Raw genomic sequence first — 113794 nt, 5'->3', positions numbered from 1 at the left:
TCATCATCCGTCGCTCACTGGAAGAGTCACCAGAGTTCGAAGCTCGCACGCATCGCCCGACACTGCGTGAAGTGGTGCGCTCCATCAGCCAGAACTTCGGTCTGGTGCTGGGCGGCATGGCGCTGGTAGTGATGACCACCGTGTCGTTCTACCTGATCACCGCCTACACCCCGACCTTCGGCAAGAACGAACTGAACCTGACCGACCTGGAAAGTCTGCTGGTGACGGTCTGCGTGGGCGTGTCCAACTTCATCTGGCTGCCGATCATGGGTTCGTTCTCCGATCGCATCGGCCGCAAGCCGCTGCTGATTGCCGCGACCGTGCTGGCCATCGCCACTGCCTACCCTGCCCTGTCGTGGCTGGTCGCACACCCCAGCTTCGGCAATCTGCTGATGGTCGAGCTGTGGTTCTCGTTCCTGTACGGCTCCTACAACGGCGCGATGGTCGTGGCGCTGACCGAGATCATGCCGGTCGAAGTCCGCACCACGGGTTTCTCGCTGGCCTACAGCCTGGCGACCGCGACCTTCGGCGGCTTCACCCCGGCGGCCTGTACTTACCTGATTCACGAATTGGGTAACAAGGCAGCGCCTGGCATCTGGCTGACTGGCGCAGCAGTACTGGGCCTGGTGGCCACGCTGGTGCTGTTCCGCAAGGGCGGGCAAAAGCTTGAAGCGCCTGTGGCGGCTTCCGCCAGCTGATCGATCGCTGCATCGCAAAAGAAAACCCCGGCTCGAGCGTCTCTCGGCCGGGGTTTTGCGTTTTCAGACCTTGCGTTTCCAGGGACGAAAGCTGAGCCAGAGCAGCACGCCTGGCAACTGCAGGGCAATCATGAGGCCCAACGACCACTGGTAGGCCTCGAGCGAGTGACCGGCGCCCTGGGACGCTGGCCATAGATTAAGTACGACTCCCATCAACCACTGGAGGAAAAACGCCAGCACGAACACCACCAGATTGAATGAAGAACTCACCCTGCCCGCCAGTTCCGGTGATACCGATTGCGCCACAATGGCGTAGTTCATGGTCGTCGAGGTGCCGAAAAAGCTGAAGCCCATGGCAATCAGATAGGGCGATACTGGCAAGCCGCTGGTCATCAGCGCCTGAAAACCGATAAAGATCAGCATACCGGTGCCACAGATCATGATTGGCTGCACGCCGAACCTGCGCAGATAATCGGTGATCGCGCCGAACGTCAGGGACCCCGCCACCATCGCGATAGCTCCGAACAACAGCACATTGGCCATTCCAGAATCACTCAAGCCGGCCATATCGCGTAGCCACGGCCCCATCCACAGCGACAGGACCGACATGTAGATGGCGTGCGCGAACACCGAGTACAACGCCAGACGCCAGAACGTCCACGATGAATACAGTTTGCCGACCGCGGCAAACATATCGCTGTAGCGCGTTTTTTTGCTCTCGTAGGCTTTGGGAACGCTGAGGTGTATGACCACCGCCACACAAAAGGTCAGCAGCGCCAGAACCAGAAACGCCTCTCGCCAGGTCAACCAGCTCAGCAGTGCATGCAAAGGCGTGGTCGACGCCATCGCGCCCAGCCCGCCGATCGACAGCAGGCAGGCGGTACTCAGCGGCAAACGCTCGACCGGCAACCAGATGGCGCACGCCTTGATCGCACTCATCAGCGAACCTGCCACCCCCAGGCCGATCAGGCCACGCCCGATCAACAACCCGGTCTCGGTGCTGGAAATACTGAAAATGACCGAACCGGCGACCGCGAACAGCAGCATCGGCGCCTGAACGCTGCGTGGCCCATAGCGGTCCAGCATCACGCCAAGCGGAATCTGTGCGGCCGCGAAGGTCAAAAAATACACGCCAGTCAGCAAACCCAGACTGCTGGCGGGCAAGCTCAGGTCGGTTTGCAGGTCGCCGTAGATCACTGCGTTGACGGTACGAAACAGGTAGGAAACGAAATGCCCCAGCCCGAAGGGGATGAAGATCGTCAGAAACAGCAGGAAGAAGCTGCTTTTGAGGGGGTGTTGCGAACCATCCAGAGCCGAACTGCTCATCCTTGATACTCCATCGTCCAGAAAATCTGCGCGTGACAGATTCTCATGGTCAGCCACAAAACAAAACGGGCCGAAGCCTGCCTGCGCAGGATTCGGCCCGTTTATCTGCTGCCCCGGTCAGACCGGGCAGCCCAAGCGTTCAACGTTTACTGCGGGAAAGCTGGCGGATTGACGTCTGCCATGTCTTCCATCACGCGAACCACCTGGTGGCTGTAACCGAATTCGTTGTCGTACCAGACGTACAGCACAACGCGGTTGTCGTTGACGATGGTGGCTTCGGCGTCCACCACACCGGCGTGACGCGAGCCGACGAAGTCAGTGGAGACCACTTCCTGCGAGTTCACGAAGTCGATCTGCTTGTGCAGGTCCGAGTGCAGCGCCATGTAGCGCAGGTACTCGTTCATTTCTTCGCGAGTGGTCTGCTTCTCAAGGTTGAGGTTGAGAATGGCCATGGACACGTTCGGCGTCGGAACACGGATCGCGTTGCCGGTCAGCTTGCCGGCCAGCTCAGGCAAGGCCTTGGCAGCAGCGGTAGCCGCACCGGTTTCGGTGATGACCATGTTCAACGCAGCACTGCGACCACGACGGTCGCCCTTGTGGAAGTTGTCGATCAGGTTCTGGTCGTTGGTGTACGAGTGAACCGTTTCGACGTGACCGTTGGTGATGCCGAACTTGTCGTTGACCGCCTTGAGCACCGGAACGATGGCGTTGGTGGTGCAGGAGGCCGCCGAGACGATCTTGTCGTCCGCAGTGATTTCACCGTGGTTGATACCGTGCACGATGTTCTTCAGCTTGCCCTTGCCCGGCGCGGTCAGGACCACGCGGTCGATGCCCGGGCAGGCCAGATGCTGACCCAGACCTTCGGCATCACGCCATACACCGGTGTTGTCCACCAGCAGAGCGTCCTTGATACCGTACTGGGTGTAATCCACCTCGGACGGGTTCTTGGCGTAGATCACCTGAATCAGGTTGCCGTTGGCGGTGAGCGTGCTGTTGGCTTCGTCGATGGTGATGGTGCCATCGAACGGACCGTGAACCGAGTCACGGCGCAGCAGGCTGGCGCGCTTGACCAGATCGTTTTCCGCGCCCTTGCGGACCACGATGGCGCGCAGACGCAGGCCGTCGCCACCACCGGTCTTCTCGATCAGGATCCGCGCCAGCAGGCGACCGATACGACCGAAACCGTACAGCACGACATCGGTGCCCTTGCGAGGGCTGGTGCCCTGCTGACCCACTACACTGGCCAGCTCCTCACGAACGAACTGCTCTGGCGTACGGCCATTGCCTTCGGTCTTGAACTTCACCGCCAGCTTGCCCAGGTCCACCGAAGCGGCACCCAGCTTGAGCTCGCTCATCGCCTTGATCAGCGGGAACGTCTCGTGTACGGACAACTCAACCGCATCGGACTGACGATGACGCGCAAAGCGGTGAGCTTTGAGAATCGCGATGACTGAACGGTTGATCAGGCTACGGCCATAGATCGAGCTCACCACATTATTATTGCGGTAGAGCTGACCGATGAGCGGGATCATCGCTTCGGCGAGAGCTTCACGATCAATCCATTCACCAAGACACTGGTCGGGCTTCTGAGTCACGGGAACCTTCCACATGTAGGGGCTGAAAAAAGGGGCTACATTATGACCGCGCCTTTGTTTATGAGCAATGCACGGCTGTCATATCGACGCGCACTACATAATTTTCGCCCGTAAACACTCGGTAATACTCCGGAAAACTGACAGCCACCACCTTCCCCCGTTACAATCGCCGCCCCTGTTGCAACGCCTGGAGCCCGACCTTCCCGTGCCAGTTCTGCGTCTACCGCATCTTTCTGCCGCTGCAGGCAAACAACACTGGGGCAATCTTCCCGGTGCCACACTGAGCCTGGCCATTGCCGAAGCCGCCAGCGCGGCCAAGCGCTTCACCCTGCTCCTGACCGCCGACAGCCAAAGCGCCGAGCGGCTCGAGCAAGAACTGAAGTTTTTTGCGCCTACGCTGCCGGTTCTGCACTTCCCGGACTGGGAAACCCTGCCCTACGACCTGTTTTCGCCGCACCAGGACATCATTTCCCAGCGTATTGCCAGCCTTTATCGCCTGCCGGAACTGGAGCATGGCGTTTTGGTAGTCCCCATCACCACCGCCCTACACAGGCTGGCGCCGACCAAATTTCTGCTCGGCAGCAGCCTGGTGCTGGATGTCGGCCAGAAGCTCGATGTGGAAGCCATGCGTACGCGCCTGGAAGCCAGCGGCTACCGGTATGTGGACACGGTCTACGAACATGGCGAGTTCACCGTGCGCGGGGCGCTGATCGATCTGTTCCCGATGGGCAGCAAGCTGCCGTTTCGTATCGACCTGTTCGACGATGAAATCGAAACGCTGCGCACCTTCGATCCGGACACCCAGCGCTCCATCGACAAGGTCGAGTCGGTGCGCCTGTTGCCCGCCCGTGAATTCCCGTTGCAGAAAGAAGAAGTCACACGCTTCAAGGCGCGCTTTCGCGAGCGCTTCGACGTGGACTTCCGGCGCAGCCCGATTTTCCAGGACTTGAGCAGCGGCATCACACCTGCAGGCATCGAGTACTACATACCGTTGTTCTTCGAGGAAACCTCGACGCTGTTCGATTACCTGCCGCAGGACACCCAGGTGTTCTCCCTGCCGGGCATCGAACAGGCTGCCGAGAACTTCTGGAACGACGTGCGCAATCGCTATGAAGAACGCCGCGTCGACCCTGCCCGGCCGCTGTTGCCGCCCGCAGAATTGTTTCTACCGGTAGAAGACTGCTTCGCGCGCCTGAAAAACTGGCCGCGCGTGGTCGCCAGCCAGCAGGATGTCGACGCCGGTGCCGGACGCGAGCGCTTCCCGGCGCAGTCCCTGCCGGACCTGTCCATCGAAGCCAAGGCCACTCAACCACTGGCGGCCCTGTCGAATTTTCTGGATGATTTCCCCGGTCGCGTGCTGTTCACCGCCGAGTCCGCCGGACGCCGGGAAGTGCTGCTGGAGCTGCTCGAACGCCTCAAGCTGCGCCCCAAGACCGTCGACAGCTGGCTGGATTTCGTCGACGGCAAGGACCGGTTGGCAATCACCATCGCGCCGCTTGACGAAGGCCTGCTGCTGGAACAACCAGCCCTGGCGCTGATCGCAGAGAGCCCGCTGTTCGGCCAGCGCGTCATGCAGCGCCGTCGCCGCGAAAAGCGCACCGACGGCGGCAACAACGACGCAGTCATCAAGAACCTTACCGAGCTGCGCGAAGGCGCGCCGGTGGTGCACATCGATCATGGCGTAGGTCGTTATCTCGGGCTTGCGACCCTGGAAGTCGAAAACCAGGTCGCCGAATTCCTGATGCTGGCCTATGCCGAAGACGCCAAGCTGTACGTCCCGGTCGCCAACCTGCACCTGATTGCCCGTTACACCGGCAGCGACGACGAAACCGCGCCGCTGCACCGCCTGGGCTCGGAAACCTGGCAGAAAGCCAAGCGCAAGGCTGCCGAGCAAGTCCGTGACGTGGCCGCCGAGCTGCTGGATATCTACGCGCGTCGCGCAGCCCGCGAAGGCTATGCGTTTGCCGACCCGAAAGCCGATTACGCGACCTTCAGCGCAGGCTTCCCGTTCGAAGAGACACCGGATCAGCAAACCACTATCGATGCCGTGCGCGCCGACATGCTCGCGCCCAAGCCGATGGATCGTCTGGTCTGTGGCGACGTGGGTTTCGGCAAGACCGAAGTGGCCATGCGTGCCGCCTTCATCGCCGTGCATGGCGGGCGTCAGGTGGCCATTCTGGTGCCGACCACCCTGCTCGCCCAGCAACACTACAACAGCTTCCGCGACCGTTTCGCCGACTGGCCGGTGACCGTCGAAGTGATGAGCCGCTTCAAGTCGGCCAAGGAAGTCAACGCTGCGGTTGCCGATCTGGCCGAGGGCAAGATCGACATCGTCATCGGGACGCACAAGCTGCTGCAGGATGACGTCAAGATCAAGAACCTCGGTCTGGTGATCATCGACGAAGAACACCGGTTTGGCGTGCGCCAGAAAGAACAGCTCAAGGCGCTGCGCAGCGAGGTCGATATTCTGACCCTGACCGCAACGCCGATCCCGCGCACCCTGAACATGGCCGTGTCGGGCATGCGTGATCTGTCGATCATCGCCACGCCACCGGCGCGCAGGCTGTCGGTGCGTACCTTCGTGATGGAGCAGAACAAGCCGACCATCAAGGAAGCCCTGCTGCGCGAGCTGTTGCGCGGCGGTCAGGTCTATTACCTGCACAACGACGTCAAGACCATCGAGAAATGCGCCGCCGACCTGGCCGAGCTAGTGCCGGAGGCGCGTATCGGCATCGGCCACGGGCAGATGCGCGAGCGCGAACTCGAACAGGTGATGAGCGACTTCTACCATAAGCGCTTCAATGTGCTGATCGCCTCGACCATCATCGAGACCGGCATCGACGTACCGAGCGCCAACACCATCATCATCGAGCGCGCCGACAAGTTCGGCCTGGCCCAGCTGCACCAGTTGCGCGGTCGCGTCGGGCGCAGTCACCACCAGGCCTATGCCTACCTGCTGACCCCGCCACGCAAACAGATTACCCACGACGCCGAAAAGCGTCTGGAAGCGATTGCCAACACTCAGGACCTGGGCGCGGGCTTCGTGCTCGCCACCAACGACCTGGAAATCCGTGGCGCAGGCGAACTGCTCGGGGACGGCCAGAGCGGTCAGATCCAGGCGGTGGGCTTCACCCTGTACATGGAAATGCTCGAGCGCGCGGTGAAGTCGATTCGCAAGGGCGAGCAGCCCAATCTCGATCAGCCGCTGGGCGGCGGACCGGAAATCAACCTGCGCGTGCCGGCACTGATCCCCGAAGCCTACCTGCCGGATGTGCACACGCGCCTGATTCTCTACAAGCGCATTGCCAACGCCGCTGACGAAGAGGCCCTCAAGGACCTGCAGGTCGAAATGATCGACCGCTTCGGCCTGCTTCCGGAACCGACCAAGAATCTGGTGCGTATCACGCTGCTCAAACTGCACGCCGAACAGCTGGGCATCCGGAAAATCGATGGTGGCCCGCAGGGTGGCCGTATCGAGTTCGCGGCCGAGACGCCGGTTGACCCACTGACCCTGATCAAGCTGATCCAGAGCCAGCCCAACCGCTACAAGTTCGAAGGTGCCACGCTGTTCAAATTCATGGTTCCCATGGAGCGCCCGGAAGAGCGCTTCAACACGATCGAAGCGCTGCTTGAGCGCCTGACCCCGAAAACTGCTTGAAGGATTCACGCATGCTTCTGTTTCGTTCATTGATCCTGCTGCTGACGCTGATCGCGCCGGCAGCGTTCGCCGATGGCCTGTATCACGTCGAGATTCTGCTGTTTCGCCAGAACGGCGAGCCGGCCTCGACCCGCCAGCTTGTACCGGAAAACTGGGACAAAGGCGCACAGAAGATCGACGCGAACGATGAACGAAGCCCCGCGCTCAATGACCTGGCGAGCAAACTGCAAGGCAGCGGCAACTATGAAGTGCTGATGCAGCGCGCCTGGCAGCAGAGCATCGGCACCGAACCGGGCAAAGTCGCCATCACCAGTGGTGAAGAGCGGCTTGGGCACTTCCCGATCGAGGGCACCGTGAGTCTGGCGATGGCACGCTTCACCGATATTGGTGCACAATTCTGGGTCAACCAGCTGGACCCGCATGGCGTGGTCATCAGCAGTGAACGATTGAAGCAGACTGCCAGGGTAAAGAACGGTGAGCTGACCTATCTGGACAATGGCAACCTCGCGTTGCTGATCAAGGTTTCTCCTCTTTGATCTTTACGTACGCAAGGGACGCCCAGGCGTCCCCTTTCTTTTTGAGCATCGCTGCGGCGTAGGGCTTTTTAAAACTTGTCGTCCATTCTCGAAAAAGTCCTGGCTGCGGCCTGGACAGACCTATTCCACGAGCGAACGCTTGAGCGAGGGCGCGACTACGCCCGGCAAAAACGCATCGTGCTGGAAGACTCCAGCCCGCAGATCATCCGCACCGCCTGTCGGGGCTCGGGCCTGGAAATCTATACCCAGACGCTGCTGTTCAAGGACCCCGATCGCTACAAGAACTACCTGACCTGCAAATGCACTTGCCCGGTTCGCAACGATTGCAAGCATTGCGTGGCCGCCCTGCTGTTTCTGCAGGACCCGCACAACCGTCCGCTGCTGCAGGCCGCACTGGCCTCGCACCAGCAAGAGCCGGAAAAGCCCGTCGAGCAGAAGCCCAGGCTGCCGGAGCGCCTGATCGATGACCTGCAGCCACGGCCCAGGCTGATTCTGGCCAGCATCGAGTTCAGTGCCTACGAGCCGCGCAACGGGCGCATGCAGCGGCACATTCAGCACCGTGCCGCGCTGGCCTTTGCCTACGGCAAGCATTACGCGGTCGGCACCACCAACGTGAGCATTCTGGTCAGTTCGCTGGGCAGCGATCTGGTGAACCAGAAAAGCGACATCATCGAACACACCGACACCGAAACCCTGCGCATCCGTCGTCAGGGCGAACGGGAGCGGCAGTTGCGCCAGGAACTGGCCGATCTGGGCTTCAAGGTTGCCACCCGGCAAAGCAAGGCACTGCCCGACAGCGCCGGTGACATGTACGAACTGCCCAACGACAAGGCCTGGCTGCATTTCGTCCTCGATGACCTGCCGCGGCTGCGCGAGCAAGGCTGGGAAATCGACATTCAGGAAGAGTTCGGTTTCGACGTGACGCCGGTGGAAGACTGGTACGCGGTCATCGACGAAGAGAACGAACGCGACTGGTTCGACCTGGAATTGGGCATCATCGTCAACGGCGAACGCCTGAGCCTGTTGCCGATCCTGATCAACCTGATCCGCAGCCATCCCGAACTGATGAGCCCGTCGGCCGTGGCCAAGCGCGGCGACGAAGAACAACTGCTGGTGCAGCTCAATCACTTCACGCAAAGCGGCGGCAGCCCGGTACAGATCGCCCTGCCCTACGGCCGGCTCAAGCCGGTACTGGCGACACTGGGTGACTTCTACTGGCGTCAGGAAGGCAACAACGCGCTGCGCATGAGCAAAGCCGATGCCGCGCGCCTTACTCAGCTCGAAGACCTGCCGCTGACCTGGCAGGGCGGCGACCGCCTGCGTCACTTTGCCGAACGCCTGATCAATATCAAGGACGCGCCGGTCAGCCTGCCCGACGGGCTGAACGCCACGCTGCGCCCGTATCAGCTGGAAGGCCTGAGCTGGATGCAGTCGCTGCGCGAGCTGGAAGTCGGCGGCGTGCTGGCCGACGACATGGGCTTGGGCAAGACCCTGCAGACCCTGGCCCACCTGCTGATGGAAAAACAGGCCGGACGCCTCGATCGCCCGGCACTGGCGGTCATGCCGACCAGCCTGATCCCCAACTGGCTGGACGAGTCCGAGCACTTCACCCCGGACCTCAAGGTGCTGGCACTGTATGGCGCCAACCGGCATCAGGACGCCGGCAACCTTCAGGATTACGACCTGATCCTGACCACCTACGCTTTGCTGCCACGGGACCTGGAGCTGCTCGAAAAACAGCCCTTCCACGTGCTGATTCTCGATGAAGCGCAGTACATCAAGAACCCCAACAGCAAGGCCGCCCAGGCCGCACGCAACCTCAACGCCCGTCAGCGTCTGTGCCTGAGCGGCACACCGCTGGAAAACCACCTGGGCGAGCTGTGGTCGCTGTTTCACTTCCTGATGCCCGGCTGGCTGGGCAACAGCAAGGAATTCAACAGCAACTACCGCACCGCCATCGAAAAGCATGGCAACCAGGACCGCCTGCATCACCTCAATGCGCGTATCAAGCCGTTTCTGCTGCGTCGCACCAAGGAACAGGTCGCGACCGAACTGCCGCCCAAGACCGAGATCATCCACTGGGTCGACCTCAACGACGCCCAGCGCGATGTGTACGAAACCGTACGCCTGGCGATGGACAAGAAGGTCAGGGACGAAATTACCCGCAAAGGCGTGGCACGCAGCCAGATCATCATTCTCGAAGCGCTGCTCAAGCTGCGTCAGGTCTGCTGCGACCTGCGCCTGGTCAATCAGGACATGCCGGTCAACAGCAAACAGGGCACCTCGGGCAAGCTCAACAGCCTGATGGAGATGTTCGAAGAACTGCTGGCCGAAGGTCGCAAGATTCTGTTGTTCTCGCAGTTCACTTCGATGCTCAGCCTGATCGAGGAAGAGCTCAAGCAGCGCGGTATCGCCTACGCCCTGCTGACCGGCTCGACCCGCGATCGCCGTACACCGATTCATGACTTCCAGAGCGGCAAGCTGCCGATTTTCCTGATCAGCCTCAAAGCAGGCGGCACCGGCCTCAACCTGACCGCCGCCGATACGGTGATCCACTACGACCCGTGGTGGAACCCGGCAGCGGAAAATCAGGCGACCGACCGTGCGTATCGTATCGGCCAGGACAAACCGGTGTTCGTCTACAAGATGATCGCGCGCGGCACCGTGGAAGAGAAAATCCAGCGCCTGCAGCGGGAGAAATCAGCGCTGGCCTCGGGCGTGCTCGACGGGCGCACCAGCGGCGACTGGAAACTGCGCGACGAAGACCTGCAGGCCCTGTTCGCGCCACTGCCCGCTGCGCCGAAGAAAACCCGCAAGTAAGCCCGTCAGGCGCTTATTCGACAGCAACCTGCTGGAGAATCTGCGCCGTCGACAGCACCGTAGCGTACTCGCCGTGCAGGTTGGCCAGCGACATCGCGTGCACTTCTTCGGCACTGCGCGGCGTGCCAAAGAAGTCCTGTTGATCGAAGGTAAAGCAGGCATCGTGCGCGACCAGCACGTCAAACCCCAGATTGCCGCCACTGCGTGCGGTGGACTCGACCGAGTTGTTGGTGACCACCCCGGCTATCACCACCTGCCTGATCCCGTCGGAGCGTAACCACATTTCCAGAAAGGACCCGCAAAACGCGTCGGGGACCTGCTTGCTCAGCTCACGCTCATCGGCTTGTGGCAAGAACGCTGGCTGGTACTCGACCCCTGACTGTTGCGGCCAGAACACTGACTCGGGTGACGTCGAGAAATGCCGGACGTGAATCACCGGCCGCCCGGATTGCCGCCAGGCACTCAGCAGCGCGCCGATATTCGCCTCGGCCTGCGGATTGTTACGCCGCCCCAGCTTGGGATGATGGATGCCCTGCTGCAGGTCGATGAGGATCAGCGCGCTGTTGCCTTGAATATCCATGATCAATCAGTCCGAACTTTTGGTTCAGCAAGACTATCGCAATCAAGGTCTATTCTGGTCGCAATCGTCGACAGCCTCAGGCTTGTCCGAGACCTGCCCCCAAGGAGAACATCATGATCGAACACCTTAAACTCGCCGGCAAAGTAGCGCTCGTGCAGGGCGGCTCACGTGGTATCGGCGCGGCCATCGTCCAGCGCCTGGCCAAAGAAGGCGCTGCCGTGGCGTTTACCTACGTCAGCTCCGAGGTCAGCGCTCTGGAGATTCAGGACAGCATCGTCGCCAATGGCGGCCGTGCACTGGCCATTCGCGCAGACAGCGCCGACGAAAAAGCCATCCGCCAGGCCGTGCAGACCACTGCCGAGACCCTTGGCAGGCTGGATATCCTGGTCAACAACGCCGGCATTCTGGCCATTGCGCCGCTCAATGAATTCAGCATGCAGGATTTCGACAAAACTCTGGCCATCAACGTGCGCAGCGTATTCATCGCCAGCCAGGAAGCCGCGCGACACATGGAAGAAGGCGGTCGCATCATCAACATCGGCAGCACCAACGCCGATCGCATGCCCTTTGCGGGCGGCGCCACGTACGCCATGAGCAAATCGGCGCTGATCGGCCTGACCAAAGGCATGGCCCGCGACCTCGGCCCGCAAGGTATCACCGTCAACAACGTCCAGCCCGGCCCGGTGGACACCGACATGAACCCTGCACAGGGCGAATTCGCCGAAACCCTGAAAGCGCTGATGGCCCTGCCCCGCTACGGCACCAGCGAAGAAATCGCCAGCTTCGTCGCCTACCTCGCTGGCCCTGAAGCGGGCTACATCACCGGTGCCAGCCTGACCATCGACGGCGGCTTCAGCGCCTGACGCCACCACCACAAGCGGCCCTTTGCCCAAGGGCCGTATCCTCTGCCAGGGCCTTTTACTGGCGAATCAGCGTTTTTTTGCTTAAGCGCATGAAAAATCTGAAAAAAAGTTTTGCGTTAGGAAAAGCTTTCGACTACATTAGCGCGCCTCGGCAGACACAACGTTGTCGTCGAGATACGGTGAGGTGTCCGAGTGGCTTAAGGAGCACGCCTGGAAAGTGTGTATACAAGAAATTGTATCGAGGGTTCGAATCCCTCCTTCACCGCCATATTTGAAACACACAAACCCCTGAATTCTTCAACGAATTCAGGGGTTTTGTGGTTTCCGGGGTCTGAAAAAATGGCCGTGGAATCAATTGTTCAAGGACACGCCTTGCGCGCGCGACACCCCTTTCTCCGATCCGGAACGGCCACCAAAACGCCTTGCAGGCGTTTTGATAGCGCACGCTCACATCAAAAAATAAAGATTGAATCCTCACAGAAAATGTTATTTAAATAACAAAAATGAAGCCGCCGAGGCTTCCATCGGCGCTGGTGAGGTCAAAATAACAATGAGCAAGATTGCAGTCATCGGCAGCAACATGGTCGACCTGATTACTTACATCGAACGCATGCCTGCCCAGGGCGAAACGCTCGAAGCACCGCGTTTTGCCATGGGGTGCGGCGGCAAGGGTGCCAATCAGGCCGCTGCCGCAGCGCTGTTGGGCGCCGACGTGCTGATGCTCAGCAAGGTCGGCGACGATGCTTTTGCCGATACCACTCTGGCCAATTTTCAACGACTGGGCATTGATACACGCTTCGTCGAACGGGTGCCGGGCGTGTCGAGCGGCGTGGCGCCGATCTTCGTCCAGGAGAACTCCCATAACAGCATCCTCATCGTCAAAGGCGCCAATGCCCACCTGAGCCCGGCCGATATCGACCGCGCTGAGGCACAGCTGCGCGATTGCGCATTGATCGTGCTGCAACTGGAAGTCGAGCTGGCGACCGTTTACCACGCCATCGCCTTCGCTCATCGGCATGCCATCCCGGTGCTGCTCAATCCGGCGCCGGCCTTGGCCGGCCTGAGCCGCGAGCACCTGGCGCAGTTAGATTTCCTGATCCCCAACGAGAGCGAGCTGGCTCTGATCAGCGGCCAGCCGGTGACGTGCGCTGAGGAAGCGGCTCAGGCTGCCCGCCAACTGGTCGCGCTGGGCGTACGCCACGTCATCGTCACCCTGGGCGAACAAGGGGCGCTGTACGTCGGCGCCGAAGGCGAGTGGCAGGTGCCAGGGGTCAAGGTTCAGGCGCGTGACACCACCGGTGCCGGTGACGCCTTCATTGGCTGCTTCGCCCGGCACTGGAGCCAGGACGGCAATATTCGCCAGGCCATGCAGCAGGCGGTGGCCTACTCCGCCTGCTCGGTCACCGGCCTCGGCACGCAATCTTCTTACCCCGATGCGCCGACGTTTGCGCGCTTCCTCGATGCATCGGCCAACTGACACTCACCAGCATCTCGCGGAGAACAATAATGAATAAGCCTGCGCTGCAACAAACCCCGGACGGGTTCTACCTGAACCGTACGCCGTGGTTCGCCTTCATCCTGCTCTGCAGCATCTTCGCCCTGTGGGCGGCGGCCGCGAGCATGAACGACGTGCTGATCGCGCACTTCAAGAAGGCCTTCCTGCTCAGCGACTTCCAGACCGCTTTCGTCCAGTCGGCGTTCTACCTGGGCTACTTTTTCGTTGCCATTCCGGCGGCACTGGTGGTGCGCCGCTTCAGCTACAAGACCACCATCCTCATCGGCCTGATGCTGTACCTGTTCGGCTGCGCCCTGTTCTTTCCGGCGGCGTCGACCGCCAAGTACGGCATGTTCCTGATGGCGCTGTTCGTCATCGCCGCCGGCCTGTCGTTTCTCGAGACCGCGTGCAACACCTATTCGACACTGATGGGGCCACGGGAAACCGGCACACGGCGCCTGAACATCTCGCAGACCTTCCATCCGTTCGGCGCCATGACCGGGGTGTACGTCGGCAGCTTCGTGATGTTCAAGGACACCGACGCCACGCGCGAACAGTTGGCCCAGATGAGCGCCAGCGAGGCGGCGGCGCAGCAATTGCAAATGATCCAGTCGACCCTGCTGCCGTACAAATGGATGATCGCGGTACTCATATTGATGTTCATCCTGATCGCCATCACCCGCTTCCCGGCGTGCAAGGGCAACGGCACCGTCAGCGAACCGCGGGCGAGCATCGGCCAGAGCCTCGGCCGCCTGCGGCGCAATCCGCGCTTCTGCTTCGGTGTACTGGCGCAGTTTCTCTACGTTGGCGCGCAGGTCGGGGTGTGGAGTTTCACTATCCGCCTGGCCATGCAAATGGGCGGGATGAACGAGCGCAGTGCTTCGTGGTTCCTGCTGACCACCTTTGCCGCCTATTTCATCGGCAAGATGATCGCCAACCTGCTGATGCGCAAAATGCACCCGGCCAAAGTCCTCGCGGTGTATGGCGTGCTGTGCATCGCGCTGCTGGCCTACACCATCCTGGTGCCGAATATCACTGCGGTGTATGCCGCCGTAGGGGTCAGTGTGTTTCTCGGGCCTTGCTGGCCGACCATCTATGGTCTGACCATTGACGGGCTCGGCGAGGACACCGGTGTCGGCGGCTCGTTGCTGGTGATGAGCATCGTTGGCGGTGGCGTGATGCCGATCTTTCAGGGTCTGCTCAGCGATGCCAATGGCGGCAACATGCAGATTGCCTATAGCGTGCCGCTGCTGTGCTTCGTGGCCATCGTGATGTACGCAGTGTATTGCATGCGTCAGCCGCAACCGGTGCTGGGTGGCTCGGCCACGGCGGTGGCGCAATGAGTAGCGAAGCGTTGCGCCTGCCGCTCTATCCACAGCTCTGGGACCAGGCCAGCCGGCTGCTGCTCGAATCCGCGAATTTCAGCGTGCGTGCCTGGACCTACCCCAGTGGGGTCAAGGCTTTGTCACTGGAAAACAGCCGCGGCAAGCTGGTGATCCTGCCCTGGCAGGGGCAAATGATCTGGTCGGCCGAATTCGACGGCGTTGATTTGACCATGCTCAATATGTTCACCCAGCCGCGGCCCAGTGCCAGCGTGATCGGCACCTACGGCTGTTTCATGTTTCACAGCGGCCTGCTGCGCAACGGTTGCCCGGGGCCGGAGGATGATCATGCGCTGCACGGCGAAATGCCCTGCGCGCCGATGGACGATGCCTGGCTGCAGGCAGGTGAAGACGAGCACGGCGCTTATCTGCGCCTCGGCGGCACCTGTGAATACGTGCAGGGTTTCGGCGATCATTACCGGGCCAGCCCGAGCGTGACCCTGCGCCCGGCCAGCGGGCTGTTCGAAATCGGCATGCAGGTGGTCAATCTGGCCGGCAAGGCCATGGACCTGATGTACATGGCGCACATGAACTACGCCTACGTCGACGGCGCCCGCCTCACCCAGCCCCTGGGCTGTGAGCGCACACGGGTACGCGCCAGCGTGCCGGCCCATGTGCGGCCGACCCCAGCCTGGAACGCCTATATCGCCGAGCTCAGTCAGGACCCGACCCACCTCGAGGTGCTCGACTCGCCCGCGCTGTATGACCCGGAGATCGTCTGCTTCTTCGACGAGGTGCGCAGCGACGCTCAGGGACAGGCGCATTTCTTTCTCGATCATCCCGACGGTGCGGCGTTCTACACCCGCTACAGCCCGCGGCAATTTGAACATGCCGCGCGCTGGATCCTGCATAACACCGATCAGCAGGTGGCGGCCTTCATCTTGCCAGCCACCTGTGAACCGGAGGGCTACCGCGCCGAACTCGCCAAAGGCAACGTGCGCAGCCTCGCGCCCGGTGCCAGCGCCGAGTTCAGCCTGACCACCGGTTACCTGAACACAGCCGAACGCCGGGCGCTGCAACCGTGATGCTTTTAAAGCACAAGCTGCGCACCGCTCGCCTCGATGGCCTCGCGGTAGCTACGCGGGATTTTCTTGTCGCTGACCACGCATTGGAAATCGCTCAAGGCACCGAAGTGCGCAGTGCGTACGGCGTCGAATTTGGAGTGATCGGCCAGCAGCAGGCTTTGCCGGGCCTGGCGCATGACCTTCTGCTTGACCTCCACCTCGTGGAAATTGAAGCAAGTGACACCGCAGTCCAGGCTGACCCCGGCCGCCGAAACAAAGGCCCAGGTCAGGCGCACGCCATCGAGAATGCTGGTTTCGGCATGGCTCTCGAACACCTGGTTCTTGCGGTGGAACATGCCGCCGCACAGGACGATGCTGCAGTTGGGTTTCTGCTGCAGCTTGAGCAGCACGTTGAGCGAGTTGCACACCGCAGTGAACTCAAGCTCGTCAGGGATGAAGTCGACCACGAAGGGGATCGTCGTGCCACAGTCGAAAAATACCGTGTCGCCGGGCCGGATAAAAGTGGCGGCCAGCTTGCCGATGCGGCGCTTCTCCTCGACATGGCGGGTGCCCTGCTCGCTGACCCGGTAATCCCCCGGTTCAGGATCATCGTGGGCACGGGTGATGTAGCCGCCCAGCAATCGTAACTGCTCGGGGTGCCGGCTGAGGTCGCGACGCAAGGTCATTTCGGACACATCGAGCAGCGCCGCCATCTCCCGCAGATGGATGGCTTTCTGATCTTGCAGAGCCTGTTGAATCTGTTTGATGCGGTCGGTTTTCTTGACGTCCATGGGCATCCCGGCAATCCGTTGGAGGTGTCGCTAGAGTAACACCAAGTGTTAATTTTTTAACTTATGGGTATCCACCCAAGTGTTTTTACTGATGACAGGAATCCCTTGATGAATTCACTCGAACCCGCTGCACTGGCCCAGGCCATCGATCACACCTTGCTGGCGGCAGATGCCAGCCGAGAGCAGATTGCCACACTTTGCGCCGAAGCCCGGGAACACGGCTTCTACTCGGTGTGCGTGAACTCCAGCCAAGTACCTTTTGCTGCTCGACAACTGGCCGGGTCTGCTGTGAAGGTCTGTGCGGTAGTGGGCTTTCCACTAGGCGCCGGGCTCAGTGCCAGCAAGGCGTCGGAAGCAGCCCTGACGATCGCTGCTGGCGCTCAGGAAATCGACATGGTGCTGAACATCGGCTGGCTCAAGGACGGCCTGTTCGATGAGGTCCGCGACGATATCGCCGCGGTGCTGCAGGCCTGTGGCAAGGTGCCGCTCAAGGTGATCCTGGAGACCTGCCTGCTCGATCAGGCGCAGAAGGTGCGCGCCTGCGAGATCTGCCGCGACTTGGGCGTGGCATTCGTCAAGACCTCCACCGGCTTCAGCCGCAGTGGCGCGACGCTCGAGGATGTGGCGCTGATGCGCCGGGTGGTCGGCGCTGACATCGGCGTCAAGGCGTCTGGCGGAGTGCGTGACGTGGCCACGGCCAGAGCCATGATCGAAGCTGGCGCAACACGCCTGGGCACCAGTTCCGGGATTGCGATCGTGACAGGCGCGGGAACGGGGGCAGGCTATTGAGTCAGCGGGCTTTGAACATCAAAGCCCGCAGCACTTAACTCAGATCGATCACACCGGTCATGGCCGTGAAATGGCTTTGTTTGTGCTGAACCTTGTCGAGAACCTCCGCAGGGGTCGACTCGCGGAAGACCACCATGTGCCCGACGTCCTTGCCGCCTTCGGTCACCCGTTCGATGTCGTTGATCATCCAGGTGGTCAGCTCTTCGGCAGTGATGCCCAGTTCGGCCGCTACTCGCTGGTGAAGGCGCTCGGCGTCGTATTGATTGAGTTGATCGCTGTTCATGGGGTTGGCTCCTTAAGGGGTTTAAGTTCAGTCCCCGTGAAGGCTCCACAGTTCAGCCGGGTTTGAGCGGGCTGCGAACGAGCTGTTACTCCGGCTTTGCACCAGCCCCCCCTACACTCCTCCGCGTATTTGCATATTTATCTTGCGCCGGAAGGCTTCAGAGAAGCTGTAAACCGAGAAAGCAATCAGCCGGAAGGCCATCACTTTTCAGAAGCGGACAGATCGTGTCTGGATTGGTAATCCGTGGCATCAACGGCACGGGCTCGACGATCTTTTCAGCCTCGTCGTTAGATCAACAGCAAAATTCGAAGTAGAAAAAAGGTGCTCAGAAAACTGCGCAGCTATCTGGCCTGCCCTGTCCATCATCAACGCCTGATGGGCCGTTAGAGATCTAAACATGGCCGCCTTGGGTCGGTGGCTGGCTGCTGTGATTGGGCTGCTATCGGCCAAAAGCGGTCATTCCGCTTGCCTACAAAACTAGGGGAATTCGGAGCGCAATTTTTGCCTTTTCTAGGCCTGCTGCGTCCAACCTTAAGTGCGATCCTTCATTAGGCTTTAGAAACGTCCAGAACAAATACATCGATTAGCCCAGCTAGCTCTGGCGGCATCGTTTTCACGGCGCGATTCAGACCGTTCAGGTTGGTTGATTGCGGCACAAACTGGCTAGGCGAAAGGGCGACCGATTAGCCAAATCGTCATCAACCCAAAAGGGTATGGGGTGGGACGAAACCCAAGCCGCCAGTATCTTGCCGCTTGGGTTTTTATTGGGCAAATAGACGCCATCCGTAACGGGTTTCTACCGATCCACCCTGGGCGCGAAGTTTGGTGAGCAACGTGACTCTGTTGTTGACCGGTTTACGTGGCTGGTCTAGCGTGTGTGGTAGCCGTGGTGAGACGATGCTAGGAACTCGCTCCATCGCTCAACCTAGCAGTTAGTCATGTAACCTAAGATTCTGCTATCGACATGGACTCGGCGTATTGAGAGTATTGGTGGATAGTGGATTGCCGGGCCACTGATCCCGGCCGTCAGCGCAATGATGCTGGGGAATGGACATGCCTGAAGTTACTCTGGAGCATTTTCTGCGGGCAGCAGCCGACATTGCTGCGCATGGTGACAACGATACGCTGCCTTTCGACGTAGACACCAATTTCGTTTCCGCAAAACAAACTGAACTGGCTGGCGTTGCCTTCGGATTTTCTGAGCAGCTTCGGAAGGACAGTGAATCTAACAGCAAGCACAAAATCACGGCGTTAACCGTGTTCAGCGAGCGCTTATTGGTGGCAACTGGCGCATCCGGGTTTAGGGTCACTACTAAAATACACCCGTTCTGGAGCATCTATTTCAACGGTCTCGGCGTAGCAATTGCTGACCATTTAGAGCCTCTGCGCGATCAACGGACGTTCTCTTACAGATTCCGAGCTGAGGGCGATTCTGAATTATTTGACCGGACCTCATCTTGGAGAGCGTTCAGAGAAGCGACGTCTCAGGAAGCTGCCAATGCACCCGCTGGTACGATTGTAGTTCAAACTGACGTTTCAAGTTTTTATGAACACATTTCACATCACTACCTTGAAAATCTTATCGATGATCTTTTTCCGGACGGCAGAGTCGGAAATCAAGTCGTAGCATTGCTAACAAAATTTTCAGCAGGTCGTTCATTCGGCCTACCGGTTGGAGGCCAATGCGCGCGAATTCTAGCTGAGTTATTCATGAATTCAATTGATCATAGAATGACCCATGACGGCCTGCGCTGGTATCGCTATGTCGATGATTATGTGCTTATTGCGGATTCAAATGCCGAAGCATATGCAGGCCTAGCTTTTTTGTCGCATGCCCTTGCAGATTACGGGATAACTTTAAATAAATCCAAAACCATTATGATGACAGCGAAGCATTATGAAGAATATGTAACTGCTCAGCTCGGAGGTGATGATTCCAGCGCTGGAGTCTTGAGGCAGATCGACCTGCATTATGATCCTTACTCGGATAATCCTGAGGGGGAATATGAGTCGCTCAAATCGACTGTGGAGAGCTTGGATATCCAGAGATTGCTCGGAAACGAGTTGCAAAAATCATTGCCTGATAATTTCTTGATTACTCAAATTGGCAGAACTCTGACATTTCACAGTCCAGCTGTAGCGCTGGGACTGGCAAACACATTTCTGGAGCCTAATAATTTGCATGCCTTCCGTGCTTCGTGGTCGACCATCATGCGAGGTGTCGCCCATCTAAGGGCAGGTGACGGATATAAGGAAATCCATGCGGCACTAGATACTATAATAGATAAAGTGGCCACCCACTCTACTCACCTGTTACAAGCTGAGGCAAGCCTGCTGCACTACCTAAGGCTGTTGAGATTTACACCTACGCCAGCCAGATCAGCATTCGTACAAAACACCTATAGAAATAGTCCATCCAATACAGTTAAGAAGGCGTGTATTGATTGCTGGCGTATGTGGAAAGATAGGTCCGGATTTAACTCTGTCGCAAGTCGATGGAGTGAACTCAACACCGAATGTCAGCGATTAGCATGGCTTGCGGCTGAGAGCTTTGGGGATCAAGGTAGTGGCTTTAGGCGTCAGTGTGGACCAAGCCTTGAACAGTCATGGAGGTTAGGAATAGAGCGTAAGAACCACCCGACTTTCGCCGGAATTTATCAGGCTTGGTGTGATGATAACTAAAACTGGGCGAGATCCAAGAACTATTGCGCGGAATATTCCAGGCGTATTGAATGCTATATTTCCAGGACTAACGCCAGGCATTGTCGCCTTCTACAACAAATCGGCTTCCGATTGCGCAGTGGTGGCTGTACCGTTAGAAGCTGTTCAGTCAAGCGAGCTTCAAAAATCATTCCTATTCGAGCTGGCCTTTGCTGTTGGTGAGCAGCTAATTCTCGACAATAATCCGACTTGGGGGGAAAGCGTTGCGATAGCTACGAAAAGGCAGAGTAAATTCTTTGATGCAATAAGCCCGTCGCAAATTTCCGATAATGATCAACGTATCGCTTTGCGCGTGGCGAAAAATCTAGTGGCGATGGTCAAGCAGGTGGCTGCCGGAGAAAATTCGGTTTATGGCGTATCGCCCAAAATACCTGGTTTTCGCTGGATTGCTTCAGGGTCTGGCGATTTTTTTGCTGGTTCGACGCTAATCGAGGTGAAATGCATTGCTGGCAACTTTTCAGCTGCTGACTATCGACAAGTTGCAATATATTGGTTGCTGAGTTATGCGGCGGCTGTTGAGACTGGTGATAGCGAATGGAAATCATGTGCTCTAATGAATCCTAGGACAGGTAAACTAGTGAGCATAGATTTTGATGAATTCATCCAGCTCACTGGCGGCGGTAGAAGCAAGTCAGAAATATTACAGGCATTTAGTGCAATAGTCACGAATATACAGAGCTTCTAAATCCAAACTTTGACGCATGATGGTCATAGGCGATATCAAGCTGAGGTTTTCAAAGTTTTAATGTCAAATCGGAAAGCAAAGTCATTGATGGAAAGCTCGCACACCTCATCAAGATAGCTTTTAGGTAAATCGACTGAGATCCCTGAATTGCTTTGAGTAACTCCAGCGTTGGCTAAGAACTTATTTAGTACATCTCTGCGCTTCTCCAAACCGCCATTCCAAGAGTTAGATAGTTCGAGCCAAGGTTTTGAAGTGGTTAAAAAATACCTCTTAAGAAGCATCGTCGTAACTTTTTGAATGGACTGCTCGTCTCCCGCCGCCCGCTTTATTGCAGCCTCATCTAATTGACGACTAAAATTTACAATAATTGCCGCCAATGTCGTTACTTCTTTGGAAACTGGAACATTCTTTGATTCAAAATTTTTAATTGCTAGCGCGATATCCAAGTGAGAGTATTTATCATGAAACTCCTGCTTCGCAGAAAGTAGCTCTCGTTTACTGTGCTCCGCTAATCTGACCTCGCGATCCCCACCATGAACTACTGCATTACGCCATTTAGCCATGAGTTCAATGGCGGCAATTCGTACAGGGTCTTCAATTCCAAGATCTATACAAAGCTCATTTGCTCGTTCCGCAACAGAGTATTCATTCTGAGATGAGCGCGTTACTGCTTTTGTCACAATATCTACTGTATTGCTACGAAAACCCATCCACTGCTCTTTTGCAAGGGCAATTAGAAAGGAATCAAATATGTCAAATGAAAAAGTCAAAGCGCCAGCACAAGCAAAAATTCTTGCTTGATTAGCAACCTCTCTTGCTTTTAGCTCAGAAGGTTTTGCCCAGCTTACAGCTATTGAACCTCCATCCCCCTGCCCGGCAGCAACGCAACTAAGACCTACAAAAATTGTATTCAAGCGATAGGTCGAATGACCAATCTTCGACTGCAAGTGCCTGAATGGTTTGGATCTGGAAATAGAAAATGACATTTGTTGGTGGTCCGGCCAGCCTCGAAGCTGGCATTTCGCGATGTAAGCGGGATTGTAGCCCCGAAGAAAAGCGCGCGTCTTGACCTGTTAAACGACGGGCCACGGAAATTTATATCAGAAAAATCAGGAAAATCAAGGGGCTCCAAATATACTCGTTTCGACCTTCCAATCCAGGAATGGATCTCAAGGGCTCGCGCGCACTGCGACCGCGTACAATGGGTCGATAGTGGTCATCCTCGGTCAGCAGCTATCCACCCAAAGCGGACGTTAGTCTGCGCTAGCTATTGCCTACAAGCGGCTCGTCGAGCCATCGCCCGGAGGCTTAGCACCCGTAACTAGAACAATTCTCTATATTCTGTGCTGAAGCGTTGACTACCCTCAAGCCCGTGCTGCTTTGGCCGAAAATATAGAAAGAGTGGGCTCATGCCAAAATCGTGTTCTTCAGCTCACCGCGCTTTTTTAAGGACCACTCAGTGCCTTTGGCAGACTTGATACCCGGTTTCATTAGAACGCTTTTCCCTTACGTGTTTGGCTTGAGTGCAGGCTTTATCCTCGCCACACTTCTAATGGTGCTTCGAAGAATAATTGCGGGTCACGGGTCCGTTTTTTGCAAAGAGTTTGCCGCCTGCGTTTTCTGGATTCTCAACGGTGGGGCCTGGATGGCCCTATACATCGTCTATCTCAGGCGTACCGATTTGCCCCTGATCGACGTGGCTGGAGCTGCCACGATTGGCTTGTTGCTCCAAGTTTATTGCGCCCGCGTCCATACGTTATCCTCCGATATCAGGCCGCAATGGTTATCTTGCAATGTCCTAGGCCGTCTGGCCTTTGGCTGTTGGGCAGCCTCATTGGCATTCGCCGGCTTGGGCGCGAGCCAGGAGCACATGTTTCTTGGCGTGGAGCTACTGCTATTCGGTTGGGCGGGAATCGGAAGTACCTTGGCTTGGTTTGCCAATCTACTATTTTTTCGGGCGTTGGCTTGTGTAAGCCTTAACCGCACAGCCGAAATTTCCGGACCTCTGGCTTTTCTGGTATCGCTTGACACTTGGCGACTGGATACCTATCTAGCAAACGAAGGTGGCGGCTTATCCACTGTCTACGGGTATGGTTGGGGAGCGGTATTGTGGCTGCTCTCAATGACCTTGCTTCTTGCCGCCTGTGGCAGCGTGAAAACATCCAGTCCGGACGCGCCAAACTCCATCGTTAGATCTCAACCCTGGTTACGTCCAGTCGGCCTAACTCTCAGCGTACTCCTCGTCGTCGCAGCCTACTTCCTGTCTATCCATCAGCGACAGATCGCTAACCACACGGAGCTTGGTGCTCTGGAGGGCTTCGCCTTCAAACGAGATAATGTGTGCACTGTGGAAGTGACGCCTCCCGAGCATCCTATTCAGGACTTCACAGGGCCGTTGACGCTTGATATTGAATCAAAAAATAACTATGACCTGTATCCGTTCAATGACTTGGAACAGATGCTGAAGTGGGGCATCCCGACTATTCGCTTTTTAGGCCGAGATTATAGGTTGGGCCGCGTTGGAGAGGAGAATCTCATGACCTCAGTCCCAGCAGTTGGCCCTTCGGCAGCACGACTTCTGGTACGAAAAGACGCCTTACTCCTGACCGCGACGCTGGTAGCAGAAGATGGACAAGTGCTGGTTAAACAGGATTGGAAACTTGATCATAGCCGCCGCAACTGTCCAAATTTCTCATCCTTTCCAGCACAAGGAGATCAGCCACGCGCCCTGCTGATCTCAGCCCTAGGGCTGCCAGCAATGCCTTCTCCTGTCGATGATCGCAAAAGGAAGGATGATTTAAAGACCTACGATGGCGAAATTATTGCAAAGACAATGGGCTTACGTTCGACCTCACCCAGCCGCAACAGCGGTTGCCCAAGTGGAGATGGCTGGGTATCGCTTTTGGCAAATGAGGCGCCCTTCAGAAGTCTACGGGGGCCATTCCGAAGCGGAGACAAGTTGTTTTATCCGCATGACACACTGGGGCCCGTTCATTGTCAAAAAAACTCTGCTTTTATCTACAACGTGGACGTTAAATCAGAAATATCTTCCTTATTGCTCATTGAAAAACGTCGTTTAGACGACTTTCAGCAGGTTTGGCGAGTCGTCGTAAGAGTAGACACGGCAGGCGACAAGCTCGAGACCGGCATGCGCGGCTTTGAGCTGGACGCAGTGACCGAGCAACAGAGCCAGATGACTATTCAACTCATTGATCCAAGCACTGGACGCGGTATAACAGTCCTAGCGAAACCCGCTGTAGATTAGGGCAATCTCAGACCGAAACCGACCTTTGCCGAAGGACCTGTTGAGCGGTAAATAGGCAGAATATTAGCTCGCGATCGTTCATTCACGTCGATGGCGAGCTACTGCATGGAGGTATTTTTCCTTAGGCTGAAGGGTCACAATAAATCTGAAAGTCGGAAGCAGCGGATCTCGTGCGACTGCTACCGACCCAAAGCGTACCTGCGACGTTTTTTGATCAAGTTACACAACACTTAGCCCAAGCGTAGCCCCTAACTCAGCAAGGTCCTGCACTGCCTGAGCCTCCACATATCCGTCTTCCTGTGCTTCAGAATATCGTACTGGTAATACCAGATTGACCTCCAGAAACTCTGGCGAAATTTGTTCCAGGACCCCGCGTACACGGTCGATCCCGCCTAAATGCGCAAGGATGGCTGGGATCATGTCGACAATCTGTGCGTTGTTCTCAAACTCGACTTGGAACATTGCCACTGATCGAGGCCACACATTCGGGCGATTCGGCTTCTTGGGTTGGCCGGATTGAGCGAGCAGCACGGCCTTGACGCCCACCAGGCTTTCGACTTCCTCCGGGCTTTTTAGGAAGCCCCGAAAAGTAAGTGAGGCCGACCGTTTAGTTTTCTCGTCCATATGGCTTTTTCTCTCCGTGCGGATATCTTATTTGGCCGTTAGTCACCTGTTGCGACGGCCGCTTCGGGTCGACAGTTGCCGGTCAAGGCGCTCCCATTGCGCTGGTCAAATTCGATGCAAACAGCTGGTAAAGTGGATGCAATTGCACACACTAGCTGATAAGGGACTGAGGTCGAGAAGCATGGACGACGAATATGCAGGCTGGCTTGCGAGCCGTCCCTCTCTTGTTGAGCACAGAAGCCACCCAAATCATTGGTTTAATCGTGCCGCAGATTTGAAAGCGTCAGCGGGCGCACTCTGGCACTCGATGGGGCCTAAAGACGCGTCAATCGCACAGGAGCTTGGTTACGGCAGCGGGTACAGCATGAAGGTGGCGTGCTGGCCGGTATATCACATGCTCTGCGGACTCTCTCTAGAATTGATCATGAAAGCTGTTCTTGTTCAGCGAGTTACGCCGCAGAGACAGGTTGAAATTCACTTTTTGCACAAACTCCATCAGGCGCTCGGCCTGAGCCTCGATGATGAGCATAAACAGCTACTCGACTTCTACGAAGCTTCGGTCGTTTGGGCCGGTCGCTACCCTACCCCACGCAATCCGACGGACGAAAAGCTTTTGAGCCATTACAGCCTTGAGAGTAGCGTTCTCACCAAACCCATATTAGTGGGGCCACCCGGCACCCTACAGTTCAGAGCATCCAGCGACACCACAGATTTCGACAACTTTTCAAAGCTGTGGGGCGCATACGCGAAGCTCTTCAATCACACCTAAAAGCGAACCTTACTGCTGCGGCCAAACAGGTTGCCTCGGTGCCAGGCAAGGTATTCATGGTGCTTTGGTGACAGCTTCACTTTCAGCTCTGCCGAGCAATTCAGGATCTGCCTGTCGTGGTCAGAGACGTGAGGAGAAATCAGAATCCTTCCTCCCTCGTCGAACGAGACATATCCCTTATCAAACAAGGCATCGAGGCTGGGACTGAGAAGCAGGCCATTAAACACATCGAGCCGTTCAGCGTTGCTGGACTCGCTCCAAGGCTTGATGTGTGAAGCCTTGAGAATGTCGATCTGTGAACATCCCGTGGCCGCGCATGCTCCCCAGTGTTCGATCAGTTTCTTACGAAAAGCCCCCTGGCCGATCCGAGCCAATATGACCTGGCGCTTTTGCGTTTCAGTTAGCTTCGCGTCCGCCGTCACCTGCTCCTCTTGGTCCTTGATGATCACATCGGAAACTTCGTCCGTGATCCAGAACTTTCTCGGCGCGCCATAACCTCCGTCACGATTAGGTCTAACGCCGGTTGAAAAGCAAAATTTCTCAAAAGCCAGTTGCAAAATCTCATTCGGGACCGGCTGAGCCCCATAAATCCGGCTCAGGGCATCATTGGTGCGACTACCGTGCTTATCCTGGTTACTGCCATGTGCCTGGATTTCATTTCCTACATAACCAATAAACCTCGATGGGGCGAAAGCGATGCCCGACGCGGTGAGGTAGGAAAGGTAGCATTTGCCATTTTTGATCAGGTCACGACAGATGCCCCCATCCCCACCTGCAAGACGCCTTTTACGATCCAGGACAGCAAGATTCTTTAAAACCTGCTCCTCGTTTACCACCAGTTCCATTAACCACTCCTACTCAGACAACGCTGAAGATAAAAAACCCATCTATGGACAGGTTTTATCCTACGCCATAGTGGATAGATAGGCCGGAGACGGATGAATTCACGCTGGCCGCTGCGGTGCAGAACCTGGGACGGCTAAATTTACATCTCAAGGGCCACCAGTCAGGGGATAGGTGCGCCTGCACCAAGCAAAAACCTCAAATTAACCCAATAACAGAGCAGCAAAGGTCACCGAAGGGCCGAGAAATCACTCAATGTGGTGAGTAGGTTCTCAGATGGTGGTCGTGCCTGAGTTCAGGCCAGCTGAAAATCCGACTTTTTCAACAGAATCGGTCGACTTCAGCCCTTCGTGACAGGCAGAAGTCGGCCAGAAGCTGCCACTCAATGGTATCTATCAAGCCAAGGGTGATTCATTAGAGCATTGCATGCATACCCTGATGGATTCCCACCTAGAGGTGCTGGCAACTGATCCCCGTACATAGCGCTCCAGCAAGTGAAGCGAGGCCAGCTATGATGTGTAGTCTGCTAGAGTGGTGAAGCCAGCACGAGGTTCTCAGGTTGAAGGGTGATACGGATGTCAAGCAAGAAAGATGAAGATAAGATCCCACGGGATCACTTTGTAACTGGTCACGCTACTGAACTAGTTGAATCGCTAACATTCCACGTTGACCCTATAACTGGTATTCCCAGAATTCTAGAATTAGATCCTAGTACACTACGTAGCGAAATATCCTACCAGAAACAAAATGGTAAGGATAAAGTGATCTACTCAACGCCGGTCATGGGTTTTTCGGCATTAAACGAAAGTCATCTAGATCAGCTCAAGAAACAGTTCGATTACTTAATTGCAGTTGATACCAATACCATCGAAAAGCCCAAGCGTACACAAGGATGCAGAGTTAGCGTGTGTGCGAGCAGCGCAATTAGCCAATCTTTAGACTCTCTGCCAGCGGACGTGCAGTCACAACCAGTTGCCGCCTACTTGATTTTAGATCCTGGCCCCACCGTGAACCCAGAACCTCTTGGATGGCATTTGAATATATCTCGTCTCACCACCATTCCAGCTTTGATCTCAAAGCGAGTGGGCGTGATTGTTGATAGTGAGTTGGGGCTACTCCCCGACATCAACGCTCGAAAGATCCCCTACTACGGCGAACACATGTTGCCCGGCAACATGACGCTGATTTACGCCTCAAGCGACAAGCCAGAGATATTTGTCAACCAGATGCTTAAACACTGTGACGCAATGGCTGAGCTTGGGATTGCCGAGTTTAGGAAGAGTGCCCCTAGCTTGCTGTCGCGCCTACGTGGTCAGAAATACGGCACTGCCATCTGTGTCCCAATCGTCCAGAAGAAGCAAAAGTGAAAAGCCCTCGGCTTACCTTCTAGGTTGCTGCGTACCGTTTTTCAAACTATACCGGTAACTGAAACGCCCCTATTCAGTAGATAGACAGAGTGACCGCTTTTGGCCGATTCTGTTGAAAAAGTTGGTTTGCCCAAAACGCTCGAATATTGATGTGTGAAAACCCCTCTTTTGCACGCTGCTACGTGAAATCCGAGTCCTGAAACTTCTGCGCAAAACACAGATTTCAATCTCAGGCGCGTACTTCTCTGCCGTGGAAACCGAAGCTGACTTTTTCAACAGAATCGTCCGATAGCTGTCGGTCGTGTGTGACCGCTATTGCCGTTGATGAAGAGCAGCTAACGACCATAACTGCCAATCAGAGGGTTAATCGCAGGTCCCGAAGGCATAACTTTTAGTTCAGGGATGGGCATAAGTCCATCCCCTATGAGAGAGGTAAACGGTATGAGCAACCAGTCAGGGCTGCGCACGCCCTTAAGACTTGATCGCCGTATTCATTACATTAGCCATGCCTAGACCATTCATTAGATGATAGTAGGACTTCTTAACTCTTTCGTAATGCTCTGGCGTAAATTTCATCGTAGTTGAAGGCAAGCCTTGTTCTTGAACGTACTTTCTTTGTTCTTCCTTCCATGCACCGTGCACATATGCGTTGCGAATGTATTTACAAGCTAGGTAGTCGTTAAAGCACTGATGGTCAGGCTTCAGCCCACGAATTTCAAACGCTTTGTACAGTCGCTGTATACGCTCTTCATTTGAACCGTCGTCAAAATACTCTGCCACATCAAGCATCATTGGCTCTGGAACAGCCCATTTTTTAATAATCATCTCAATGCTGCCAACCATCATGACAATCCATAGACGGCAGAATGACGAATACTTTATGTTGTCAGGTACATTGCCTTCGACAGGGTTTTCGTTTATCAGCTTTTCGATAACTTCCAGATAGAGCTGATCGTCAGAGTACGCATCAATGAATTCATCTACCATTTGACCTCCTTGTATTTCGACTTACCCTGAACAGCCATTGCAGCATGGCCTGAGGGGGCGACGTGGATAACGCACCTTGCTACTGTCGCTAGCCCTTACTAGGCAAAGGCTTCCGCGTTCCGATGACGTGCATCTGAGACCTCAACTCTGGGAAGCCTCGTTCGCTTGATCAGGAGCGGGACGAACTCTGCCTAAGAGGTTAGTCGAATCGGGTGGAATATGTCTACTCAGAGTGGGTTGAGCACCTTTCACTTGCACCGTTATAGACATACGGCTGAAATGAACCCGCCGAGATTAATGCGTACTGGCAGATCTTGCGTTGCGCGGTAACGTTTCTGCTAGCGCATAGAAACAGACGGTATCAGCATCACTAACGTGGGGCTGCTTCTGGCCGATTGCTGCCTGTCACAAACGGCAAAAATCGGCCAAAAGCGGCGTTCGATCCATTACCTTCCAGCCGAAAAGCGGAAACTTCCCGATCTATGAAAGCTAGTCTCTAAGGGTACGCATTACTTCCTCGACCACATTCTTCGTGTATTTCTCACTGGGGTCAGTTTCCGGTGTGTCGTTACTGCGGAACCATTCACCTTGATCGAATGCCTGGTAAAGCCAGAAAGCGGGCTGAGGCATATCGTTAGTCATGCCTACTTCAACCACAGCATTTATGATCCCGTTCATAACGCCGTCGCAAAAATCATAGGGTAGAGATCCTTGTAGATAGCCTTCCGCAACCGCGACGGACAGTCCGTTCAGCACATCATGCGGTGCAACGCCGAACCTTTCGCAAATGGGGATTAGATCACTCAGCTTTAAACCCTCTGCTTCCGCTTTCACCGACAGTTTCTTGAGTTCGACCTTCGATAACACCATGATCATGAGCTTCTTCCGGTTAGGTGCGAAGGTAGCGCTTACAGAGTGGCCGCACAGCGGTGCCACACTTCAATTCCATGCTGCAATACGGATTCATGGTCGGTCAACTTCAGCTAGAGGCAATGTCCGCTTTTGGCCGATAGCGGTCAGTCGCCACCGGGAGATTCAAACCCAAGCGGAGACGCCTGCGACCCGACGCAATCAGTCGACATTACACGGCGATGTAGAACATATCAGTCCTCGCCAACCAGCCTCCGGGGAAGAATGCCGCACAGGCCTTCTCTAAATCCACGCGGGTGAGCTTTTCGAAATCCTCCCAGCGTAGCTCACTCAATGGCAACGCCTGTGCGGCTGTACGAACTGAGGTAAAGGTGGAACATGACTTGCTGGCGCCGTGATTGCAGTTTCCATCATTTTTGAGGATCCATGCACAGATACGACTCCTGTCATCGGGCGCCGGTGGTTGTGCATCATATTGTGTATTCAAACCGCGAGCACCATGGCTCTCGTTACGAAAGGGAATCAACCTCAGGCTCGACTCAAGCTTCGTTTCTCGGGAAAGAATCGAGTCATTGTCTTGGTGATGAACTAGCGAGGGTAGACGCTCCGGGATCGCACCACGCCATTGACGATTACTTGAGCTCCCACTCCTTCACCGCCATATCAATAAAACGCAAAGCCCCTGAACTCTGAAAGGAATTCAGGGACTTTGCGAATGCGATCAAATAATCGCAATCAAAATCCAAGCCCAGTCCTCAAGCCATCCGCCTCAGAGACAAATTCATCTGCCCCATCAGGTCTCGTTGCTCTCTCAGGGAGAGCACCAGCCGCGCGATGGATCGGCTGCTGTCTACCTCGGACAGGGACAGCCCCGTTACGTAGAGCTGGATATCGCCTGACTCGGGATGGAGAATCTTCACCGAGAAGGTTTCATTGGGCGCGACGACGCACTCGCACTTTGAAGGCAGAAAAGCTGTTTCAAGAACTCGCTGAATATCGGGTTTTGAAAACATGGTGCGTCCTCTGGAAGGGGCCAAATCGTGATGTAAAGTGTAGACGAGTTTCGGGCGAATAGGTTTCCGACCTGCGCAACGGATACACGCGGCGCGGGGGGCTTTTTGTGGCGGCTGCCTAGGGCTGTTTTTGCCTGATCAAGGCAACTACCCACAACGCGTCACGCTCTCTGGTCTAAAGTACCCTCTTCTGAACTCCCCGAGCCTCGAACGATATGAATGAACGCGCACGTGAACTGGCGTCTCGTCTGATTCGCAATTTCAACGAGGCTCCCCTCGCACATGAAGTTCGTGAACCGCTCTATGAAAGCTCGGCAGCCCGCCTGGGCACAGGCACGGCAGCGCAAAAGCTCGGGGCCTCGATTGATGTCGTGGCGCCGGGCAAGCGCTCCTGCCCTTATCATTTTCATCATGTGCAGGAAGAGATGTTCGTGATCGTCGAGGGTGAAGGCAGTTTGCGTGTTGCGGGCGAGATGCTGCCGATCAAAACGGGGGACGTCTTGTTTATCCCCGCGGGTGCCGATTATCCGCATCAGATAATCAATACCTCACAGGCGCCGCTGAAATACCTGTCGATCAGCACCCGGGAAACGCCGGAGGTTTGTGAATACCCGGACTCGGGGAAGTATCAGGCGATGGTTTCAGTGCAGGGAACCCGGGTGTTTACCGCCAACCAGCGGACCACGGAAAACCTCGATTACTGGGACGGCGAGCCGTGATTTGAATTGTTTGTAAATTGTATCCGGCAGTTCACGCTTTTTTCACGTTCGCGGGTTTATTGTTAACTCAATTCCCAGCAAGACCTTAAGCCCGCTACCCCCCATCGCGGGCTTTTCTTTGTCTGCGATTTGAGCATGCAGCGTTTGGCATGGGTCAAGAGACATCAGGGACACGACTGCTCAAGCAAGCGTCGGGCAGACAGGGAACATCATGCAGAAAACGATTTCCAAGCCCTACCTCCCGGATGAAACCCGTCAATCATGAAAAACACCCTGAAAAAAATGCTCCTCGCCGTGGCGTGTCTGGCGGCTGCTCCCGTGTTCGCTGCGTGTCAGATGACGCCAGTGGCGTACGACATGCCTTCGCAACGCCTGGACGAGGCCTTGCAGCAACTGGCCCATCGATCCGGCTGCCCGGTGAAGGTCGACCTGGGCGCGGACAGCAGCAGAAAGGTCAAGAAATTCAAGGGCACCTTCACCCCGGATCAGGCGTTGTGGCTGGTCTTGAAAAAAACCGGGCTGGAAGGTTATGTCGAAAATGACGGGCTCACGGTTGATCGTCGCGGCCAGGATTTTGTAAACCAGCGGGCAACAGAGCTACGCACGGCTATCGATAAGGCTGGCACACGGATGGAGGCCAGAAAGAAGAAGCGCTTCCTTCATCAACTGGACACCATCGAGTCCGGCGCGAAGAAGGTGGTCCTTGAACAGAGCTTTGTCAGCGCAGCCGAGATGGCGAGTTACAAGCGTGACTTCGACGAACTGTCGAGCCAGATACCGGCCAGCAAGTGATCCCGCGATAATTGCGCTAACATTTGCCCCTTTTGAGCGAAAGGCCGAACGCGCTGTGGATGACCGATGAAAAAAACCGCATTACTCCTGCTGGCACTGGCCCTGCCTGCGCTTGCTCATGGCGCGGGCGATGCGGAGGCCGGGAAAGCCGTGTTCACCCGCCTCTGCTCGGGCTGTCACAAGATCGGCCCCTCTGCACGCAGCGCATTTGGCCCGCCGCTCAACGGCATCATTGGTCGTCAGGCGGGGCAACAGGAAGGCTACGTGTACACCGACGCGATGAAGAATTCGGGGCTGGTCTGGACGCGTGAAGAGTTGCGCACGTATATCAAGGACCCAAGCGAAGTTGTCCCCGGCACACGCATGAAGCTGTGGTGGATGGGTAACGATGAGCGAATGGAAGATCTGCTGGAATACCTGGATGCCAACAAGTAGTACGAGGGGGTAAAGCGAGGTCCGGATATAAATCGCCCCCGGTACTCACCGAGGGCAATCTGTCAGTTACTTGTCCGGTGTGTAAGGCGGGTAATCATCCTTACTGCCGTTCTCGGTGGCGGGAGTTTTCGCAGGCTCGGTAGGGTCGATCTGCGGGTCTTTTGCGTTCGGCGACTTCTCGTCGAAACCCGGATCATTCTTGTGGTGTTTGCTGCTGCCTGGCTGGGTGCCGGTCATATGCGCCTCCGTTTTTAAATTCAGGACCTGATATTCAGAGAGCCTGTGGCCACAGCCGTGCGATGTGTCTGACGAACGGGCCTGGCAGAGGGATATGGCAGCGACAAAGAGCAAGTGGTAGCCTTGCGCCATGCTCGCGTCCAGTAGGGATAACCTCATGAAAAGGCTTTCAATAACGCTGTCGGTGTTCGCTTTGCTGGTCAGCGGCGCAGCGTACGGCGAGATCTTCAAATGCACATCACCCCAGGGCAAGGTGAGTTATGCATCGATCCCGTGTGATGAAAGCGCGCAAAGCGCACTGCAACGCAAAGGCCCGGCCTATATGCGGAACGCAGACGAGCCGCTGGACTACGTTCACAAGACCAACCTCAAGGCTATCGAATACCTGAAGGTCGGCGGTCGCACTCGCGTGCAGGTGATCGAGACCGAGCGCTACAAGGCTTTCCAGCGAAACCGCCCGCCTCCCCCGAACACTCCTTCGCAGTGCCAAAGCCCGCTTTACGACAGTCAGTGTTTCGATCCGTCGGGTGGAATGTCCTCGAAAAAACAGGCGGCGTTTCGGGACGCCGCTCGATAACTTACAGAGCGGTTTTTACATCGGCGCGCACTTCGCTGATCTGAATTTCAGGGATCAGGTCGGTGTAGTTGATGATATCGGCATTGATCTGCTTTGAATGCGGCCCCATGCCGGCTTCAAAGTCTTCAATGGAATCACAGTAAATGTGGCACATGCCGATATACACAGGGTCGGAGCCTGGCGTTGCTCCACCTATGCCGCGGTCCACGCTGTAGCCCTTGCAGTACTTGCCCATCAGTTCCTGTACCAGCGGCATGTGTTTGTCACGATAGTAATCGTGGTCGAAACGGGCACCCTCTTCATACGCATACAGCACGCTGATTTTGATCATAACGACAGGTTCCTGTTCAAGTGGTCGATAAATTCGTGCGGACAGCCGCTTGCAAGTGCTGACACCAAAGGCCACCTCCCTCACAATCACGCGGTCTTGCCAGACTACTCAAAGAGACAGCCTGGCTATCGAAACGTTTGAGGCAAAACCACATGAATACACTTGAGTGGAACGAGGCCGCGCTGGCGAAATACCTCGCGACCCATCCGACCCTGAAGGATGAAATCAGCGCCTTGAGCCCCAAGGAGCAACAGCAGCAGGTGCAATGGGCGTTCGAAGACGAGGCCGAGAGCCAGGGTATCGAGACCTGGGAGCTGGCCTTGGAGCTGATTGCCGAGTCGCCCGAACAGTTGCAGAGCATGCGCCTTGAAGCACACCGCCAGGTCGCCGAAGCGCTGGGGATGGAGTGGGAAGAATATTGCGGATTCAACGATATCCAGCCATGACGCGGCGCGCAGTCGGCGCTAAATCAGCCATTGATCGGCAGACCATTCAGTGACCCGGCAGTCAGCGCTTTACCTGTTCCTTAGGGATGAGTAACGTCTGCTCACTTCAATAAAGGAATCACGTCATGAGTGATCTGGTCTCGTACCATCTGGACGACGGTGTCGCCACGCTGACCCTGAACAACGGCAAGGTCAATGCCATTTCCCCGGACGTGATCGTTGCGTTCAACGCGGCGCTGGATCAGGCCGAAAAGGACCGGGCCATCGTTATTCTCACCGGCCAGCCGGGCATTCTGTCGGGCGGTTACGACCTCAAGGTCATGACCTCCAGCGCCGAGGCCGCGATCGAGCTGGTCGCACAAGGCTCGACGCTGGCGCGGCGCATGCTGTCGCACCCCTTCCCGATCATCGTCGCCTGCCCAGGCCACGCGGTTGCCAAGGGTGCCTTCCTGCTGCTGTCTGCCGATTATAGAATCGGTGTCGCCGGACCGTTCAGTATCGGCCTGAACGAGGTGCAGATCGGCATGACCATGCACCATGCCGGTATCGAACTGGCACGCGATCGGCTGCGCAAATCGGCGTTCAATCGCTCAGTGATCAACGCCGAGATGTTCGACCCTGAAGCGGCGATGGCCGCCGGTTTCCTCGACCGGGTGGTCAGCGTCGAGGAGCTGCAGAGCACCGCGCTGGCCGTCGCCGGGCAGTTGAAGAAGATCAATATGAGCGCGCACAAGAAGACCAAACTCAAGGTCAGAAAGGCCTTGCTCGACACGCTGGAGGCGGCGATCGAACAGGATCGGCAGCACATGCTCTGATCCTCAACCAAAGCCCGTGTCAACGGGCTTTCGTTTATCGGCGAACTCATACGCGTTTGATCAATCTGATCAGCGACCGCGCATGTTTTTGCGCCACTGACAAATTGAAGAAGCGATAGCGCCATGGGCCGAGTTGTTGCAGCAGCGGTGTACAGCAAGGGCAAAAAAGTCCGTGATATTACCCTCGATGAGGGCGCTGCCTGGGCAGCCAAGCCCGATCATTTCGTCTGGATAGGACTGGAACAGCCCACCAACGCGGAGCTGACCAGCCTCAAGGAGCAGTTCAACCTGCATGAGCTGGCCCTTGAAGACGCGCTGGAGGTGCATAGCCGTCCGAAGCTGGAAACCTTTGGCGATGCACTGTTCATCGTGACTTACGCCCCCGTGCGCGACAACGGCAAGCTGCTGTTCATCGAAACCCATATCTTCGCCGGCAAGGGTTACATCATCACCTCGCGCAACGGTCACTCCAAGTCCTACGGGCTGGTGCGTCAGCGCTGCGAAGCCAGACCACTGCTGCTGGAGCATGGCGAAGACTTCGTGCTCTACGCGCTTCTGGACTTCGTGACCGAGAACTATCAGCCGGTGACCGAAGCCATCCACGCCGAGCTCGAGCAACTGGAGCAGAGCGTCATTGGTGGTTCGTTGCGCGAGTCCGACATCCAGCACATTCATGCTCTGCGCCGCGATCTGTTACGCATGCGCCGCTACGTGGCACCGATGGTGGAAGTGGGTGAGGAATTGCAGAGACTGAGTTTTCCTTTCATCGACAAGAACATGCGTCCCTACTTTCGCGACGTCGAAATTCACGTCAAGCGGCAGATGGAAGACCTGGGCAACCTGTGTGACATCGCCAGCCAGACAATCGAAATCGGCCTGCTGCTGGAGTCGTCGAGGCAAAGCATCGTGCAACGCAAGTTTGCCGGATGGGCCGCGATTCTGGCATTCCCGACGGCCATTGCCGGCATCTACGGGATGAATTTCGAGAACATGCCTGAACTCAAGTGGGAATACGGCTACTTCATCGTGCTGGGCGTCATTCTGGGCGGGTGTACGGCGCTGTTCGCCAGCTTCAAGCGCTCCGGCTGGCTATAACCCCGCCACCGCATTCCCATTCAAACAGTCCCCCGAGCGCATGACGATGAGTCATGCGTCGGGTCAGACGGACTGTTTTTCCGGCTTGTGCGCCACAAAGCGCATCATCCATTCCGCCACCGTCGCACCATGATGGTCGTGGTCGAGGCTGGCGACACCCTGCTGGTAAATCTGCTCGCCCAGCGCTTCCTGACGAAGGTCAAGCAGGGTGCGGGAAAAGTCATGGATGAACTCGGGATGCCCCTGGAAACACAGCACCTGATCATTGATATGGTAGGCCGCAAACGGGCAGAACTCGCTGGACGCAAGCACCGTCGCGTTCTCGGGCAGCGCGGTGACCTGATCCTGATGGCTGATCAGCAGCGTGAGCGTGTCCATCGCTGGCGTCATCCACGGCCTGGCGGGGGCCAGTTGATAATGGTGAATGCCGACGCCCCACCCCTGCACCGCACGCTCGGTCCTGCCGCCCAGCAGCAAGGCCAGTAACTGGTGACCGAAGCAGATGCCCAGCAGTTTTTCGCCGCGCTGATACAGCTCCAGCAGGTAGGCCTTCAAGGTCTGAATCCACGGGTCGGTGCCAAATGAGTCGGCCTTGCTGCCGGTGACCAGGTAAGCATCGAACTGCTCGTCTGCAGGTGGATAGTCCCCTTGCACCACGTTGTAAACCGTAAGCTCTGCGGCGATGGGCTGGCGAGCGAAGAGTAATTCGAACATCCGCCCATACCCATGATATTGCTCGACCAGTTCAGGCCGCAGATTGTCGGTTTCCAGAATACAGATGCGTAAAGACATAAAAGGGACCCTGAAGCAGTAATGAGGCAATAGCCCACCGGCAGAGCCTGCCTTGAAGACCTCGGCAAATCAAGCTGCACCCCCGCCCGTTTCAGACGTTTATTCCATGTAGGAAAATTCTGTCCCGGACGAACGGTGCAAAGCTGACGGCCAATGCCGAAGCGTCTAGAAAAGGGCTGTGCATTCAGCGCCGCACCCGGTAATAACGTTCGCTTCTAGATAATCACAGTTAGATTCCCAACAGTTCTAAGCTGAACGGCACCTCGGCTCTATGGTTATATCTGTAACAGGAGGCGCGCAAAATCCTTTCAGCGCTCGGGCCAGCGGTCGAATGACCGGACCCACCTGTTCAATGCACAACCTTGCCAGCAGTCGATTATCTGTCTTGCAGATCGGGCCTGCTTCTGTCGCTCAGGAATAACAACAAAAGGCGGTCAGCCATGTTCAAGTACAAACACTCCAAGGTACGTCAGGCGGGATTGATCCTCTTCACCACTGCGCTGTTATTGATCGTGCCTAACCTGAATCGATTGTTTGGCTGATCCACGCGCTTTCGATCAACGTTCAACTGTGCCACTCTTTCCCTTCGCACTTAGGGAGATTGAATGTATGCGCCAATGGATTGCTGTTTGTGCACTTGTCAGCAGTTTCGCAGCACACGCGGGCATGGTCGATCAGGCTGCGGCCGTGGCAGCGCTGAAGGAAGGCAAGCTGGCGATGGATGTGCGTAGTCAGACCGACTATGACGCAGGCACGGTACTGAACGCCGTCCGCGTCGATGACCGACGGCTGGTCAATCAGATGAAGCAGGTGCTCAACGACCGCAATGCGGTGTTCGTGATTTTCAGCAGCACGGACAGCAAGGCCGACAAGGCTCAGGACCAGCTCAGGGCTGCGGGCTACTTCAGCGTCATCAATGGCGGCAACTATGAAGAGCTGCACAACGCACTCTACGACATCACCGACGACCCCGCCGAATAAGCAATGGCCGGGCAGTTGAGCCCGGCCATTTCATGATACGCAGACCCGCTAGGGTTTACTGATGCTGCGTCTGGACCTGCACGCGGGTTTTCACTTTCGGCGTGCCGGTCATGGGCGACACCACGACCTTGGCGTGCATATGCTCGGATCCGCCGCCGCGCCGCATGCCGCGCACCGGACAGGCGTCCAGATAGTCCAGGCCTACCGCCAGTTTCAAATGACGCTCGGGGATGGCCAGCTGATTGGTGACATCGAAACTGTACCAGGCGTCGTCTATCCAGGCCTCGGCCCAGGCGTGGCTGGACAGGTGTTCGCTGTCTTCGCTGCACAGATAACCGGAGACATAACGAGCCGGCACCCCAAGGCTGCGGGCACAGGCCAGAAACGCGTGGGTATGGTCCTGACACACGCCCGAGCGCCCAGCGAAAGCCTGCGCGGCACTGGTGTCCACTTCGGTTGCGCCCTGGGTGTAGGTCATGTGCTGGTTGAGCGCCTGCATCAGGTCGATCAACCCCGTGCGGTCAGCGCGCTTGCGGCACTCCATGGCCGCAAAACTGCGAATCGCCTCGTCAGGCTCGGTCAGTCGGGTCACACGCAAGAACGGCAATGCCGACTGGCTTTCGTGCTCGGCCTCGCGGGTCTCGTCGATTTCCACCTGCCCGCGCGCGCCGATGATGATCGATTCGTGCGGCTCTTCCAGGCTCAGAACATGCAAGATATTGCCAAAGGGGTCGATCTGCGCACGCACCGGACGTGGCAACGTCAGCTGCCAGCTGAGCACTTGCTGACGCTCACTGTCGTGAGGTGTCAGGCGCAGATACTGGATACTCGAGCGCACCTGGTCATCGTAGTGATAGGTGGTCTCATGGCTTATCGAAAGTCTCATGCAGCCTCCAGATACGAAGTGTGAATGGCATCACCCAGTTGAGCCAGCATCGGAATGAATTCGTTCAACCACTCGTGCAGGCCTTCAGCCAGAATCTCGTCGATGCTGGTGTAGCGTAATCTGGCGTCCATCTCGGCCGCCATGCGCTGTGCGGGTCGACCGTTGACGCCGGGCAGGCTGGCCAGAATGACGTCCATCTCCTCCAGGCACGCGCGCAGCGAGCGCGGAATGTCGGCACGCAGCAGCAACAGTTCGGCAACCTGACGCGCGCCTGGCGCATCCCGATAGACTTCAGTGTAAGCCTCGAACGAGGACAGTGCGCGCAGCAAGGCGCTCCACTGGTAATACCCGGCCGCCGAGTTGTCTGCCGCAGCGTTGGCCTGTGGCCCACGCAATTCAAGCATTTCATAACGGGCATCGAGCATGCGCATGGTGTTGTCGGCGCGCTCGATGAACGTGCCCAGACGGATGAAGCGGAACGCATCGTTACGCATGATGGTGCCATAGGTCGCGCCACGGAACAGGTGCGAACGCTCCTTGACCCACTCGCAGAAACGGCTCATGCCGTAGCGGGTCAGGCCCTGCTGGGCGATGCCGCGAATCTCCAGCCAGGTGGAGTTGATGTTCTCCCACATGTCTGCGGTGATACGCCCGCGCACCGCGTGCGCACTGGCCCTCGCTGCGCCCAGGCAGCTGTAGATGCTGGCCGGGTTGGTCGCGTCCAGGGCAAAGAAGTGCAGCATACGTTCGGCGTGCAGCTCGCCATGACGCTCGATATAGGTTTCCAGCGTTCCGGTGATCAGCAACGGCATGGCTATTTCATCCAGCCCGTCGCCCCGCCCGTCCTGCGGCATCAGCGACAGCGAATAGCTCACGTCCAGCATGCGGGCGAGGTTCTCCGCTCGCTCCAGGTAACGCGACATCCAGAAAAGATCAGAGGCAGTTCTACTTAACATTGGCAGGCATCCTTAATCCTCGACCACCCAGGTGTCTTTGGTTCCGCCACCCTGTGACGAATTGACCACCAGTGAACCTTCACGCAAGGCCACTCGGGTAAGCCCGCCAGGCACAACGCGGGTTTCACGACCGGACAGAACAAACGGGCGCAAATCGATATGTCGCGGGGCGATGCCGTTCTCGACAAAGGTCGGGCAGGTCGACAGGCACAAGGTGGGTTGGGCGATGTACGCATGCGGCTTGGCCTTGAGGCGTGCCCGGAAGGCTTCGATCTCGGCAGCGGTCGCTGCGGGGCCGACCAGCATGCCGTAGCCACCGGAGCCCTGGGTTTCCTTGACGACCAGATCGCCGAGGTTGGCCAGCACATGGGACAGCTCTTCCGGCTTGCGGCACTGCCAGGTCGGCACGTTCTTGAGAATCGGCTCTTCGTCCAGATAGAAACGAATCATGTCGGTGACATAGGGGTAAACCGACTTGTCATCCGCGACGCCGGTACCGATGGCATTGGCCAGCACCACGTTGCCGGATCGATAGGCAGACAGCAGCCCAGGGACGCCCAGCATCGAATCAGGGTTGAAGGCCAGCGGATCGAGGAATGCGTCATCGAGACGACGATAGATCACGTCAACGGCTTTCGGGCCGTCGGTGGTGCGCATGAACACGCGATCATCGCGGACAAACAGATCGGCACCTTCCACCAGTTCAACGCCCATCTCGCGAGCCAGAAACGCATGCTCGAAAAAGGCGCTGTTGAAGCGGCCAGGCGTCAGCACCACGACACTCGGGTTGTCCAGATGGCTGGAACTCTTGAGCGTGTCGAGCAACAGATTCGGGTAGTGGTCGATCGGCGCAATGCGCTGCGCGGAAAACAGCTCCGGAAACAGGCGCATCATCATCTTGCGGTCTTCGAGCATGTAGCTCACGCCGCTCGGGGTGCGCAGATTGTCTTCCAGCACGTAATAGGTGCCGTCACCGTCGCGCACCAGATCGACGCCGGAAATATGCGAGTACAGATCGCGGTGCAGATTCAGGCCCTGCATTGCCAACTGGTACTGCTCGTTGGCCAGCACCTGTTCGGCGGGAATTATCCCGGCCTTGATAATCCGCTGGTCGTGATACAGATCAGCCAGAAACATGTTCAGCGCCTTGACGCGCTGAATGCAGCCACGCTCGACAACCCGCCATTCGCTGGCCGGGATGCTGCGCGGGATGGTATCGAAAGGGATAAGCCGCTCGGTGCCCTGCTCATCACCATAGAGTGTGAACGTGATCCCGGCACGGTGAAACAGCAGATCGGCTTCGCGCCTGCGTTGAGCCAAAAGCTCGGGAGGCGTATCACCCAGCCAGCGGGCGAACTCCCGATAGTGCGGACGGACTACGCCGCCCGCATCGTACATCTCGTCATAAAAGGTGCGGATCATGCCGTACTCCTTGTCACCATGGACACCAAGACCATCGCAAAGCCCGTGCCACCGGCATAAACGCTTTGATTTCAAAAGGTTAGGTAAACACTCGACGCTCTACGCACCATTCCTGTGCACTAAACGCCCAAGCCAATTCTTTCACGCCTCATTCGGAAGCGTCATTCAACCGTGAAATCTATGATCAGCATAGTCAGAGTTGATTTCCGCCAACGACATTAGTTCGCCACACTCCACAGCAACCGAGCAAACAGGGCACCAAAAGCCGTTTTTGCCGCCACCGATATTTTGTCCAGCACGCCAAAAATGCCTGCGGATTTTAAACAGACTTCCCTTTGCGCCACTCGTTTGAGTGGCTTTTTTTTGACCACTGTTCGTGAACGGGGAGCGAAAACAGAACCGGCCGATCCGGAACGTATCCCGAATCAGCCGGTGGTGTGTTGCCTGACAATCCGCAGCCATCAAGCGTGCAGTCTTCTGATCTCCTGAGTAACGCCCCATCCCTCGACTTCGCCGTCCATCGGTGAAATGACCGTCTGGAAATCCTGCTCGAAGTCACCAATGCCGTCATAGGTCGCATACATGACCTTGCTCAATTGCAGATGCCAATGGCCGTCATCACGTACGTTTACCTGAGTGTTGAGGGATTCGCCGCGAAATTGCTCTGCGGCCTGCCGTGCCCGTTCCTCGTCCGGGAAGATGGCGTAGAACTCGATGGGATAGATTCGCGCGAAGTCAAAACCGCCTTCTTTCATGCGGCGCAGTACGTTACTGCTGATGTCCTCTTGATAGGCTGTGCTCATGAAACGTCCTCCTATGCAACGATAGATAGAGTTTCAACTCTTCCAGAGCGACCACCGAGGCTTCGGCGGGCGCCTCACGACAGATAATCCGACGCGGGGAATCAAGCATGTAGCTGACCGGACCTGGCTTGGCGCCGGTCGGGTATCGAGATGTCAGAGGCTGCCTGAACAGCCTCATCTGCAGAGTAGCCCCATCGTGGGCCGGATGCCAAGTGGTTGCCACGAAAAGGTTTTTGATCAGCGCAGATCAGGCGACTTCTGTAATGGAAATGATCTGCACACTGTTATGGTCCTTGAGCGTCTTCACGGTAGGATCATCAGTACGCCCATCAAGATCATTCAGATTCAGCTCGTCAGTGACTGGATAGAGATCCTTGCGCAGTAGACGTGCAACTTGCTCATCACTGGGACGCTCATCAAAACCAGCCTCGCGGCGCTGCTGCACACCATCCTTGTCCAGATACACAATGGCCCACTGTTTCATCAATGCCTCCCATACGAAGCCAGGCACTCTGGCTTATGTGATCTGGACCTTTTGGCCCGTGTATTCGTTCAACCGATTACGCCGCAGGGCCAGGCATTTCGGGCAAAAAAAAGACCCTCGCAGTCAATGCCGAGGGCCCTTGTCGCTTGACTGATCCGACTCGCCGGTCGCCCGGACGAGTCAGTATTCATCAGTTGCGGTTCTTGCTGGCTTCTACACCTGCCGTGTTATCCAGAAGGCTCTTGGTGGCCGTCTGCAGGAAGCTTTCCAGCTTGCGCTTGAGCTCCTGCGTGTCAGGCGCATCAGGCACTTCTTCGGCATGCGGCTTGGCGCCAAGGGTGTAGGTCAACAACTTGGCAGGCATCTCGGTCGGTTCGATCAGGATGCGGTTGCCGCTGATGATAGCGACCACCTGCTCACTGCCCGACGGCTTGATCACACCGAAGCCCTTGTCACCCTCAGGCAGGTTCAGCAGATCGCGGCCCCAGCACTGGTTGCGGTTCAGGCCACCCAGACGTCCCATGATGGTCGGCACGACGTCGACCTGCGTACCCACGATGCTGCTGCGCTGGCCGAACTTCTCCTGCACACCAGGGCCGATCAGCAGCAGAGGCACGTTGAAACGGCCCAGGTCCATTTCGGTCAGTTGCTTGTCGTTGCCGAAACCATGGTCGCCCAGCACCACGAACAGCGTGTTCTTGTAGTAAGGCTCTTTTTTGGCCTTCTCGAAGAACTGGCCCAACGCCCAGTCGGCATAACGCATGGCGGTCAGATGCTCGTCCAGCGAGCCGTGTCCGGTGACGCGCTCGACCGGCAAAGGATCCGGCAGCGCATACGGCGTGTGGTTGGACAGGGTCTGCAGCAAGGCATAGAACGGCTTGCCGTCCTGACGGGCCTTGAGCTCCTGTGCGCCACGGTCGAACATGTCCTGGTCGGAAACGCCCCAGGTCGGATCGGAGAACACCGGGTTGACGAAGTCTTCACGGCCGACGAAGTTGGTCATGCCCTGGTTGCTGAAGAAACCCGACTGGTTGTCCCAGGCAAAGTTGCCGTTATAGACGTAGACATCGTCATAGTTGCGACCTGTACTCAGCAATTGCGGAAGACCCGACAGCTTGTGGCTGCCTTCCGGCGTCTGCATCAGGTACTCGAAGCCCGGCAGGTTCGGGAAGCACGCCATGGTGGCGAACATGCCCTGATGGGTGTGGGTACCGTTGGAGAAAAAGTGATCGAACAACAGGCCTTCCTTGGACAACTTGTCGAAGTACGGCGTGATGTTGGCATCGTTGCCCAGGGCGCCCACCGAGTGACCGGCGAAGCTTTCCATCAGGATCACGACCACGTTGCGGATCGGCAAGGTGTTCTCTGCCGGTGGCGTGAAGTCACGACGCACAGCGGCAATATCCGGCTCGACCAGCTTGTCGTTCGGCGTCAGCAGCATGTCGCGCACGGTCTGCTGGGCCTCGTCCTGTGGCAGCGTGGCCTTCCAGATGTTGTCGCGATCTTCGGACATACGGCTCTTGGCCGCAGTGATCAGCGTCAGTGTGCCGTTCAGGCCCAACTGGTTGGCGAAGTTGGAGTCAGTGGTGTAAGCGTCACCCCAGCGCAGCGGCGGGCCCTGGCGCAGAGTGCCACGGATGCAGACCACCATGACCAGCAACACCAGCACGAACACACCGGCGCGCACATACCAAGGCGCAACGGAACGAGTGGCCTCCGGGCTGGTTTTTGCCGCGACACGTGGACGGGTTGCACGGTCAATGCCCTTGAACACCAGACTCAGCAGCCAGGTCACCACGGCCCATGCCAGCAGGTAACGGACCACCGGGAAACCGTACCAGAGCATGCTCAGAACAGTCTTCGGGTCTTCCTTGACGTATTGAAACACCAGGCCGTTCAGGCGCTGGTGAAACTCACGGTAGAAGTCCATTTCCATCAGGCCGAAGAACAGCGTGATGCTGCCGACCAGCGTCAGCCAGAAACGGAAGAACCCGCGTGCCGCCATGGCGCGGGCACTGAACAGCGACAGCACCAGCGGAATGAGCAGGTACACGGTCAGGCGCAGGTCGAAGCGCGTGCCGTTGAACAGTGCTTCAAGGAACGTCGAGGCAGGCGTGTCGCCAATCATCTCGCGGTTGTAGACCAGCAGACCGATACGCAACAGCGTGTACATCACCATCAGGGCGAAGCCGCTGAGCAGGATGTAAGCCAGATGCGATTTGACAGTGGGATTTTGCAGGCGGGCTTGCCGATGAATCTGGGCGTCCGTTTTGGCCATGGTTGTCAGGATCCGGTGGATTCAGGGGTAGGTTCAGAGTGCAGAGCCGCCCTCCTCTTGAGGGAGACGGCGCGCGACAGGGCGCAGATATTACTTGATTGCGGGTCGCCAGGGGCCAGGTCAGCCCATGAAGACGCGTGCCTGTTCAGCTTCGCGCGCAATTTTGTGACAGATCGTGTGAAATTTCTGTCGCGAATTAAGCGCTTATAAAGCCTCACAGGCCACGCTCGAGAAAATCCGGCTCGAGGAGCCGGACCGACTCATCAGTCGTTGCTGGCCTTGCCTACGGCCTGCAGGACGTACTGCGGCAAGGCGAACGCACCGATGTGGACTTCCGGATTGTAATAACGCGTAACAATACCGCTGCCCGAGAAACGCTGACGCAGGGTTTCCAGCGGCAGTTTGCGATAGCTCTTGTTGGTTGAGCCCCAGGCGAAGGTCATTGCTCCGCCGATGTAAGTAGGGATCGCAGCGTGATAGAAATGCCAGTCGGCAAACAGACCGTTCATGCGCCCGGCCGTGGTCTGCACACCGCTCAACTGCATGAAAGGCGTGCCGTTCTGGGTGACCAGAATGCCGCCTTCGTTGAGGCAGCGATGGCAGGCCTGATAAAAGTTTTCCGAGAACAGGACTTCACCCGGGCCGATCGGATCGGTGGAGTCGGAGATGATCACGTCGAACTTCTCTTCGGTGGTCGCGACGAAGCGCATGCCATCGTCGATGACCAGGTTCAGACGTGAATCGTCGAAGGCACCGCTGGAATGATTGGGCAGATATTCCTTGCACATCTCGACCACGGTCGCATCAATCTCGACCATGGTGATGTGTTCGACGCTCATGTGCTTGGCAACTTCACGCAGCATGCCGCCGTCGCCGCCGCCGATGATCAGCACACGCTTGGCTGCACCGTGTGCCAGAATCGGCACATGGGTGAGCATTTCGTGGTAGATGAATTCGTCCGCTTCGGTGGTCTGAATGACGCCGTCCAGCGCCATGACACGGCCCATGCGCGGGTTCTGGAAGATCACCAGGTGCTGGTGATCGGTACGTACTTCGTGAAGCATTTTTTCCATACGAAAGCGTTGGCCGTAGCCTTCGTATAACGTTTCCTGATAATCGCTCATGGGTAAGCTCCCGCTGGGTACTGATGACAGGACGGCCGACCGCCCACAACAAAGGCGCGCATTCTACGTCGAGGAACATGACAGGTCGAACCTCTATGCAGCTTAGAGTGTCACTGCCGCCGCGAATGCCCCGCGCATGAAACGAAAAACGCCTGATTACCCAGGGTAATCAAGCGTTGTTTGCCCAGCGTGTGGACGTATCACATGCGTACGTTGCCACGCGGCCCGAGGATTGCCCAGATGATCAGGCCCACCACAGGAAGCAGTACGATCAGCAATACCCAGAGGATTTTCTTGCCGGTCTCGGCACCGCTTTTCAAGACGTTGATGATGGCCCAGATATCGAGCGCCAGAATGATCAAGCCGACCAGGCCGTTGAAGCTAGAACCCATGGTGTTGCCCCTAAATTGAATGCTTACCCTCCTAGGATAGTCGCGCCGTTCGGGGGTTCCGTTGAACCAACCTTATATTCTCGGGCTCCCAGACGGGGTCGACTTCATATTTCAGTCACCCTTGCTTCTCCCCCTTTACAAAGGTAGCCCTATCAATGCCTACGCCCGCATCATCCCGAACGCCTTGGGCGGCCTGGTTAAACCAGCTTCAGGGCAGCCCGCTGGTAAGCCTGGGCTTCGCCCTCGCCCTGCTGATCGTCGTCGGCCTGGGTGGCATCAGTCTTTACAACGCTTTCTATGGCACCAGTCAGGTCAACTTCAATCACGCCTTGCTGGGCGGTATCGCGGGCTTTCTGGCGACGGCGCTGGGCGCAGTAATGGCGGTTGCACTGCGCAATGTTTCGCAACGCGCTCAGGACATCATGCTCGGGTTTGCCGCCGGGATGATGCTGGCGGCCAGCTCGTTCTCGCTGATTCTTCCAGGCCTGGAAGCCGCCCGGGACATTACCGACAGCGGGCCGTGGGCCGCTGCGACGGTTGTCGCCGGTTTGGGGTTGGGTGTGCTGCTGATGCTGGGGCTGGACAAGTTCACCCCGCATGAGCATGAAAGCGTAGGCCGCCAGGGACCTCATTCGGAACGGATCAGCCGGGTGTGGCTGTTCGTGCTGGCGATCACCTTGCATAACCTGCCCGAGGGCATGGCGATTGGCGTCAGTTTCGCCAGCGGCGACATGAACGTCGGCCTGCCATTGACCACCGCCATCGCCATTCAGGACATTCCCGAAGGGCTGGCCATTGCGCTGGCCCTGCGTGCGACCGGTCTGTCGGCCTTCAAGGCGATGCTGGTAGCCATCGGTTCCGGCCTCATGGAGCCACTGGGCTCACTGGTGGGCCTGGGTATCTCCAGCGGCTTTGCCATCGCCTATCCGCTGAGCATGGGGCTGGCGGCAGGCGCGATGATCTTCGTGGTGTCCCATGAAGTCATCCCGGAAACCCACCGCAATGGCCATCAGACCTCGGCAACCCTGGGCCTGATGGGCGGCTTTGCGGTGATGATGTTTCTCGATACGGCGCTGGGTTAACCGCGCAATGCCTGCAGTGCGGGTGCGGCATGGATGCCGGCCGATGCTGCCAGCTCGACTACGCGCGCTTCGTCACGGCCGTACACCAGCACCGCTTGCAACTCGTCATCCAGTGGCTGACTGAAGTTCATCAGCACATAGCCGCCCATCTCCTTGTTCATGCTGCTCAACTGAATCTGAATGCGATTGAGCGCAACCAGCGGCTCGACCTTGGCCAGCTGCCTGGGCTTGATGTTGAAGGTCACGTCCTTGCCAAACGACTGAACGATCTGCTCGAACAGGTCCATGTAGCTGTCGGCCTGGAACAGAACGGTTTCCGGCAGACTGCCCACCACGACCCACTCGCCCAGCGGGATCGGGAATGTATCGTCGTAGTTGATATCAGGGTTGGCGGCCAGAAATGCCTGCGGATCGGCATACGCCTGCGCGGCTTCATCGGCGATATGCACGATCTCATCGTCGCCCATGCAGCCGGAGCTGACTTTGCTGATTAATTCGACCAGTGAGTCTTTCATGGGGGCGATCCTGATAGCGGGCAAAAAAAGAGGCGCGAAGGATAACGGTAAATCCAGCGCGCCTCTATGTGTTCATGCCTTGCTGTCAGTGCACTCGCTGTCAGGACCGGGCTGGCTGCACGCCCATTCTGGTCAACTGCTCGATGGTGACGGTCGCGCCCATTGCCTGAGCGGCGCCCAGTGCAGTGATGCCCTTGGCATCGGTGGCATGCGGGTCAGCGCCCTGACTGATCAGGTAATCGACTATTTCGTTGCGATTGAACATCGCCGCCATCATCAGTGCGGTACGCCCGTCAGCAGAGGCACCGTCTATATCGGCACCCGCCTCGACCAGCAACCTGACCACTGCCAGATCGCCCTTGAACGCTGCGCCGGCGATGGGGCTCTGGCCGTTATCGTTGCGGATTTCAGGATCAGCCTTGTGGTTCAGCAGCACACGGACCGCATCCGCATGGCAGTGATAGCTGGCCAGCATCAGCAGCGTATCGCCCTTGTGGTTGCGCAGATCTGCCGGCAGGCCCTTTTCAAGCAGACGCTCAAGCATGACGGCATTTCCCTGGCGAGCCACATCGAATACCTGCTCGGCGAACTCGGCAGCTTCGTCTTCAGTCATGGTTTTCGAAGCGCTGATATCTGTATCGGTCATTAACTACTCCTTGGCGCACGGTACTCCGGGTATGCGTTGACCCGGCATCGATAAACACACTGACCTCAACTCTCGCCAGCTGTTCGATCAGCATCGATCCGGATTCGCAATGCCTGCTCTTGATCGCCAGAAGCTATGCAATCCCCCTTCTGCCCGATCCCCATCGTGCAAGAAACGGCAAAATGCAGGGCGCACGACGGGTGTTCATGCAAAATGCACGAAGCCTGAAAATAGAGGATATTTCAAGTTATTGATTTTAAAGGATTTAATTTAAGGGAAAGTCTGGCACAGACACTGCAATAGTACTTGCAAGCTTGTTATCCCATGAGCAATGGAGCCGCCTCACATGACTTTTATTCAAGAAAAATTCGCTTCCGTATTCTCCGACTACACAGTAACCACTCAGCCGCGTCCTGATGGTGGTGTTCTGTTGTCACTGCGTACCCAGGATGGTAAGCAGATCCGTCGCTCAGTCTCTTATGCTCAGCTGCACACTCCGGTTCAACTGGAATGGGTAATCAGCGCCATCCGCCGTGACCTGGCTGCACAAGCCAGCGAGCTGCCAGCTATCTCGATGCTGCAAAGCCAGCACCGTTTTGATCTGCCGACGTATCACACACGTTGATTTTGCCCGCCACCCTCTTGGGTGGCACCCGCTGTACGCTCTCTCATCCCTTGTTTGCCGCGATTACACTTTGTTCTCGCGGCTTTTTTTTGCCTGCGTTTTGTCGACCCGCTACCTGATCAGACCACGACAAAGTGCTTCACCCACCGCCTGTGCCCTGTTGGCAACGCCCAGCTTGGAGTAGATGGTCTTGAGGTGATACTTCACCGTCGACTCCGACACGTCTCGGATCATCGAGATTTCCCAGGCCGTTTTCCCGTCTCTGGCCCACTGCAATACTTCCAGCTCGCGATGGGTCAGACCGCGTGAACAGAACTTCAGACCTCGCGCGACACTGTGCAGTACCGGCATGAGACTGCTCATGAGGTACTTTTGTTCAGCGCTGATGGGCCGCTCCACTTCGCCCAGGGTACACACCGATGTCACGCTGTCCGCACCACGGCAATGATTGGTGTAGCCATAGGAGATGGCCGGAAGTAGTTCACAGGCGTCGACGAGCTCGTCATAAAAGGCGGATACCGGGTATTGCCTGAACGCCTCCTGCCAGTTAAGGAAGCCCAGTTGATTGCGATAACAACGGATCACCGGGTCTTGCGTGATCAAATCGTGCTGGCGGTAGGCATCGCCCCAAGCTTCGTCGACGTTGGAGGTGATGAACGTCAGCAACACCGGGCCCTTGAACTGAAAGAACATCGCGCGCTCGCTGTTGCATTCGCGCCGTAACCATTCGAGTGCATTTTCGATGGCGGTCTGCCCATCGAGCTCGCTAATCGTGCTCACCATCTGCTGTATCAATAAGTCCCTGGTCGCGCTTTCTGTCATGGCACTGCCCATCGCTGCCGCTCCTTCTTCGCCCGGGAATCGGTACAGGTGTTGTCCGTGACCCAGTGACGATGGCGCAGAACTTACACGAATAATCACGTTGAAAAACGGCGAACAGAACAAACAGATTCAACGCACTTTCAACCAGGCAACAGCTCACTCGAAAGCAGGAAACGTCCTACAAAAGTAGTGTGTGAGCCTTGCGGCAGGCAGGTTTCAATGCAGCGGCATCAGGACGATGCCGCGCACAGCAGGCGGAAGTCTTCTAGAAAGAGGCTGGGTCGATAAGCGCAAAACTGGCTACATACCGATGCCCGGCAAGCGCCCCGCCATCACGCGCAAGACCACAGGTGGCCATGCCGGCGGCCTGTGCAGCATCGAGTTCTTCGACGATATCCGACAGGAACAGAATGTCCTCGGCAGGACAATCCATTGCCTGGGCGATCGTGCGGTAGGACTGCGCTTCGCGCTTGGGGCCGGAAGTCGTATCGAAGTAACCGCTGAACAGGCCGGACAGATCGCCCTCCTCGGAACAGCCGAAAATCAATTGCTGAGCCTGAATCGAGCCCGAGGAATAAACGTAAAGTCGGTAGCCCTGTTGATGCCAGTGTTTCAAGGCATCGACAGCATCCTGATAAACATGGCCCTTGAGCTGTCCAGCGTTGTAGCCCTGCTCCCAGACCATCCCCTGCAGGGCCTTGAGCGGTGTGGCCTTGCGGTCTTCGGCGATCCATTCCAGCAATATTGCAATGACGCGCTCGACATCGGCGTCCGGCTCACCGGCCAGGTCGCGCACCGCCTGCAACTGCTGCGCCACGGCGGGTTGCTCGGCATTTTCGCGAACGAATGCGGGCAGGTGCTTTCTGGCGAACGGAAACAACACGTCGAACACGAAACTCACTGCACTGGTGGTGCCTTCGATATCCGTGAGGATAGCTTTGATGGGCATCAGAATGGGGCTCCTGTCAGTCTTCCAGCCGTGGAAAACGGCCGGCAATGTCTTCACCGGTAAAGTTTGCTACCCAGCCTTCCGGATTATTGAACAGGCGGATGGCAACGAAGTGCGGGTTTTCGCCCATATCGAACCAGTGCCGCGTGCCGGCCGGTACGGAAATCAGGTCGTTCTTTTCGCACAGCACGGCGTACACATAGTCGTCGATGTGCAAGGTAAACAAGCCCCGCCCGGCGACGAAAAAGCGTACTTCGTCTTCGCCGTGGCGGTGTTCTTCAAGAAACTTGGCGCGCAATTCGGCTTTTTGCGGGTGATCGCTGTTGAGGCTGATGACGTCCACGGTGACATAACCGCGTTCGGTCATCAGCTTATCGATCTGCGTGCGATAGGCGCTGATCACCTCTTCCTGACTGGCACCGGGAGTAATCGGCGTGGCGGCCTCCCAGCGGTCGAACGCCACGCCATGCTCGGCCAGCGTCGACGCGATGTCTTCCAGATGGGTCAGCACCTTGTTGGGCATATCAGGGCTTGAAACGTGATAAACGGACAGGCTGCTCATGCGTGAATCCTCGGTTTGGTGCAACGCCCTCCGGCTTTTACAGGCCGGTCAGGCTTACAGGCTGGTTTGGCAAGACGTTGTCAGCGGTTCAATACCGCACGCATTTTCAGTTCGCACTCGAACAGGAACTCGAACGCTTCGATCTGGCGCAAGGCATCGCTCATTTTCGCCCCCCAGGTGTAGAGACCATGACCGCGGATCAGGTAGCCAGCGCACTCGGGATGGGTGTCCAGCCAAGGCTGCACCTTTGCCGCGAGACGGGCAATGTCCTGATCGTTGTCGAAAATCGGCACCACGACCTGCGACTCATGAGTGACCACGCCGCTAAAGGCCTTTTGCAGCTCGTAATCCTCGAACACCAGATGATCGGCCGTGGTCAGCCTCGACAACACCGTCGCGTTCACCGAGTGGGTGTGCAACACCGCGCCGACCTGCGGCCTGCAGCTGTATAACTGGGTATGCAGCAAGGTTTCGGCAGACGGCTTTTTACCCGGCTCAAGGCTGTTGCCAGCCAGATCGGTGGCCAGCACATCGTCAGGGCCCAACTGGCCCTTGTGCTTGCCGGACACGGTCAACAGCGCCTCACTGGCAGAAAGGCGCGCGGAGTAATTGCTGCTGGTGGCAGGCGACCAGCCACGGCCGTACAGAAAACGCCCGGCCTCGATGATTTCCAGGCTCAATTGTTCGCGGCTCATACACCTTCCTCTTTCTTGGGTGTGACAATCATGACGGCAGCGGCAAAGGCTGCAAGGCTGGCAATGGCAAAGGTCCAGGCCGGCCCCAGCGCGTTCCAGCTGTAACCGGAATACAGAGCGCCCAAGGCTCCGCCGACCCCGGACAAGGCGGCATACAGCGCTTGCCCCTGACCTTGCTGACGTGGGCCGAAGCTACTTTGAACGAAATGAATGGCAGCGGCGTGAAAGCTGCCGAACGTGGCGGCGTGCATCACCTGCGCAATCAGCAGCGCGGTGAGGTGATCGGCAAACAGACCCAGCAGCAGCCAGCGCGATGCGGCCAGCAGGAAGCTGGCGAACAGTACCTGGCGCACGGTAAAGCGCTGCAGAACCCGGCTCATGACCATGAACATCAGCACTTCAGCCACCACGCCGACCGCCCATAGCAGGCCGATCAGGCCGCGGCTGTAACCGAGTTCTTCGAGGTGCAGGGTCAAAAAGGTGTAATACGGGCCATGGCTGAGCACCATCAGCGCGACACTGAGGTAGAACGCCCATACACCGGGTCGCGCCAGTTGCCTGAGAAAGCCGCCCGCCCCGGTTTCGCGGCTCGACGGTGCGGGATGCGCATTCGGCACCCACCAGCTGCTGACAACGATACCCGACATGATCGCCAGCGCGATGTAGGGGAACAGGTCCAGGCTGAACCATTCGAATACCCGCCCCAGCACCACGACGGCCAGAATGAAACCGATCGAGCCCCACAGGCGGATCTGGCTGTAACGCGCGGTCTGGCCTTGCAGGTGTGCGAGGGTGATGACTTCGAACTGCGGCAGGACGGCGTGCCAGAAGAACGCATAGAGCGCCATGACCATCGCCAGCCAAGCATAGCTTTTTTCGACCAGGATCAGCGAAAACGCCAGCAACGTGCAGATGGCGCCAGACCGCACAATGGTCAGACGCCAACCGGTGTGATCACCCAGCCACCCCCAGAGATTGGGCGCGACGCAGCGCATCAGCATGGGAATGGCGACCAGCTCGCCGATCCGTGCGCTGGAAAAACCCAGATGATGCAGGTAAAGAGCCATGAAAGGCGCCGACAGGCCCAGCAAGGCGAAATAGCATACGTAGAACCCGGACAGCCGCCAGTAAGGCAGCTGCCCGCCGGCAGGTTGCGCCACGCTAGCAGTCCGCAACCGTGACGGCGTGCATTACACCTGCCCCAGCACAGGTGTGTTGACGCTGACGTCGGCGTTCTGACCGCGGTGACGCAACAAGTGATCGAGCAGAACGATGGCCATCATTGCCTCGGCAATCGGCGTGGCACGGATGCCGACACACGGGTCATGCCGACCCTTGGTGATGACGTCGGCGGCGTTGCCATCGACATCGATCGAACGCCCTGGCGTGGTGATGCTTGAGGTCGGCTTGAGCGCCAGGTGCGCGATGACCGGCTGGCCGGAGGAAATGCCGCCGAGAATGCCGCCCGCGTGATTGGACAGGAAACCCTGTGGCGTCATCTCGTCGCGGTGCTCGGTGCCACGCTGGGCAACACAGTCGAAACCGGCACCGATTTCCACACCCTTGACCGCGTTGATGCTCATCAGCGCGTGGGCCAGCTCAGCATCCAGACGATCGAAGATCGGCTCGCCGAGACCCGGCATCACGCCTTCTGCGACCACGGTGATTTTCGCACCGACCGAGTCCTGATCACGTCGCAGCTGGTCCATGTAGGCTTCCAGTTCCGGGACCTTGTCAGGGTCGGGGCAGAAAAACGCGTTGTCTTCTACCGAATCCCAGGTCTTGAACGGGATCTGGATCGGGCCCAGCTGGCTCATGTAGCCGCGAATGACGATGCCCTGGCTTGCCAGATACTTCTTGGCAATGGCCCCCGCAGCCACACGCATGGCGGTTTCCCTTGCCGAACTGCGTCCGCCACCGCGGTAGTCGCGGATGCCGTACTTGTGGTGATAGGTGTAATCGGCGTGGGCCGGGCGGAACAGGTCCTTGATCGCCGAATAGTCTTTGGATTTCTGATCGGTGTTGCGGATCAGCAGGCCGATGGAGGCGCCGGTGGTCTTGCCCTCGAAGACACCCGAGAGAATCTCGACCTCATCGGCCTCCTGACGCTGCGTGGTGTGGCGGCTGGTGCCCGGCTTGCGTCGGTCCAGGTCGCGCTGCAGGTCTTGCAGGTCCAGCTCCAGCCCCGGCGGGCAGCCGTCGACGATAGCGACCAGCGCCGGGCCGTGGCTTTCGCCGGCGGTGGTGACAGTGAACAGCTTGCCGAAAGTGTTGCCGGACATGCGGGCGCTCCGAAAAATCAGCCAAAAAACCAGATCGTTAAACCAAGCGCGCCAGTATACGCAGGCTCGCGGTTCAGTTCATCCTCGAACCTTCTGTCACCGCGTGCGTCCAAGCGTGACTCCCCCAATGATGGCCTTGCGATGTTATCCGGTATTTCCCTGCTTCGAGTTCCCAACGCGCTGCGTCTGCTGGCCGTGCCGATAACCCTGATCCTGAGCCTGACCGCCGCAACCGCCAGCGCTGCGGCGCCCAGCGCGGTGCAGCGGCCGATAAGCGTGGACACCGAAAACGGCAAGCTGTACGGCACGCTGCTCATGCCGCGCTCCGACAAACCGGTACCGGTGGTGTTGATCGTCGCCGGTTCCGGCCCCACCGACCGCGACGGCAACAACCCGGAAGGTGGACGCAACGACAGCATGAAACGTCTGGCGGTGATCCTGGCCAGCAACAATATCGCCAGCGTGCGCTACGACAAACGGGGCGTCGCGGCCAGCAAGGCGGTCACACCGGATGAACGCAACCTGAGCGTCGAGCGTTATGTGGCCGATGTGCAGCTATGGGCCAGAGCGCTGAAAGCCAACCCGCGCCTTGGCCAGTTGATTCTGTTGGGCCACAGCGAAGGCGCGCTGGTGGCGACGCTGGCGGCTGAAAAGGTAGGTGCAGCGGCACTGATTTCCGTGGCCGGCACCGGGCGACCGGTGGATCAGGTGCTGCGCGAACAGTTTCAGGAGCGCCTGCCCCCGGACCTGCTGCAGCGCAGCGATCAGTTGCTCGACGAACTCAAGGCCGGCAAGACCGATGACAACGTGCCCGCCGAGCTGGAAGTGGTCTTCCGCCCCAGTGTCCAGCCGTACCTGATCTCGCTGTTCCGCCAGGACCCGGCGGAGGCTTTCGGTGCCTTGCACATTCCGGCGCTGATCGTTCAGGGTCGCAACGACATTCAGGTCGGTGTGGGTGACGCGCTGCTGCTGCAGAAAGCCAGACCGGATGCACAACTGGCCTTGATCGACGGTATGAATCATGTGCTGCGCATCGTCCCGGACGATTTGCAGCAACAACTGCTCTCCTACCGCAATCCGACCCAGCCGCTGGCCAGTGAAGTGACCGAGCGGATCCTGAGCTTCATCAAGGCACTGCCCAACCCGGAAAAAAGATCGGCAGCGCGTTAGTCAAAAGTCCTTCAGTCCTGGCGAATCTGGCCGATAGCAATGTGCTGGCCCTGTGTTCCGGCACCTTAGTGTTTCGGCACCTTTATGCCCCGGCAAACGTGCTCCGGGGCAAGGCCCAGGAAAGGACACCCTTATGACAGACGCAAATACCATGACTGAAACCCTCGCAGAACCGGCCAGCGCAGAAGTCGCAGTGCCGGTGCCACCGCAGCCGTGGGAAGACGTTCTGCCCGAAAGCTTTCAGATGCTGCGTCTGTCGCCGCTGCCCACCGACGGCGCGACCGGCGGCCGCCCTCTGCGCTTCGTACAGTTCGGCCGTGCCGAGCGGCACAGCAAGGCTTTGAGCCTGCTGCGCATCACGGTGCAATTGCCAGGTCAGCGGGTCCGCAAGGAACAGAACCATCTGGATATCTGGGCCGACCACGAAAAACGCATAGTGCGCTTCGGTCCCGATTCAGGCTTGCAGATCGAGCCATGGAACCGCGGTATCGGACGCTTCATGATTGCTCATGCGGTGCATTGGGCGCAGAAAAGATGGTCTTCCTACAAGATTGAAGGCGTGGCGTTGGCCAGCAAGGACGGTCTGAACGAAGACACACGTCTGCGTCGCGATCACTTTCTGCGCACTCTGGGTTTTGAAGTGACGTATGCCGATGCCCAGCACATGAAAGGCGCGATCAAGGATGTACACGTCGGCAACCTGCACAGCACCTGGAACAACGACAAGGTGCAGATCATCGAGATTCTCGAAGCCTCGCAGATGCTGGAAAAGGCCGAGAAAAATCTGATCGAGCAGGAAGTGACGATTCGCCAGCATGAAGACCGGGTCAGCAAGTACAAGCGTGAAGACAGCGGCCTGCGCTTCACGATTGCCTGTCTGGTGACCTTCGCGGTGTTCCAGGCCGGGCTGCTGATCTGGATCGCGACGCACCGATAAAAGACGCGCCTATAAAAAAGGGAGGCTGATATCAGCCTCCCTTTTGTCTCAGCCTCAGCCGCTTATCGCGGCTGTCGAGCTCAAACCTTTGACTGGAACAGTGCCTGATGGTCGCGGCACTGTTCTGCCGTGAGCATGAACACACCATGCCCACCCCGCTGAAAGTCCAGCCAGGCGAAATCGACCTCCGGGTACAGCGCCTGCACGTGCACCTGGCTATTGCCGACCTCGACGATCAACAGGCCCTTCTCGTTCAGATGATCCGCGGCCTGGGCGAGCATGCGGCGGACCAGGTTCAGACCATCGCTGCCACAGGCCAGCGCCAGCTCTGGCTCATGCTGATACTCGTCGGGCATGTCGGCAAAGTCTTCGGCGTCCACGTAGGGCGGGTTGGACACGATCAGGTCAAAGCGCTGACCCGGCAGGCCATCGAATCCGTCGCCCTGAACGGTGTAGACGCGATCGTCCATGCCGTGACGCTCGATGTTCTGATTGGCCACTTCCAGTGCGTCATAGGACAGATCGGCCAGGGCCACCTCGGCATCGGGAAAGACCTCGGCGCAGGCGATACCGATGCAACCGGAGCCTGTGCACAGATCGAGAATCCGCGCCGGGTCATCGGCCAGCCAGGGGGCGAAACGCTCTTCGATCAGCTCGGCGATGGGCGAACGCGGGATCAACACGCGGTCATCGACAATGAACGACATGCCACAGAACCAAGCCTCGCCCAGCAGATACGGGGTTGGCACACGCTCGTCGATGCGCCGCTTGATCAAGCGTTGCAGGTCGGATATTTCGTCGACTTCCAGACGGCAATCCAGGTAGCTGTCGGCAATTTCCCAAGGCAAGTGCAGCGCCCCCAGCACCAGTTGCCGCGCTTCATCCCAGGCATTGTCGGTGCCATGACCGAAAAATACGTCTTCCTCGTGAAAGCGGCTGACGGCCCAGCGTATATGGTCGCGCACGGTACGCAGACGGGAAGTGATCATGGACAAACTCCTTGAAAGGCAACGAACTGCTGTAAGACGAGCCCCGGTGAACAGTCTGGTTACGAACAACGTGCATTCTTCGTACCCGATAGGCGGGGAAGTTTCCATGATTCGTCTACCGCCATCAAGGCAAACCGCCAGCCACCCCCTCCTCCAACTGCCCTGCAGGCCATAAAAACCGTGGCCTGCGATGGTTGCCATTCCCAGAACGCTTCAGCCAGAGGACAATGTCGCAAAAGCCCCACACAAAGGAGCCCGTGAATGTCCGATTTAAAGACCATGTTTCAGCTCAGCGGCCGGGTGCATGCGCCCGCCCATCTGAGTAACGCGACGCTGATCATCATCGACGCGCAAAAAGAATACCTCCGAGGCCCGCTGGCCCTGACCGGCGTCAGGGAAGCGATGGCCAACATCGGCCGGCTGGTCGAGAAGGCACGTGCGGTCAAGTGCCCGATCGTTCACATCCGCCATCTGGGCACCGTGGGCGGCCCGTTCGACCCACATGGCGAGCGCGGGGAACTGGTGCCGGAGCTGTTGCCGCAGGGCGATGAACACCTGGTCGAGAAACGCCTGCCCAATGCCTTCAATGGCACCGGACTGCATGAACTGCTGCAGAGTCTGGGGCACCTGGACCTGATCGTCTGCGGCTTCATGAGCCATTCGAGTATCAGCACCACAGTTCGCGCCACCAAGGACTACGGTTATCGCTGCACCCTGGTCGACGATGCCTGCGCAACCCGTGACCTGCCGAGCCCGCACGGCGTGGTCAGCGCGGAGATCGTGCACAGAACCGAGATGGCAATCATGGCCGACAACTTCGCCACCCTGGCACTGACCAAAGACCTTGTCTGACGCTACACAGGCGAGGAAACGTGTGACAGCGTTCACATAACCGCCCATCCTTTGCCGTCATGCATCGCCCCGAAGGCGGGAACCACCCCTCCTTCCCCGGGTCAGAGCGCCGATACTCCATTGAGCTGATACCTGTTGAGGAAAAGGCATGAAAACGTCAGATGGTTTCGATGCACGTCGCCTGCGCCCCAGGGGTCAGGGCAACTGGGGCAAACGCATCGGTACGCTGATCGCACTGCTCCTTGTGGTCGCCGGCCTGTTGCTGACTGTTGCCGGTGCCTCCAGCCTCACGGTTCATCCGCAGATGCTGGGCGAACTCAACGCCAGCCCGGGCGGCGCGGCGTTTGTCGCCATCGGCGGATTGCTGGTGCTGTACATCGGCGTCTGGCTGTGGCGCCGCTGCCGTCGTCAGCGCAGTGGCGGCGGCTTGAGCATCTCTTCGCACCTGATGAAAAAACACAACTGACCCTCTCGCCTGAACGGTTAGAATGGCCTCCTTCGCGGAGGCCCCATGCAAGACGACGATTTTTCCCTGTTCAGAAGCGAGACACGCGGCGTCAAGCCGCTCAAGCATGAACACGCCGATGTCGGCAAACCCAAGACCGATCGAAAAATGCTGGCCCGCCTGCGCCAGTCGGCGACTGTGCGCACCGACTCGGTGACCGTCGACGGCTTGTCGGATCAATTCGTGATCGACGTCGGCCCTGAAGATGTCCTGAGCTGGTCGCGTGACGGCGTGCAGGAAGGTCAGATGCGCAAGCTCAAACTCGGGCAGATCAGCTTCGAGGGCAGCCTGGACCTGCATGGCATGAGCGTGGAAGTGGCGCGTGAAACGCTGTGGGAATTTCTGGCTGAAGCTACCCGCCTGGAAGTACGCTGCGTACGCGTCACCCATGGCAAGGCGGTACGCCTGGACGGCAAGCGACCCATGATCAAGAGCCACGTCAACACCTGGCTGCGTCAGCATCCGCAGGTACTGGGCTTTTGCTCCTGCCTGGCCAAACACGGCGGTGCAGGCGCGGTGTACGTGATCCTCAGGCGCACCATGATGGAAGGGCGCGACGAGTAGAACCCGCCGCGCCCTTCCAGTCAGTCAGACTCGTACGCGGGGCAGCATGCTGCCGCCCCGCTGTTGACTCAGCGACCCGGGCCAGGACCGCCAGGACCAGGACCACCGCCCTCATGATGCCCGCCACCGCCGCCATGTCCGCCCGGGCCAGGCCAGAACGGCCAGCAACCGGAAACCGACGACAGTACAATCGCGAACAACGCTATTTTTGCTACTCGACTCAACATCCGGGTTTACTCTCTAGACAGGCAATGGATTGATGACCTGCCTACTCAGACCGCAATGGACACCGGAAGTGGGTAGCGATCTGGTCGCCAACGTGTAAGCGAGAGGATACAAAAGCTGTAAAAGCGGATTTTTCAGGGCAAACAAAACAACCGCCAGACACAAAAAAGCCATACGACTTTGGACCTGACTCAGACGACTCACTGCCCTGGCATAGCTATCGCAGGCGTTCAGAACCAGACCTTGAATGCAAGCCATGAAAAAACCAGAGCAAATACTGCACCGGATGCAGCAGACACCAGAACGTTTCGTGGTTCATGGGCAGGCATGTTGCGGACCTCGTTGCCCAACTGCTCGAGGTCTTCGCGCATCCGCTTAATGACTTGATCGTGACTCATACTCATCTTCTCTCGAAATGCCGATTCATGCGTTGCGTACACACTTTCGCTTGGTCCAGACTGAATCTCAAGCGCTGCAAGTCGCTGTCCGCTACTGGGTACTGGCTGCCTGGAGCTTGTGGATGAAAGCGGCAGCAGTAACGATTACGGTAATCAACCCACCAGCCGCCACAAATGGATAAAAGCTCGTTTCGCGCTGGAGCTTATTGGCCTCCGCGATCATTTTTCGTGCCTCAGCCACAAACTTGTGAACCTCAGCCTGGAGTTTCTCAAGTTCCAGCTCGTCCTTTTGACTCGGCATCCAACCTCCTATCAGACTCTGGCCTGCATCTCACAAGCCGCCTTCATGAAGCAAGGATACGCTTCACATCTGCTTTGCAAACGCTTGAAAAAGCTACGGCATATTTCATTCCAGCGCTCCAATCAAGGCAACAGAAACGCATGTCGGAGAGCCCAAGCCAAAACGCATGCTCCCTGCATTCGCTTTTCTGCGACACTGAAAAGCACCGGGCTATAGCGCAACGCCGGGCAAAGTCTAAAAACCGGCGCTGATTGCGAAAGCATTACGAGGCCACGGCAGTACAACTGCGAGCACACCTACGCTACCATGTGCCCAATCGCCGGGATAAACCCCGCATTCATCGCCAATCAACGAGATCCGCAGGTTACGTATGCGAAATCGCCCAACTCCACTGGAGCGGGATCGGCAAACGGGACACCAGCTCGATTGGTAAAAAATCGGTACAGCCCCAAACGTACCGCTCTGAAACCTATACGGAATCACCCTCTGTGACACTGGAACAGAATTACACCGCCATCCTCGGGCAACTGGGCGAGGACGTCTCGCGCGAAGGTCTGCTGGACACCCCCAAGCGCGCCGCCAAGGCCATGCAGTATCTGTGTCGCGGTTACACGCAGACCCTGGAAGAAGTGACCAACGGCGCACTGTTCAGCTCCGATGCCAGTGAAATGGTGATGGTCAAGGACATCGAACTGTACTCTCTGTGTGAGCACCACCTGCTGCCGTTCATTGGCAAGGCACATGTGGCCTACATCCCGCAGGGCAAGGTGCTTGGCTTGTCGAAAGTGGCACGAATCGTCGACATGTATGCCCGTCGTCTGCAGATCCAGGAAAACCTCAGCCGCCAGATCGCCGAGGCCATCCAGCAGGTCACCGGCGCGCTCGGCGTTGCTGTGGTGATCGAAGCCAAGCACATGTGCATGATGATGCGTGGCGTCGAGAAGCAGAACTCGGCCATGATCACCTCGGTGATGCTGGGCGAGTTCCGTGAAAACGCGGCCACCCGCAGTGAGTTTCTCAGCCTGATCAAGTGATCGTTCAGCCTGCGTTCACCTGCCGTGAGGCACGCTGAACGCACGGTTGGGCACGCCACCGCCCGCAAGAGGTATGACCTTGTTCATGAAAGCGTTAAGAGTCGGCCTTGGCCAACTCGTTATCGGCATTGATTTCCTGACTCGCCCGAGCAGGAAAAAACGTGACCCGCAGGCCCAGGCGGCTGTCGCCGAAGCGGCTCAGGACCTGACGCTGTATCAGTTCCATGCCTGCCCGTTCTGCGTGAAGACGCGTCGCGCCCTGCACCGCCTCAATGTTCCGGTCGCGTTGCGCGATGCGAAAAACAATGAGCTCGATCGCCAGACCCTGCTTAACGAGGGCGGCAGGATCAAAGTGCCTTGCCTGCGTATCGAGGAAGGCGACAAAACCGTGTGGATGTATGAATCCAAGGTGATCATCGACTACCTGAACCAGCGCTTCGGAGCGATCTGACCGCTGTTTGCCCGGCGCCTCTCAGCGCGGGCAACCTTCCTCGCGACAGGCCACATAGGCTTGCAGTTGCTTGAGTCGTACGCGGGTCTGCTCGGCCAGGCATTGCGACTGCAGCAATGGCCAGATAGAGCCTGAGTCCTCGGGCTTGCCCGTCTGATACAGGCAGTCGGCATCACGCAGGGCTATCCACTTTCGTTGCGCATCCTTGAGTGCCTGCTTTTTCGCCGGGGTCTTCAACCACGCCATTTGCGCGTTGTACTGTTTGTTTAGATCGGCATCAAGCGCTGCCTGTTCATTGGCAGCGCAACGGTTCATGCTGGTCTGATTGGCATCGCAGTCCTCGGCCTGGGCCGAGCAGCCGATCCCCAGCGCAATGAAAGCGCCCAGAAGTACGATTGGAACGCGCATACATTTCCCTTTGTTCAAATGACGGATGTGTCAGTCCAGCATACCGATATAACCCGGCTGTGCCTTGACCCGATCCAGCCAACGGCGGATCCCGGTATAGGGTGCCAGATCAAAACCGCCCTGATGCGCGACGTGGGTGTAGGCATACAAGGCAATGTCGGCGATGGAAAAGTTCTCGCCGACCAGAAACGGCGTACGGTCGAGCTGCTGCTCCATGACCGCCAGTGCGCGATAGCCGGCCTTCTGCATGGCGCGGTACTCGGTCATGCGTTCGGCCGGCAGGCCCAGATAGAACTGGATGAAACGAGCCACCGCAACCGACGGCTCATGGCTGTACTGTTCGAAGAACTGCCATTGCAGCACCTGGGTGCGCAGCCTCGGTTCGCTCGGCAGGTATGAAGAGCCATCAGCCAGAAAGTTGAGAATCGCGTTGGACTCCCACAGGCAAGTGCCGTCTTCCAGCTCCAGCACCGGAATCTTGCCGTTGGGGTTCTTTTCCAGAAACGCCGGGGTCTGGGTTTCGCCGTTGAGAATATCCACCGGCACCCACTCGTACTCGCTGCCCAGCAGGTTAAGCATCAGCTTGACCTTGTAGCAGTTGCCCGAGTTGTAATCGCCATAAACCTTGTACATCAGACTGCTCCCTTGCTGCGTCTATGTTGACGTCTTGAATCAGGCGGCCTGCAGAAGGTGTGCTGCGCGGACCACCGACGCCAGACGTTTTATACCCTCATCGAGCCGTGCAGGGTCGATATGGCTGAAATTGAGCCGCAAGTGACCGTGATTGGCGTCCGGATCGGCAAAGAACGGTTCGCCCGGCATGAACGCCACATCGTGCGCCAGCGCTGTATCCAGCAAGGTGCGCGTGTCCAGCGGCTGCTTCAGCGTCAACCAGAAGAACAGTCCGCCTTGCGGGCTGTTCCAGGTGGCCAGGTCGGAAAAATGCGTTTGCAAGGCGCTCTCGAACGCATCACGACGGCCCCGGTAAAACTCGCACAGCGTCACCAGATGCTCACGATAGTGCTCAGTACCAATCCACTGCAAGGCCTGCCACTGGCCGAGGCGATTGGTATGCAGATCGGCCGACTGTTTCAGACGCAGCAAGTGCGGAAACAGATCGGGGCTGGCGATCAGATAGCCCACTCGCAGGCCCGGCAGCAGCGTCTTGGAAACCGTGCCGGTGTAAATCCAGCTGGCCGTCTTCAGACCGCTGACGATCGGCCTGGCACTGCCGCCGTCAAAGCTCAGTTCACGATACGGCTCGTCCTCGATCAACGTGACACCGAACTCGTCGAGCAAGGCCGCAACGGCATCGCGACTGGCCTGGCTGTAGCGTACCGCCGAGGGGTTCTGGAACGTCGGGATGAGGTAGGCGAACGCTGGCTTGTGCTGCTCCAGACGCTGACGCATGGCAAGCAGGTCCGGGCCTTCGGCCTGCAGCGGCACAGTGATGCAGTCGGCGCCGAACAGCTGAAATATCTGCAGCGCCGCCAGATAGGTGGGCGCCTCAAGAAGAATTTCGGTGCCTTTGTCGATGTACAGCTTGGCCGCCAGGTCCAGTGTCTGCTGAGAACCACTGACCACCATGACCTGACGGGCGTCGCAGTCGATACCCAGGGCACGGGCATCGGCGGCCAGCGCTTCGCGCAACGCAGGTTCACCTTCGCTCATGCCGTACTGGCCCAGCGCAACAGGCATGTCGGCCCACTCTACTTTGGGTAGCATCGCCTCGGCGGGCAGACCACCGGCGAACGACATCACTTCCGGACGCTGAGCGGCGGCGAGGATCTCGCGGATCAGAGAACTTTTCAGACGGGAAACGCGTTCGGAGAAAGCCATGGCAGTTACCTGTAGCCGAGACAATTGGAAATACGTCAAACTGGTTGACTCAAATTACGACGATCAACCCGGATACGTCAACATGCTTGACCTTAAAAAACCTGCCAATCAACAAATGGCCATGGAAGCGTTCTTCTTCGGCTATCAGGCATTCACTGCCAAGGCTGATGAAATACTGGCCAGACGCGGCTTCAGTCGCGTGCACCAGCGCATCGTCTTTTTCATTGCCCGCTACCCCGGCCTGAGCGTCAAGGAGCTGCTCACCGTATTGGGCGTCAGCAAACAGGCCCTCAATGCCCCGCTGCGCCAGCTGATCGCCATGAATCTGGTGCACAGCGCGGCCCCCGAGAATGACAAGCGCAAACGGCTGCTGGGCCTCACCGACGAAGGCGCTCTTTTTGAACAGGGCTTGCGCCGCGAACAGGTCAAACTGCTGCAGCGGGTGTTCGCCGAGGCGGGTCAGGATGCCGTGGATGGCTGGCTGACGGTCAATCGGGCGCTGGGGCAGACCCTGCAGTCCGGCGCCTGCCCGACCGGGGCTGACGCCGAGTAAACGCCACGGCTGTAACTGTGCTGGCGTTTACTCGTGTCGCTGTATTGCAAGGCCGAGCGGCCAGGCGTTTAGGCTTGGCGCCCTTTGCTACCTGCCCGTTTCAAGGAACGCCCAGCATGAACCAATCCCTCAAGGTGCCATTGCGCCCGCTGACAGACTCATCGCCGTCGGCGGTGGTGGCCGGTTTCATCGCCATGATGACCGGCTGCACCAGTTCGCTGGTGCTGATGTTCCAGGCGGGCCAGGCGGCAGGGCTGAGCAGCGTGCAGATTTCATCCTGGCTGTGGGCGCTGTTCATGGGCATGGCGGTGTGCAGCATCGGCCTCTCGCTGCGCTACCGCATGCCGATTACCGTGGCGTGGTCGACACCCGGCGCTGCACTGCTGATCACCAGCCTGGGCGGTGTCAGCTACCCGCAGGCCATTGGCGCGTTCATCACCAGCGCGCTGCTGGTGATTCTGTGCGGGGTGACCGGCAGTTTCGAGCGTATCGTGCGGCGCCTCCCAGCCTCACTGGCCGCGGCCTTGCTGGCAGGGATTTTGTTCCGGATCGGCAGCGAGATCTTTATTGCCGCACAGCACCACACCCGCCTGGTGCTGGGCATGTTTTTCACTTACCTGCTGGTCAAGCGCCTGTCGCCGCGCTACTCGGTGCTGCTCGCGCTGCTGGTCGGCATCGGCATTTCAGGCATGCTGGGGCTGCTGAATTTTGACGGCCTGGCGCTGGAAGTCGCCATACCGGTCTGGACCACTCCCGAGTTTTCATGGGCGGCGACGGTCAGCATCGGCATCCCGCTGTTCGTGGTGGCCATGACCTCGCAGAACATGCCCGGTGTGGCCGTGTTACGGGCCGACGGCTACTTCCCGCCGACCTCGCCGCTGATATCGGTGACCGGCTTTGCCTCATTGCTCACGGCACCATTTGGCTGCCACGGGATCAATCTGGCAGCAATCAGTGCCGCCATCTGTACCAGCCCTCATGCGCACGAAGACAAGTCCAAACGCTATACAGCGGCGATCTGGTGCGGGATTTTCTATGCAATAGCCGGCATTTTCGGTGCCACCCTGGCGGGTCTGTTCAGTGCGTTCCCCAAGGAGCTGATGCTCTCGATTGCTGCGCTGGCATTGCTCGGGTCGATCACCAATGGCCTAACCGTTGCAATGGCCGAGCCGAGTGAGCGCGAACCCGCCTTGATCACCTTCATGGTGACCGCTTCAGGACTGACGCTGTTTTCCATAGGCTCGGCGTTCTGGGGCATCGTCGCGGGCTTGCTGACCTTGCTGATCCTGAACACACGCAAGGCGGACTAGGCCAGCCGCCAGCAGCGCGGCAGAGACATCAACTACGCGCGGCGGCGGCCACCAGCAGGGTTCCGGCGTCGGCATCGAGTATCGCCTGAGTGCCCAGTGGCACGGCCTGATTGGGATTTCCATGCCCTACCGGCACACCGCCGAGCACCGGAATGCCAAGACTGCCCAGCCGTTCCATCAGCACATCGGCGGGGCTGATGGTGCGGCCAGTGTTCGCGGCAGGCGTAAATTCGCCGACGGCAATGCCGGCCAGAGACGCAAGAATCCCGCAGTTGCCCAGGTGGGTGAGCATGCGGTCAACCCTGTAGGCGGGTTCGTTGACATCTTCGATGAGCAGGATTGCGCCGCTCAGGTCAGGCATGAACGGCGTACCCACAGAGGTGTCGAGGATGCTCAGATTGCCACCCAGCAGCAGGCCCTGTGCGCTGCCAGCCGTTCTGACCCTGGCCGTTGGCGAGGCCGCATCAGCCTTGAGCAAGACCGGCTCGGTGCTCATCAGCACATGGCGCATACCGCTGACGAACAGACCACCACGTTCCAGCTGCGAAGCGACCGGTCCATGGATGGTCGCCAGGCGCGCGTGGTTCCACAGCGCACCGTGCAACGCGGTGATGTCAGAAAAGCCAGTCACCAGCTTGGGGTCACAACGCACCGCGTCCATATCCACCTGCTGGACAATTCTTTGCACGCCATAACCACCGCGAGTGCACAGGACCGCACGGATTTCCGGATCGGCCAGCGCGGCGTTGAGGTCGGCGAGCCGCTGTTCATCGGTCCCGGAATAGAACGAGTAGTTGCCCAGCGCATGCGGATAGACCCGTGGACGCAGCCCCCACCCCTCGAGTACCGCCACCGCAGCCTGGATTTTGCCGGGGTCCACAGGCCCTGCCGGAGATACCAGCGCAACGGCGTCGCCAGCTCGCAGAGCCCGGGGGTGGAGAGTGTTCGAAGAGGTAGCAGGCATAATGTCTTCCAAGCGTTGATCGAACAAGGAATCTAGAGCACTGAGGGGGGGCGACTCAAGCCATATCCGTCGTCAGAATGTTTCATCCGCAGATCCGTCTGAACGCCAGTGGCGCAACGGACTCCTATCAACCACATGGATCAAACGGCATTCGCTGGGTGATCGCTTCTTGCCCGAATGGCGCGATGAGCGTTTGAATCCATTCTTGAACCCTTTTCAGGAGACCCTGCCATGACCGATCTTTCCAACCGCCAGTTCCTGCTCGCCAAGCGCCCTTCGGGCGATGCGCGCCGTGAAGACTTTACCTATCAGGAAGTCCCGGTCAGCGCACTTGCCGACGGGCAGATTCTGGTCAGGAGCAAATACCTGTCACTGGACCCGGCAATGCGTGGCTGGATGAATGAGGGCAAATCCTACATTCCAGCCGTAGAGCTGGGCGAAGTGATGCGTGCCATCGGCGTGGGTGAAGTAATAGAATCGAAAAACCCCAAGTTCGTCGTAGGTGACCATGTTCAGGGACGCCTGGGCGTGCAGGACTACTTTGCCGGTGAACCGAAGGGCTTCTACAAGGTGGACACCAGCCTTGCGCCCCTGCCGCTTTATCTATCGGCACTGGGCATGACCGGCATGACCGCCTACCTGGCGCTGCTGGACGTCGGCCAACCGAAAAGCGGTGATACCGTGGTGATTTCCGGCGCAGCTGGTGCTGTCGGCAGCGTCGCCGGGCAGATCGCCAAGCTCAAGGGCTGCCGGGTCGTCGGCATCGCGGGAGGCACGGCAAAATGCCGTCTGCTGACCGAGGAGCTGGGCTTTGACGCAGCCATCGACTACAAATCCGAAGACGTCATGGACGGTCTGAAACGCCACTGCCCGGATGGCGTGAACGTATACTTCGACAACGTCGGTGGCGACATCCTCGATGCGGCACTCAGCCAGCTGGCGGTCGGCGCGCGTGTAGTGATCTGTGGCGCCATCAGCCAGTACAACAGCACCAAGGCGATCAAAGGCCCGGCCAACTACATGTCGTTGCTGGTCAACCGTGCTCGCATGGAAGGCTTCATCGTACTGGACCACCCGGAGCGCTTTGCAGAAGCGGGTCAGGTCATGGCCGGCTGGATCAAGGAAGGCAAGCTCAAGAGCAAGGAGCACATCGTGGACGGCCTCAAGACGTTCCCGGAAACCTTCCAGATGCTGTTCAGCGGCGAGAATCAGGGCAAGCTGATCCTGAAAGTGGAATAAACCCGCAGGCTTTTCGCAGCGTCACAGCCTTTCTCCGCTATGCGGGTAAAGCGCCGTGACGCTACGCATCCATCCACTCAAGCCAGCTCGGCAACCACCGCCGCCAAGGCCTTCGCCGGGTCAGCCGCCTGGCTGATCGGGCGACCGATGACAAGGTAGTCAGAACCTGCATCCAGTGCCTGACGAGGGGTCAGGATACGACGCTGATCGTCCTGCGCACTGCCCGCCGGGCGGATGCCAGGTGTCACCAGTTGCAATGACGGGTGAGCGGCTTTCAGAGCCTGTGCTTCCAGCGCCGAGCAGACCAGACCATCCATCCCGGCTTTCTCGGCCAGAGCAGCGAGGCGCAGCACCTGCACCTGCGGGTCGATGTCCAGACCGATACCGGCCAGGTCTTCACGTTCCATGCTGGTCAGAACGGTCACACCGATCAGCAACGGCTGTGGACCGGTGCGCTGCTCAAGCACTTCCCGGCAGGCCGCCATCATGCGCAAGCCGCCCGAGCAGTGCACATTGACCATCCACACGCCCATCTCGGCCGCCGCCTTGACCGCCATCGCCGTGGTGTTGGGGATGTCGTGGAATTTCAGATCCAGAAACACTTCGAAGCCCCTGTGGCGCAAGATCTCGACGATGTCGGCCGCGCAACTGGTGAACAGTTCCTTGCCGACTTTGACCCTGCACAGCTTGGGATCGAGCTGATCAGCCAGGCGCAAGGCGGCTTCACGGGTCGGAAAATCCAGGGCGACGATGACAGGAGTCTGGCAGGCGGACATGAGCGTGGTCTCAGGTAAGTCGAAATCGGCGCGCATTGTAGCCGAACCGGCGCACCGGCGGGACCCATAGAACAGCATTTGTCCAGTGGCGGTCGTAAAAAGTCACGATTTCCTGCACCTGCAGCGACCATCGCTACGTTAGCCTGCACCGAATCTGCACAACAGGGTGAATCTGTTCATCCTGACGTTCCACAAACGACCTGTTTTGAAGCAACACGACAATGAACAGTGCACTGGCACGGCCTCTGCAACAGGATGTTTCAACGATTATCGAATCTCAGGGAGATAACAATGAGCACGCAACTCAAGCCGACACTCGGCACGATTCACTTATGGGGGATCGCCGTCGGGCTGGTGATTTCCGGCGAATACTTTGGCTGGAGCTACGGCTGGGGCGTCGCGGGTACGTTGGGCTTTTTGGTAACAGCCCTGATGGTTGCCACCATGTACACCTGTTTCATCTTCAGTTTTACCGAGCTCACCACGGCCATCCCGCACGCGGGCGGTCCATTCGCCTACAGCCGTCGTGCCTTTGGCGAAAAAGGCGGACTGATCGCCGGCATGGCCACCCTGATCGAATTCGTCTTTGCGCCACCGGCCATTGCCATGGCGATCGGTGCGTACCTTAATGTGCAGTACCCGGGTCTTGACCCCAAGCATGCGGCAGTTGGCGCCTACATCGTATTCATGGCGCTCAACATCGTGGGCGTGAAGCTCGCGGCAACCTTCGAGCTGGTGGTGTGCATTCTGGCCGTCGCCGAATTGCTGGTGTTCATGGGCGTCGTCGCACCTGCATTCAGTTTCAGCAATTTCGCCCTGAACGGCTGGGCCGGTTCACAGACTTTCGGACCCGAAGCCATTGCTGGTATGTTCGCTGCCATCCCCTTCGCCATCTGGTTCTTCCTGGCCATCGAAGGCGCTGCAATGGCCGCCGAAGAAGCCAAGGACCCGAAACGCACCATTCCGAAGGCCTACATCAGTGGCATTCTGACCTTGGTGATACTGGCGATCGGCGTCATGCTGTTTGCCGGTGGCGTGGGCGACTGGCGCACCCTGGCCAACATCAACGATCCGCTGCCGCAGGCCATGAAAGCCGTGGTCGGTGACAGCTCCGGCTGGCTGCACATGCTGGTGTGGATTGGCCTTTTCGGTCTGGTCGCCAGCTTCCACGGGATCATCATGGGCTACTCGCGCCAGTTCTTTGCCCTCGCCCGCGCCGGCTACCTGCCCGCCTCGCTGGCCAGACTCTCGCGCTTCCAGACACCGCACCGGGCAATCATCGCCGGCGGCCTGATCGGCATCGCCGCAATCTACAGCGATGGCCTGATCAACCTGAGCGGCATGACGCTGACCGCTGCGATGATCACCATGGCCGTATTCGGCGCCATCGTCATGTACATCATGAGCATGCTCAGCCTGTTCAAACTGCGCAAGACCGAGCCTGGCCTGGAGCGCACGTTCCGCGCCCCCGGTTATCCGGTAGTGCCCGGCATCGCGCTGGCGCTGGCCGTCGTGTGCCTGGTGGCAATGGCCTGGTTCAACGCACTGATCGGCCTGATTTTCCTGGGCCTGATGGCCATCGGCTTCATCTATTTCAGCCTGACCGCCAAATCGCGCGCCGACGCGCCGACCGACGCGATGCTGACCGGGAAGTAATTGCCAGCTTCTTAGGGGTTGCAGGCGAATGCTTTCGCACGCAACCCCTCAGGGCGCATACACTTGAACCATTGGGCAGCTGTGCTGCTCAAACCGGTATCACAACAAGGAGAGCGCTATGCCCTGGTATGCCTGGTTAATTCTGCTCGTAGCCATTGGCTCGGTCGTCGGCGGTCTGATGATGCTGCGCGACACAGCCAAGAAACTGCCCCTCACTGAAGAACAGCTCAAGCGCGTCCACGAGCGCAACGCAGAGATGGATGCCAAGGACGCCAACGACCGTTGAGTGCCTCCGGGTGGCAGGTGCAAAACCTGCCCCTGCTAGTTGCCGGGCATCTCGGCATTCACCGGAAGCACCTTGATATGAAGTGGCTCGAAAATCTTCGCCAACTGCCCATCTGCACGCAACCTTTCCAGTAGCTGTTTGAAGTGCGGCACGTCGATGCTGCCATTCGGGCGCAGCAACGCGTATTGACGATAGACCTGATCGATACGGTCGGACACCATCAATTGCGCCGCTTCTTCCTTGTTATGCGCCATGAAATCAATCAGGTACGAACGGGTAACAGGCGCAATATCGGCGCGGCCGCGCACCACCATCAGCAAGTTGCTGTCGTGGGAGTACGTGGAGGTAATGGTGAAGTGCTCGCTCAGGTACTTCTGATCGGTATTGAAGTTGGCAAATCCATAATGATAGCCACTGAACAATGCCAGACGTTTGTCAGCCAGAGTGTCGAAGTAATCCTGCCCGCGTCCTTCCACCCGGCGCGCCACGTAGACCTCGGCATCCTCGAGCCCCATATCGAGCTGTTCATGGGGAATGTCCTTCCAGCCCCACTCGGGGTTTTCGAAGACTGCAACATCGAAACGCCCTTCCGTGAAATCACGAAAACGCCGAGGCACCGATGTCGGAATCATCACGAATTCATATTCGTCCTGCTCGCCATTGAGTGCCTCGACCAGCCTGGGTAAAAGACCGGCGTCCTCACCTTTTTCAGGGCGCACCATGTAAGGGGGGAAATGCACTGCGGCCACCCGCACGATTTGCGCGGCGAAGACCTGCTGCGTTGCCATCAACGGAATGAAGAGCATGACACCGGTAACGATCCCGCGCGCCACACCGTCAATTAACACTGCAAGTCTTTTCATAAAACACGACATCAATCAAAGCCGTTCAAGCTATGCGGTTTCCGTGATTTAAACAACTGTCAAATCGACGGCGTCAGTGCTCTGCGGTGCGCTTGCAGCATTCGTCCAGGCGAGTGACAGCGGCCCGCGAGGCACCAATGCAACCACCTGTGGTCACTGTAGGGGCAGTTGTAACAACAAGGGTGCCAATGCAAAGCCCAGAGTGTGCGCAACGGGTTAATCTGGCTACGCTGAAGCCATTGACTATCGTAAGGAAGCTTGATGATGCCGCACTGGCTGGTGATTGATCTTGAGGCCACGACCGAAGAAGGTGGATGGCCGGTCGCAGAAATGGAAGTCATCGAGATAGGCGCGACGCTGGTCAACCAGGACGGACGCGAGCTGGACCATTTCGAGCGCTTCGTGCGCCCGGCACGCAGGCCGTTGCTGACCCATTTCTGCCGCGAGCTGACCCATATCAACCAGAGCAGCATCGACAGCGCTGCGCCGCTGACGACGGTGTGGCCGCAGTTCGAGCGCTGGTTGAGCCATCACCGTGCACGCATCGTGGGCTGGGCCAGTTGGGGGGATTACGATCGCCAGCAACTGGAGGAGGAATGGCGCCAACATCACCTCGACAGTGCGCTGTCCAGCATGCCGCACGTCAATCTCAAACAGCGTTTCGCCCAGGCCCGCCACTTGCAGAAGCCGATGGGACTGAACAGTGCCTTGCAACTGGCAGGCATGCAGTTCAGCGGGCAGCAGCACCGCGCTCTGGTCGATGCGCGCAATACTGCCAGACTGCTGCCGTTGATCCTGCCCAATTGAATGCCGCTGCAGGTCGACGCTTCGTCAGCATCGACGTGCAAGGGGCGTGACGAGTTTTACCGTGTTGGGCATACTGGCGAGCCATTTTCAGCCCTTTCAAAAGGAATCGCCCATGTTCAAGGTCAACGAGTACTTCGACGGCACCGTCAAATCCATCGCCTTCACCCAGGCCGATGGTGAGGCAACCATCGGTGTCATGGCAGCGGGCGAATATGAGTTCGGTACGGCGCAACGGGAAATCATGCATGTGATCTCCGGCGAGTTGAGCGTGAAGCTTCCGGACAGCACTGACTGGGAAACCTTTGCCACCGGCAACCAGTTCAACGTACCGGCCAACAGCAAGTTCCAGATCAAGGTCAAAGTCGATACCGCCTACCTGTGCGAATATCGCTGAGGCTCAGCGAGTGGGAGGCTTGACCTCCCACGTTGCCCACACGCCCTTCTCGCCCTCTCCTATTCAACCCCGGCATTGAACTGCAACGCCGCCAGTCGCGCATAAAGCGGGTTGCTGGCGATCAACTGCTGATGGGTGCCCACGGCCACCAACCGCCCCTGATCCATGACGGCAATCCGGTCGGCATTCTGCACCGTGGCCAGCCGGTGGGCGATGACCAGCGTGGTACGCCCCTGCATCAGGCTCGGCAGGGCCTGTTGAATCAAGTGCTCACTCTGCGCGTCCAGCGCACTGGTCGCCTCGTCCAGCAACAGAATCGGCGCATCGACCAGCAAGGCGCGGGCAATCGCCAGACGCTGCCGCTGTCCGCCGGACAAGCCCACCCCGCCCTCACCCAGATGCGTACGATAGCCGTCGGCCATGTCGAGAATGAACTCATGCGCATGGGCGATGCGCGCCGCCGCCTCTACCTGCTCAAGGCTCGCGGTGGCGTTACCGTAACGAATGTTGTCTTCGACACTGCCGAAAAACAGTGCGGGCGATTGTGAAACCAGTGCGAAGCAGCGGCGCAGATCATGGGGGTCGAGCTGCGCGATCGGCACGCCCTCGATCAGGATGCGCCCTTGAATCGGGTCGTAAAAACGCAGCAGCAGATCCAGAATGGTCGACTTGCCCGCGCCGGAGGGCCCGACCAGCGCCAGGGTTTCACCGGGCTCGATGCTCAGGGTCAGGTCATCCAGCGCATTGCGCTCGGGGCGCGACGGGTAGGCGAAGGTGACATTCTCCAGCGCCAGGCGCCCACTGATGCGCTGCGGCAGGCTCTGCAGGTCCGTGGTCGGCACGCTGATCTCGCTGCGCGCCTTAAGCAGCTCGCCGATCCTCTCCGCCGCACCGGCGGCGCGCTGCAGATCGCCAATCACTTCGCTCAACGTGCCGAACGCCATACCGACCATCAGCGCGTAGAACACGAACGCTGCCAGCTCACCGCTGGAGATGCGGCCGCTGATCACGTCCATGCCGCCCACCCACAGCATCACCGCCACCGCACCCAACACCAGAACGATTACCAGCGTGATCAGCCAGGAGCGCTGCAGGATACGTTTACGAGCGGTCTCGAACGCCTGCTCCACCGTATGCGAAAAGCGCTGCTTGTCTTGCTGCTGATGATTGTAGGCCTGCACCGTCTTGATCTGCCCCAAAGCCTCGGCCACGTAGCTGCCGACATTGGCGACCCGGTCCTGACTCTCGCGCGACAGGTTTCGTACCCGCCGCCCGAACATGAGAATGGGCGCGATGATCAGCGGCAACGCCACCACCACGATACTGGTGAGTTTGGGGTTGGTGATGAACAACAGCACGATGCCGCCGATGACCATCAGCGCATTGCGCAGGAACATCGACAGTGACGAGCCGATCACCGACTGCAACAACGTGGTATCGGCGGTCAGTCGCGACTGGATTTCCGAACTGCGATTGTTCTCGTAGAAACCCGGATGCAGTTCGATCAGGTGATCGAATACTTTCTTGCGCAAGTCGGCAACCACACGCTCGCCGATCCACGACACCAGATAGAAGCGGGCGAAGGTTCCGACGGCGAGGCCGACCGTCAGCAGCATGAAAAACCCGATCGAGCGTTCGAGCAACTGCGGTGAACGGGTCATGAACCCCTGATCGACCATCAGCTTGATGCCCTGCCCGATCGACAGGGTGATGCCCGCGGTAATGACCAATGCCAGCAATGCGCCGAGCGCCTGCCAGCGATACGGCGCGATGAAACTCGCAGCCAGACGCAAGGCCTGGCGATGACGTCGGGTAATCCGTGAAATCATGAACGATGAACCTGCCTGTCTGCCCGATCTGTCTGAATTGCAAAGCCTACACCTGTGTTGCCGGGCGCGCCGAACATCATTTCGAATGAACTTGCGGCCGGCTTGCAGAGTCAGGTTATGACTGCTTTACAGAGGCCGCTATAAGACATCGATCTAAGCGCCTGCTGGCAGATTTGCATCATATCTGTTGCACTTGGAGCGCGTTTGAGCGGCTGACAGTACCTGTCACGGACCGGTCATCAAGCGCGGTTAACTTAACGCCGTTACCTGATGAAAGGAGAAAACCATGAACCCGCAAGAGCGCAGCAACGAAGTTCAAGTCGTTCGAGCCACGCCCAATCTGCCGGTTGGCGGTGCCATTCTCGACCAGCACGGGCAAGAAGTCCTGATCACCGAAGAAATGGTTCAGGCTGCCTGCCAGGAATGCGACAAGCACTGGGTAACACCGGAAAAATAAAACCGAGCCGTACCAGACATTTGAAACCCGACCACCAGGTCGGGTTTTTTATTGCCCGATAGCCCGGTTGGCGATCAGACCAGCACCGCGCCCATTGCCCGCACCAGGCGCGCCAATGGTTCGGACTCGCCCTCCAGGCGTACCATCAGCCCTTCGATTTCCCGGCGTGGCGGGTACTGCTTGCGCAATGCATCGAAGGCCAGACGCTGGCTGGCGGTGTCACCGGTCAGGCTGCGGCGGAAATCCGCATCGTCACGACGCGGGTCATACACGCCACGGCACAGCATATTGAGCGCCCAGACCGGGTCGCAGGCCGCGTCAAGACTGACCTGCGCCAGCCAGGGTCTTGGCAGCAGATGGTCCAGCTTGATCGTCGCAGGCTGATCAAGAAAGCCACACAGCGCCTGATAGATCTGCGCCGTGCCGCGCTGCCTGCCATCCAGGCTGTAACCGGCGATATGCGGTGTACCCAGAACGCACAAGTCAGCCAGCGCGACGTTGACCTGCGGCTCGCCCTCCCACACATCCAGCACCGCTTGCAGGTCTTCTCGCTCAAGCAGGATGTCGTGCAGCGCTGCGTTATCCACCACGGCGCCACGGCTGGCATTGATCAGCCAGGCACCCTGCCGGAGCTGACGCAGACGCGCGTCGTCGAGCAGGTGCCAGGTCGGTGACGCCCCGACTTTGCTCAGCGGCGTGTGCAGGCTGATGACGTCACAGCGCTGCAGGATCTCGTCGAGGCTGACGAAGTCACCGCCTTCGGCAGCCTGGCGTGGCGGATCGCAAACAAGTACGTTCCAGCCCAGAGCCTTCAATACGCTGATCAGCCGACCACCCACCTGCCCCGCACCGACCACTCCGTAGGTGCGCTGCGCAAGGTCAACACCCTCGATTTCAGCCAGCGTCAACAGGCTGCCGAGCACGTAGTCCACCACGCCGCGCGCATTGCAGCCCGGAGCGCTGGCCCACTGGATACCGGCTTGCTGAAACCAGTCCAGATCGAGGTGATCAGTGCCAATGGTGCAGGTCCCGACAAAACGCACCGGGCTGCCTTCAAGCAGTTCGCGGGTCACTGCGGTGACCGAGCGAACCAGCAGGATGTCGGCATCCGCCACAGCGGCACGGTCCATGGCGCGGCCCGGCAAGCGATGAATCTCACCGAAATGAGCAAAAAAGGCGTCGAGCAGGGGAATATTTTCGTCAGCAACAATGCGCATGGAGGACTCTCTGGATCTGGCGAACAGGGACCTGCTCGAATCGGGAACAGGTGCGTCGTGAACAGGCGCGGGTTGCAGCGATGTGGCGATCAGTCGGACTTCTTGCGGATCCAGTAGAGGAACGTGCCCTCTTCGGCTCGCTCCGCAACCAGCTCGTGACCGAGGAATACACAAAATTTCGGGATATCGCGACGCGTGGACGGATCGGTTGCAATGACCTTGAGCAAACCGCCCGCAGGCAGATCACGCACCTTCTGGTGCAACATCATCACCGGTTCCGGACAGAAAAGCCCGACGGCGTCCAGCTCGGCGTCGACAGTGAGGTTTTCAATGGGCTCAGACATGGGGCACTCCAGAGACGGGGGACGATTGTCGCTCAATTCAGTCGATCAGGCCAAATGCTGATGGTGGTACTGAAGCCGCATCGCGGCGCCCGGCCAGCCAGCCAGCAGACAGAAAAATGCCAGGCACGGGGCCTGGCATTGATCAGAAGCCGGGCGACCGTCAGAACGGCAGCTTCATACCGGGCGGCAACTGCATGCCAGCGGTCATGGAAGCCGTCTTGTCCTGGCTGGCTTGCTCGATCTTGCGCACAGCGTCGTTGACGGCGGCGGCGATCAGGTCTTCCAGCACTTCCTTGTCTTCCTGCATCAGGCTGTCATCCAGATTGATGCGCTTGACGTCATGACGACCGGTCATCACCACGCTCACCAGGCCTGCGCCCGATTGACCGGTAACTTCCGCGTTGGCCAGTTCTTCCTGCATCTTGGCCATTTTTTCCTGCATTTGCTGCGCCTGCTTCATCAGGCCAGCCATGCCACCTTTCATCATGGGATATCTCCTCGAAAATGGATGGTTCGTTTGCGTGGCGCCAGCGGCGCCCTGTGTTCAGTTATTGAGCCTGCACCGCAGGCGCGTCCACCGGTTTGATCGTATCTTCCCGGATCACAGCGCCAAACTGTTGCAGCATCTGCTGGATGTACGGGTCGGCCTGGATCGAGGCTTCGGCCTGGCGCTGGCGCTCGGCACGCAATCGTGAAGCAGCCTGCGCAGGGGTTTCCTGCTCGGGCTTGATCAGTTCGATACTCAGATTGATCGTGCGCCCATGGTACTGGTTCAACGCATCGTTCAGGCGCCGCTGCTGCGTCGAGTTGAACAGCGCGCTGTGCGCCGGGTCCAGGTGCAGCAGCCAGTTGTCGCCATCGGCCGAGATCAGTGTGCAGTTGGCCGCGATGCTGCCGGTCATCCCGGAGATCGGCAGCTTGGGAAACACGTCCAGCCACTCGGCCGCAAGACCGGTGGCCGGTTTGGCGGCTGGAGCAGGCTCGGGCTCGACGGCTTCAAGCTCGACGACACTTTCGTGGGCCAGCTCGTCCAGATAGCTGTAGGACGCCGGGTCTATGTCGATATCCGACTCGACGTAATCGTCATCCGCTGGCGGCTCGTCGTCACGCCCCATCGGCCCGGAGTCGGAAGACATCGAATCGGTGTGCGTGGACAGATACGCAGAGTCCGGGATGGCTTCGAGCATTGCCGGCGTGACCGGCTGCTCGGCGGCCGGCTGCGCAGGCTCGGCTTCAGGTGCGGCCGGCACCGGGCTGGCGGGCGCAGGCGTCGGCATGGGCGTCAGGTCGGGCTGCTCGGAAACGGTCTCCAGAACCGGCTCGGCGACTGGCTCGGCAACAGATTCGGTAGGGGGCGCAGTTTCGGCGGCGGGTTCGGCAGCCGGGGATTTCGGTTCATTCCACGGCAGGTCGAGGTCTTCGACTGGCGCGGCTTGTGGCTCTGGCTTCGATTCTGGCTGTACCGCAGGCTCTGGCCGGGCAGCGGCGACCGGCATCGGGGCTGCTGCAGGCGGCAGCGCTTCGAAGGCCGGATCGGGCGCAGCCATCACCGGGGCGGTCGACACTGCGGGAGCTGCCGATGCAACAGGTGTCGCATCAGCCACTGCTTTTCGGGAATCAACCGTGGCCTGGCTGATCCCCACTGGCTTTAGCGGCTGCCTCGGCGCGTCATCGCTGTCAGCAGGACGGAACGCCAGCATGCGCAGCAGGACCATCTCGAAGCCGCCACGCGGATCAGGGGCCAATGGCAGGTCACGACGACCAATCAAGCCCATCTGGTAGTAAAACTGCACGTCTTCGGCAGGCAGGGCCTGCGCCAGGGCCAGCACCCGATCACGATCGCCATGACCGTTGTCGACGCCTTCCGGCAACGCCTGGGCAATCGCGACACGGTGCAGCACGTTGAGAATTTCCGAGAGCACGCCATTCCAGTCAGGGCCCTGCTCGGCCAAGTGGCGTACCGCCTCCAGTACCCCGCGGGCATCGCCTTCCAGCAGCGCAGTCAGTACATCGAACACCTGACCGTGGTCCAGCGTGCCGAGCATGGCACGTACATCGGCAGCCATGACCTTGCCTTCACCGAAGGCAATGGCCTGGTCGGTAAGGCTCATCGCATCACGCATCGAACCATCGGCGGCGCGCCCGAGCAGCCACAGCGCGTCGTCTTCGAAGGGCACGTTCTCGACGCCCAGCACGTGGGTCAGATGCTCGACCACGCGTTCAGGCGTCATGTTTTTCAGCGAGAACTGCAGGCAGCGCGAAAGGATGGTCGCCGGCAGCTTTTGCGGATCGGTGGTGGCGAGGATGAACTTGACGTAGGGCGGCGGCTCTTCAAGCGTCTTGAGCAAGGCGTTGAACGAGTGGCTGGAAAGCATGTGCACTTCGTCGATCAGGTAGACCTTGAAGCGGCCGCGGCTGGGCGCGTATTGCACGTTATCCAGCAGCTCGCGCGTGTCTTCGACCTTGGTGCGGCTGGCGGCGTCGATTTCGATCAGGTCGACGAAACGGCCCTCGTCGATCTCCTTGCACACCGAACAGGTGCCGCAAGGCGTCGAGGTGATGCCGGTCTCACAGTTCAGGCACTTGGCGATGATGCGCGCGATAGTCGTCTTGCCGACGCCGCGGGTGCCGGTAAACAGATACGCATGGTGCAGGCGCTGGCTGTCCAGCGCGTTGATCAGGGCCTTCAACACATGAGCCTGGCCGACCATTTCGCGGAACGAGCGCGGACGCCATTTACGTGCAAGAACCTGATAACTCATTTAAAACCGTCGCAACTGGTAAGCGGAAGACCGCCAATGCTAGCCGAGCAGGGGCAAAATTGCATCTGGTGTCCGTCTCTATTGTGGCTAAGCTGTGCAAATGACTCAATTGACGCGCTTTATTCGGGCCTTCACCACCCCGCGGCTGCCTCGTGCAGCGGCGCTCTGTCTGCTATTGCTGTTGCCGCAAACCGGTCGCGCGGCGCAGGGAACCTTGAGCTTTGCAGTCAACGAAGGCTGGACCATGCCGATGATGCACATTACCGACTTTCGTCCCGAATCCGGCATTCTGTTCGACATCATGCAAAGCCTTGCGCACCATGTGGGCCTCGAAGCCCGTTATCACGTGATGCCGCGCCTGCGTATCCAGTCGGCGCTGGAGCGTGGCGAAGTCGACATGCACTGCTACAGCGCCCAGGCGTGGTACCCCGACCTGTCCGGGGACTACCTGTGGAGCCTGCCGATTCTCTATCAGCGCGACTGGCTGGTCGCTTCGGCGGCAACGGCTGCCGGCCCCTACCCCGATCAGTTCGACAACGAAACCGTCGGCACCGTGCTGGGCTACACCTACCCGGCCCTGCAGCATCTTTTCGAGGCGCATAAACTGGTCCGTGAAGATGCACGCACGCAGAACCAGACGCTCGGCAAACTGATGGCCGGGCGCTACAACTATGCGGTGACCAATCAGTTGATCCTCGAATGGACCAACCGGAACCTGCCTGTCGGCAAGAAGCTCATGCCGATATCAATGGTCGCCGAACAGCCGGCCGCCTGCATGATCCGCAATAACCCCGAACTGCCGGTGGGCAGAATTTTGCGCACGTTGGTGCAGATGCGCCTGTCTGGCGAGATCCAGCAGATCATCGATCACTACACCACGCCCACCACCCCCTGATCCTTGATCTGCGCTGTCGCAATAGCGTCATATTCCATGGTTACGCTCGCGTGAAATCTTTGGTAACACATTAACCAGCGCGAGTATTTGGCGATGAGCGACAGACCAGACGACGAAGATACCAACGAAAACCCCAGCCGCCGTCGTTTTCTGGGCGGGATGGCTGCCTTGGGTGCAGGTGTCACCCTTAGCAGTTACGTTTCCGCCCACGAGAAACCGCCTGGCGACAACGAGCGGCATCATCACCTTGCCGGACCTGCGCTGGATCGCGCCTTGCGCGAAAATGTGAAAACCATTGTGGTGATCTACGCCGAGAACCGCAGCTTCAATAACCTGTTCGGCGATTTCCCCGGTGTCGAAAAGCCGCTCTCCTCGCTCAGGCCTTCGGATTACGAGCAGCGCGACCGCGACGGTACGCGCTTGTCCAAACTGCCACCGGCCTGGGGCGGCGTGCTGCAGGTCGGACCGCAAACCGTCGATGGCGTGACCTATCCGGTGGGCGAGCAGTTTCAGCAAGACCTGCCCAACGCGCCGTTCCCGCTCAAGGGGCCAAACGGTGAAGACCTGCCGCTGAGCCTGGTGACCCGTGACCTGTGGCACGTCTTTTACCAGAACCAGATGCAGATCAACGACGGCAAGAACGACCGCTTCGTGGCCTGGGCGGATGCGGGCGGCCTGACCATGGGCAACTACGCACAGACTCAGTACTCGCTGCGCCTGTGGGACGTGGCCAAGGAGTTCGTGCTGTGTGACAACTTCTTCCAGGGTGCTTTCGGCGGCTCGTTCCTCAACCACCAGTACCTGATTTCAGCCACCGCGCCTGTTTACCCGAACGCCGCCGAATCTCCGGCCAAGTCGCAAATCGCCACCCTGCAGAGCTTCAACCCGCTGGACCCGCGCCTCAAACCGCTCGACAAGTCGCCGGCCAGCGCCATGGACGGGCCGCCACAATTCGGCCCCAGCGCCATTACGCCGGACAACTACGCGGTCAACACCATGGCCCCGCCGTACTGGCCAACCTGGCTGCGCGACCCGCAGAACCCTGATTACTCGAAACCGGATCTGCCCAACGTGCTGGTTCCACAAAGCCACGAGCACATCGGTGACAAGCTGTCGAAAAGGAATGTTGACTGGGCCTGGTATGCCGGCGCCTGGCAAGTGACGCTGGATGAGTTCAAGGACTCCACCGGGATCCCGAAAATCCCCAACTTTCAATACCATCACCAGCCGTTCAACTACTTCAAGCAGCAGGGTCCGCAGCACCCTGAAGAGCGCAAGAAGCGCCTGCGTGATGGTGGGCTGGGTGACGAGTCGAGCACCAATCGCTTCCTCGCCGATGCCGAAGCGGGCAAATTGCCTGCGGTAACCTTCTACAAGCCCCAGGGCAACCTGAACATGCACGCCGGTTACGCCGATGTGGCTGCGGGTGACCGGCACATCGACCGGGTGGTCAAGGTGCTGCGCAAGAGCCCGCAGTGGGACAACATGGTGATCGTCATCACCGTCGACGAGAACGGCGGCTGGTGGGACCACGTCGCACCGCCAAAAGGCGACCGCTTCGGTCCCGGCACCCGCGTTCCGGCGCTGGTCATCTCCCCTTTCGCCCGCAAGGGCAAGGTCGACCACACGGTTTACGACACCGCCTCGATCCTGCGCCTGATCACCCGCGTGCATGGCCTGGAAAAGCTCGACGGTCTGAAACGCCGCGACGAGGCCATGATCGCGCGTGGCCAGGCGCCGATGGGCGACCTGACCAACGCGCTGCAGTTTCCGGCCTGATCCCGTCAGGTCGTCGCGTCGGCAGCCTCCAGCGCAGTCGGACGAGCGGTTTTAACCGGTGGCAGGGACGCCACGTACACCGTGCGGGACGGGAACGCGAAACGCACATCCAGTTCGGCAAAGGCTTCCATGATGTCCAGATTGATCGCCTGCTGCACATCCATATAGACGTTGTAGCTGGGGTCGAGCACGATGAAAACGGTCTCGAACTCCAGTGATGTCTCGCCAAAACCCCGAAAATGCGAACGGTCGAAACGTGCCAGTTTCTGCGCGTTGATGATCGCTTCGACTTTCTTCGGCACTTCCCTGATCTGATCGACCGAGCAGTCATAGGTCAGCCTGAATTCGAAGACGATGCGTCGTTCCTGCAAGCGTTTGTAGTTCTGGATGGTGTTGTTGATCATGTCGGCGTTGGCCATCACGATCTGCTCGCCACCCAGGCTGCGGATCCGTGTGGTCTTGAGGCCCACGTGCTCGACCGTGCCGGACAGCGCACCGACGACGATGAAGTCGCCGACCTCGAAAGGCTTGTCCACGGCGATGGACAGCGAGGCAAACACGTCACCCAGAATGTTCTGCACCGCCAGCGCGACCGCAATACCACCGACCCCGAGGCTGGCGACGAACGCGGTGATATTGACCCCGACGTTCGACAGCATCGCCATGACCACCGTGGCCCACAGCAACACCTTCGCGCCCCACAGACTCAACGTAGCCAGCGCGCTGCCCTGAAAGGTGCCGCCGGCGTTGTGACGCACGAAGTAGCGCTGCAACGCCAGCGCGATCGCCCGGTTCGCCCACAACCCGACCTGCAATGCGGCGACCACGAACCATAGGCTGCTGACCCGCCCGAGCCAGCGTTCCGGCAGATCGAGCATGCCGATGCCGATCAGGATCGAAGCCAGCAGCAACAAGGTATTACTGGTGCCCGACAGCACCTGCACCACGATGTATCGCATATGCGTGCTGGGCGCATCCGCACGCGAACGCATCTTTCTGAGCACAAAACCGATCACGCCCCTGACCAGAATAAAACTCAGGGTCGAGGCGAAGATAGCCAGTATCCAGTTAGCGAGCGATATGCCCAGAAATTGCGAGTCTGTGAAAAATCTGATGATGTCCTGTTCCATCCGGCCCCCGGCTCCACTGCTGCGAGACGCCTGACCGAAAAGCCCGTGACACCCGCAGCGACTTGAATTGCCCCTTGCCGTAAAACGGTTTCAAGCGACGCGTAAGGGGTTAGGGGATGTGTAAGAGTGAGGGTTCAGTTTGATTTGGCTGCTGGTAGAGCAATGGAAATCACACCACGCCCTCTCCTGATTGCCGAGCTGGCCGGCATGGAACCATTCTTCGACTCATCGCCACTCAAACCCCTGCCGTGGAGGAGGGAGACCAAATGGCCACAAGGCTAGCCATGGTTAAAGATCACATCAACGCAGAGGAAAACACCCATGACCTTTAGCATCCGTGGCGGAGCTGGCCCATCGACGTATTACACCCAGCCACAGCCCCAGCCCTTTGATGAATTGAAGCTGGAACCCGAGAAAATTCAGCAAAAGACTGCAAAGCTAGAAAAGGAAGGATATTTCAGCGTTCGCATGTCGGAGCACACGAAAAGCTATTTGCTTGAGCAAAGCCGTCTCAGTAACCCTGCATGGCGAAACGAAACCGTCGGTAAAGTCGTTGACCTGCGGACGACCGAGCATGAGCGCTCGGTAACGGCAGTAGCAAAAGACATCGCCGCCTCGCTCACGGGAAGAAAACAACAATTACGCCCCCACGAATTTCAACTGCGGCGCGCGGACAATCCGCGCTCAGAGCAATGGCATCAAGACAGAGCACCGCTAAAAGTCATTTGCATCTCAGCGATAGAAGGCCGCGGCACAGAGTTCGTCACGTCGCCGGATTCAAAAGCCGTGTTTACGAACGGGGAATATGCAGAAATGAACCCTGTGAGCGCCGAGGTGGTCGCACAAAAGACCAAAGAAGCCAAGCAAGACCGCTTCTATTTCTTTGCTGGCAAAGGCATTACCGAGGAAAGCATTCCTAAACTGGTACATCGCTCACCGAGTGAGACCGGCAGGTCCATATTCATGGCGCGATGGAAGTAAGGCAGGCCACGCAGGATTAACCGCCGGGACAGAGACATCCGGCGGTTATCTCCGTGCCGGGCAGACTGCTTTTACAGACGCACGAAGCTCTCGCCAGCGCAGGGCGCAGTCGAAACAGGAACAGGCTGTTATTTTTACGAGCAGGCGCCTTTCAGAAAGGGCCTTGAGATAGGTGGTGCCCCCACCAGCCACACCCCGGCACACAATGTTCCCGCTGTGGCTGCTGCCTTCCGGCTCTGACCAGGTTCACGGGTAATCGTTGCGGGGGGACCGATGGGGTCACCATAACGACACTCACCAGTTGGCGAGCCGCGCCATTGTACCGGTCTTGCGCGAGTTTACAACCGTTGCTGCGGATAAAAATTTCGAGGGGGCTCAAGCACTTGTGTGCCGGGGCTGAAAGGCCAATGCGTATTGCTCATCGGCATGACAAATCCTCGAAACGGCCCCGTTCGATCCTGTACCCTGCCCGCCTCAACATAATCAACCAGCAGGTTGCTCATGCAGACTCGATTGGTCGACTACCACGACCTTACCGCCTCTCAACGCCAACAGCTCGGATACCTCGAGGTGACGCAGGAACAGATCCAGTTCTCCGGCGACATCTACACCGCGCTCAATACGCTTCTGGTCAGACCCAGCCCGAATATTTGCGGCCTCGCGCTGCTCAGTGACGAGAAGCCCGTCGGTTTCTTGCTGCTCAAGCGCGATGACTGTCTGCCGCATTGGGCTCAGGAGGATCTGACGGCGACACTGCATGCGTTGCAGATCGATCACCGCGAACAGGGCAAGGGGCTGGGCAAGGCGTGCCTGCAGGCGCTGTCTGCGGCGTTGCGCCTGAAATGGCCTGACATCACTCAGTTGATGCTGTCGGTGGACGCGGACAACTCGGCTGCCATCGGGCTTTATACAGGCCAGGGCTGGGTGGATACCGGTGAGGCGTATCGCGGGCGAATCGGTTTCGAGCGCAGGCTGACCCTGACGCTTTGAACCTGCTTTGAACCTGCTTTGAACACATGCCTGACACGCCGCCGAAGCGTGTCAGGCACGACCCGTGTTTACTGGGCCTGCAGAACCTCATCGGCCTTGCCACCGGCATCCTGAATCACCAGATGGATGAAGTGCAGCTTGGCGATAACCGCTGGCGGCAGCACGAACGGATAGAAATCCGGCTGCCCCATGCTGCGCGACAGCTCGTTGAGCATGCTCGCCAGCTCGATCCAGGCATTGACGAACGACAGGAACGCCGGGCCACCCGGATGCTGAGGGTCGTAGAGCACTTCCAGCGGAAACGGCTGGTAATCGAGCTCCATGTCGCGAGCACTCATGCCAAACCCCAGCGCGGTGTCGACCGCATCCATCATGTGCAGGTAATGCGCCCAGGTTTCGGCCCAGTCTTCCCATGAGTGCATGGTCGCGTAGGCACTGACGAAGCTTTCCTGCCAGTTGTCCGGCGCGCCGTTCTTGTAGTGGTGATCGAGGGCGTCGGCATAGCTGGCGCGCTCGTCGCCGAACAGGTTGCGATAGCTGTCCTGCCAGTGGGTATTGGCGATGAGCCGATCCCAGTAGTAATGACCGACTTCATGACGGAAATGGCCGAGCAAGGTGCGATAGGGTTCGTGCATCTGTACGCGCATCGCTTCGCGGTGTGCGTCGTCGGCCTCTTCGATGTTCAGGGTAATCAGGCCGTTGGCATGGCCTGTGGTTGGCAGGTTGCCTTCCAGATCGACACCGACAAAATCGAAGGCTAGGCCAGCTTCTTCGTCAATCGTCTTGGGAATGACCTGCAGCCCCAGGGAAATCAATTGCGCGACCAGACGCCGTTTGGCGGTCTCGACCTTGCGCCAGCGCTCGCCGTTTTCAATCACGGACAGGTCTGGAATGGTGTGATTGAGGCTGCAGGCGACACAGAATTCGCCGGCATTGTGCTCTGGAAAAAGCCAGTTACAGGCTGCCGGGGTGCCAAGGTTGGCGCAACGCCGATACAGCCCGGCACCTGGCTCATCGCTCAAGCGCCAGGTAGTGGGCTCAGGCCCTGCTTCGAGCGTAGCGACACGCCCCTGCTCAGGCAGGTAGCCCAGTGCTGCAGAACAGGCCAGGCATTGGGTATTGGGGAAAAACACCGACTGGCCACAGGTGCACTGCCAGACCTTGCTGTTACGTTTGGATTCGCCGACAAATGGGGCGGTGATGCGTGAACTCAATTGCTCGAAGAAGCGGTACATGGCGATCTCCCGTTGGCCTTGCATGGACTAGATCATGCCGACGCTTCAGGGGTTCAAAAATATTATCGAGCGGCATGGATGATAAGGCTGACAGCGTGTTCATGGGCCAAAACGGTGCGTCGCACGGTAGTGGGGATTATCATTCCTCACGCTCCAGCGTGGGATTGCAGTGCGTGACGCTCCGCGTCACAGATCTACGCCGCACCCTCACACTCAAGATCGGACGCAGAGCGTCAAGAACTGCATGCGACGCGGAGCGTCGCACGATCATCAGGGCATACGGAGCGTCGGCCTTCCTCAATCAACCGCCACGCCCAGCTCGGTCAGGCGTTTGAGCAGTGCGTCTTCGTCCAGCACGCTAAGACCCAGTTCGTTGGCCTTGGTCAGTTTCGAGCCGGCACCAGGCCCGGCGACCACGGTGTGGGTCTTGGCCGAGACCGAGCCGGACACCTTGGCACCGAGGCTTTCGAGCTTTTCCTTGGCGACATCGCGGCTCATGCGTTCCAGCGAGCCGGTCAGCACCCAGGTCTGGCCAGCCAGCGGCAAGCCTTCGACGGTTTTTTTCTCGCTGCGCCAGTGCATGCCGAAGTCCTTGAGCTGGGCTTCGATGGCGCGGGCGCGCTCGGCGTTTGCGCTGTCGTCGAAGAAGTCACGAACCGACTTGGCCTGTTTCTCCGGCAGTGCCTGACGCATGTCCAGCCAGTCGGCACTGATGATGGCCTCCAGCGTACCGAACCGGTCCGCCAGTTTCTGCGCAGCACCCGGCCCTACCGACGGAATGTGCAGTTTGTCGATCAGCCCTTCCAGTGTGGTGCTGGCCGCGAACTCGGCGCCCAGCTCGCCCTGGTCCTGCAATTGCAGACCGCATTCACCGAGCAGCGCATCGATAACGCTACGGTTGTGCTCGTCCTCGAAGAAGCTGTGAATCTCGTAAGCCACTTCCAGACCGACATCCGGCAGGTAGGTCAGGACTTCCGGCAAGGCCTGTTTGACACGCTCCAGCGACGCCAGCGAACGCGCCAGGACCTTGGCCGTCTCTTCACCCACATCGGGAATGCCCAAGGCATAGATGAAGCGCGCCAGGGTCGGCTGTCGGCTGTCGGCGATGGCCTTGAGCAGCTTGTTGCTGGAGATTTCCGCGAAACCTTCCAGATCGATGATCTGTTCGTATTTCAGCTTGTACAGATCGGCAGGCGAGCCGATGAGTTTCTCATCGACCAGTTGCTCGATGGTCTTGTCACCCAGCCCTTCGATGTCCATGGCGCGACGCGACACGTAATGGATGATCGCCTGCTTGAGTTGCGCACCGCAGGCCAGACGCCCGACACAGCGATACACTGCGCCCTCGGTGACGGTTTCCTTGCCTTTACTGCGTTTGATCAGTTGCGTGCGCTCGACGTGCGAGCCGCACACCGGGCAGGTCTGCGGAACCTGCACTGCCCTGGCATTCTCAGGGCGGCGCTCGGCAACGACCTGCACCACCTGCGGAATCACGTCACCGGCACGCCGGATGATCACCGTGTCGCCGATCATCAGGCCGAGCCGCGCCACTTCGTCCATGTTGTGCAGCGTGGCGTTGGCGACCATGACGCCTGCCACCTTGACCGGCTTGAGCCGCGCGACCGGCGTCACTGCGCCGGTACGGCCCACCTGGAATTCGACATCCAGCAATTCGGTGAGCTCTTCCATGGCGGGGAATTTATGGGCAATCGCCCAGCGTGGCTCACGGGCGCGGAAGCCCAGTTCGCGCTGCGCTGCCAGGTTATTGACCTTGAACACCACGCCGTCGATCTCGTAAGTCAGCGCCAGGCGTCGCTCACCTATATCGCGGTAATAGGCCAGGCACTCCTCGACGCCATTCGCCAGTTTCAGCTCGCGACTGACCGGCATGCCCCATTTTTTCAGCGCTTCAAGCACGCCGATATGCGTGTCGGCGATTTCTGCCGACGTCTGGCCCAGGCCATAGCAACAGAACTCCAGCGGCCGGTTGGCCGTGATCTTGGAATCCAGCTGACGCAGACTGCCCGCTGCTGCGTTGCGCGGGTTGGCGAAGGTCTTGCCGCCGACTTCCAGCTGACTGGCGTTGAGGCGCTCGAAACCGGCCTTGGACATGAACACTTCACCGCGCACTTCCAGCACATCCGGCCAGCCCTTGCCTTGCAGCTTGAGCGGGATATTACGCACTGTGCGCACGTTGACACTGATGTCTTCGCCGGTGGTTCCGTCGCCGCGTGTCGCGCCCCGCACCAGAGCGCCGTCGCGATACAGCAGGCTGACTGCCAGGCCGTCCAGCTTGGGTTCGCAGCTGTACTGCACCTTGCTGCCTTCGCCAAACAGGTCGCCGGCCGGCAAGTCCAGCCCCTCGGTCACCCGCCGATCGAATTCGAGCATGTCGTTTTCTTCGAACGCGTTGCCCAGGCTGAGCATCGGCATTTCGTGACGCACCTGGGTGAACGCCGACAAGGCAGCGCTTCCGACCCGTTGCGTCGGCGAATCAGGAGTAACCAGATGGGGGTTTTCCGCCTCCAGGGCCTTGAGTTCGTGAAACAGGCGGTCGTACTCGACATCCGGAATGCTCGGTTCATCCAGAACGTGATAGCGGTAGTTGTGCTCATCCAGCTGTGCACGGAGTTCCAGAATTCGGGTTTCGACGGCCTTCATACGGTGTTCTCTCAAAAAGCAAAAAAGCAGCCGAGGCTGCTTAATCTGTTGGCTCTGTTCTGTTCAGGTCAGGCCCCGACAGGGCGTACCGCAGCACGCTCATGATCGGGGACCTGCCCAAGGGCTTGCTTAACCGCGACGCTGGGTCAACGCGCGACGCTCGAACTCGACGATGCGCTGGCGGTAATGCTCGATGGTCTGCGCGGTCATGACGCTGCGCTGGTCATCCTTCAGTTCGCCATCCAGCTCGTGGGCCAGTTTGCGAGCGGCGGCAACCATCACGTCGAATGCCTGCTTGGGATGACGAGGGCCTGGCAAGCCGAGGAAGAAGCTGACCGCACGGGTGCTGAAATGGTCGATATCGTCCAGGTCGAACACGCCGGGCTTGACCGCATTGGCCATCGAGAACAGCACTTCGCCGTTGCCAGCCATGCTCTCGTGACGGTGGAAAATATCCATCTCGCCAAAACGCAGGCCGCTTTCCAGAATGTTCTGCAGCAGTGCCGGGCCCTTGAAACCGCCTTCGCTGCGCGAGATCACGCTGATGACCAGCACTTCCTCAACCGGAGGCAGGTCCTTGTCTTCGGTGATGCGCTGGGCCGGCTTGTCGTCCGGGAAATCGTCGTCGCGGCCGGTGAACAGGCTCGGGCCGTCGAGATCCAGGTTCAGGTCGCCCTGCTGTGGCTCGTCCTTGCGCTTCTTGTCGCTGCGTTTGTCGCTGTTGCCACGCTTGCCTTCACGCGGACTGGCGCTCATGGACGGCAGATCGTGCTCGTCGAGCTGCGGCTCCTTGTGCGTGTCCAGCACACGGGGCGGCCCCAGCACTTCGGCAGACGTGGTTTCTTCTTCATCCGGAAGGTTGGAGAAGCTCCGATCCAGTCTGAATTTCAATTTACCCTTGCTGCCGCGCATACGGCGCCAGCCATCAAAGAGAATACCGGCGATGACTATTATGCCGATGACGATCAGCCACTCGCGCAGACCGATTTCCATGTAATCCAGTGCCTCTAATGAAGAAATCTGAAAATAAGGGCCTAAACCCCTTTAATACGTGGTGCCAAGTCTATGTTCTGACTGGCAATTCGCCCACGCGAAAATAAAAAGTGGTCACTAAACTAGCACGACCAAAGGTAACTTTACACCGTCTGTTACGTCTCTTCGCCGCCCAAATTGCCATCTCATGTACCAGCGTCTCATTTTCAGGCCTCCGGGCGGCCATTTGTCCGCAGAACGAGGCGTCGAATCAGGCATCCACCAGCGCCATCGCCTGCTCCACATCCACCGCTACCAGCCGCGAACAGCCGGGCTCGTGCATCGTCACCCCCATCAGTTGGTCGGCCATTTCCATGGCGATCTTGTTGTGGGTGATGTAGATGAACTGCACCGTTTGTGACATTTCTTTCACCAAGCGTGCATAGCGACCCACGTTGGCGTCATCCAGCGGCGCATCCACCTCGTCAAGCATGCAAAACGGCGCAGGATTGAGTTTGAAAATGGCAAACACCAGCGCCAGCGCCGTCAGGGCTTTTTCACCGCCCGACAGCAAATGAATGGTGCTGTTCTTCTTGCCAGGGGGACGCGCCATGATTGTCACCCCAGTATCGAGTAAATCTTCGCCTGTCAGTTCCAAATAAGCGGAGCCACCACCGAAAACTTTTGGGAAAAGTGCCTGAATTCCGCTATTTATCTGATCGAAGGTATCCTTGAAGCGGTTTCGGGTCTCCTTGTCGATCTTGCGGATGACGCTTTCCAGAGTGTCCAGCGCTTCGACCAGATCGGCATCCTGCGCATCCAGATAGCGCTTGCGCTCGGACTGCTGCTGATACTCGTCGATGGCCGCAAGGTTGATCGCGCCCAGGCGCTGAATACGCCCGGCGATGCTTTCCAGTTGCTGCTCGGCGGCCTGCTCACTGGCTTCCGGCGTCAGCGTGGCGAGTACGCCGTGCAGGTCGTAGCCGTCTTCATGCAGCTGGTCCTGCAAAGCTGTGCGACGCACCGTCAGCGCCTGCCACTCCAGACGCTGTTGCTCCAGCTGGCCACGCAGCAGTTGCGATTGCTGCTCGGCCTGGGTGCGGCGTTTTTCTGCCTCACGCAATTCGCGGTCAGCGTCTTCGAGTGCGTTCTTGGCGATGCGCATTTCGTCATCGACCACCATGCGCCGTTCCAGTAACTCTTCAAGCTTGAGGCGCAGCTCTTCGAGCGGTGCCTCGCCCTCCTCCAGATTCAGGCTCAATTGCTCGCGCTTCTCGGTAAGCCTTTCGGACTGCATGCGCAGGCGCTCCAGCGCCTGACGGGTTGAATCGTATTGCGCCTTGATCGAGCCGAGACGCACCGCCAGCTGATGACTGTGATCCTTGTGTTGCCGCGCATCCTGACGTATCCGGTCCAGACGCTCACGCAGCGCATCACGCTGCGCCTGCAGCACCTCGCGCTGTTCGGTATCCTGCGCCATGCTGTCCAGCGCATCCTGCAATTGCAGGCGCGATTCGCCAAGGTGCTCGTGCTCGACAGTGCGCTGCTCGCCCAGCTCGGCCAGTTCCTCATCAAGGCGGGTGCGCCGCAGGGTCAATTGCTCGACTTTTACCCGGACCGCCGACAGCTGCGCTTTCAGTTCGCTTTGCTGACGGGTTTCGTCCTGCACGCGACGGCGCAACTGCTCACGCGCGTCTTCCTCCTGCGACTGTTGCTCGCGCAACACCAGCAGTTGCTCTTCCAAAGTGGCCAGCGTCGTTTCGCGCTCATCGCGTTCCAGACCCAGCCGCTGTAATTCCTGACCGCGCGCCAGCACACCGCTCTGCGCTTCACTGGCGCGGCGTACACGCAAAAAGTGCCGCCCCACCCAGTAGCCGTCACGACTGATCAGGCTTTGCCCGGCGCTGAGTTGTGCGCGTCGCGCCAGCGCCTCGTCCAGGTTCTCGACCGGAATCACCTGGCTCAGCCAGGCGGACAGATCAACCGTACTGTCGACCTTTTCCAGCAAGCTGCCCGGCGCGCGAACCGTGTCAGCACCCGCGCTGAGCAAGCGCAGGTCGCCCTGCTGAAAACCGGCCAGATCGAGGCCGTCGAAGTCATCCACCAGCACCGCCTGCAAATCCGCGCCAAGCACGGTTTCCACGGCCAGTTCCCAGCCTGCCTCGACGCTCAGCCCCTCGGCCAGACGCGGTCGCTCGGCCAGTTGCTGATCACGCAGCCACTCGGCGGTGCCGGTGTCCGGGTCAAGTGCAGCCTGTTGCAGCGCCTCCAGGGACGCCAGCCGGCCATTGAGACGTTGCAGCTCGCCCTGCGCCTGCTGTTGCGCCTGACTGGCGTGCTGCAACGCCTCGCGCAATTGCTCAAGCCGCTCGACCGCCTGCTCTTCACCCATGTGCAGCTCTTCAAGGGTCATGTCGCGGGTGGCGAGGTCTTCGCTCAATTGCAGAATGGCCGCGTCTTCCGGGTCGGCGGCCAGCAGTTGGCGCTCTTCGGCCAGACGTCGCTGACGCTCGGCCAGGCGTTCGATGCTCTGTTCCAGTTGCTGAATACGTGACTGCTGGACCTGGGCCTGACGCTGCGGCTCGGCGGATTGCTGATTGAAGACGTCCCACTTCTCCTGCCAGCCCTGCATGGCCGCTTCGGCGTCTTCCAGAGCGATCGCCGACTCCTCGGCGGCGGCGCTGGTCATTTCCTGCTCGGGCTCGAGCATCTCCAGCTCTTCGCCGAGGGTGGCGAGCAAGGTGGTGTCGTGCCCAAGGTGCGATTCGGTTTCCTGGCGGGCACGCTCGGCTTCGCGCAGGTCATCCTGCAATTGGCGCAGCCGCTGCTGACCGTGCTGAATGCTCTGCTCGACGCGGGCAATGTCGCCGCCGACCGAATAGAAGCGGCCCTGCACCAGGTTGAAGCGTTCAGACAGGTCATGGTGGCCGTCGCGCAGCCTTTCGATACTGGCATCGGCACTGCGCTGATCGGCCACCAACGCCTCGAAGCCCACTTCCTGATTGCCGATCACCGCCTCGCGCTGACCCACCAGATCATTCAGCGCCTGCCAGCGCAGGGCCGACAATTGCGCTTTCAGCTGGCGCTCTTCAGCCTTGTATTCCTGATACTTCTCGGCAGCCTGAGCCTGTCGGTGCAGACGCTCCAGTTGACGCTCGAGCTCTTCACGCAGGTCGGTCAGACGCGCGAGGTTCTCGTGGGTGCGACGAATGCGGTTTTCGGTTTCCCGGCGCCGCTCCTTGTACTTGGAGATCCCTGCGGCTTCTTCGATGAAGTTGCGCAGGTCTTCGGGCTTGGCTTCGATCAGCTTGGAGATCATGCCCTGTTCGATGATCGAATAGCTGCGCGGCCCCAGGCCGGTGCCGAGGAAGATGTCGGTAATGTCGCGACGGCGGCATTTGGTGCCGTTGAGGTAGTAGCTGTTCTGGCTGTCGCGGGTCACTTTGCGGCGAATGGAGATTTCCGCATACGCCGCGTACTCGCCCACCAGCGTGCCGTCGGAGTTGTCGAAGACCAGCTCGATGCTGGCCTGGCTGACCGGTTTGCGGCTGGTGGAGCCGTTGAAGATGACGTCGGTCATCGACTCGCCGCGCAGGTTCTTGGCCGAGCTTTCGCCCATGACCCAGCGCACGGCGTCGATGATGTTGGATTTGCCACAGCCATTGGGGCCGACGACAGCCGCCATGTTGCTGGGGAAGTTCACCGTGGTGGGGTCGACGAAAGATTTGAACCCCGCCAGCTTGATGCACTTCAGGCGCACGGCGTCAGCCCTTTGCCAGGGCGGCCAGCACCAGCTGGCAGCTGCGCTGACAGTAGCTGACCAGCACGACACGAATCTTCGGTATATCCCGCGCCACCACTGCGCCAAGCAGTTCGTCGAACAACGCCAGGTAGTCGCCCATATCGGCCTTGCGTTGCTCGAGCGCGAGGAAATAGCTGCGGCTCATGGAAGGCTGCAGGTTCTCGACGGTTTCCTCGAGGTACGGGTTGTTGGCGAACGGATAGGCCGCGCGCATCACATTGAAGCTTTCTTCGACGAATGCGTTGACGTCCTGCTGCTCGAAACTGCCCTGCAGACGCTGTTGTATCTGCACAAACGGCGCAAGATCCTCCTCGGTCTTCCAGCGCTCGACCACCGCGTTGGCCAGCAGAATGTACAGCTCGCTCATCAGGCAGCACAGGCTGGTGACATTGTGTGCGTTGAGCACCGTAACCTGTGCGCCACGACGCGGCAGGATCACCACCAGGTGGCGGCGTTCCAGAATCAGCAGTGCTTCGCGCACGGAGCCACGGCTGACGTTCAACGCCTGCGTGACTTTCTGTTCCTGGATACGCTCTCCAGGCTTGAGCTCACCGCGAATGATCCGCTCGGCAAGATGATGAGCAATTTGCTCAGCGAGGCTGTCCGGGGCCTTGAACGTCATGATTATCCTTCAGAAAAAACCAGTTCCGCATGCAAGTCGCGGAGTGTATCGCAACCGGCGCGAGTGGCGCAGGGCCATAAACACGGAAACTGGCACGAAATACGCAAAACCTTGAATACAGCCGGCAGGCGATTCAAGAACCAGAGGTTGTTTGATCGGCAGATGACCGAAAAACTCAATTTCCTGACTCTGAGGTCAGAAACAAATTGACCCAATAAACAGAGCTGATAGATTCATCGACATGTCTGATGACAATAAACGTGAGGGCTTTGCGCCGTGATTCAGTTCCTTTTGAACCAAGAGCTAAAAACCGAGCGCAGCCTGAATCCGAACATGACCGTGCTGACCTACCTGCGTGAGCAGGCACACAAGCCCGGTACCAAGGAAGGTTGTGCCAGTGGTGACTGCGGTGCCTGCACCGTCGTGGTGGGCGAGTTGCACAGTGACGCCGACGGCGGGCAAACGCTGCGTTATCGCAGCCTCAATTCGTGCCTGACATTCATGGCGTCGCTACACGGCAAACAATTGATCAGCGTCGAAGACCTCAAGCATCAGGGCCAGTTGCACAGCGTGCAGAAGGCGATGGTCGAGTGTCATGGCTCGCAATGCGGCTTTTGTACCCCGGGCTTTGTGATGTCGCTGTTTGCCCTGCAAAAGAACAGCAGCGAAGCCGATGCCCATCAGGCCCACGAAGCCCTGGCCGGCAACCTGTGCCGCTGCACCGGCTATCGCCCTATTCTGGCCGCCGCCGAGCAGTCGTGCGCGCAGCGCCTGCCAGACCAGTTCGATCAGCGCCAGGCGCAAACCGTCGAACGCCTGCGCGCCATCGCCCCGGCCGGCACCGATGAACTGAATGACGGCGAAAAACGCTGCTTCATTCCGCTGACCGTGGCGGATCTGGCGGACCTCTACGACCGCCATCCACAGGCGCGCCTGCTGGCCGGCGGCACCGATCTGGCCCTGGAAGTCACGCAGTTTCACAAACAGTTGCCGGTGATGATTTACGTCGGACACATCAACGAGATGAAGGGCGTGAAGCGTTTCGACGACCGCCTGGAGATCGGTGCAGCAACCCCGCTGACCGATTGCTATGCAGCGCTGAAAGCCGAATACCCGGACTTTGGCGAGTTACTGCAGCGCTTCGCCTCGTTGCAGATCCGTAATCAAGGCACGCTGGGTGGCAACATCGGCAACGCCTCCCCCATCGGCGATTCCCCGCCGCTGCTGATCGCCCTTGGCGCGCAGGTCGTGCTGCGCAAAGGCGACAGTCAGCGCACCCTGGCGCTCGAGGACTATTTCATCGACTACAAGGTCACGGCCCGCCAGGAAAGCGAGTTCATCGAAAAGATCATCGTACCCACGGCCTCTTCGCGGCAGATTTTCCGCGCCTATAAAGTCTCCAAACGGCTGGATGACGATATCTCGGCGGTCTGCGCGGCTTTTCGCCTGACCCTGGAAGACGGCGTCATCCACGAGGCTCGCGTAGCGTTCGGTGGTATGGCGGCGATTCCCAAGCGTGCAGCGGCCTGCGAACAGGCGCTGATCGGGCAACCATGGAGCCATGCAACCGTCGAGCGCGCCTGCGCGGCACTGAGCGAGGATTTCACCCCGCTGTCGGATTTCCGGGCGAGCAAGGAATACCGCCTGTTGAGCGCGCAAAACCTGCTGCGCAAGTACTTCATCGAATTGCAGACCCCAGCCGTTCCAACGCGGGTGACTGACTATGTCTGAGCATTCCCCAAACACCACCCAAGCCGAGATGCTGGCGGTATTTCAGCAGGGTCTGAACACCGGCGTGGGCCGCAGCGTCAAGCACGACAGTGCCGACAAGCACGTGTCCGGCGAGGCGGTGTACATCGATGACCGCCTGGAATTCCCCAACCAGTTGCACGTCTACGCACGCCTTTCCGACCGTGCCCATGCGCGTATCGTCAGCATCGATACCTCGCCCTGCTACGCCTTCGAAGGTGTACGCATCGCGATTACCCATCAGGATATTCCGGGGCTCAAGGACATCGGGCCGTTGCTGCCCGGCGACCCGCTGCTGGCCATCGACAAGGTGGAGTTCGTCGGGCAACCGGTGCTCGCCGTGGCGGCTCGCGACCTGGACATTGCACGCCAGGCGGCCATGGCGGCGATCATCGAATACGAAGACCTGGAACCGGTGCTAGATGTGGTCCAGGCCCTGCGCCAGAAGCATTTCGTGCTCGACAGCCATACCCACAAGCGTGGCGACTCTGCCGCTGCGCTGGCGCGCGCAACCCACCGCCTGCAGGGCAACCTGCACATTGGCGGCCAGGAACATTTTTACCTGGAAACCCAGATCTCTTCGGTGATGCCGACCGAAGACGGCGGCATGATCGTCTATTGCTCGACCCAGAACCCCACGGAAATCCAGAAGCTGGTGGCCGAGGTGCTGGGCGTGCCGATGAACCGCATAGTGGTGGACATGCGCCGCATGGGCGGTGGTTTTGGCGGCAAGGAAACCCAGGCGGCCAGCCCGGCCTGCCTGTGCGCAGTGGTTGCCCGCTTGACCGGCCAGCCCACCAAGATGCGCCTGCAACGCTTCGAAGACATGCAGATGACCGGCAAGCGCCACCCGTTCTACATCGAGTACGACGTGGGTTTCGACGATGACGGTCGCTTGCAGGGCATACAACTGGATCTGGCCGGCAACTGTGGCTACTCGCCGGACCTCTCGGCGTCCATTGTCGACCGCGCCATGTTTCATGCCGACAACGCGTATTACCTGGGCGAAGCCACCGTCAACGGTCACCGCTGCAAGACGCACACAGCGTCCAACACCGCCTACCGGGGCTTTGGCGGCCCGCAGGGCATGGTCGCCATCGAAGAGGTCATGGACTGCATTGCACGCTTCCTCGGCAAAGACCCGCTGCACGTGCGCAAGGCCAACTATTACGGGAAGACCGAGCGCAACGTCACCCACTATTACCAGACGGTCGAACACAACCTGCTGGAAGAGATGACCGCCGACCTTGAGCAAAGCAGCCAGTACGCCGAGCGCCGCGAAGCGATTCGTGCGTTCAATGCCGGCAGCCCGGTGCTGAAAAAAGGCCTGGCGCTGACACCGGTCAAGTTCGGTATCTCGTTTACCGCCAGCTTTCTCAATCAGGCCGGTGCGCTGATTCATATCTACACCGACGGCAGCATCCACCTGAACCATGGCGGCACTGAAATGGGCCAGGGCTTGAACACCAAGGTCGCGCAGGTCGTGGCCGAGGTGTTCCAGGTGGACATCGAGCGCATCCAGATCACCGCGACCAACACCGATAAGGTGCCCAACACCTCGCCGACTGCGGCTTCGAGCGGCACGGATCTGAACGGCAAAGCCGCACAGAATGCCGCTGAAATCCTCAAGCAAAGGCTGGTGGAGTTTGCCGCCAGGCACTATCAGGTGAGCGAAGCGGATGTCGAGTTCCGCAATGGCCATGTGCGGATAGGCGAGCTGTACCTGCCGTTCGCCGAGCTGGCGCAATTGGCATGGATGGGCCAGGTGTCGCTGTCGAGCACCGGCTATTACAAGACGCCGAAGATTTTTTACGACCGCAGCCAGGCGCGTGGCCGGCCGTTCTATTACTACGCCTTTGGCGCTGCCTGCGTGGAAGTCATCGTCGATACGCTGACCGGCGAATACAAGATGTTGCGCACCGACATCCTGCACGACGTCGGCGCGTCGCTGAACCCGGCCATCGATATCGGTCAGGTCGAAGGCGGCTATATTCAGGGCGCCGGCTGGCTGACCACCGAGGAACTGGTGTGGAACGACAAGGGCAAGCTGATGACCAGCGGCCCGGCGTCCTACAAGATCCCGGCAGTGGCGGACATGCCGCACGATCTGCGCATCAAGCTGGTAGAGAACCGCAAGAACCCGGAAGACACGGTGTTTCATTCCAAGGCCGTCGGCGAGCCGCCGTTCATGCTCGGCATCGCCGCCTGGTGTGCCATCAAGGACGCCGTGGCGAGCTTGGGTGACTACCGTCATCAACCGAACATCGACGCCCCGGCGACACCGGAAAAAGTGCTGTGGGGCTGTGAACAGATGCGCCAGAACAGCGCTGCGCGTCGTGCCCCCAGCGAAAGGGCCGAGCCGACTGTTTCTGCCTCTTCGCGAGCAAGTGAAGCTTCGCCAGGCTCGTCTTCACCTATTCAGGATGCCCCCGTGGGAGCGAGCTTGCTCGCGAAGGCGCCTGGCCTGGATCACTCTGTCCTGGAGCAGAAATGAACAACTGGATCAGCGCCCTGGCCGAGCTGCAGGCCCGTGGAGAACCCGGCATTCTGGTGACGATCATCGAAGAACTGGGCTCCACGCCGCGTAATACCGGATCGAAAATGGTGGTCTGCGCCGAGCACATCCACGACACCATCGGTGGCGGCCACCTGGAATACAAGGCCATGGAGATCGCCCGCGAGATGCTTGCCAGCGGCACCCGGCAGACGCGCCTGGAACGTTTCAACCTGGGTGCAAGCCTGGGCCAGTGCTGCGGCGGCGTGAACGTGCTGTTGTTCGAACCGATGGGCAAGCCCGTCGCGCAGATCGCGGTATTCGGTGCCGGTCACGTCGGCCGCGCGCTGGTGCCGCTGCTGGCCAGCCTGCCCTGCCGGGTGCGCTGGATCGACAGCCGTGAGCAGGAATTCCCCGAGCCGATGCCCGAGGGCGTGACGAAGATCATCAACGACGAGCCGGTCGACGAGGTCGCGCAACTGCCGGTCGGCACCTATTGCATCGTGATGACCCACAACCATCAGCTGGATCTGGAACTGACGGCCGCCATCCTCAGGCGTGGCGACTTCGGTTACTTCGGGCTTATCGGCTCGAAAACCAAACGGGTCAAGTTCGAACATCGCTTGCGGGAACGCGGTTTCGACGCCAGTCTGCTGCAACGCATGCGTTGCCCGATGGGCCTGGCCGAGGTCAAAGGCAAGCTGCCCATCGAGATCGCGGTGTCGATCGCCGCGGAAATAATCGCCACTTACAATGTCAACTTTGGCCAACACACCGCCAACGCCGAACCTATCGCCAGACTGCTGCCTGCATCGCGCCGCAGTCAGTCGCAATGAGTCACAACGAGAGTGCCATGAGTTCAGTTTCCTGCCGTAAAGCCTACCGAGCCGCCATCGTTCACAGCCTCGCCGACCCGGCCGAAGTGGCGCTGGAGGCATCCTATGAATACTTTGCCGACGGCTTGCTACTGGTCGAGGACGGCAAGATCGTTTCGGTGGGTCACGCTGCCGATTTGCTGGAGCGCCTCGACGACGATGTCGAGCTGATCGAATACCCGGACGCCCTGATCACACCGGGGTTCATCGACACCCATATTCACTTGCCGCAAACCGGCATGATCGGCTCCTACGGCGAGCAATTGCTGGATTGGCTCAACACCTACACCTTCCCCTGCGAAAGCCAGTTCGCCGATCCCGCGCATTCGGCGCAGGTGGCCGACATCTTCATCAAGGAATTGCTGCGCAACGGTACGACCACGGCGCTGGTGTTCGGCAGTGTGCACAAGGAATCGGTCGAGGCGTTTTTCAGTGCGGCCCAGGCACTTGATCTGCGCATGATCGCCGGCAAGGTGATGATGGACCGCAATGCGCCGGATTATCTGGTCGATACGCCAGAATCCGGATACGCCGACAGCAAGGCACTGATCGAACGCTGGCATGGCAAAGGACGTTTGAGTTACGCAGTGACCCCACGATTCGCGCCGACCAGTAGCCCGGAGCAGTTGAGTCTGGCTGGCCAGTTGCTCACCGAGCATCCCGGCCTGTACCTGCAGACCCACATCAGCGAGAACCTTCAGGAGATCGAGTGGGTCAAGGCGCTGTTCCCGGAGCGCAAGCATTACCTGGACGTCTACGATCACTTCAACCTGCTCGGCGAGCGCTCGGTGTTCGCCCACGGCGTGCACCTGTGCGACGAACAATGCGCCCGACTGGCGCAGACCGGTTCGGCGATTGCCTTCTGCCCGACCTCCAACCTGTTTCTGGGCAGCGGCCTGTTCAACCTGCCAATGACCGAGAAGCACAAGGTGAATGTCGGCTTGGGCACCGACGTGGGCGGCGGCACCAGCTTTTCGATTCTGCAGACCCTCAACGAGGCCTACAAAGTCATGCAGATGCAGGGCGCGCGGCTCAATCCGTTCAAGTCACTGTACCTGGCAACGCTGGGCGGCGCGCGGGCGCTGCGTCTGGAAGACAAGGTCGGCAGCCTGAAGCCCGGCAACGAGGCGGACTTCCTGGTGCTCGACTACAACGCCACCCCGCTGCTGTCGTATCGCTTGAAGCAGGCGAAGACCATCGAAGAGATTCTGTTCGTGCTGATGACCATCGGTGATGACCGGACGGTGAAGCAGACCTGGTCGGGTGGCCGATTGGTGCATGACAGAGGCTAGCACCTCGTTCCTCACGCTCCAGAGTGCCAAGAGGACGCAGAGCGTCCAGAACGGCATGACGACGCGGAGCGTCGCACGATAATCGGATTGTCTGTTCAGACCGACGCAAAGCATCAGCACGAAGTCGAGATTATCGTTCCTCACGCTCCAGCGTGGGAATGCAGTTCGCGACGCTCTGCGTCGCCAAGAGTACGCGGAGCGTCCAGAACGGCATGACGACGCGGAGCGTCGCACGATAGTTGAGGCGTTCAGGAGATTGAATTAACCGTGCTGCCTCAACGCCCCGTCTTTTTCCGGCCCATGACATGCGAGAACACCGCATGCAAATCATCCGAAGCGCTGTCTTCGTCAAGGTTGAGTTTGCTGTCGATGTGGTCCATGTGATGCATCATCAATTCGGCGGCCAGCGCCGCGTTGCGGGCTTCGATGGCGTCGATCAACTGGCTGTGCTCATCGTAGGAACAGTGCGTGCGATTGCCGGTTTCGTACTGGGCAATGATCAGTGAGGTCTGCGACACCAGGCTGCGCTGGAAGCTGATCAGCGGCGCGTTTCTAGCGGCCACGGCCAACTGCAGGTGAAACTCGCCGGACAGACGAATACCGGCGCCCCGATCACCGCGAGCAAAGCTGTCGCGCTCGTCGCTGACCATCTGACGCAGCTCGGCCAGTTGCTCTGCAGTGGCGTGTTCGACCGCCAGTTCCGTGATTGCCTTCTCGACCATGCGCCGCGCGAAAAATACCTGACGCGCCTCTTCGACGCTGGGGCTGGCGACCACCGCGCCACGATTGGGGCGCAACAGCACGACGCCCTCATGGCCCAACCGCGACAGGGCGCGACGAATGATGGTACGGCTCACACCGAAAATCTCGCCCAGCGCCTCTTCACTCAATTTGGTACCCGGCGCCAGCCGCTGTTCCAGAATGGCATCGAAGACATGTTCGTAAACGACATCGTCCTGCGTGACGTTACGGCTTAGGCCAAGGCTGCGCGGCTGTTTCTTGAGAGGCAGGGACTGGTCGTTCATGGGCACTCGTGCACAGGTGGATGACGGCGTCAGGACTGGCGCATTGTACACAGGGCAAAAGCGCAGACACGCGCAAAAAAAAAGCCCGCAGTGTGGGGCGGGCAAGAGGTATTCAGCTGCCCCTGTACGTCGAGTAGCTGTACGGCGAGATTAACAACGGGACATGAAAGTGTTCCTGACCTGCGTCAATGCCGAAGCGCAGCACCACCTCATCGAGAAAGGCCGGCTCATTCAGAACCACGCCCCGCGCGCGGTAATAATCGCCAGCCTTGAAGTGCAATTGATAGACGCCGGATTGATAGGCCTCGCCCTGCAACAGCGGCGCATCGCAGCGCCCATCGCTGTTGGTAAGCGCACTGACAATATGCAGCAGCTGCTGGTCTTCGACCCGGTACAACTCGATGCGGATGGCGCTGCCTGGGCAGCCGTGGGCGGCGTCCAGTACATGTGTGGTCAATTTTCCCAAAACTTCACTCCTCACATCCGGCCATGGTCAAGCAGTGCACCAATGAAGTGCTCTACATCGTGCGATTGCGACCGATTAAGACACTTTCGGGAAAAGCTGTACACAATAAATTCCTGATCGTCCAACAGCTCGTAGCCAAGACGCTGACTGGGCGCGCGATTGGTCAGACATTGAGGAAGCAGAGGAAAAATATCAGGTTTTTTACGATTAGCTGACCAGTCAGGCAGGTTTCTTGCTTGTTTTACTCTTGCTGAGACGCTTCGGTGCAGAAACGTACAGGGTTACAAGCTGAAAATAAAATTGTATACAATCTTGATTCGGCAGTGCCTTGACCGTTCCTGGCATTGCACCTGACTTAACGCATCCAACGCACCCCATGGACAAGAAGGAAGCTTGCAGTGAGCGCTGACTACCCACGCGACCTGATCGGTTACGGCAACAACCCGCCTCACCCACGCTGGCCGGGTAATGCGCGCATTGCCTTGTCTTTCGTGCTGAATTACGAGGAAGGTGGCGAGCGCAATATTCTGCACGGCGACAAGGAATCAGAAGCCTTTCTGTCCGAGATGGTTGCCGCGCAGCCGCTCCAGGGCCAGCGCAACATGAGCATGGAGTCGCTGTACGAGTACGGCAGCCGCGCCGGTGTGTGGCGTATTCTCAAGCTGTTCAGGCAGTTCGATATCCCCCTGACCATTTTTGCCGTGGCCATGGCCGCGCAGCGTCATCCGGAGGTGATCCGCGCCATGGTCGCCGAAGGTCATGAGATCTGCAGCCACGGCTATCGCTGGATCGACTACCAGAACATGGACGAAGCCCAGGAGCGCGAACACATGCGCCAGGCGATCCAGATCCTCACCGAGATCAGCGGCGAACGGCCGCTGGGCTGGTACACCGGGCGCACCGGCCCCAACACCCGGCGTCTGGTCATGGAGGAAGGCGGTTTTCTCTATGATTGCGACACCTATGACGATGACCTGCCGTACTGGGAGCCGAACAACCCGACCGGCAAGCCTCATCTGGTGATTCCGTACACCCTGGACACCAACGACATGCGCTTCACCCAGGTGCAGGGCTTCAACAATGGCGAGCAGTTCTTTCAGTACCTTAAGGATGCGTTCGACGTGCTGTATGCCGAAGGCGAAGACGCGCCGAAGATGCTTTCCATCGGCCTGCATTGCCGCCTGATCGGCCGCCCCGCCCGCCTCGCCGCACTCAAGCGTTTCATCGAGTACGCCAAAGGCCATGAGCAAGTGTGGTTTACCCGTCGTGTCGATATCGCCCGGCACTGGCACACTGAACATCCGTTTACCGGCAAGGCCGAGCAATGAGCACGTTCAAGACACTGACACCTTCAAGCCTGGGCCGGGATGCGTTCATCGCGGCCTTTGCCGATATCTACGAACACTCACCGTGGGTCGCGCAGCAAGCGTTCGACCAAAGCACAGGCGCGCAACTCGATCAGGTGGAGGCCCTGCACGCTCGCATGAGCGAGATCCTGCTGGGTGCCACACACGAGCAACAACTGGCACTGATCAATGCCCACCCGGACCTGGCAGGCAAGGCTGCCGTTCAGGGCGAGCTGACTCAGGCCAGTACCGATGAACAGGCCGGCGCCGGTATCCACCATTGCACGCCTGAGGAGTTCCAGCGCTTTACCGAGCTGAACGAGGCTTACAAGGCCCGCTTTGGCTTTCCGTTCATCATGGCGGTCAAGGGCAGCGACAGGCACAAAATTCTGGCAGCGTTCGAACAACGCATCCACCACTCGCCCGAGGCCGAGTTCGCTTGCGCCCTGGCCGAGATCAACAAGATCGCACTGTTTCGTCTACAGGCGCTTTGAGCGTCGCAGTCATAACCGTATTCAGAAGGCAGACAAAGAGCATGAAAGTTTACGCCGCACCGTTCGAGAAGTTCGTGAACCTGGCCGACGCACGTCTGGGCACCAAAATCCTTTCGGTTACCGATGACTGGTTCGCCGACGCCAACCGGCTGTTCCAGCCGACCCCGGCCGTGTGGAAAGAAGGCGTGTTCGACGACAACGGCAAGTGGATGGACGGCTGGGAGTCGCGCCGCAAGCGTTTCGAAGGGTACGACAGCGCGGTGATTCGCCTCGGTGTGGCGGGAACCATCAGGGGTGTGGACATCGACACCTCGTTTTTCACCGGCAACTTCCCGCCTTCCGCATCACTGGAAGCGTGCTTCCTGGCGTCCGGCGAGCCCGATGAAAACACCGCCTGGACCGAAGTGCTGCCGTCTGTGGAGCTGCAAGGCAACAGCCATCATTACCACGAGATCAGCAACGATCAGGCGTTCAGCCACCTGCGCTTCAACATCTACCCGGACGGCGGCGTCGCGCGTCTGCGCGTGTACGGTGTGCCGCATCGCGACTGGTCGAAAGTCAGCGAGGACGAGCAGATCGATCTGGTTGCGGCGCTCAATGGCGGCCGATCGATTGCCTGCTCCGATGAACACTACGGCAGCATGAGCAACATCCTCAACCCTGGGCGCGGTGTGAACATGGGCGACGGCTGGGAAACCGCGCGCCGCCGCACACCCGGCAACGACTGGGTGATCGTGGCGCTCGGGCATAAGGGCGAAGTCGAGAAAGTCATCGTCGACACCCTGCACTTCAAAGGCAACTACCCGGACAGCTGCTCGATTCAGGGCGCCCTGGTCAAGGGTGGCACCGACAGCCAGATCGAAACCCAGAGCCTGTTCTGGCGCGAGTTGCTGCCCAGCCAGAAGCTGACCATGCACGCCGAACACGAGTTCGCCGAGCAGATCAAGGCGATCGGCCCGATCACCCACATCCGCCTGAACGTGTTCCCGGACGGTGGCGTCAGCCGCCTGCGAGTGCTGGGCAAGTTGGCCAGGTAACAACGCGTCGGAAGTCAGCAGAAGGCAACAGGCTATCGTTCCCACGCTCCGCGTGGGAATGCAGTTCCGGACGCTCTGCGTCCAGTCTTGAGTATGTGTGGCGCGGCGTAGAGTTGTGACGCAGAGCGTCACGAAATGCATGCCAACGCAGAGCATTGGCACGATAGTCATCAATACGAATGTGCAAACGATCCACCCTCAAAACCATTGAAGAAGAACCCGCATGCGCAAACTGATAATCGAGCCACTGACCAAGGAAGCCTTTGCGCCATTCGGTGATGTGATCGAAACCGACGGCAGCGATCACTTCATGATCAACAACGGCTCGACCATGCGCTTTCATCGTCTGGCTGACGTGCAGACCGCGCAGCCGGAAGACAAGGCGATCATCAGCATCTTCCGCGCCGAAGCGCTGCCGATGCCGTTGACCATCGGCATGCTGGAGCGTCATCCGCTGGGCAGTCAGGCGTTCGTGCCGCTGCTCGGCAACCCCTTTCTGATCGTGGTCGCGCCGGTCGGCGATGTGCCTGAATCAGAGGCGACCCGCGCCTTCGTGTCGAACGGCAGGCAAGGTGTCAATTACCATCGCGGCGTCTGGCACCATCCGGTGCTGACGATCAAAAAGCGGGATGACTTCCTGGTGGTTGATCGCAGTGGCGAAGGCAACAACTGCGACGAGCATTACTTTGCCGAGAGCCAGTTGCTGGTTCTCGATCCCCACCCACTGGAAGGGTAAACACCGTGCTGGCACATATGATGGAATGGCTGAATCTGGGCGTGCGCTGGATTCACATGATTGTCGGCGTCGCCTGGATCGGCGCATCGTTCTACTTCGTCTGGCTGGAGAACAACCTCAACCGCAGCAACCCGCGTGAAGGCCTGTCGGGTGACCTGTGGGCGATCCACGGCGGCGGCATCTACCACCTGGAGAAGTACAAGCTCGCACCGCCGACCATGCCGGAGAATCTGCACTGGTTCAAATGGGAAGCCTATTCGACCTGGCTGTCAGGGGTGGCGCTGTTGTGCGTGGTGTTCTACGCCAACCCGACACTGTACCTGCTGGCCCCGGGCAGCAGCCTGAGTGGCGCCGAGGGCGTGCACATCGGCCTGGGTTCGTTGTTCGTCGGCTGGTTCATCTACAGCTTTCTGTGTGACTCGCCACTGGGCAAGCGCCCCGCCCTGTTGGGCGTGGTCCTGTTCGTGCTGCTGGTGGCGGCGGCATATGGTTTCAGCAAAGTGTTCAGCGGTCGCGGTGCCTATCTGCATGTGGGCGCGATCATGGGCACCATCATGGTCGGCAACGTGTTCCGCATCATCATGCCGGCCCAGCGCGCGCTGGTGGCCGCGATTGCCGAGAACCGCACGCCGGACCCAAGCCTGCCGGCAAAAGGCCTGTTGCGTTCACGACACAACAACTACTTCACCCTGCCCGTGCTGTTCATCATGATCAGCAATCACTTTCCAAGCACCTACGGCAGTGAGTACAACTGGCTGATTCTCGCAGGCATCGCGCTGCTGGCCGTGCTGGTGCGCCATTACTTCAATACGCGGCACAACAGCCATCGATTCGCCTGGACCCTGCCGGTCGCGGCGCTGGGCATGCTGTGCCTGGCGTATGTCACCGGCCCTGCGCAAGCGCCGGCAAAAATCGTCTATCAGCCACTGCCCGGTACGGCGGTCGGCGGGCATCGGGCTGATGAGCAGCCTGCGCAACCCGCCGCAGCGCCTGCCCAGCCCGAGCCAGCCAAGGTGGCAGGTGCAGACTTCAACAAGGTGCACGATGTTATCCGGCAACGTTGCTCGGTCTGTCACTCGGCCACGCCTACCAGTCAGCTGTTCAGCGTCGCTCCGGCCGGTGTGATGTTCGATACGCCCGAACAGATCCAGCAACAGGCGCCGCGTATCAAGGCGCAGGCGATCACCGCACCAATCATGCCGCTGGGCAATATCACCCAGATGACCCAGCAGGAACGTGATCTGGTAGGCGCCTGGATCGATCAGGGCGCGCACATCAACTGAAGCATCGGGCACTGCCCTGTTTTCGCTCCGGACGCCCTGCTCTGGAGCACTTGAGCACGGCGACGCGAGTCAGTATCCTCCGCCGCCGCTGCCAACCCGCCTCTCTCTTTCCCGATAGCTGAACCTGACCGGGCGGCCACTGGCTGAACGGCGCCCAGAACGCTGCCCATTGAAAAAAAGGACCTGAAATCGGCACTTCGATATCGGTTTGAAGGGTTACTTAAACTTTTTTTCACTGATTGGCGCAGCTCTTGCTAACAACACAAAGCTGACCAGACAGACAAATTATTGCAACCACCGACAAGGCGTCATGCATAGAACGCCAGTCCGAAAAAATCACGATCTACATCAAGGGGCTCACCGCATGAACCGTACGATTTCCAGTGCATTACTGGCCAGCAGTCTGCTGGCTGCTGCACCCGCCATGGCAGGGGATATCTTCCAGTGGCAGAGTAATAGCCTGACCTATCTCAATGGACGAGACTTCGCTGTCAACCCGGAAAATCAGCAGACCTTCACCTTTGAGCACGCGGACAGCTGGAAGTACGGCGACAACTTCTTCTTCGTCGACAAGATCTTTTACAACGGCAAGAAAGACGCAACCGCTGGCGATAACACCTATTACGGCGAGTTCTCGCCACGGCTTTCGCTGGGCAAGATCTTCGGCCAGAAGTTCGAGTTCGGGCCGATCAGCGATGTGCTGATTGCCGCAACTTACGAGTTCGGTGAAGGCGATAACGAGTCGTACCTGATCGGTCCGGCGTTCGACTTGAAGATCCCGGGTTTCGACTACTTCCAGCTTAACTTCTACCAGCGCCAGACCGAAGGCAATCGCCCGGGCGACGGCGTGTGGCAGATCACTCCGGTGTGGTCCTACACCATTCCGGTGGGCAAATCGGATGTGCTGATCGACGGTTTCATGGACTGGGTAGTCGACAACGACAAGACCTCGCGTGGCACTTACCACTCCAACCTGCACTTCAACCCGCAGATCAAGTACGACCTGGGCAAGGCACTGAATTACCCGGAGCGGCAGCTGTACGTGGGTATCGAATATGACTACTGGACCAACAAATACGGCATCAAGGACACAAGTTCCTTCGACACCGATCAGAACACCGCGAGCTTGCTGGTCAAGGTGTTCTTCTAAGCACGTTGTTTGACGGTGATGACGCTCACTCCCAAGCTTTACGTTACATAGGTCTCTGTGGGAGCGAGCTTGCTCGCGAAGGCGGTGTTTCAGCCAGCCTTCGGTTGGCTGTACCAGCCCCTTCGCGAGCAAGCGAAGCGTCGCCCGGCTCGCCTTCACGGCCTTAGATCAGAAGTGTGGATGACCGCCTCAATCACTCCTTCGCAGCTTTCCAGACCTTGCCAATCAGCGTCACGACCAACACCAGCACGGCACCGGCAATGATCCCGGCAACAGCATCGATCAGGGTCGGGACCACCATCGACAGACCGCCTACCGCACCCGCTGCCGCTTCGGTCACGCCTTCGACCCAATGATGAGCGAACGGCAGGCCGTGGACCAGAATCCCGCCGCCGACCATGAACATCGCAGCCGTACCGACGATCGACAGCACTTTCATCAACACCGGTGCCAGCCACAGCAGGCCGGCACCGATCTTTTGTGCAGCCGAAGCTGCGCTTTTCTTCAGGTACAGGCCCAGGTCATCGAGTTTGACGATACCAGCCACCAGCCCGTAGACCCCCACGGTGATCAGCACTGCGACGATGACCAGCACACCGACCTGATCCATGAAGGGTCTGGCCGAGACCACACCCAGTGCGAGCACGATGATTTCCGCCGAAAGAATGAAGTCCGTGCGAATCGCGCCTTTGACGCGTTCTTTTTCGAACGCCACCATGTCCACGGACGCATCCGCCGACGCCTGCTTACGCTGCTCATGCTCTTCGCCGGTTTCGGGATGCAGCCATTTATGGGCGATTTTCTCGAAGCCCTCGAAGCACAGAAACGCACCGCCGATCATCAGCAACGGCAGAATCGCCCAGGGTGCGAAGGCACTGATCAGCAACGCTGCCGGAACCAGAATGGCCTTGTTGAGCAGCGACCCCTTGGCCACGGCCCAGACAACCGGCAATTCGCGATCCGCTGAAACACCGGTGACCTGCTGGGCATTGAGCGCCAGATCATCACCCAGCACACCCGCCGTCTTCTTCGTGGCCAGTGCCACGTCATCGAGCAGCGTCGCAATATCGTCAAGCAGGGTAAGCAAGCTTCCAGCAGCCAAAATGAAAATCCTTGAGCAAGTAAAAAAAGGAAACGGCACTGATTGAATCATGCGCCAGAGTCAATCGTGTGGCAGTCAGCAACTCTGACCTTGGTCAGACGTGAACGTTTGACGCTGCATGCAGCAAACAGGCCACGCCAAACCCCGTCAGAGGGGTAACTGTGTGGTGGAAACGACCTGACGCAGACCCATGAACGAACGGATCTGTCTGACACCGGGCAAGTACAGTAACTGTTCGGCGTGCAAACGGTTGAAGCTCTGACTGTCCCTGGTGCGCAACAACATGAAGTAGTCGAACTCGCCAGTGACGACATGAAACTCCATACAGCCGGAAACCTTCTGCGCAGCAGCTTCGAATTGGGCGAATGAATCCGGTGTCGAGCGGTCCAGCACGACACCGATCAGCACCACCATGCCGGCGTCCAGAACATCGCCATTGAGCAACGCCACCACGCCCTTGATCACGCCCGCCTCTTTCAGCCGCTCGACGCGACGCAGGCACGCAGGCGGACTCAGTTTGACCTTCTCGGCAAGTGCCACATTGGAAATGGACGCGTCACGTTGCAGGGTCTTGAGGATGGCGCGGTCAATCCTGTCCAGCAGCGGCGTCATGTCAGCACCGGACTTTTTAGCGCGTTCATTTATTGCTTTCATAATGAAATTCACACAATAAAAGTCTGTTTAGTTGCTTTCAGGCTAACGCTTATTTTGTAGATAGACAATTCTTTGCAACCACGATTATTCGCAGTTTTCCTATGATGGGAGCCATGCCGGGCCGCTCGATAAACACATCGAGGCCCACCTTCAATGCCCGGATCAACTTATCAACGGAGACCCGATATGAACCTGAGCAAGTTCAAGCGCTACCCTCTGACCTTCGGCCCCTCGCCCATTACCCCACTGAAACGCTTGAGTGAGCATCTGGGCGGCAAGGTCGAGTTGTATGCCAAGCGCGAAGATTGCAACAGCGGTCTGGCCTTCGGCGGCAACAAGACCCGCAAACTGGAATACCTGGTGCCGGAAGCCATCGACGGTGGCTACGACACACTGGTATCGATCGGTGGAATCCAGTCCAACCAGACCCGTCAGGTGGCAGCCGTAGCGGCGCATCTGGGCATGAAGTGCGTGCTGGTTCAGGAGAATTGGGTCAACTATTCGGACGCGTTGTACGACCGGGTCGGCAATATCGAGATGTCGCGCATCATGGGCGCCGATGTGCGCCTGGATTCGGCAGGCTTCGATATCGGCATTCGCCCGAGTTGGGAAAAGGCCATGGCCGACGTCGAGGAAGGCGGCGGCAAACCGTTCCCGATTCCAGCGGGCTGTTCGGAACACCCTTATGGCGGCCTGGGGTTCGTGCGTTTTGCCGATGAAGTGCGCCAGCAGGAAGAAGAGCTGGGCTTCAAGTTCGACTACATCGTGGTCTGCTCGGTAACCGGCAGCACTCACGCAGGCATGCTGGTGGGCTTCGCAGCCGATGGCCGGGCACAGCGTGTGATCGGTATCGACGCGTCGGCCAAGCCGGAAAAGACCCGCGCGCAGGTCCTGCGTATCGCTCAGAACACCGCAAAACTGGTGGAGCTGGGCCGCGAAATCACCGCCGAAGACGTGGTGCTCGACACCCGCTACGCCTACCCGGAATACGGCCTGCCGAACGATGGCACCCTCGAAGCCATCCGCCTCTGCGCCCGCCTGGAGGGCGTGCTGACCGACCCGGTCTACGAAGGCAAATCCATGCACGGCATGATCGACATGGTGCGCAACGGCGAATTCCCCGAAGGCTCGAAAGTGCTCTACGCCCACCTCGGCGGCGTGCCGGCATTAAATGCCTACAGCTTTCTGTTCAAGGACGGTTGAGCCACCCCGAAAGCTGCATGAATGGCCCGCGAATTCGCGGGCCATTTTGCACTAGCTCGAAAAGCCGACAAACCTGAAATGGAAACGGCATCCACACACGTATTCACATGTATTACACTGCACCCTCATGTAATACAAATAACTACGTGTGAGGTGCATATGTCCACAATGTCTCTACGTCTGCCGGACGAAATGGCAGATACCCTTGCACACCTTGCAAAGGCCACCGGGCGCAGCAAGTCATTTTTGGCCCTCGACGCGCTCCGCGAATACCTGACACGCGAGGCTTGGCAGATTGCCGAAATTCAGCGTGCCATCGAAGAAGCCGACGCCGGCGAGTTCGCAAGCCCAGACGATGTAAAAGCTGTCATGGACAAATGGTCAGGCAATGCAGGTTGAGTGGCTCAAAACAGCACTAAAGAATCTGGATGAGGAGGCAGCGTATATCGCACTGGACAATCCAGCTGCTGCCGCTGCTTTCGTGAAAGCCATTCAATCAAGCGTAACGCAGCTCGCGAGCTTTCCCGCCATGGGCCGGGAAGGACGGATTACCGGAACCAGAGAATGGCCTCTGCCAGACCTGCCTTACCTGATTCCATATCGCATCCGTAGCGGCCGACTACAGGTTCTACGGATTTTCCACACCAGAAGACAATCGCCACCCGTGTGGTAAACCGCAAAGACGTTTACTGCACACAGCTTCGCTATCAAACCCGAAAATACTTCTGCAGCGCCTGTGCCAGCAGGCTCACCGCCTCGTCGTTCTGTGACGACGGCGAGCGCAGGAAGACGATTTCGTGCTCGGCTATTTCAGGCAGTTCATCGAGAATCTGCATGGCGTCCGTGACCCCGCTCCGATCAATGAGGCTGATCGCCAGGCCCGCTTCCACACAGGCTTTGATCGCCTGATTGGACGGGCTTTCGAGAACTACGCGGACTTTGCGGCCGTTGTCTTTGAGTGACGCCAGCATGGCTTCACGGTAGGGACATTGGGCTGCGTGAACGGCTAGCGGCAAAGGGTCCGCAGATGCGAGTGCGACGCGGGCCGGCCCGACCCAGACCGGCTTGGTCGATACCAGAAACTGCGTATCAGCACTCAGCTGCCCTTTGGGTTGCGCGATCACTGCTGTCTGCAACTTGCCGCGCGCAACCTGCTCGCGCAGGGCGTAGCTGGGTGCGGATTTCAATTCCAGCACGACATTGGGCCACGCGGCCGCGAACACCGGCAGAATGTCGCGAATGACATGCACGGCGTATTCATCCGGAACACCCAGTGTGATGCGTCCGGCCAGGTGAGTGCCTTGCAGATCCGCCAGCACCCGGTCATGCGTGGACAGCAGCTCTGTCGTCGACAACAGCAGTCGCTTGCCCAGCGCCGTCAGCGACACCGCCTGGTTGTCCCGGTTGAGCAAGCGCCCGCCCGCCACGGCCTCGAGGCGCTGGATATGCACACTCACCGCTGCCGGGCTTTTATGAAGTTGCTCGGCGGCGGCTGAAAACTTCCCTATCCGCGCCACCGCATGGAAGGTGCGCACCAGTTCGATGTCGAGAATGGCCGTCATGATTCAGTATTCCTGAACAACTCATGCATTTAATTTTGATTTATTAGACTACGCCGGTTTCGTAACCTGTGTCCATGAACCCATACCTGTCGATTGCTCCGAACGTCTCGCGGCCTGCCTGGCACCAGGCCATTCCCCTTCCTCTGCTTGAAGCCGCGTTGATTCTGACCTGGAGCTCAGGCTTCATCGGCGCACGCTTTTCGCTGGAACATGCGCCGCCGCTGCTGGTTGTGTTCTGGCGCTGTGTGGTGGTCACCCTGATACTGCTGCCTTTTGTCGCCAGGCAACTGAGGTCGATCCCGGCTGCCACGCTGCTGAAAAACGCAGGTGTCGGCCTGCTGGCCATGGCCGGCTACGTCGCCGGTGTCACGCAGGGCATTGCGCTGGGCGTGCCAGCCGGCCTCGCTGCGCTGTTTGCCGAT

General features: G+C 58.8%; 114 protein-coding genes, 1 tRNA gene, 1 other RNA gene and 1 pseudogene (2 of these 117 only partly in view). 58 read left to right on the top strand and 59 right to left on the bottom strand.

Features of this window, described 5'->3' with window-relative positions; all coding sequences use genetic code 11:
* Positions 1–698: the 3' portion of an MFS transporter gene (locus GE543_RS13130; protein ID WP_003415899.1), read on the top strand. The gene continues 595 nt to the left of window position 1, outside the view; the window shows 698 of its 1293 coding nt (coding positions 596–1293); its start codon lies beyond the left edge, outside the window; the stop codon is at positions 696–698.
* A gap of 63 nt (positions 699–761) precedes the next feature.
* Here the strand turns inward: GE543_RS13130 and GE543_RS13125 are convergent, their stop codons facing one another.
* Positions 762–2024 carry an MFS transporter gene (locus GE543_RS13125; RefSeq protein ID WP_103688187.1) on the bottom strand — a complete coding sequence of 421 codons (1263 nt, stop codon included), beginning with the start codon at positions 2022–2024 and terminating at the stop codon, positions 762–764.
* Positions 2025–2170: 146 nt separating this feature from the next.
* Entirely contained in the window at positions 2171–3634 is a 1464-nt protein-coding gene (locus GE543_RS13120) for a glyceraldehyde-3-phosphate dehydrogenase (protein WP_003315085.1), read from the bottom strand.
* Positions 3635–3824: 190 nt separating this feature from the next.
* Here GE543_RS13120 and mfd point away from each other — a divergent pair, with 190 nt between their 5' ends.
* The 3 genes from mfd to GE543_RS13105 all read left to right on the top strand — a co-directional run bounded on the left by mfd (position 3825) and on the right by GE543_RS13105 (position 10633).
* The gene (mfd, locus tag GE543_RS13115; protein WP_016567723.1) at positions 3825–7277 is read left to right on the top strand and encodes a transcription-repair coupling factor; all 3453 of its coding nucleotides are present in this window, start codon (positions 3825–3827) and stop codon (positions 7275–7277) included.
* Between the two features lie 11 nt (positions 7278–7288).
* The gene (locus GE543_RS13110; RefSeq protein WP_153221610.1) at positions 7289–7813 is read left to right on the top strand and encodes a CsiV family protein; all 525 of its coding nucleotides are present in this window, start codon (positions 7289–7291) and stop codon (positions 7811–7813) included.
* 75 nt (positions 7814–7888) lie between these two features.
* A complete protein-coding gene (locus tag GE543_RS13105) occupies positions 7889–10633 on the top strand; it encodes a DEAD/DEAH box helicase (RefSeq protein WP_003415893.1) in 2745 nt (914 codons plus the stop codon).
* Between the two features lie 13 nt (positions 10634–10646).
* Here GE543_RS13105 and GE543_RS13100 read toward each other — a convergent pair whose 3' ends face one another.
* A complete protein-coding gene (locus GE543_RS13100) occupies positions 10647–11213 on the bottom strand; it encodes a cysteine hydrolase family protein (protein ID WP_153221609.1) in 567 nt (188 codons plus the stop codon).
* A 113-nt stretch (positions 11214–11326) separates the two neighbouring features.
* Here GE543_RS13100 and GE543_RS13095 point away from each other — a divergent pair, with 113 nt between their 5' ends.
* From GE543_RS13095 to GE543_RS13075, 5 genes are all read left to right on the top strand, one after another.
* Positions 11327–12076 carry a 3-oxoacyl-ACP reductase family protein gene (locus GE543_RS13095; protein ID WP_003315093.1) on the top strand — a complete coding sequence of 250 codons (750 nt, stop codon included), beginning with the start codon at positions 11327–11329 and terminating at the stop codon, positions 12074–12076.
* A 178-nt stretch (positions 12077–12254) separates the two neighbouring features.
* Positions 12255–12344 (top strand) — tRNA-Ser (locus GE543_RS13090).
* Between the two features lie 282 nt (positions 12345–12626).
* Positions 12627–13553, top strand: a complete 927-nt coding sequence (rbsK, locus tag GE543_RS13085) for a ribokinase (protein ID WP_004410243.1) — start codon at positions 12627–12629, stop codon at positions 13551–13553.
* Positions 13554–13582: 29 nt separating this feature from the next.
* Positions 13583–14914: an L-fucose:H+ symporter permease gene (gene fucP, locus GE543_RS13080; protein WP_003437258.1), complete on the top strand. Its 1332-nt coding sequence runs from the start codon at positions 13583–13585 to the stop codon at positions 14912–14914.
* A complete protein-coding gene (locus GE543_RS13075) occupies positions 14911–15978 on the top strand; it encodes an aldose 1-epimerase family protein (protein WP_153221608.1) in 1068 nt (355 codons plus the stop codon). The genes fucP and GE543_RS13075 overlap by 4 nt, the downstream gene beginning before the upstream one ends.
* 5 nt (positions 15979–15983) lie before the next feature.
* Here GE543_RS13075 and deoR read toward each other — a convergent pair whose 3' ends face one another.
* Entirely contained in the window at positions 15984–16748 is a 765-nt protein-coding gene (deoR, locus tag GE543_RS13070) for a DNA-binding transcriptional repressor DeoR (RefSeq protein WP_153221633.1), read from the bottom strand.
* 108 nt (positions 16749–16856) lie between these two features.
* Here deoR and deoC point away from each other — a divergent pair, with 108 nt between their 5' ends.
* Positions 16857–17537 carry a deoxyribose-phosphate aldolase gene (gene deoC / locus GE543_RS13065; protein WP_153221607.1) on the top strand — a complete coding sequence of 227 codons (681 nt, stop codon included), beginning with the start codon at positions 16857–16859 and terminating at the stop codon, positions 17535–17537.
* A gap of 34 nt (positions 17538–17571) precedes the next feature.
* On the opposite strand, the gene GE543_RS13060 is transcribed toward deoC, so the two are convergent.
* Entirely contained in the window at positions 17572–17820 is a 249-nt protein-coding gene (locus tag GE543_RS13060; protein WP_032698248.1) for a hypothetical protein, read from the bottom strand.
* A gap of 111 nt (positions 17821–17931) precedes the next feature.
* Positions 17932–18024: pseudogene (locus GE543_RS27875) on the bottom strand (DUF1206 domain-containing protein); the annotation flags it as partial.
* Between the two features lie 849 nt (positions 18025–18873).
* Between GE543_RS27875 and GE543_RS13055 the strand changes: the two are divergent.
* On the top strand, positions 18874–20502 hold the full coding sequence (locus GE543_RS13055; protein ID WP_153221606.1) for an RNA-directed DNA polymerase: 1629 nt from the start codon (positions 18874–18876) through the stop codon (positions 20500–20502).
* Positions 20492–21226 (top strand): hypothetical protein, encoded by a 735-nt coding sequence (locus GE543_RS13050; RefSeq protein WP_153221605.1) that lies wholly within the window; start codon positions 20492–20494, stop codon positions 21224–21226. Before GE543_RS13055 ends, GE543_RS13050 begins: the two co-directional genes overlap by 11 nt.
* Positions 21227–21261: 35 nt before the next feature.
* Here the strand turns inward: GE543_RS13050 and GE543_RS13045 are convergent, their stop codons facing one another.
* Positions 21262–22212, bottom strand: a complete 951-nt coding sequence (locus GE543_RS13045) for a hypothetical protein (RefSeq protein WP_153221604.1) — start codon at positions 22210–22212, stop codon at positions 21262–21264.
* A gap of 473 nt (positions 22213–22685) precedes the next feature.
* Here GE543_RS13045 and GE543_RS13040 point away from each other — a divergent pair, with 473 nt between their 5' ends.
* Positions 22686–24491, top strand: coding sequence for a hypothetical protein (locus GE543_RS13040; RefSeq protein WP_122528725.1), 1806 nt, complete (start codon positions 22686–22688; stop codon positions 24489–24491).
* Between the two features lie 219 nt (positions 24492–24710).
* Here GE543_RS13040 and GE543_RS13035 read toward each other — a convergent pair whose 3' ends face one another.
* Positions 24711–25115, bottom strand: coding sequence for a hypothetical protein (locus tag GE543_RS13035; protein WP_153221603.1), 405 nt, complete (start codon positions 25113–25115; stop codon positions 24711–24713).
* Positions 25116–25296: 181 nt separating this feature from the next.
* Here GE543_RS13035 and GE543_RS13030 point away from each other — a divergent pair, with 181 nt between their 5' ends.
* Positions 25297–25884: a hypothetical protein gene (locus GE543_RS13030; protein WP_153221602.1), complete on the top strand. Its 588-nt coding sequence runs from the start codon at positions 25297–25299 to the stop codon at positions 25882–25884.
* On the opposite strand, the gene GE543_RS13025 is transcribed toward GE543_RS13030, so the two are convergent.
* The gene (locus GE543_RS13025) at positions 25881–26729 is read right to left on the bottom strand and encodes an HNH endonuclease (protein WP_122528728.1); all 849 of its coding nucleotides are present in this window, start codon (positions 26727–26729) and stop codon (positions 25881–25883) included. The genes GE543_RS13030 and GE543_RS13025 overlap by 4 nt on opposite strands.
* Before the next feature lie 573 nt (positions 26730–27302).
* Between GE543_RS13025 and GE543_RS13020 the strand changes: the two genes are divergently transcribed.
* Positions 27303–28094: a hypothetical protein gene (locus GE543_RS13020; protein WP_153221601.1), complete on the top strand. Its 792-nt coding sequence runs from the start codon at positions 27303–27305 to the stop codon at positions 28092–28094.
* 471 nt (positions 28095–28565) lie between these two features.
* Here GE543_RS13020 and GE543_RS13015 read toward each other — a convergent pair whose 3' ends face one another.
* The 4 genes from GE543_RS13015 to GE543_RS13000 all read right to left on the bottom strand — a co-directional run bounded on the left by GE543_RS13015 (position 28566) and on the right by GE543_RS13000 (position 30964).
* The gene (locus GE543_RS13015; RefSeq protein ID WP_122528731.1) at positions 28566–29081 is read right to left on the bottom strand and encodes a hypothetical protein; all 516 of its coding nucleotides are present in this window, start codon (positions 29079–29081) and stop codon (positions 28566–28568) included.
* Positions 29082–29570: 489 nt separating this feature from the next.
* Positions 29571–29957 (bottom strand): hypothetical protein, encoded by a 387-nt coding sequence (locus GE543_RS13010; protein ID WP_122528732.1) that lies wholly within the window; start codon positions 29955–29957, stop codon positions 29571–29573.
* 205 nt (positions 29958–30162) lie between these two features.
* Positions 30163–30438: a hypothetical protein gene (locus tag GE543_RS13005; protein WP_256664753.1), complete on the bottom strand. Its 276-nt coding sequence runs from the start codon at positions 30436–30438 to the stop codon at positions 30163–30165.
* Positions 30439–30706: 268 nt separating this feature from the next.
* Entirely contained in the window at positions 30707–30964 is a 258-nt protein-coding gene (locus GE543_RS13000; RefSeq protein WP_153221600.1) for a DUF1652 domain-containing protein, read from the bottom strand.
* Between the two features lie 215 nt (positions 30965–31179).
* On the opposite strand from GE543_RS13000, the gene GE543_RS12995 reads away from it, so the two are divergent.
* The 3 genes from GE543_RS12995 (at position 31180) to GE543_RS12985 (ending at position 32910) form a co-directional block, all read left to right on the top strand.
* Positions 31180–31683, top strand: coding sequence for a cupin domain-containing protein (locus GE543_RS12995; RefSeq protein ID WP_046237052.1), 504 nt, complete (start codon positions 31180–31182; stop codon positions 31681–31683).
* Between the two features lie 261 nt (positions 31684–31944).
* Positions 31945–32475, top strand: a complete 531-nt coding sequence (locus GE543_RS12990; RefSeq protein ID WP_153221599.1) for a hypothetical protein — start codon at positions 31945–31947, stop codon at positions 32473–32475.
* A 66-nt stretch (positions 32476–32541) separates the two neighbouring features.
* Entirely contained in the window at positions 32542–32910 is a 369-nt protein-coding gene (locus GE543_RS12985; protein WP_153221598.1) for a cytochrome c family protein, read from the top strand.
* Between the two features lie 66 nt (positions 32911–32976).
* Here the strand turns inward: GE543_RS12985 and GE543_RS12980 are convergent, their stop codons facing one another.
* Positions 32977–33147: a DUF6021 family protein gene (locus GE543_RS12980; RefSeq protein WP_032702768.1), complete on the bottom strand. Its 171-nt coding sequence runs from the start codon at positions 33145–33147 to the stop codon at positions 32977–32979.
* A gap of 157 nt (positions 33148–33304) precedes the next feature.
* Here GE543_RS12980 and GE543_RS12975 point away from each other — a divergent pair, with 157 nt between their 5' ends.
* Complete coding sequence (locus GE543_RS12975) at positions 33305–33724, top strand: DUF4124 domain-containing protein (RefSeq protein ID WP_153221597.1); 420 nt, start codon at positions 33305–33307, stop codon at positions 33722–33724.
* A gap of 1 nt (position 33725) precedes the next feature.
* On the opposite strand, the gene GE543_RS12970 is transcribed toward GE543_RS12975, so the two are convergent.
* Positions 33726–34055, bottom strand: coding sequence for an EthD family reductase (locus tag GE543_RS12970; RefSeq protein WP_046270239.1), 330 nt, complete (start codon positions 34053–34055; stop codon positions 33726–33728).
* Between the two features lie 152 nt (positions 34056–34207).
* On the opposite strand from GE543_RS12970, the gene GE543_RS12965 reads away from it, so the two are divergent.
* The 3 genes from GE543_RS12965 (at position 34208) to GE543_RS12955 (ending at position 36411) form a co-directional block, all read left to right on the top strand.
* Positions 34208–34501, top strand: coding sequence for a DUF6388 family protein (locus GE543_RS12965; protein WP_003315106.1), 294 nt, complete (start codon positions 34208–34210; stop codon positions 34499–34501).
* A 125-nt stretch (positions 34502–34626) separates the two neighbouring features.
* Positions 34627–35316, top strand: a complete 690-nt coding sequence (locus tag GE543_RS12960) for a crotonase/enoyl-CoA hydratase family protein (protein WP_004410220.1) — start codon at positions 34627–34629, stop codon at positions 35314–35316.
* A gap of 123 nt (positions 35317–35439) precedes the next feature.
* Complete coding sequence (locus GE543_RS12955) at positions 35440–36411, top strand: magnesium and cobalt transport protein CorA (protein WP_003343166.1); 972 nt, start codon at positions 35440–35442, stop codon at positions 36409–36411.
* Between the two features lie 63 nt (positions 36412–36474).
* Here the strand turns inward: GE543_RS12955 and GE543_RS12950 are convergent, their stop codons facing one another.
* A complete protein-coding gene (locus tag GE543_RS12950; protein ID WP_004410218.1) occupies positions 36475–37203 on the bottom strand; it encodes an amidotransferase in 729 nt (242 codons plus the stop codon).
* Between the two features lie 609 nt (positions 37204–37812).
* Here GE543_RS12950 and GE543_RS12945 point away from each other — a divergent pair.
* Positions 37813–38184 (top strand): rhodanese-like domain-containing protein, encoded by a 372-nt coding sequence (locus tag GE543_RS12945; protein WP_003415870.1) that lies wholly within the window; start codon positions 37813–37815, stop codon positions 38182–38184.
* Positions 38185–38239: 55 nt separating this feature from the next.
* On the opposite strand, the gene GE543_RS12940 is transcribed toward GE543_RS12945, so the two are convergent.
* The 8 genes from GE543_RS12940 to GE543_RS12900 all read right to left on the bottom strand — a co-directional run bounded on the left by GE543_RS12940 (position 38240) and on the right by GE543_RS12900 (position 46529).
* Positions 38240–39070 (bottom strand): transglutaminase family protein, encoded by an 831-nt coding sequence (locus GE543_RS12940; protein ID WP_153221596.1) that lies wholly within the window; start codon positions 39068–39070, stop codon positions 38240–38242.
* Positions 39067–40026 carry an alpha-E domain-containing protein gene (locus tag GE543_RS12935; protein WP_003415868.1) on the bottom strand — a complete coding sequence of 320 codons (960 nt, stop codon included), beginning with the start codon at positions 40024–40026 and terminating at the stop codon, positions 39067–39069. Before GE543_RS12935 ends, GE543_RS12940 begins: the two co-directional genes overlap by 4 nt.
* A 12-nt stretch (positions 40027–40038) precedes the next feature.
* On the bottom strand, positions 40039–41448 hold the full coding sequence (locus GE543_RS12930; protein WP_003371557.1) for a circularly permuted type 2 ATP-grasp protein: 1410 nt from the start codon (positions 41446–41448) through the stop codon (positions 40039–40041).
* A 461-nt stretch (positions 41449–41909) separates the two neighbouring features.
* Entirely contained in the window at positions 41910–42251 is a 342-nt protein-coding gene (locus GE543_RS12920) for a ribonuclease E inhibitor RraB (protein ID WP_003315117.1), read from the bottom strand.
* 247 nt (positions 42252–42498) lie between these two features.
* Positions 42499–42735, bottom strand: a complete 237-nt coding sequence (locus GE543_RS12915; RefSeq protein ID WP_003343152.1) for a hypothetical protein — start codon at positions 42733–42735, stop codon at positions 42499–42501.
* 190 nt (positions 42736–42925) lie between these two features.
* Positions 42926–45013 carry an LTA synthase family protein gene (locus GE543_RS12910; RefSeq protein ID WP_153221595.1) on the bottom strand — a complete coding sequence of 696 codons (2088 nt, stop codon included), beginning with the start codon at positions 45011–45013 and terminating at the stop codon, positions 42926–42928.
* A gap of 263 nt (positions 45014–45276) precedes the next feature.
* Entirely contained in the window at positions 45277–46137 is an 861-nt protein-coding gene (gene speE, locus GE543_RS12905; protein WP_004410209.1) for a polyamine aminopropyltransferase, read from the bottom strand.
* 200 nt (positions 46138–46337) lie between these two features.
* Complete coding sequence (locus tag GE543_RS12900) at positions 46338–46529, bottom strand: PLDc N-terminal domain-containing protein (protein ID WP_003315122.1); 192 nt, start codon at positions 46527–46529, stop codon at positions 46338–46340.
* Between the two features lie 155 nt (positions 46530–46684).
* Here GE543_RS12900 and GE543_RS12895 point away from each other — a divergent pair, with 155 nt between their 5' ends.
* Entirely contained in the window at positions 46685–47611 is a 927-nt protein-coding gene (locus tag GE543_RS12895; protein ID WP_016567677.1) for a ZIP family metal transporter, read from the top strand.
* Here the strand turns inward: GE543_RS12895 and GE543_RS12890 are convergent.
* Both GE543_RS12890 and GE543_RS12885 read right to left on the bottom strand, forming a co-directional pair.
* Positions 47608–48126, bottom strand: coding sequence for a hypothetical protein (locus GE543_RS12890; RefSeq protein WP_003371543.1), 519 nt, complete (start codon positions 48124–48126; stop codon positions 47608–47610). The two genes, GE543_RS12895 and GE543_RS12890, sit on opposite strands and share 4 nt — an antisense overlap.
* A 100-nt stretch (positions 48127–48226) precedes the next feature.
* A complete protein-coding gene (locus GE543_RS12885; RefSeq protein WP_003436706.1) occupies positions 48227–48772 on the bottom strand; it encodes an ankyrin repeat domain-containing protein in 546 nt (181 codons plus the stop codon).
* A 346-nt stretch (positions 48773–49118) separates the two neighbouring features.
* Between GE543_RS12885 and GE543_RS12880 the strand changes: the two genes are divergently transcribed.
* Complete coding sequence (locus tag GE543_RS12880; protein WP_003315128.1) at positions 49119–49397, top strand: DUF3509 domain-containing protein; 279 nt, start codon at positions 49119–49121, stop codon at positions 49395–49397.
* A 111-nt stretch (positions 49398–49508) separates the two neighbouring features.
* Here the strand turns inward: GE543_RS12880 and GE543_RS12875 are convergent, their stop codons facing one another.
* The 6 genes from GE543_RS12875 to aroC all read right to left on the bottom strand — a co-directional run bounded on the left by GE543_RS12875 (position 49509) and on the right by aroC (position 54707).
* Positions 49509–50231 (bottom strand): LuxR C-terminal-related transcriptional regulator, encoded by a 723-nt coding sequence (locus GE543_RS12875; protein WP_003343137.1) that lies wholly within the window; start codon positions 50229–50231, stop codon positions 49509–49511.
* A gap of 253 nt (positions 50232–50484) precedes the next feature.
* Positions 50485–51168, bottom strand: a complete 684-nt coding sequence (mtnC, locus tag GE543_RS12870; protein WP_153221594.1) for an acireductone synthase — start codon at positions 51166–51168, stop codon at positions 50485–50487.
* Between the two features lie 16 nt (positions 51169–51184).
* On the bottom strand, positions 51185–51730 hold the full coding sequence (locus GE543_RS12865) for an acireductone dioxygenase (protein WP_003371536.1): 546 nt from the start codon (positions 51728–51730) through the stop codon (positions 51185–51187).
* 80 nt (positions 51731–51810) lie between these two features.
* Entirely contained in the window at positions 51811–52425 is a 615-nt protein-coding gene (locus GE543_RS12860) for a methylthioribulose 1-phosphate dehydratase (RefSeq protein WP_003415859.1), read from the bottom strand.
* Positions 52422–53585, bottom strand: coding sequence for an MFS transporter (locus GE543_RS12855; RefSeq protein ID WP_046237041.1), 1164 nt, complete (start codon positions 53583–53585; stop codon positions 52422–52424). Before GE543_RS12855 ends, GE543_RS12860 begins: the two co-directional genes overlap by 4 nt.
* A gap of 30 nt (positions 53586–53615) precedes the next feature.
* Entirely contained in the window at positions 53616–54707 is a 1092-nt protein-coding gene (gene aroC, locus GE543_RS12850) for a chorismate synthase (RefSeq protein ID WP_046237040.1), read from the bottom strand.
* 141 nt (positions 54708–54848) lie between these two features.
* Here aroC and GE543_RS12845 point away from each other — a divergent pair, with 141 nt between their 5' ends.
* Together GE543_RS12845 and GE543_RS12840 are read left to right on the top strand one after the other, a co-directional pair.
* Positions 54849–55877, top strand: a complete 1029-nt coding sequence (locus GE543_RS12845) for an alpha/beta hydrolase (protein ID WP_153221592.1) — start codon at positions 54849–54851, stop codon at positions 55875–55877.
* Positions 55878–56010: 133 nt separating this feature from the next.
* On the top strand, positions 56011–56814 hold the full coding sequence (locus GE543_RS12840; RefSeq protein ID WP_153221591.1) for a hypothetical protein: 804 nt from the start codon (positions 56011–56013) through the stop codon (positions 56812–56814).
* 80 nt (positions 56815–56894) lie between these two features.
* Here the strand turns inward: GE543_RS12840 and prmB are convergent, their stop codons facing one another.
* A complete protein-coding gene (prmB, locus tag GE543_RS12835; RefSeq protein ID WP_046237038.1) occupies positions 56895–57803 on the bottom strand; it encodes a 50S ribosomal protein L3 N(5)-glutamine methyltransferase in 909 nt (302 codons plus the stop codon).
* Positions 57804–58064: 261 nt separating this feature from the next.
* Between prmB and GE543_RS12830 the strand changes: the two genes are divergently transcribed.
* The 3 genes from GE543_RS12830 (at position 58065) to GE543_RS12820 (ending at position 59724) form a co-directional block, all read left to right on the top strand.
* Positions 58065–58655: a cysteine hydrolase family protein gene (locus tag GE543_RS12830; RefSeq protein WP_003415854.1), complete on the top strand. Its 591-nt coding sequence runs from the start codon at positions 58065–58067 to the stop codon at positions 58653–58655.
* A gap of 148 nt (positions 58656–58803) precedes the next feature.
* Positions 58804–59121 (top strand): hypothetical protein, encoded by a 318-nt coding sequence (locus GE543_RS12825; RefSeq protein WP_103688206.1) that lies wholly within the window; start codon positions 58804–58806, stop codon positions 59119–59121.
* 45 nt (positions 59122–59166) lie between these two features.
* Complete coding sequence (locus GE543_RS12820) at positions 59167–59724, top strand: Smr/MutS family protein (RefSeq protein WP_004410179.1); 558 nt, start codon at positions 59167–59169, stop codon at positions 59722–59724.
* A gap of 455 nt (positions 59725–60179) precedes the next feature.
* On the opposite strand, the gene GE543_RS27125 is transcribed toward GE543_RS12820, so the two are convergent.
* Both GE543_RS27125 and GE543_RS27120 read right to left on the bottom strand, forming a co-directional pair.
* Positions 60180–60347 (bottom strand): hypothetical protein, encoded by a 168-nt coding sequence (locus tag GE543_RS27125; RefSeq protein ID WP_003405800.1) that lies wholly within the window; start codon positions 60345–60347, stop codon positions 60180–60182.
* Positions 60348–60438: 91 nt separating this feature from the next.
* On the bottom strand, positions 60439–60648 hold the full coding sequence (locus tag GE543_RS27120) for a hypothetical protein (protein WP_178118602.1): 210 nt from the start codon (positions 60646–60648) through the stop codon (positions 60439–60441).
* Between the two features lie 488 nt (positions 60649–61136).
* On the opposite strand from GE543_RS27120, the gene folE reads away from it, so the two are divergent.
* Positions 61137–61682 (top strand): GTP cyclohydrolase I FolE, encoded by a 546-nt coding sequence (gene folE, locus GE543_RS12805; RefSeq protein ID WP_003343112.1) that lies wholly within the window; start codon positions 61137–61139, stop codon positions 61680–61682.
* Positions 61683–61755: 73 nt separating this feature from the next.
* Positions 61756–62133: a glutathione S-transferase N-terminal domain-containing protein gene (locus tag GE543_RS12800; RefSeq protein WP_153221590.1), complete on the top strand. Its 378-nt coding sequence runs from the start codon at positions 61756–61758 to the stop codon at positions 62131–62133.
* A 21-nt stretch (positions 62134–62154) separates the two neighbouring features.
* Here GE543_RS12800 and GE543_RS12795 read toward each other — a convergent pair whose 3' ends face one another.
* The 3 genes from GE543_RS12795 to GE543_RS12785 are packed head-to-tail and all read right to left on the bottom strand — an operon-like array spanning position 62155 to position 64380.
* Complete coding sequence (locus tag GE543_RS12795; RefSeq protein WP_153221589.1) at positions 62155–62541, bottom strand: lysozyme inhibitor LprI family protein; 387 nt, start codon at positions 62539–62541, stop codon at positions 62155–62157.
* A gap of 30 nt (positions 62542–62571) precedes the next feature.
* The gene (locus GE543_RS12790) at positions 62572–63174 is read right to left on the bottom strand and encodes a glutathione S-transferase family protein (RefSeq protein ID WP_003343108.1); all 603 of its coding nucleotides are present in this window, start codon (positions 63172–63174) and stop codon (positions 62572–62574) included.
* A 39-nt stretch (positions 63175–63213) separates the two neighbouring features.
* Positions 63214–64380, bottom strand: a complete 1167-nt coding sequence (locus tag GE543_RS12785) for a PLP-dependent aminotransferase family protein (protein WP_046237036.1) — start codon at positions 64378–64380, stop codon at positions 63214–63216.
* Positions 64381–64462: 82 nt separating this feature from the next.
* Here GE543_RS12785 and GE543_RS12780 point away from each other — a divergent pair, with 82 nt between their 5' ends.
* Positions 64463–64933, top strand: a complete 471-nt coding sequence (locus GE543_RS12780; RefSeq protein ID WP_153221588.1) for a MarR family transcriptional regulator — start codon at positions 64463–64465, stop codon at positions 64931–64933.
* A 116-nt stretch (positions 64934–65049) separates the two neighbouring features.
* Positions 65050–66243, top strand: a complete 1194-nt coding sequence (locus GE543_RS12775) for a benzoate/H(+) symporter BenE family transporter (protein ID WP_153221587.1) — start codon at positions 65050–65052, stop codon at positions 66241–66243.
* A gap of 28 nt (positions 66244–66271) precedes the next feature.
* Here the strand turns inward: GE543_RS12775 and GE543_RS12770 are convergent, their stop codons facing one another.
* Entirely contained in the window at positions 66272–67207 is a 936-nt protein-coding gene (locus GE543_RS12770) for an LD-carboxypeptidase (RefSeq protein ID WP_153221586.1), read from the bottom strand.
* Between the two features lie 231 nt (positions 67208–67438).
* Here GE543_RS12770 and GE543_RS12765 point away from each other — a divergent pair, with 231 nt between their 5' ends.
* Positions 67439–68446 carry an NADP-dependent oxidoreductase gene (locus tag GE543_RS12765; protein ID WP_153221585.1) on the top strand — a complete coding sequence of 336 codons (1008 nt, stop codon included), beginning with the start codon at positions 67439–67441 and terminating at the stop codon, positions 68444–68446.
* A 77-nt stretch (positions 68447–68523) separates the two neighbouring features.
* On the opposite strand, the gene pyrF is transcribed toward GE543_RS12765, so the two are convergent.
* Entirely contained in the window at positions 68524–69222 is a 699-nt protein-coding gene (gene pyrF, locus GE543_RS12760; protein WP_046237099.1) for an orotidine-5'-phosphate decarboxylase, read from the bottom strand.
* Between the two features lie 291 nt (positions 69223–69513).
* On the opposite strand from pyrF, the gene eat reads away from it, so the two are divergent.
* Positions 69514–70878 (top strand): ethanolamine permease, encoded by a 1365-nt coding sequence (gene eat, locus GE543_RS12755; RefSeq protein ID WP_003415841.1) that lies wholly within the window; start codon positions 69514–69516, stop codon positions 70876–70878.
* A gap of 118 nt (positions 70879–70996) precedes the next feature.
* Positions 70997–71164 carry a DUF2897 family protein gene (locus GE543_RS12750; protein ID WP_003315162.1) on the top strand — a complete coding sequence of 56 codons (168 nt, stop codon included), beginning with the start codon at positions 70997–70999 and terminating at the stop codon, positions 71162–71164.
* 35 nt (positions 71165–71199) lie between these two features.
* Here the strand turns inward: GE543_RS12750 and GE543_RS12745 are convergent, their stop codons facing one another.
* A complete protein-coding gene (locus GE543_RS12745) occupies positions 71200–72039 on the bottom strand; it encodes an ABC transporter substrate-binding protein (RefSeq protein WP_032702763.1) in 840 nt (279 codons plus the stop codon).
* Positions 72040–72291: 252 nt separating this feature from the next.
* Between GE543_RS12745 and GE543_RS12740 the strand changes: the two genes are divergently transcribed.
* Both GE543_RS12740 and GE543_RS12735 read left to right on the top strand, forming a co-directional pair.
* Complete coding sequence (locus GE543_RS12740) at positions 72292–72834, top strand: exonuclease domain-containing protein (RefSeq protein WP_003371494.1); 543 nt, start codon at positions 72292–72294, stop codon at positions 72832–72834.
* Between the two features lie 112 nt (positions 72835–72946).
* A complete protein-coding gene (locus GE543_RS12735; protein WP_003343080.1) occupies positions 72947–73228 on the top strand; it encodes a pyrimidine/purine nucleoside phosphorylase in 282 nt (93 codons plus the stop codon).
* A gap of 59 nt (positions 73229–73287) precedes the next feature.
* On the opposite strand, the gene GE543_RS12730 is transcribed toward GE543_RS12735, so the two are convergent.
* The gene (locus tag GE543_RS12730) at positions 73288–75057 is read right to left on the bottom strand and encodes an ABC transporter transmembrane domain-containing protein (RefSeq protein WP_153221584.1); all 1770 of its coding nucleotides are present in this window, start codon (positions 75055–75057) and stop codon (positions 73288–73290) included.
* 286 nt (positions 75058–75343) lie between these two features.
* Between GE543_RS12730 and GE543_RS27115 the strand changes: the two genes are divergently transcribed.
* Positions 75344–75514 (top strand): PA1571 family protein, encoded by a 171-nt coding sequence (locus tag GE543_RS27115; RefSeq protein ID WP_003371488.1) that lies wholly within the window; start codon positions 75344–75346, stop codon positions 75512–75514.
* Positions 75515–75588: 74 nt separating this feature from the next.
* On the opposite strand, the gene pdxB is transcribed toward GE543_RS27115, so the two are convergent.
* The 4 genes from pdxB to dnaX all read right to left on the bottom strand — a co-directional run bounded on the left by pdxB (position 75589) and on the right by dnaX (position 79837).
* Complete coding sequence (pdxB, locus tag GE543_RS12725; protein ID WP_153221583.1) at positions 75589–76731, bottom strand: 4-phosphoerythronate dehydrogenase PdxB; 1143 nt, start codon at positions 76729–76731, stop codon at positions 75589–75591.
* A gap of 89 nt (positions 76732–76820) precedes the next feature.
* Complete coding sequence (gene tusA, locus GE543_RS12720; protein WP_046270657.1) at positions 76821–77075, bottom strand: sulfurtransferase TusA; 255 nt, start codon at positions 77073–77075, stop codon at positions 76821–76823.
* Between the two features lie 160 nt (positions 77076–77235).
* On the bottom strand, positions 77236–77562 hold the full coding sequence (locus GE543_RS12715) for a YbaB/EbfC family nucleoid-associated protein (RefSeq protein WP_002552818.1): 327 nt from the start codon (positions 77560–77562) through the stop codon (positions 77236–77238).
* 61 nt (positions 77563–77623) lie between these two features.
* Positions 77624–79837, bottom strand: a complete 2214-nt coding sequence (dnaX, locus tag GE543_RS12710; protein ID WP_153221582.1) for a DNA polymerase III subunit gamma/tau — start codon at positions 79835–79837, stop codon at positions 77624–77626.
* A 100-nt stretch (positions 79838–79937) separates the two neighbouring features.
* Between dnaX and GE543_RS12705 the strand changes: the two genes are divergently transcribed.
* A complete protein-coding gene (locus GE543_RS12705) occupies positions 79938–80732 on the top strand; it encodes an ABC transporter substrate-binding protein (RefSeq protein WP_153221581.1) in 795 nt (264 codons plus the stop codon).
* Between the two features lie 93 nt (positions 80733–80825).
* Positions 80826–82511: an acid phosphatase gene (gene acpA / locus GE543_RS12700; RefSeq protein ID WP_016567661.1), complete on the top strand. Its 1686-nt coding sequence runs from the start codon at positions 80826–80828 to the stop codon at positions 82509–82511.
* Between the two features lie 5 nt (positions 82512–82516).
* Here the strand turns inward: acpA and GE543_RS12695 are convergent, their stop codons facing one another.
* Positions 82517–83641, bottom strand: a complete 1125-nt coding sequence (locus tag GE543_RS12695) for a mechanosensitive ion channel family protein (protein WP_003315176.1) — start codon at positions 83639–83641, stop codon at positions 82517–82519.
* A gap of 321 nt (positions 83642–83962) precedes the next feature.
* Here GE543_RS12695 and GE543_RS12690 point away from each other — a divergent pair, with 321 nt between their 5' ends.
* Positions 83963–84622, top strand: coding sequence for a DUF1826 domain-containing protein (locus tag GE543_RS12690; RefSeq protein ID WP_024640630.1), 660 nt, complete (start codon positions 83963–83965; stop codon positions 84620–84622).
* 179 nt (positions 84623–84801) lie between these two features.
* Here the strand turns inward: GE543_RS12690 and ffs are convergent.
* Both ffs and GE543_RS12680 read right to left on the bottom strand, forming a co-directional pair.
* Positions 84802–84898: signal recognition particle sRNA small type (ffs, locus tag GE543_RS12685), an RNA gene on the bottom strand.
* Positions 84899–84960: 62 nt separating this feature from the next.
* Positions 84961–85125 carry a hypothetical protein gene (locus tag GE543_RS12680; protein WP_153221580.1) on the bottom strand — a complete coding sequence of 55 codons (165 nt, stop codon included), beginning with the start codon at positions 85123–85125 and terminating at the stop codon, positions 84961–84963.
* On the opposite strand from GE543_RS12680, the gene GE543_RS12675 reads away from it, so the two are divergent.
* Positions 85124–85612, top strand: coding sequence for an N-acetyltransferase (locus GE543_RS12675; RefSeq protein ID WP_153221579.1), 489 nt, complete (start codon positions 85124–85126; stop codon positions 85610–85612). The genes GE543_RS12680 and GE543_RS12675 overlap by 2 nt on opposite strands.
* A gap of 68 nt (positions 85613–85680) precedes the next feature.
* On the opposite strand, the gene GE543_RS12670 is transcribed toward GE543_RS12675, so the two are convergent.
* The 5 genes from GE543_RS12670 to GE543_RS12645 all read right to left on the bottom strand — a co-directional run bounded on the left by GE543_RS12670 (position 85681) and on the right by GE543_RS12645 (position 94904).
* Positions 85681–86847 (bottom strand): putative zinc-binding metallopeptidase, encoded by a 1167-nt coding sequence (locus GE543_RS12670; RefSeq protein WP_032698400.1) that lies wholly within the window; start codon positions 86845–86847, stop codon positions 85681–85683.
* 297 nt (positions 86848–87144) lie between these two features.
* A complete protein-coding gene (gene ligA, locus GE543_RS12660) occupies positions 87145–89508 on the bottom strand; it encodes an NAD-dependent DNA ligase LigA (protein WP_153221578.1) in 2364 nt (787 codons plus the stop codon).
* Positions 89509–89637: 129 nt separating this feature from the next.
* A complete protein-coding gene (gene zipA / locus GE543_RS12655; protein ID WP_004410600.1) occupies positions 89638–90501 on the bottom strand; it encodes a cell division protein ZipA in 864 nt (287 codons plus the stop codon).
* Between the two features lie 250 nt (positions 90502–90751).
* On the bottom strand, positions 90752–94240 hold the full coding sequence (smc, locus tag GE543_RS12650; protein WP_371927161.1) for a chromosome segregation protein SMC: 3489 nt from the start codon (positions 94238–94240) through the stop codon (positions 90752–90754).
* 4 nt (positions 94241–94244) lie between these two features.
* Positions 94245–94904 carry a GntR family transcriptional regulator gene (locus GE543_RS12645; RefSeq protein WP_004410596.1) on the bottom strand — a complete coding sequence of 220 codons (660 nt, stop codon included), beginning with the start codon at positions 94902–94904 and terminating at the stop codon, positions 94245–94247.
* Between the two features lie 276 nt (positions 94905–95180).
* Here GE543_RS12645 and xdhA point away from each other — a divergent pair, with 276 nt between their 5' ends.
* Genes xdhA through guaD form a run of 4 tightly spaced genes read left to right on the top strand, consistent with a single transcriptional unit; the run spans position 95181 to position 101314 of the window.
* On the top strand, positions 95181–96635 hold the full coding sequence (gene xdhA / locus GE543_RS12640; protein ID WP_371927160.1) for a xanthine dehydrogenase small subunit: 1455 nt from the start codon (positions 95181–95183) through the stop codon (positions 96633–96635).
* Entirely contained in the window at positions 96628–99147 is a 2520-nt protein-coding gene (xdhB, locus tag GE543_RS12635; RefSeq protein ID WP_153221576.1) for a xanthine dehydrogenase molybdopterin binding subunit, read from the top strand. Before xdhA ends, xdhB begins: the two co-directional genes overlap by 8 nt.
* On the top strand, positions 99144–99983 hold the full coding sequence (gene xdhC, locus GE543_RS12630) for a xanthine dehydrogenase accessory protein XdhC (RefSeq protein ID WP_153221575.1): 840 nt from the start codon (positions 99144–99146) through the stop codon (positions 99981–99983). The genes xdhB and xdhC overlap by 4 nt, the downstream gene beginning before the upstream one ends.
* A gap of 17 nt (positions 99984–100000) precedes the next feature.
* Positions 100001–101314, top strand: coding sequence for a guanine deaminase (guaD, locus tag GE543_RS12625; protein ID WP_178118601.1), 1314 nt, complete (start codon positions 100001–100003; stop codon positions 101312–101314).
* A gap of 275 nt (positions 101315–101589) precedes the next feature.
* On the opposite strand, the gene GE543_RS12615 is transcribed toward guaD, so the two are convergent.
* Entirely contained in the window at positions 101590–102339 is a 750-nt protein-coding gene (locus GE543_RS12615; RefSeq protein WP_137982978.1) for a GntR family transcriptional regulator, read from the bottom strand.
* Positions 102340–102451: 112 nt separating this feature from the next.
* Positions 102452–102805, bottom strand: a complete 354-nt coding sequence (gene uraH, locus GE543_RS12610) for a hydroxyisourate hydrolase (protein WP_003415819.1) — start codon at positions 102803–102805, stop codon at positions 102452–102454.
* Between the two features lie 398 nt (positions 102806–103203).
* Here uraH and puuE point away from each other — a divergent pair, with 398 nt between their 5' ends.
* The 6 genes from puuE (at position 103204) to GE543_RS12580 (ending at position 108851) form a co-directional block, all read left to right on the top strand.
* On the top strand, positions 103204–104133 hold the full coding sequence (puuE, locus tag GE543_RS12605; RefSeq protein ID WP_003343034.1) for an allantoinase PuuE: 930 nt from the start codon (positions 103204–103206) through the stop codon (positions 104131–104133).
* Entirely contained in the window at positions 104130–104645 is a 516-nt protein-coding gene (gene uraD / locus GE543_RS12600) for a 2-oxo-4-hydroxy-4-carboxy-5-ureidoimidazoline decarboxylase (protein WP_016567641.1), read from the top strand. Before puuE ends, uraD begins: the two co-directional genes overlap by 4 nt.
* A 41-nt stretch (positions 104646–104686) precedes the next feature.
* Entirely contained in the window at positions 104687–105682 is a 996-nt protein-coding gene (gene alc, locus GE543_RS12595; protein WP_153221573.1) for an allantoicase, read from the top strand.
* A 223-nt stretch (positions 105683–105905) separates the two neighbouring features.
* Positions 105906–106418, top strand: a complete 513-nt coding sequence (locus GE543_RS12590) for an ureidoglycolate lyase (protein ID WP_153221572.1) — start codon at positions 105906–105908, stop codon at positions 106416–106418.
* Between the two features lie 5 nt (positions 106419–106423).
* Entirely contained in the window at positions 106424–107701 is a 1278-nt protein-coding gene (locus GE543_RS12585) for a urate hydroxylase PuuD (protein WP_004410579.1), read from the top strand.
* A gap of 364 nt (positions 107702–108065) precedes the next feature.
* On the top strand, positions 108066–108851 hold the full coding sequence (locus GE543_RS12580; RefSeq protein ID WP_003423373.1) for an outer membrane protein OmpK: 786 nt from the start codon (positions 108066–108068) through the stop codon (positions 108849–108851).
* 193 nt (positions 108852–109044) lie between these two features.
* Here the strand turns inward: GE543_RS12580 and GE543_RS12575 are convergent, their stop codons facing one another.
* Positions 109045–109953 (bottom strand): DUF808 domain-containing protein, encoded by a 909-nt coding sequence (locus tag GE543_RS12575; RefSeq protein WP_178118600.1) that lies wholly within the window; start codon positions 109951–109953, stop codon positions 109045–109047.
* A 147-nt stretch (positions 109954–110100) separates the two neighbouring features.
* The gene (locus GE543_RS12570) at positions 110101–110607 is read right to left on the bottom strand and encodes an Lrp/AsnC family transcriptional regulator (RefSeq protein WP_046235996.1); all 507 of its coding nucleotides are present in this window, start codon (positions 110605–110607) and stop codon (positions 110101–110103) included.
* A gap of 186 nt (positions 110608–110793) precedes the next feature.
* Between GE543_RS12570 and GE543_RS12565 the strand changes: the two genes are divergently transcribed.
* From GE543_RS12565 to GE543_RS12555, 3 genes are all read left to right on the top strand, one after another.
* A complete protein-coding gene (locus GE543_RS12565) occupies positions 110794–111810 on the top strand; it encodes a 1-aminocyclopropane-1-carboxylate deaminase (RefSeq protein ID WP_003415810.1) in 1017 nt (338 codons plus the stop codon).
* Positions 111811–111969: 159 nt separating this feature from the next.
* Complete coding sequence (locus GE543_RS12560) at positions 111970–112209, top strand: CopG family ribbon-helix-helix protein (RefSeq protein WP_004418474.1); 240 nt, start codon at positions 111970–111972, stop codon at positions 112207–112209.
* On the top strand, positions 112199–112483 hold the full coding sequence (locus GE543_RS12555) for a type II toxin-antitoxin system RelE/ParE family toxin (RefSeq protein ID WP_080052511.1): 285 nt from the start codon (positions 112199–112201) through the stop codon (positions 112481–112483). Before GE543_RS12560 ends, GE543_RS12555 begins: the two co-directional genes overlap by 11 nt.
* Positions 112484–112517: 34 nt before the next feature.
* Here the strand turns inward: GE543_RS12555 and GE543_RS12550 are convergent, their stop codons facing one another.
* Positions 112518–113372: a LysR family transcriptional regulator gene (locus tag GE543_RS12550; RefSeq protein WP_153221570.1), complete on the bottom strand. Its 855-nt coding sequence runs from the start codon at positions 113370–113372 to the stop codon at positions 112518–112520.
* Between the two features lie 74 nt (positions 113373–113446).
* Here GE543_RS12550 and GE543_RS12545 point away from each other — a divergent pair, with 74 nt between their 5' ends.
* A protein-coding gene (locus GE543_RS12545) for a DMT family transporter (RefSeq protein ID WP_153221569.1) crosses the window boundary here: on the top strand, positions 113447–113794 show its 5' end (the start). It continues 585 nt past the right edge of the window; only the first 348 of its 933 coding nucleotides appear in the window; it begins with the start codon at positions 113447–113449; its stop codon lies beyond the right edge, outside the window.

Origin of the sequence: Pseudomonas sp. SZ57 (assembly GCF_009495975.1) — a bacterium.
Lineage (GTDB): Bacteria > Pseudomonadota > Gammaproteobacteria > Pseudomonadales > Pseudomonadaceae > Aquipseudomonas > Aquipseudomonas syringae.
This window is presented reverse-complemented; position numbering and strand designations above follow the sequence as displayed.

Coding starts and splice junctions, on each gene's coding strand:
- GE543_RS13125 (WP_103688187.1), bottom strand. CDS start 2,024: ATGAGCAGTTCGGCTCTGGATGGTTCGCAACACCCCCTCAAAAGCAGC.
- GE543_RS13120 (WP_003315085.1), bottom strand. CDS start 3,634: ATGTGGAAGGTTCCCGTGACTCAGAAGCCCGACCAGTGTCTTGGTGAA.
- GE543_RS13110 (WP_153221610.1), top strand. CDS start 7,289: ATGCTTCTGTTTCGTTCATTGATCCTGCTGCTGACGCTGATCGCGCCG.
- GE543_RS13100 (WP_153221609.1), bottom strand. CDS start 11,213: ATGGATATTCAAGGCAACAGCGCGCTGATCCTCATCGACCTGCAGCAG.
- GE543_RS13095 (WP_003315093.1), top strand. CDS start 11,327: ATGATCGAACACCTTAAACTCGCCGGCAAAGTAGCGCTCGTGCAGGGC.
- rbsK (WP_004410243.1), top strand. CDS start 12,627: ATGAGCAAGATTGCAGTCATCGGCAGCAACATGGTCGACCTGATTACT.
- fucP (WP_003437258.1), top strand. CDS start 13,583: ATGAATAAGCCTGCGCTGCAACAAACCCCGGACGGGTTCTACCTGAAC.
- GE543_RS13075 (WP_153221608.1), top strand. CDS start 14,911: ATGAGTAGCGAAGCGTTGCGCCTGCCGCTCTATCCACAGCTCTGGGAC.
- deoR (WP_153221633.1), bottom strand. CDS start 16,748: ATGGACGTCAAGAAAACCGACCGCATCAAACAGATTCAACAGGCTCTG.
- deoC (WP_153221607.1), top strand. CDS start 16,857: ATGAATTCACTCGAACCCGCTGCACTGGCCCAGGCCATCGATCACACC.
- GE543_RS13060 (WP_032698248.1), bottom strand. CDS start 17,820: ATGAACAGCGATCAACTCAATCAATACGACGCCGAGCGCCTTCACCAG.
- GE543_RS13055 (WP_153221606.1), top strand. CDS start 18,874: ATGCCTGAAGTTACTCTGGAGCATTTTCTGCGGGCAGCAGCCGACATT.
- GE543_RS13050 (WP_153221605.1), top strand. CDS start 20,492: ATGATAACTAAAACTGGGCGAGATCCAAGAACTATTGCGCGGAATATT.
- GE543_RS13045 (WP_153221604.1), bottom strand. CDS start 22,212: ATGTCATTTTCTATTTCCAGATCCAAACCATTCAGGCACTTGCAGTCG.
- GE543_RS13035 (WP_153221603.1), bottom strand. CDS start 25,115: ATGGACGAGAAAACTAAACGGTCGGCCTCACTTACTTTTCGGGGCTTC.
- GE543_RS13030 (WP_153221602.1), top strand. CDS start 25,297: ATGGACGACGAATATGCAGGCTGGCTTGCGAGCCGTCCCTCTCTTGTT.
- GE543_RS13025 (WP_122528728.1), bottom strand. CDS start 26,729: ATGGAACTGGTGGTAAACGAGGAGCAGGTTTTAAAGAATCTTGCTGTC.
- GE543_RS13020 (WP_153221601.1), top strand. CDS start 27,303: ATGTCAAGCAAGAAAGATGAAGATAAGATCCCACGGGATCACTTTGTA.
- GE543_RS13015 (WP_122528731.1), bottom strand. CDS start 29,081: ATGGTAGATGAATTCATTGATGCGTACTCTGACGATCAGCTCTATCTG.
- GE543_RS13010 (WP_122528732.1), bottom strand. CDS start 29,957: ATGATCATGGTGTTATCGAAGGTCGAACTCAAGAAACTGTCGGTGAAA.
- GE543_RS13000 (WP_153221600.1), bottom strand. CDS start 30,964: ATGTTTTCAAAACCCGATATTCAGCGAGTTCTTGAAACAGCTTTTCTG.
- GE543_RS12995 (WP_046237052.1), top strand. CDS start 31,180: ATGAATGAACGCGCACGTGAACTGGCGTCTCGTCTGATTCGCAATTTC.
- GE543_RS12990 (WP_153221599.1), top strand. CDS start 31,945: ATGAAAAACACCCTGAAAAAAATGCTCCTCGCCGTGGCGTGTCTGGCG.
- GE543_RS12985 (WP_153221598.1), top strand. CDS start 32,542: ATGAAAAAAACCGCATTACTCCTGCTGGCACTGGCCCTGCCTGCGCTT.
- GE543_RS12980 (WP_032702768.1), bottom strand. CDS start 33,147: ATGACCGGCACCCAGCCAGGCAGCAGCAAACACCACAAGAATGATCCG.
- GE543_RS12975 (WP_153221597.1), top strand. CDS start 33,305: ATGAAAAGGCTTTCAATAACGCTGTCGGTGTTCGCTTTGCTGGTCAGC.
- GE543_RS12970 (WP_046270239.1), bottom strand. CDS start 34,055: ATGATCAAAATCAGCGTGCTGTATGCGTATGAAGAGGGTGCCCGTTTC.
- GE543_RS12965 (WP_003315106.1), top strand. CDS start 34,208: ATGAATACACTTGAGTGGAACGAGGCCGCGCTGGCGAAATACCTCGCG.
- GE543_RS12960 (WP_004410220.1), top strand. CDS start 34,627: ATGAGTGATCTGGTCTCGTACCATCTGGACGACGGTGTCGCCACGCTG.
- GE543_RS12955 (WP_003343166.1), top strand. CDS start 35,440: ATGGGCCGAGTTGTTGCAGCAGCGGTGTACAGCAAGGGCAAAAAAGTC.
- GE543_RS12950 (WP_004410218.1), bottom strand. CDS start 37,203: ATGTCTTTACGCATCTGTATTCTGGAAACCGACAATCTGCGGCCTGAA.
- GE543_RS12945 (WP_003415870.1), top strand. CDS start 37,813: ATGCGCCAATGGATTGCTGTTTGTGCACTTGTCAGCAGTTTCGCAGCA.
- GE543_RS12940 (WP_153221596.1), bottom strand. CDS start 39,070: ATGAGACTTTCGATAAGCCATGAGACCACCTATCACTACGATGACCAG.
- GE543_RS12935 (WP_003415868.1), bottom strand. CDS start 40,026: ATGTTAAGTAGAACTGCCTCTGATCTTTTCTGGATGTCGCGTTACCTG.
- GE543_RS12930 (WP_003371557.1), bottom strand. CDS start 41,448: ATGATCCGCACCTTTTATGACGAGATGTACGATGCGGGCGGCGTAGTC.
- GE543_RS12920 (WP_003315117.1), bottom strand. CDS start 42,251: ATGAGCACAGCCTATCAAGAGGACATCAGCAGTAACGTACTGCGCCGC.
- GE543_RS12915 (WP_003343152.1), bottom strand. CDS start 42,735: ATGAAACAGTGGGCCATTGTGTATCTGGACAAGGATGGTGTGCAGCAG.
- GE543_RS12910 (WP_153221595.1), bottom strand. CDS start 45,013: ATGGCCAAAACGGACGCCCAGATTCATCGGCAAGCCCGCCTGCAAAAT.
- speE (WP_004410209.1), bottom strand. CDS start 46,137: ATGAGCGATTATCAGGAAACGTTATACGAAGGCTACGGCCAACGCTTT.
- GE543_RS12900 (WP_003315122.1), bottom strand. CDS start 46,529: ATGGGTTCTAGCTTCAACGGCCTGGTCGGCTTGATCATTCTGGCGCTC.
- GE543_RS12895 (WP_016567677.1), top strand. CDS start 46,685: ATGCCTACGCCCGCATCATCCCGAACGCCTTGGGCGGCCTGGTTAAAC.
- GE543_RS12890 (WP_003371543.1), bottom strand. CDS start 48,126: ATGAAAGACTCACTGGTCGAATTAATCAGCAAAGTCAGCTCCGGCTGC.
- GE543_RS12885 (WP_003436706.1), bottom strand. CDS start 48,772: ATGACCGATACAGATATCAGCGCTTCGAAAACCATGACTGAAGACGAA.
- GE543_RS12880 (WP_003315128.1), top strand. CDS start 49,119: ATGACTTTTATTCAAGAAAAATTCGCTTCCGTATTCTCCGACTACACA.
- GE543_RS12875 (WP_003343137.1), bottom strand. CDS start 50,231: ATGGGCAGTGCCATGACAGAAAGCGCGACCAGGGACTTATTGATACAG.
- mtnC (WP_153221594.1), bottom strand. CDS start 51,168: ATGCCCATCAAAGCTATCCTCACGGATATCGAAGGCACCACCAGTGCA.
- GE543_RS12865 (WP_003371536.1), bottom strand. CDS start 51,730: ATGAGCAGCCTGTCCGTTTATCACGTTTCAAGCCCTGATATGCCCAAC.
- GE543_RS12860 (WP_003415859.1), bottom strand. CDS start 52,425: ATGAGCCGCGAACAATTGAGCCTGGAAATCATCGAGGCCGGGCGTTTT.
- aroC (WP_046237040.1), bottom strand. CDS start 54,707: ATGTCCGGCAACACTTTCGGCAAGCTGTTCACTGTCACCACCGCCGGC.
- GE543_RS12845 (WP_153221592.1), top strand. CDS start 54,849: ATGTTATCCGGTATTTCCCTGCTTCGAGTTCCCAACGCGCTGCGTCTG.
- GE543_RS12840 (WP_153221591.1), top strand. CDS start 56,011: ATGACAGACGCAAATACCATGACTGAAACCCTCGCAGAACCGGCCAGC.
- prmB (WP_046237038.1), bottom strand. CDS start 57,803: ATGATCACTTCCCGTCTGCGTACCGTGCGCGACCATATACGCTGGGCC.
- GE543_RS12830 (WP_003415854.1), top strand. CDS start 58,065: ATGTCCGATTTAAAGACCATGTTTCAGCTCAGCGGCCGGGTGCATGCG.
- GE543_RS12825 (WP_103688206.1), top strand. CDS start 58,804: ATGAAAACGTCAGATGGTTTCGATGCACGTCGCCTGCGCCCCAGGGGT.
- GE543_RS12820 (WP_004410179.1), top strand. CDS start 59,167: ATGCAAGACGACGATTTTTCCCTGTTCAGAAGCGAGACACGCGGCGTC.
- GE543_RS27125 (WP_003405800.1), bottom strand. CDS start 60,347: ATGAGTCACGATCAAGTCATTAAGCGGATGCGCGAAGACCTCGAGCAG.
- GE543_RS27120 (WP_178118602.1), bottom strand. CDS start 60,648: ATGCCGAGTCAAAAGGACGAGCTGGAACTTGAGAAACTCCAGGCTGAG.
- GE543_RS12800 (WP_153221590.1), top strand. CDS start 61,756: ATGACCTTGTTCATGAAAGCGTTAAGAGTCGGCCTTGGCCAACTCGTT.
- GE543_RS12795 (WP_153221589.1), bottom strand. CDS start 62,541: ATGCGCGTTCCAATCGTACTTCTGGGCGCTTTCATTGCGCTGGGGATC.
- GE543_RS12790 (WP_003343108.1), bottom strand. CDS start 63,174: ATGTACAAGGTTTATGGCGATTACAACTCGGGCAACTGCTACAAGGTC.
- GE543_RS12785 (WP_046237036.1), bottom strand. CDS start 64,380: ATGGCTTTCTCCGAACGCGTTTCCCGTCTGAAAAGTTCTCTGATCCGC.
- GE543_RS12780 (WP_153221588.1), top strand. CDS start 64,463: ATGCTTGACCTTAAAAAACCTGCCAATCAACAAATGGCCATGGAAGCG.
- GE543_RS12775 (WP_153221587.1), top strand. CDS start 65,050: ATGAACCAATCCCTCAAGGTGCCATTGCGCCCGCTGACAGACTCATCG.
- GE543_RS12770 (WP_153221586.1), bottom strand. CDS start 67,207: ATGCCTGCTACCTCTTCGAACACTCTCCACCCCCGGGCTCTGCGAGCT.
- GE543_RS12765 (WP_153221585.1), top strand. CDS start 67,439: ATGACCGATCTTTCCAACCGCCAGTTCCTGCTCGCCAAGCGCCCTTCG.
- pyrF (WP_046237099.1), bottom strand. CDS start 69,222: ATGTCCGCCTGCCAGACTCCTGTCATCGTCGCCCTGGATTTTCCGACC.
- eat (WP_003415841.1), top strand. CDS start 69,514: ATGAGCACGCAACTCAAGCCGACACTCGGCACGATTCACTTATGGGGG.
- GE543_RS12750 (WP_003315162.1), top strand. CDS start 70,997: ATGCCCTGGTATGCCTGGTTAATTCTGCTCGTAGCCATTGGCTCGGTC.
- GE543_RS12745 (WP_032702763.1), bottom strand. CDS start 72,039: ATGTCGTGTTTTATGAAAAGACTTGCAGTGTTAATTGACGGTGTGGCG.
- GE543_RS12740 (WP_003371494.1), top strand. CDS start 72,292: ATGCCGCACTGGCTGGTGATTGATCTTGAGGCCACGACCGAAGAAGGT.
- GE543_RS12735 (WP_003343080.1), top strand. CDS start 72,947: ATGTTCAAGGTCAACGAGTACTTCGACGGCACCGTCAAATCCATCGCC.
- GE543_RS12730 (WP_153221584.1), bottom strand. CDS start 75,057: ATGATTTCACGGATTACCCGACGTCATCGCCAGGCCTTGCGTCTGGCT.
- GE543_RS27115 (WP_003371488.1), top strand. CDS start 75,344: ATGAACCCGCAAGAGCGCAGCAACGAAGTTCAAGTCGTTCGAGCCACG.
- pdxB (WP_153221583.1), bottom strand. CDS start 76,731: ATGCGCATTGTTGCTGACGAAAATATTCCCCTGCTCGACGCCTTTTTT.
- tusA (WP_046270657.1), bottom strand. CDS start 77,075: ATGTCTGAGCCCATTGAAAACCTCACTGTCGACGCCGAGCTGGACGCC.
- GE543_RS12715 (WP_002552818.1), bottom strand. CDS start 77,562: ATGATGAAAGGTGGCATGGCTGGCCTGATGAAGCAGGCGCAGCAAATG.
- dnaX (WP_153221582.1), bottom strand. CDS start 79,837: ATGAGTTATCAGGTTCTTGCACGTAAATGGCGTCCGCGCTCGTTCCGC.
- GE543_RS12705 (WP_153221581.1), top strand. CDS start 79,938: ATGACTCAATTGACGCGCTTTATTCGGGCCTTCACCACCCCGCGGCTG.
- acpA (WP_016567661.1), top strand. CDS start 80,826: ATGAGCGACAGACCAGACGACGAAGATACCAACGAAAACCCCAGCCGC.
- GE543_RS12695 (WP_003315176.1), bottom strand. CDS start 83,641: ATGGAACAGGACATCATCAGATTTTTCACAGACTCGCAATTTCTGGGC.
- GE543_RS12690 (WP_024640630.1), top strand. CDS start 83,963: ATGACCTTTAGCATCCGTGGCGGAGCTGGCCCATCGACGTATTACACC.
- GE543_RS12675 (WP_153221579.1), top strand. CDS start 85,124: ATGCAGACTCGATTGGTCGACTACCACGACCTTACCGCCTCTCAACGC.
- GE543_RS12680 (WP_153221580.1), bottom strand. CDS start 85,125: ATGAGCAACCTGCTGGTTGATTATGTTGAGGCGGGCAGGGTACAGGAT.
- GE543_RS12670 (WP_032698400.1), bottom strand. CDS start 86,847: ATGTACCGCTTCTTCGAGCAATTGAGTTCACGCATCACCGCCCCATTT.
- ligA (WP_153221578.1), bottom strand. CDS start 89,508: ATGAAGGCCGTCGAAACCCGAATTCTGGAACTCCGTGCACAGCTGGAT.
- zipA (WP_004410600.1), bottom strand. CDS start 90,501: ATGGAAATCGGTCTGCGCGAGTGGCTGATCGTCATCGGCATAATAGTC.
- GE543_RS12645 (WP_004410596.1), bottom strand. CDS start 94,904: ATGACGTTCAAGGCCCCGGACAGCCTCGCTGAGCAAATTGCTCATCAT.
- xdhB (WP_153221576.1), top strand. CDS start 96,628: ATGTCTGAGCATTCCCCAAACACCACCCAAGCCGAGATGCTGGCGGTA.
- xdhC (WP_153221575.1), top strand. CDS start 99,144: ATGAACAACTGGATCAGCGCCCTGGCCGAGCTGCAGGCCCGTGGAGAA.
- guaD (WP_178118601.1), top strand. CDS start 100,001: ATGAGTTCAGTTTCCTGCCGTAAAGCCTACCGAGCCGCCATCGTTCAC.
- GE543_RS12615 (WP_137982978.1), bottom strand. CDS start 102,339: ATGAACGACCAGTCCCTGCCTCTCAAGAAACAGCCGCGCAGCCTTGGC.
- uraD (WP_016567641.1), top strand. CDS start 104,130: ATGAGCACGTTCAAGACACTGACACCTTCAAGCCTGGGCCGGGATGCG.
- alc (WP_153221573.1), top strand. CDS start 104,687: ATGAAAGTTTACGCCGCACCGTTCGAGAAGTTCGTGAACCTGGCCGAC.
- GE543_RS12590 (WP_153221572.1), top strand. CDS start 105,906: ATGCGCAAACTGATAATCGAGCCACTGACCAAGGAAGCCTTTGCGCCA.
- GE543_RS12580 (WP_003423373.1), top strand. CDS start 108,066: ATGAACCGTACGATTTCCAGTGCATTACTGGCCAGCAGTCTGCTGGCT.
- GE543_RS12570 (WP_046235996.1), bottom strand. CDS start 110,607: ATGAAAGCAATAAATGAACGCGCTAAAAAGTCCGGTGCTGACATGACG.
- GE543_RS12565 (WP_003415810.1), top strand. CDS start 110,794: ATGAACCTGAGCAAGTTCAAGCGCTACCCTCTGACCTTCGGCCCCTCG.
- GE543_RS12560 (WP_004418474.1), top strand. CDS start 111,970: ATGTCCACAATGTCTCTACGTCTGCCGGACGAAATGGCAGATACCCTT.
- GE543_RS12555 (WP_080052511.1), top strand. CDS start 112,199: ATGCAGGTTGAGTGGCTCAAAACAGCACTAAAGAATCTGGATGAGGAG.
- GE543_RS12550 (WP_153221570.1), bottom strand. CDS start 113,372: ATGACGGCCATTCTCGACATCGAACTGGTGCGCACCTTCCATGCGGTG.